A 115,343-nucleotide genomic window follows, 5' to 3' on the forward strand; every position below is an offset into this window, starting at 1 on the left:
TTTGATCTTATTACCACGTTCATCCTGCATGGCTTTTACTTTACCACTATGCTGACCTGCAAGTACGTAATCTCCAATTTCTAAAGTTCCGCCCTGAACCAGAACGGTAGAAACATATCCCCTTCCTTTATCCAGGAAGGCTTCCACTACGGTACCGTAGGCATTTCTGTTCGGGTTGGCGGTAAGCTCGAGTAATTCAGCCTCAAGTAATACCTTTTCCAACAAATCATTCACTCCCTCACCCGTCTTGGCTGAAATATCATGAGACTGGATCTTTCCTCCCCAGTCTTCTACTAACAAGTTCATATTGGCAAGGCCTTCTTTTATCTTCTCCGGATTCGCAGTTGGCTTGTCAACTTTATTGATCGCGAATACTATAGGCACCCCTGCTGCCTGAGCGTGGCTGATGGCCTCCTTGGTTTGAGGCATAATGTCGTCATCCGCAGCGATCACAATGATCACCAGGTCGGTCACCTGGGCTCCACGCGCACGCATGGCGGTAAACGCTTCGTGACCAGGTGTATCCAGGAACGCAATTTTTTGCCCATTTTCCAGGGTCACCCCGTAGGCACCGATGTGCTGGGTAATACCCCCTGATTCACCGGCAATTACATTTTCCTCACGAATATAATCAAGTAAGGAGGTCTTTCCGTGGTCAACGTGTCCCATAACGGTTACGATCGGAGCACGTGGCTTGAGATCTTCCGGAGCATCTTCTTCCTCCTGAATAGCTTCTTCAATATCGGCTGTAACAAATTCTACCTGGTAACCGAATTCATCGGCAACAATAGTTAAGGTTTCTGCATCCAGACGCTGGTTCATGGTCACCATCATTCCCAGTGACATACAAGCCGATATCACCTGGGTTACAGGCACGTTCATCATGGTTGCTACTTCACTAACAGTAACAAATTCCGTTACTTTTAGCACCTTGCTTTCTGCTTCCTGCTGAGCCAGTTCCTCTTCCGATTTCTGGCGGTGGATATCACGCTTTTCTCTTCTGTACTTGGCGCCTTTCCCTTTGGAAGATTTCCCTTGAAGTTTTTCAAGGGTCTCCCGCACCTGCTTTTGCACTTCTTCTTCGCTGGGCTCTTCTTTAGGCACATTACTGCGTCCTCTTCGCCCTCGTTTATCACGTCCGCCTCCTACACCTTTAGAAGGTTCTTTACTGATTCTTCTTCTTCGGCTCTTTCTTTCTTCTTTTTTGGGTTCTTCCTTTTTCTCGGCTTTCTTTTTCTCTGGCTTTTTAAATTGAGAAAGGTCGATCTTCTTACCTGTGAAATTAGGCCCGTCGAGCTTCTGATATTTTGTCTCTTCTACAGTAGATTTTTTAGGAGCTTCCTCTTCGGTAGTTTCGGCTGGCACTTCCGGCTCCTTTTTTGTTGGCTTTTCTTTTGCCTTCTTCTCTTTGGCCGGCTTTTTCTCAACTTTCTCAACAACCTCTTCGGTTACGGCTTCAGCAACTTCCTCTACTTTCTTGACTTTCTTATCCTCAAGATCGATCTTCCCAACTTGTTTTGGGCCGTCCAATTTGGCTTCGGCTTTAATAATTTTCGAGGCTTCCTTCTTTTCCTTCTGCTCCAATTCCTTTTCACGGGCAAGACGCAGCTCTTCCTTCTCCTTCCGCTTTTCCTCTCCTACTTCTTTGGAAGCTACTTTCTTACTTTTGTCTGTCTGGAATTCATCAAAAAGCACTTCATACTCCTCGTTGGTGATCTTGGTGGTAGGACGTGCCTCCACCTCGTAGCCTTTGGAACTCAGAAATTCCACGGCACGATCCAGCGAGATGTTGAATTCGCGAAGTACTTTACTCAGCCTCATTGTTTTTACTTCAGCCATAAACTATGCGTTCTCCTGATTTTAATTGCGTATAAAAGTAGTTAATCTTTTTACTACTCTTCAAATTCTTCTTTCAATATATTTATTACATCCTGAATGGTCTCTTCTTCCAGATCGGTGCGTTTTACCAGATCTTTAATATCGTGCTCCAGGACACTCTTGGCCGTATCCAGACCAATCTTATGGAATTCATCGATGATCCATTCTTCGATCTCATCGGAAAACTCCCTTAATTCTACATCTTCTTCGGCACCTTCCCTCAACACGTCGATCTCGTAACCGGTGAGCTGTCCAGCCAGTCGTATATTATGCCCTCCTCTACCAATCGCCTTAGACACTTCTTCGGGCTTAAGGATCACCTCAGCTCTTTTCGTCTCTTCATTGATATTGATCGCCGTAACCCTTGCCGGGCTCAAGGCTCTTGTGATGAACAGGTTGAGGTTGTTCGTGTAATTGATCACATCTATATTCTCGTTCCCAAGTTCTCTCACGATACCGTGGATCCTGGATCCTTTCATACCCACACATGCCCCAACTGGATCGATACGATCGTCATAAGAGTCCACTGCCACTTTCGCCTTTTCACCCGGGATTCGAACTACTTTCTTCACGGTGATGAGTCCGTCGAAAACTTCGGGTATTTCCTGCTCGAATAGTTTCTCCAGGAACAATGGATTAGCGCGAGACATTATAATGGAAGGCTTGCTTCCTTTAAGTTCCACACTCTCTATTATTCCTCTCACATTATCTCCTTTTCTGAAGAAATCCGATGGGATCTGCTTATCCTTCGGTAAAATGATCTCGTTTCCATCATCATCCAGCAGAATTACCGCACGGTGGCGAATATGGTGCACTTCGGCAGTGTAGATCTCTCCTTCAAGCTCCTTGAACTGCTTATAAATATTAGTATTATCGTGCTCGTGGATCTTAGAGATCAGGTTCTGGCGCAGTGCCAGGATAGATCTTCTTCCAAGGTCTACCAATTTTACTTCTTCGGAAACGTCTTCACCAACTTCAAAGTCATCCTCGATCTTTCTCGCTTCGCTAAGAGAGATCTCTTCGTTAGGATCCTCTACTTCACCATCGGCTACTACAATTCGGTTTCTCCATATCTCGAGGTCACCCTTATCCGGGTTAATAATGATATCGAAGTTATCGTCACTTCCGTATTTCTTTTTCAAAGCGTTTCTGAAAACGTCTTCCAGTATCGCCATCAGCGTTACTCTGTCAATTAGTTTGTCGTCCTTAAATTCAGAAAAAGACTCAATCAACGCTAAATTTTCCATGTCATACTAATTAAATGTTACCATCACTTTTGCTTCAACAATATCGCTATAGGGTATCACCGCCTCTTTCTGAACGGTTACTTTACCTTTTCCAACGGGTTTGGGTTCGCGGGCTTTCCATTGCAGGGTGATCTCATCATCACTCACATTCACCAGGCTGCCTTCAAATTTTTCTTCTGAAGTTTTAACCTTAAGCTTTCGCCCAACGTTCTTTTGGTACTGTCTAACCATATTCAAGGGTTCCGAAACTCCTGCCGACAGCACCTCCAGTGAGAAATCATGTTCTTCGCGGTCGAGATTATGTTCGATGGCCCGGCTTATTTCGATGCAATCCTGCACTTTTACGCCTTCATCTCCATCGATGATCACTCGTATCTGGTTTGTTTCTGAAATACTCAAATCGATAAGAAACAGTTCCGGCCTTTCTGCCAGGGCATCCGCTAATAATTCTTCTACTTTTTTCCGCATCACTTTTGGCTATAAAAAGAGGGGACTTTTTGTCCCCTCGGTGTATTAGTACCAAATGTGGTGCAAATATAATGTAAATCTGTAAGTTGCGCAAGCCAGGTGGCTTGTATGTTAGGATTTTGTTGTGTTGATTCATAATTCCATTTATTTGCCAGGGCATTTGATTTGCTCTTCCCAGGATTGAAGCAAATAGGAAAAATGTGATAAAACCCGTTTGGGGAAAGTATAAGCTAATTACCGAATCTTAAAGATATTGAATATAAGTATTATAATTCCACTTGCTGTAAGACTTGTTTCAATTGCTGACTTCGGTCAATAAAAATCATGCAATATTTTGTACCTTTAACGTTCTAACACATTCCTGACATGAAAAAAATTCTAGTCCCTACCGATTTCTCAGATCAAGCTGAAAACGCCCTGAAAGTGGCGGCCAATATGGTAGCAAACAACGGCGGGGAGATTTATCTCCATCACAGTGCTGAAATTCCATTACACCTCGCCAATTCAGGAGAGACAAGGAGTTTGCCGGAAGCGATTTACTTTATCAGACTTGCTGAAAAAAAGTTCTCAGAACTATTGAAAAAACCATATCTCCAGGATATCAGAATACACGAAACAATTGGTCATGGTGAGATCTACGACGACGTAAAAGTAGCCACATACCGAAATGATATAGACCTGGTAGTAATGGGCTCACACGGTTCGAGCGGTTTTAAGGAAATGTTTATTGGAAGTAATACTGAAAAAGTAGTACGAACATCCGATATTCCTGTGCTCGTAATAAAGAACGTACATGAGGATTTTATCATCAAAGACTTCGTGTTCGCAACCGATTTCTCCGAAGAATGTCGTAAACCCTTTATGGAAGCCCAAAAATTCGCTAAAGCTGTGGATGCACACATGCATCTGCTGCTTATCAATACACCGAGCGGATTTAAAACAACAGCCGAAGCCCGTGAGCTCATGGAGAATTTCGTTCGCGGAACCGCTGCGGAAAACTATTCCCTGAATATTTACAACGACACTACCGTTGAAAAGGGTATTTTAAATTTCGCTAAGGATATTCAGGCGCAACTTGTCGGTATGAGCACACATGGCCGGAAAGGTCTTTCTCATTTCTTCAATGGCAGTATCAGCGAGGATATGGTGAATCATGCCAACATGCCAGTGATCACATTTAAGATCTGATGAAACTCCCTATTGTTATCATGGGATTTCTTTTCTTGATTAATTGCGGAACTCCTGCACCCAAGTCTGAAAATGAAGACATTATTAAAAAGGATACGGTGACGCAAAAGCTTCCGCCCGTTGAAGAGATCACACTCCCCAAAATTCCTGAAAATGCTGTAGCCGCGAACTATAGATCCGGCTCACCTCCTTTTTACGGATATGTAGAAGACGTGAACTTTGTAAAGGCTACTACTACCATTAATTTTCAAGACAATCTCGCACCTGTGCTTGTTATTGAGGAAAGCTATGGGGCACAAATTGATTATTTGAGATTCCCTGAATTCAGAAGTGATCTGTTACTTGTTACTTCAGTAATCAAGGATCCAAATTTCAATAAGTATTATTTGTATGAATTCCGCGGAGATTCCTGGAAGGAAATAGTAAATGGCTGGGCCATCCACAAAGACAACCAGCCCGACACCCTGCAACCTATTTCTGTAAGCGTACGAAAACCAAATCACATGCATCGTTATTATTCGGTTTTCGACCTGGATAAAGAAAGTGAATTAGGCTATACTTGGCGCTTACTGGAAGAGACCATCCCGATTATTAAAGAGTGATGACCGTCTCAAATTCAGGTAAACGAACATTTTATTATTTAAACTTATCTTCGGCAAAAATTTAAACCCAAATGAAAAAAACAACAATTCTACTGTTATTCGTACTTGCCAGCACTTCACTGTTTGCACAATCCATAAAATACACCTTTAAGGTCGGAGAGAAGATCAACGTTGAACAAATCGCTAACATACAGGTGGACCAGGATCTCATGGGAATGAAAATGGGAATGACTACTATAATTTCCAATTCACTTATCATGGAGGTTGAATCGGTCGAGAATGAGGTTGCGAAAATAAAGTCATGGTATAAAGACGTATCTATGGATTTTAATATCGGTATGGGAGAAGGATCTTCTCAGGAACTCCATGTAACTTCTGAGGAAGCTCCTTCCGAAGAGGGATTAATGGAAGCTCATTATCTTGTGAAGAGTATGGTAGATGAACCATTTTTCATCCACCTAAAAAGTAACGGCACTATTGTTAAGATTGACGGAATAGATGTACTGGAAGCAAAGATGAGAGCGGCTGTAACCGATGAAGCAATACTGAAAGATCTCGGAAAAGATTTTAGCCAGGAGAAGCTTCGCGCAGATTTTGCCCGATTTTTCGTTCCCTACCCTTCAAAAGAGATCAAACAAGGAGATAGCTGGACATCGCTCATTACCATCCCAGATCTTCAACTTATTGATGGCGAACAAACCTGGAAAGTTGATAACATTGACAGCCAGAATAATACTGTCGAGGTGATCGCCAACGTAAAGGGTATAAAACTTGACAAAAAAGAGAACGAGGTAGAAATGAATCTCGGCGGTGATATGAATACCATGTACACGATAGACGCCAAAACGGCCTGGCCAAGTCTCATCACAATGAAATCGGATATGGATGGATCTGCCACGATGAATCAGGATGGTGAAGAATACACATGGCCCGTGGAAATGAAAATGAACTCCACGATCACCATGAAAAAGATGTAATTTATTCTTTCCTTCAATTAAGTTCTAGTAATGTGATCTCGGGCCTCATCCCAATTCTACCCGGAAATCCCATCCAACCCAAACCGCGGTTTACATATAGGTATTGGGATTCATTGCTATAGAGTCCCGCCCAGTGCTTGTATTTAAATTTGGCCGGACTCCAGTGCCTGTTCCTGTATCGGAACCCAGCTTGTAATCCATGTGTATGGCCGGAGAGGGTTAGGTCTATATCGGTATTGTAAACCACTTCTTCAGACCAGTGAGTGGGATCATGAGACATGAGTATTTTGAAATCAGCACCATTAGCTCCACTCAGTGCCTTGGACAGGTCTCCGTACTGCCGAAATGGTGGTTTCCCCCAATTCTCAACACCAACTATCGCCAGGCTATTCTGTTCCTCAGTTTGCAGGCAGGATTCATTCCGAAGTAATATAAACCCTGTGTCTTCGTAGAATTTCTGAATGAGAGAGAAATTTTCCGCTTTTTCTTCAGGGGTCACCCACTCACTGTAATCACCGTAATCGTGGTTTCCAAGTACCGCGTATTTTCCTTTCTTCGCATCCAGTTTACTGAAAGCTTCCTGCCATCCGTCCAGCTCCCAGGCATAATTATTCACGAGGTCACCCGTAAACAATATGTAGTCCGGTTTCAGCTGGTTTATCTTTTCGATCGCCCTGTCTAAAATATGATACCTCCGATTAAAACTTCCGAGGTGAAGATCTGAAATGTGCACAATGCGCAGTCCTTTAAAGGCCTGTGGTAAGTTTTCAAATTTAATCTGCTGCTTTACTGTTCGGAAGCGATATACGGAAACAAAAATTGCATAAAGAATGACCATAAAAGGAATCACCCCTGAAATGAGGCCAAGAATCGGCACAACAAAGACCGAAACACCTTCAGAAAAAACAAAATGCAGGGTATACAAAATGGAAATAACCAATACAAAGATCACCTTGGGTGCAAAAGAAGAAACGGTAAGCCCGTAAAGAGAAGTTACCAGGCGATTACGTCTTTCTGCGCTAATACTATCGAGCCTTAGTTTTAATACAAGTATCGCACTGATAAGTCCAAAGGTAAAGAACCAAAACAGCACATCAACAAGCGTCTGAAGTGTTGGGGATAGATGTAATTCCGTGATTCTGCTGAGCCAGTAATAACTAAGTAAATCAACCAGCAGAATCGCCAGGCAGAGCAGCACGATCGTAAATAACGAATACCTTCTCATAGTTCATTCAATTAGTTCCTTCTACTACTTCTTCGTTCCTTTTTTCTTTTCTGAATGGCCCAGTAAATACCTTTTACGTCTTTCGTCCATTCATCGTGCATAAAAATTAGTGCGATCTCCTCTAAAGTTTCCAGAACACCGATTACGAGTACTGTATAGAACAACCATAACATAGGGGTAAAGAAGAGCGCAGTTAAGATGAAAAACGCCTGTACGATGGCCGATAATTTCGCAAAATAGGTGTGAAAAGCCGTGGTTTTGCCATACTTGATAAAGGCGATGAGCATTTGCAGAAAATAGGGTATGAAGACGATGAGCAGCAGCTGTATTTTATGACTCATGAACTCAGTCTCAAATACAAAGAGCCCCACGATCCCAAGGATAAAAGTGATCTGGTCGCCCATGGAATCCAGCTGTGAACCCCTGGCGCTGGAGATTTTCAGGGATCGTGCCAGATAGCCGTCGATGGCATCTGTACTAAAGCTCAATAACAACATCCATGAGAAAGCCACCCTCATTTCAAGGATGAGCAGAACAATTAACACCGGAGCTGCCGCGATCCTGTAAAAGGAAAACCAATCCGCTATGTTGTAATTTTTAAAAGTTAGCATCTGTGATTCAATTTGCAGCAGCTATTTGGCGATCTTATCAATAAGGGATAATCCGGTACACCACGTTCAGGAGATAGAAACCAACGAATAAAAGGGCCAGGTACAATACCTGAACAAGCTTCATATTGATATATTCGAGCCATCCGGCTACTACCTTCGGAATAATAAAGAGTGAAAGTCCGAGGAACAATGCCATCCAGCCCAGCAGGGTAACTACCACCCGGTAATCTGATTCCCAAACATTGTGGGCAAGTATTGTCAGCAACCCCAATATTATAGCCAAAAACGCCGCCAATATCGTAAATTTCTGGTCTTTCAGGTCTTCGAAAATCTGCTTGACCCGTTTCGGATTAAAACTCAGGATCACAAAGAATATGATGAGGTACCACCCCCAAAATGCCGCGAGATAATTAGACACATCCATTTCAATGGTTTTTGGTTAATTAATAAATGTAACTCAGCAACCTCCCGGAAACTATGACATTGATCATGGCAGATCCACATACTGACCAAAGGATATGTTAACGGACTTTCAAAAGGATCGGTAATACTCTATATTTAATCTCAATATGACCCGAGACATCATCGATATAAACGACTTTACTATCCTGGTTGAAACAGCCGATTCTGAGACGGTGACAATAGATTCCTGTTGTTTCGACGAACCGGTGATCGCAGTCGCCTTTTACGGCTCAGGGAACGTGGACCTCAAAATGAAGTACATGGATAAGGTGCGTGACTTCAATTATACCAAAGGCCTTGCGCTTTCCTTTTATGCAGATGAAAAGGTGATCTGTGAACATACGGTAGCCGCCAACAAACCCCTGGAGTGTATAGTTGTCGCAACAGCAACGAGAAACCTCGAAAAACTTCCCAACCAGGAAGGTGAGATCTTTACTTCTATGCTGAAGGAGCTGGTGAATCCAAGCGATCATTACGTTGAAGGGCCCAGTTTCTTTATGACTCCCGAAATGCAACAAATTGTGGATTCCGTTTTTAAAAATACTTATCACGGAAAGACCAAGATGATGTTCTTTCGCAGTCAGATGACCGCACTCTTATCTCATTTCTTCGGACAGCTAGCCGAAATGCAAACTGAGACCATCAACACCACCGAACGTGAAAAACTGGAACTGGCGAGATCGATACTTGCAGAACGTCTGGACAACCCGCCATCCCTTTCGGAACTTTCCCGACAAATTGGTCTGAACACTTACAATCTCAAAAAGAATTTCAAGGAAATGTTCGGCCTTCCCGTATTCAAGTATCTTCAGAACCAAAGGCTCACAACTGCTCACGACCTTATTCGCTCTGAGAAGACAACAGTGCAAGAGGCGGCCTGGCAGGTAGGTTACGACAGCCTTAGTTCCTTTTCGAATGCTTTCACCAAGAAATTCGGCTACAGGCCCAGTCAGATCAAGTAGTACTCCTTTTCGAACAAATCATACTCCTTTCAGAATAAATCATCACGCATAGGTCGCGATAGTTTTGTCATATCAAACATTAAAAACCACTTGATATGAATTACACAAGAGCTATTCGAACGGGAGTTGCCATTTGGATGATAGGAGTTACACTTTTCACCATTGCAACATTACTCCCCATTTCAAACGATCCTGAATTGCAGGGAAATTTAACCCTGGCAATAAGTTTTCTACCCCTGGCATGGTTTGGTTCACGCTACTATTTCAAATCCGAACCTCAAACCCAAGGGTATCAATTAGCACTCGTCCTGGCCGTCATCGCCATCGTTTTGGATGCGCTTATCACTGTCCCATTATTCTTTTTACCCCATGGTATAGGGTATGTGGATTTCTTCGGGGCGCCGGGTTTCTGGATCCTCATGGTGGAGTACACCGGAGTCGTTCTTTTGTATGACTATCTGAGACGAAGACGATCAATTAAACACGCATAAATCTATTAATAACACACAAAATTTTAAATCATGAAAAAGCCAAAATTTTTAATCATCGGAGGAACAGGAAAAACAGGTAGAAAAGTTGTAAACAGCCTGCGATTGTTGAACCAGGAAGTGCGCGTAGGATCGCGGAATGCGGATATTCCCTTCAACTGGGAAAAGCCAGAAACCTTTGGCCCTGCTTTAGAAGGAATTGACAAAGTGTACATTACTTTCCAACCAGACCTGGCCGTACCCGGAGCCTTTGAAGCAGTGAGTTTACTTGTTGAAATCGCGAAAGAAAAAGGAGTGAGTAAACTGGTACTGATGTCCGGTAAAGGTGAAATTGAAGCTGAACGTTGTGAAGGTGCCGTAATCAATTCAGGACTCGATTACAGTATAGTTAGGGCCAACTGGTTTAGTCAGAATTACAGCGAGAATTTCCTGCTGGAGCCCGTACTTCAGGGGGTAGTCGCCTTACCTATGGGAGACATGAAGGTGCCTTATGTCGACACCGGAGACATCGCCGATGTAGTAGTGGAATGTCTGCTGCACGAAGAGCACAATGGTAGGATCTACCAACTAACTGGATCCGAAACTTTTACTTTTCCGCAGGTGTGTGAGCTCATTTCCGAAGCTACAGGCCGTGAAATTAAGTTTGTAGCAGTATCACTTCAGGAATATGTGGAAGTGATGAAGACCATGGACCTGCCAGAGATCTATGTTTGGTTGATAGAGTACTTGTTCAGTCATGTTCTGACGAACCCGGAGAATGAAGAGATCACAAATGATATCCAAACCATTCTGAAACGGCCTGCCAGATCGTTCCGTGAGTATGTGAAGGAAACAGCGGAATCGGGTGTTTGGAACCAACCAGTGCTTGTCGATACGGAGTAGTTTATTCAGCTAGTTCCACCTTTAAATAAAGACTCTGATTCATCTATGAATTAGGGTCTTTTTATGTTCTTCTACTGATCAAAATCATTGTTGGGAGTTGTATTCAATATTACATTTATATAACGTAGTAGGCATACAACAAATTCACTATGAAACATTAAATGAGTGTTGATTAAATTCAGGAAAAATGGGAGAAATAGCCACATCAAACCGACAAATAACCTTGTTCTATAATTCGGATTCAGTGAGGGCGAAACAAACCCTTGTTTACGCTGAAACCGAAGGGTTCCCGATTCAAAAGAGAGATATGCTATCGGCTCCGCTTACAGGGACGCAGATCGCAGAGATCGCCACTCGCCTTGACATGAAGATTGAGGACCTGGTAAACCAGGATCATCCGAAGTACACATCTCAATTCGAGCATCACGATCTATCGGATGACGACTGGATCAAAATGATTAGACATCACCCGGAAATTATGAAGCAACCTATTGCAATTCGAGGTGATAAAACCATACTGGTGGAAACCCCAACGGACATCATTAAAATCTAGCTGCGAGATATAGCAACAAATGATTGAAATCCGAGATTTTTTTCCTCTATTGTTTTATAAATAAAATAATTAGGGTGAACTCGTATTTCGCTTTATTAGTTAGTATTTTTGTACTTATAGAAATCGACATAAATATTTATAGATATGCATGCATCAATTGAAAATTTACTGAACGATCAGATAAAAGTGGAAGCAACTGCGTCCATGCATTACCTGGCGATGGCTTCCTGGGCGGATGCCGAAGGTTTCAGCGGAGTTGCTAATTTCTTCTACGCACAGTCGGAAGAAGAAAGAGAGCATATGCTGAAATTAGTGAAATTCGTGAACGAGCGTGGTGGCAAAGTCGTAGTACCGGCATTGGATCAACCTACCGATAAATTTACATCCCTCAAAGCTCTTTTTGAGAAGTTCCTCGACAGCGAAGTGTTTGTGACCAAGCAAATCAACACTATTATCGACACTTGCCTGGAACAAAAGGATTATAACACTAATAACTTCATGCAGTGGTATGTTACCGAGCAACTGGAAGAAGAAGCTACTGCCAGAACATTGCTGGACAAACTTAACATCATAGGAGATAACAATTCGGGCTACTATCTATTCGACCGCGATATTGAGTCCTTCATTCAACCTCAAGAATAATACTTATGTTTCCTGCATAAGAAAAGTAAAAACCGGAAAATTAACGTTTCCGGTTTTTTTAGGCCCTATTTACACTTTTATCTGCTCCTGATTTTTGCCTCCTTTTTGTCTCAACCGAAACGTCAATTTTCAATTTCCGACTAACACAAAATTTTCAATTTCGTAACATCAATTTCACTTATCTGCGTTTTTCCGAAGTAAACATTTTGAAAATTTTCCGGGCAATTAACAAAAATGAGCAGATCACTACACACAATTTTCACCCACCATTTCAATATATATAAGTGTTGATGGAAATATTATTGACGTTAAAAAATGTTAATAAGAATGTTGAGAATCCATTTTGAAGTTTTAGGAATTGTGCTTCAAAAAACACAATATTTATATATCTAATTACTCACTTTTATTTACCGGATATGACGAAAATTGAACATGTGATCAAGAGGGATTTTACGACCCGTGAATTCGAGCTCGAAAAGATAACCAATGCCATATTTAAGGCAATGAGCGCCGTGCAAAAAGGAACACAGGAAGATGCGCAAAACGTTGCAATTAGTGTATATAAAGGGCTTCTGGAGAGAAAAGAGGCAGACCCGGACTACATTCCAACCATAGAAGAGATCCAGGATTTTGTGGAAACCAAACTCATGATAGATGGATTCCATGAAGCCGCCAAGGCCTATATTCTATACCGTAATCAACAGGCCCTGAGCCGCAAATCGAATATCTTCGAAAAGCGGATCAACCTCAAACCTTATGAGTACCCGCAACTATACGAATATGTGCCGGCTATCCGACATTCGTACTGGATCCATACCGAATTTAGTTTCACCAGCGATATCCAGGATTTCAAATCACGTCTTACAGATGTGGAACGCAGCGCCATCAAGAATACCATGCTGGCTATCTCACAGATCGAAGTAGCCGTGAAGAGCTTCTGGGGTGACCTGTACCACAAAATGCCAAAACCGGAAATCGGATCGGTGGGAGCCACTTTTGCAGAAAGCGAAGTAAGGCACCATGACGCCTATTCACACCTTCTGGAAATTCTCGGGTTGAACGATGAGTTCAAGGCACTGAAAAAGAAGCCGGTAATCATGAAACGTGTTCAGTACCTGGAAACGGCCCTTCGGAATGCCAAAAGTGAAGACCAAAAAGAATATGCCGAATCGATATTGCTGTTCTCTCTTTTTATTGAGCACGTATCTCTATTCTCTCAGTTTCTCATCATCATGGCCTTCAACAAACATAAGAATGTTCTCAAGGGCATTTCCAATGTGGTTGAAGCGACCTCCAAGGAGGAGCAGATCCATGGTGACTTCGGAATAGATATCATCAAGATCCTACAGGACGAACACCCAGAGTGGTTTAATGCCGAATACAAGGGGATGATACAAAAGATGTGCAGCAAGGCTTACGAAGCCGAAAGTGACATCGTAGACTGGATCTTCGAAGCAGGTGAGCTGGACTTCTTACCGAAGGCAGTGGTCAACGAATTTATCAAGAACCGATTCAACGCTTCATTGGAAAGCATCGGAATTGAAAAAGTGTTTCACATTGATGAGGAACTCGTGGCACAAACCGAATGGTTCGACGACGAGATCATCGGTACCAAGCACGGCGATTTCTTTGTAAAGCGATCCATAAACTACAGTAAAAGAACCCAAAGTATAACCGGAGACGACCTATTTTAAAAAACTATGCAAAAAGAAAACCTCACAACTAGCACAAACCAGAAAACAACATCCCCAAATCAGGATTTAACCACTGCCAGAAAAGAAGCACTAAAACAATATGCCCCGTTAGCCCCAGGTAAATTCGAATGGCTTAACGATAATAGTCGGAAATTTTTAGCCGGCGGATATCTCGTAGACGGAGTAAGCGCAGAAGAACGTATCATGGAAGTGGCCCAACGCGCCGAGAGAATTCTAGAGATGCCTGGATTTGCCGACAAGTTTTATAATTATATGTCCCATGGTTTCTACTCACTTGCTTCACCGGTTTGGTCGAACTTCGGAAAAGAAAGAGGGCTTCCAATAAGCTGTTTTGGGTCGCATATCGATGATGATATGGGGAATATACTGTATACCCAGTCTGAAGTAGGAATGATGTCGAAATTAGGAGGTGGCACTTCGGGTTTCTTCGGAAAAATAAGACACAGAGGTGCTCCGGTTAAGAATAACGGAGAAGCTTCAGGTGCCGTACACATCATGCAGCTGTTCGAATCAATGGTAGATGTAGTGAGCCAGGGTTCGGTTCGAAGAGGAAGGTTCTCTCCTTACTTACCGATAGATCACGAGGATATCATGGAATTCCTCGAAATAGGAACCGAGGGGAATCCCATTCAGCAACTAACACACGGAGTAACTGTACCTAACGACTGGATGCAGGAAATGGTGGACGGTGACGCTGATAAGAGAGCCGTATGGGCCAAAGTACTCCAAAGACGTGGAGAAATGGGATATCCTTATGTATTCTTCAGTGACAACGCCAACAATGGTGCTGCTGACGTCTACAAGGACAAGAATCACAGGATCTACGCCAGTAACCTCTGTACGGAGATCATGTTGCCGTCTAATGACGACTGGTCTTTCGTATGTGTGCTGTCCAGCATCAACCTACTTCACTACGACAAGTGGAAGGACACCGACGCGGTTGAAACAATGATCTTCTTCCTGGATGCCGTAATCACGGAATTCCTCGAAAAACTTGAAGCCTACAGGGATTCTTCCGATAGAGAGGATCGCCAAACCTTCCTGTTCATGGAGCGAGCGTATAATTTCGCTAAAGAGAACAGGGCACTAGGTATGGGAGTATTGGGATGGCATTCGCTGCTTCAGGCAAAAAGATTGTCTTTCAATAGTCAGGAAGCTTATAACCTCAACAGTGAGATATTTAAGGAAATCCAAGAGCGATCGCACGTGGCCTCCAAACAACTGGCTGATAAGTTCGGCGAGCCGGAAGTATTGAAAGGTTACGGTAGAAGAAATACTACAATGAATGCCGTTGCCCCAACAACCTCATCGGCTTTCATCCTTGGGCAGGTTTCGCAGGGAATAGAACCGATCTGGTCCAACATCTATGTGAAAGACATCGCTAAGTTAAAGACCACGATCAAGAATCCATTCCTAGAAGAATTGCTAGAGGAAAAAGGTATGAATAACCCGGAGGTATGGAAAGACATTCGGAATCGTGACGGGTCTGTTCAGCACCTGGACTTCCTGACGCAAGAGGAAAAGGATGTATTTAAAACCTACTCGGAGATCGACCAGATGGATATTATCTACCAGGCGGCTAACCGACAGAACCACATAGATCAAGGTCAATCGTTGAATATCATTGTACACCCGGATATGCCTACCAAGGAGATCAATAAGATACACGTTACGGCATGGAAATTAGGTCTGAAATCACTGTACTATCAGCACAGTATGAATGCTGCACAGAAGTTCAAACAGAAAAAGGAATGTACAAGTTGCGAAGGCTAACGAAAGACACTTCGCTCAATTAATCAAGTCCCAACTGTTTATTGAAGTGAAATTGAATCCTCAGGTCCCCCGACCTGAGGATTTTTTTAATTCATATTTCTGAAGTCGTTTGGACTTAGCCCGGTCTTGTTCTTGAATAATCTACTGAAGTGTTGTGGATATCTAAATCCCAACTCATATGCAATTTCGCTGATACTTTTTTCGTGATCAAAGACCTTCTCTTTCGCCACTTCGATGAGTTTATTCTGGATGTACTCTTGCGCAGATCTTCCGGTTTCTTTCTTAATTAAATCACCGAAATAATTGGGTGACAAATGAAGCTGTTCAGCAAAGTAAGTGACGGATGGCAATCCTTGTTTATTGGGTTCTTCGGATAAGAAATATTCATTCAACAGTACATCAAACCTTTCTAAGGAGGTTGAATGAGCCACTTCTCTTGTCAGGAATTGTCGATCATAGAATCGCACACAATAATCCAAAAGTAATTCCAAATTGGAAACAATCAAGTTTTTGGAATGTCCATCCATATTTTGCTCAAGTTCAAATTGAATCTTTTCGAGCAAGTCCAAGATAATTCTCCGCTCTTTCATGGATATGTGGAGAGCCTCATTTACTGCATAAGAAAAGAAAGAGTACGATTGGATTTTCTTTCCTAATTTGGTGCCATGTAATAAATCGGGGTGAAACAGCAATGCATATCCCTTGGGTACATGATTCTTTTCATACACAAACCCGACTGATTGTTGGGGTGATAAAAATACCATTGTGCCTTCATCAAAATCATAGTGCTTACCGCCATATTTCATTTTACACGAATTGTGATCCTTCAAGAAGATCGCATAGCATTCAAAAGTAAATCCGCTATAGGTCGGTGGAGATACTGAACTTGGTTCAAACTTGTCAAAATCTAAAATACCTATAAGAGGATGAAGCAATTCATAGTTACGCAACTTAAAGTACGTTGACACGGAATCTATCGTCATGAAATTCTCCATAGTTCAATAATTATTCATTAAATATAAGATATTGATAGTCATATAATGCCATCGAACGGTCATATCAGTAATAATGGTAGAACTATCTGTAATAATGGTATCGTAATCTCGTATTCATACCCTTAATTTTGGAATGTCAGACAACATTACTTCTATGAAAGGAGCATTCCTTTTCTTTTTAACCATCCTAACAGGGGCTGTTTTTACGTATGAGATGAAGGCCCAAGATACTCCTAAAAGTATTAGAGCAAAATTCATAAATGAAGAAATTACATTGGATGGAGAACTCAAGGAAGACTTTTGGAAAACCACTGACAAGACAACCGATTTTTGGCAATATTTTCCTTCAGACAGTATTGTTGCAAAATATCAAACTACCGTTCAAATAGCGTATAACGAAACGACACTTTACGTTGGTATTCGTGCAGAAATTCCAAGCAATGATTTTGTGGTAACTTCTCTTAAGCGAGACTTTAGTGGAGTCCGTAATGATAACGTGAGTATCTTGTTCGATACTTTTAACGACGGTGCCAATGCGTTTGGATTTGGCATCACACCGTATGGTGTTCGGCGGGAATTCTTAGTGTCATCGGGAGGTTCGTCCAGAGAGAACTACAATTTTAGCTGGGATGTAAAATGGCAAGGTGAAAGCAAAATTTACGATACCTACTTTACTGCAGAGATGGCCATACCATTTACCTCATTAAAATTTGAGGAAGGAGCTACCAATTGGGGTGTAAGACCCTACAGATTCAATATCCAGTCAAATGAAACCAGTACTCTGGCCAGAGTCCCACAATCACAGTTATTGGGCACCCTGGCCTTTATGGATGAATTGGTTTTTGAAAAACCTTTGGGAAAATCCAGAACTCCTTTTGCACTAATTCCCTATATAAATGGTCTTGCTCAAAAGGACTTTGAAAACAACCATGAAGATTCTAAGATTTCCGTCGGTGGTGATGCGAAAATCGCAATCGGTGATGGATTGAATTTAGATTTAACCATAAACCCGGATTTTTCAAATGTTGAAGTCGATGACATTTTTACCAATTTGACAAGATTCGAGTTGCGCCTACCGGAACGCCGTCAGTTTTTTATTGATAATGGCGACCTTTTTGGTTCATTCGGAAACTTCTTTGGCGAGGCACGTCCTTTCTTTTCAAGACGCATTGGGCTGGCTCGTGATGTTGATGATGATCTAATTCAAAATGACATCATTGCAGGAGCCCGACTGAGTGGGAAATTGAATGAGAATTGGCGGCTGGGTGTATTGAATATTCAAACCGCTGCGGACCGGGCTAACGAAATTGCTTCAAATAACAATTCAATGATAGCTTTACAAAAAAAAGTAGGGAGCCGTTCCATCATTGGCGCATTTATTGTTAATAGAGAACGCTTTAAAGAATACAGCTTTTCAGAAGGTAATGATAGATACAATCGTGTATTTGGAATAGATTACAACCTTGCAACAGCGGACAATTCCTGGTCCGGCAGGTATTATCTTCATAAATCTATAAATCCGGATGACAAAGGAGGAAATTTCTCGGCCCAAGCCGTTACTACTTATAATAAAAATAACTGGGTCTTTATCAATGATTGGGTGTTCGTGGACAATGACTTCAAAGCTGATTTAGGTTTCGTGCCACGAACTGATATTTTTAAAATGGGTAATTTTGCTCAGCACTTTCTATATCCGAGGAACCGGGAAGTAATCAACAGGAATAATATTCAGATTCTATTTATAAATTACTTTAGACCTAATTTGGATTTCAAACTAACCGATTATTTATTAAGAACCACTTGGGAAACCGAATTTAAAAGCAATTCAAAAATTACAGCCAATCTTGTCAATCAATACATATTCTTGACTGAAGAATTTGATCCAACACGTAAGGATGATGGAACACCTTTGCCGGGTAATGAAGGTTATACCTTTACCCAGGCAAGCATTGAGTTTGAATCTAATAACACAAATTTATTTACCTATTCTTTTAACACCACCTTAGGGGAATTCTTTATCGGCAATCGCTATTCGGCAGGTGGAACTCTAAGTTACAGGTGGCAGCCGTGGGCACAATTTTCCGTAAATGTAAACTACGATGGCATCAAATTACCGGCACCCTACGAAAGTGCAGACTATTGGCTTATCACACCGAGAATGGATGTGACTTTTAGCAAAACATTGTTTTTTACAGCCCTGGCGCAATACAGTAATCAGCGTGATAATTTTGGGGTTAATGCCCGATTACAATGGCGTTTTGCCCCCTTATCAGATTTGTTCCTCGTCTACAATGACAATTACTTCACTCAAGAATTTGCTCCACGTTTTAGATCCATTAATCTAAAGGTTACGTATTGGTTAAATTTGTAGTTATGATAAAGTACTTTAATTTTTACACGGGAATTTTGTGTACACTTGTATTTATTTTGAGTTGTGCCGAAAGGCAGCCGAATAGTGCGGATCCGTCTATCAGTGATAAAGAATCCGTTCAAATTCAGGAACAAGGCACATTTGCGGTGGGAGGTTCAGTAATTGAAAGCCCCGGTACTTTTGATCCTGTGGCTCACGGTTATTTTAATCCGACCGATCAAAGTACAGAAGGACAAACCCTGCATGGGGATCATGCTACTGTTGTTTATCAAATTCCTGTTAATCCAAGAGAACTACCTCTCGTTTTCTGGCACGGCTACGGCCAATCCATGCGAACCTGGCAAACCACACCAGATGGGAGAGAAGGGTTTCAAAGTATCTTTCTGAAGAAAAAGTTCCCGGTGTATCTGCTGGACCAGCCCAGACGGGGGCTCTCGGGAAGAAGCACTGTTTCAACAACTACAAATGCCAGAACCGAAGATCAACTTTGGTTTGGAATATTCAGGTTGGGTGAAGGAAACCAGTTCTACCCGGAAGTTCAATTTTCACAGGATCCCGACGCATTGGAACAATTTTTTCGACAAATAACACCCGACACCGGTCCCTTGAATATCCAGGTAAATATTGATGCCGTTTCAGCTCTTTTCGATAAAATCGGGGAAGGTGTACTGGTCACTCATTCACACAGCGGCGGCCAGGGTTGGATGACGGCATTAAAGAACGACAACATCAAGGCTATTGTTTCTTATGAACCAGGGAGCAATTTCGTTTTTCCGGTGGGAAAAGTGCCACAACCCATTCCATTTGTGGGTGGGGCTTTGAAAGCTCGAGGGGTACCGATGGAAGAATTTCAGAAATTAACGAAAATCCCTATCGTCATATACTACGGGGATTATATTCCTGAAGAACCAGTGACAAGTCCTGGCAAAGAGCAATGGCGGGCAGCACTTACCATGGCCGGGCAATGGACCAAAGCCGTTAATGATGCAGGAGGAGATGTAACTTTGATCGTCCTACCAGAATTAGGGATCAAGGGCAATACGCATTTTCCTATGTCGGACCTAAACAACAAACAGATCGCGGAGTTAATGTTTGAATGGCTAAGCGAAAAAGGACTGAACTAAAAACTTAAAACACATGAAAATTCTACTTACCACTTTATTGATAGTTGTATCTGTTTTTGCGAATGCACAAAGTTCTGAATACACTGTCTCCTCATATTTGGAGGAAGGAATTAAAGCGCCAAACACCCACTACATTGGGGAAGCGTGGTTAAATCGGTTATTATCCGCCGATGGTGACCTGGATTACAATATCACAAAAGCGACCTTCAAGGCGAATTCAACCTTAGACTGGCATAAGCACACATCGCCACAGGTATTGATCTATGTTGAAGGAGAGGGCTATTATCAGGAAAGAGGAAAAGACCCTGTAATTTTAAAAGCAGGAGATGTGATCATGTGTGAAAAAGACACTGAGCATTGGCACTCATCCACTAAAGAAAGTGATGTGACATATCTGGCCATTTATGGTGGAGAACAACCAACGGTTTGGACAGAAGTACTTTCTCAAGAATATTATGATAGTGTGGCTGAGAGGTTGAAAGAATAGAGATGTATCGAAAAAGTGGTGAAGGCAAATTATGATGGAGTGGGTACTATTCCGCGACTCACTTTTGAACAAAACAAAAAGCCCGGAACAATGGTTCCGACAAACACATTGGGAAACGGAAAGTTCCGTCATTTTTGTAAACTGGAAACTACAAAAATGACGGAACAACCACCCACAATAGTGTGCCAAATGAGTCATAAGTGAAAGGTAAATCTTGATTTGGGAGAATTCTATCTAATAACTATTCACGTCTCACTATTCACCCAAAAGAAAAAGCCTGAAGCGAAAGGATCATTCTTAAATGGGGAGCGCAAAGTTTTCTTTGTTTTGTACATTGATTTAAGTTACAAAACAAAGAAAACAACCACCCACATTCACGTGGGCCAATAAAGAATAAGAATAATTAATAGAAAATAAAAAGCCGCTTCATTCGAAGCGGCTTTTTGTTGGCCCACTAGGGCTCGAACCTAGACTCTTCTGGACCAAAACCAGACGTGTTGCCAGTTACACCATGGGCCAATACCATAATGAGTGCGCAAATTTAATACAAACTTTGGTTCACACAAACAATTTTCAGCAAAAATCAGACAGACATTACGGTCTAAGACCGTTCTAAACCCCCGATTTACATTAAAGCTAAAGTTCTAGTACCATTTTCCACCCCACTTTTTGCGAAATAATAACCCCAAAACCCACGTTAGCATATTTTTAGGAGTCCCTTTAGGCATATTATTAGTAAATTCGCCTCGACCAATAACCCAGTTTTTTTATGTCCGATTTCAACTTTGTAAAATGGAACAGAATCCTAGGATGGAGCGTATTCGGAATCGCCCTCCTCACCTACTGGCTCACCGTAGAACCCACCGCCAGTTTCTGGGATGCCGGTGAATATATCACCACGGCAAGTAATCTCGAAGTTGGACACCCTCCCGGAGCACCGCTCTACCAGATCATGGGTGCCTTTTTTTCCATCTTTGCCATGGAGGCTACAAGCATCGCACTCACCATCAACCTGATGTCGGTCTTTGCGAGCGCGTTTACCATACTTTTTATGTTTTGGTCTCTCAGCTTACTACTCCAGAAAGTAGTATCCAAACACGAAGAAATTAGCAAAACCAGTGCAATGGCGATCCTGGGAAGCGCAGCCGTAGGTTCACTTGCCTTTGCGTTTACAGATAGTTTTTGGTTCAATGCCGTGGAGGCAGAAGTATACGCCTCTGCAGCCTGTTTCGTGGCACTAATGTTCTACGCCGGACTGCGCTGGGAGCGGGAAATGAATACCCCCAGGGGTGACCGTTGGGTGATCCTCATATCCTTTATTATCGGACTCTCTTTTGGAGTTCACTTCATGGGACTGCTAACGATCCCCGCTATTGGATTCCTCTACTATTTCAAAAACACAAAAGAAGTCACCTATAAGAATTTCATCATCGCTAATGTGGTTGTGGTAGCCATACTGCTATTTATCTTCAAGCTGCTACTTCCAATGACCATGAAGTTCTTTAGTGCTTCGGAATTATTCTTCGTGAACGATATAGGTTTACCGTTCAATTCAGGAACCATCATTGCCGGATTATTGTTTATCGCTTTGTTCTATTACGGACTCCGATACACTCGCAAAAAAGGTTATGCCAGGGTGAATACGCTCATCCTCTGCGTGCTGTTCATATTCGTTGGTTTCTCCAGCTGGTTAATGCTTCCAATTCGCGCGAATGCCGGGGTAGTGATCAACGAAAACAACCCGAACAACGCCCGCGAACTCCTGGCCTATTACAACCGGGAGCAATATCCTGAAACCCATTTATTCTACGGACCCCAATTCACGGAAACATACGCAGGACTGGATCCGGACAATCCCTATAAAGACGATAAGCCCAAGTACGAGAAAGATGAAAAAGCGGGGAAATACATCATCGTAAATAACTACAAGAATGCTAGTCAGAATACGGATGATGCCCACAAAGCCATCCTTCCTCGTATGTGGAGCATAGAACATAAGGAAGCTTACTTGAGTTACCTCGACGGTGTAGATTTCACTATAAAACGACCCTACAGAAGCGAATCCCGACTCGTGGAGGAAGTGAATAAATTTAAACAGGCTTATGCGGAAGGCCTGGTAGATGTGGAAGATTATAATACCTTCCTAACAAACTTCAGTCCTTACCTGGATATTGAAAAACCCTCATTCATAGACAACATGAAGTTCATGTTCTCCTACCAGTTCGGCTATATGTACTGGAGGTATTTTGCATGGAATTTCGTGGGACGGCAGAACGATGTACAGGGCAATGACGATTACCTGAACGGAAACTGGATAAGCGGTATCAAATTCATAGATGAGATGTTCCTCGGAAGCCAGGACAATCTCACTTCAGATATGAAAAATAACAAGGCGCGAAACACTTATTATATGTTGCCCTTGTTACTGGGAATTATTGGCCTCCTGTTCCATTTCTTCAACGACCGTCGAACATTCTGGGTGCTCCTGGTGCTATTCCTCTTTACTGGTCTCGCTCTGAAAGTGTACCTCAACGAACGGCCATTCGAACCACGGGAGAGAGACTATGCCCTTGTGGGATCTTTTTACGTATTTGCCATGTGGATAGGCTTTGGCGTGTACGCCTTGTTCGAAATTGCCAAACAATATCTGAAACCCAAAATGGCACTACCGATCGTTCTGGGAATCACTCTGATCGCTGGGCCGGTACTTCTGGCCACGGAGAACTGGGACGATCACGACAGGTCGAATCGATACACAGCTCAATCCATGGGTAAAATGTACCTGGATTCCTGTGATGAAAACGCCATCCTATTTACCATTGGAGACAACGACACCTTTGCTCTTTGGTACCAGCAAAATATCGAAGGACATCGACAGGATGTTAGGATTGTTAACACTAGCCTTTTCCAAACAGATTGGTATATAGACGACATGAAGAAGAAAGCATGGACAAGCGATCCCATACCTTCTCAATTAACCCACAACGACTATAAATACGGATCGAGGGATTTCCTTTTCTACCAGGAAACTCCTCAGGACACCCTGGATATAAAGAAATGGATGAACTGGGTGGCTAACGACAGCCAGGCAACGACCATAGCCCTGGAAAGCGGCCAGATCGCCAACTCCTTCCCATCGAAAGTAATTCGGGTTCCTGTGGACAAAGAGACCGTGTTGAGAAATGGAATCGTTCCTGAAAAGGATGCCGATCTTATTGTGCCCTACATCGACATCGTTCTGAAAGGAGATATACTATACAAGAACCGAATGATGATGCTCGATATCATTGCCAATAATAACTGGGAACGCCCAATTTACTTCAGTGGCGGAAGCTTTGGTGATGACGATTATCTGTGGATGAAAGATTATCTGCAACTGGACGGATTAGTCTACAAACTGGTACCTGTGAGAACTCCTGTTGATAAACGCAACCCCTTCGATATGGGTAGGATCGACAGTGATAAGATGTACGATATCGTGATGCAGTGGGACTGGGGGAATAGTGGCAGCCCTGATATCTACCACGATACGGAGACACGCAGAAATGGTATTTCTTACCGAAGTAATCTCGCCCGCCTTGCCGAGACTCTCATCAACGAAGGAAAGAAGGAAAAAGCTGAGAACATCCTGGACCTTGCTATGGAGAAAATGCCGGTACAGTACTTCGAATATTACTCCCTGCTGGAACCTTTCATCTTAGGGTATTATGAATTAGACAAACCTGAAAAGGCCAGGGCGATCTTCGAAGATGTCTCGAAGAAATACCGGGAGAATTTGCTGTTCTTCAGTGGTATGAAGGTAAAACGTCAATACGCACTTGCGGATGAGATCATCAGTAATATGGAACGCTATAGAAGCATTGTGGACATTACCATTGTTTTTGATTCTGAAGAATATGGTAAAGACAATGCAACGGAGTTTAATAACCACTTAAAGCTTTTCCGTCATTTCTACGGGGAAGAAGAAGGAATCGATCTGGAATCTGAACCTGAGGGTGAAGACAGCATTGAGACCGAAGTGGATAGTGCACAAAGTGCCGACACCGCAGTTGCTGGCCTAGCCGAATAAGTCATGAACCCTTTCCTGGTAAAAACACCTTCCCTGGTTAAACGATTAAACCCGTCATGGGTGTGGTCGTTTCCGCAGGAAACAAATGCTGTCTATCTCACCTTCGACGATGGCCCCATTCCTGAGGTTACCCCATGGGTACTCGATATACTGAACGAGTACAACATAAAAGCAACGTTTTTCTGTATCGGTGAGAATGTGAAAAAACATCCCGAACTATTCCGTAGAATTATTGCTGAAGGACATTCGGTGGGGAACCATACCAATCAGCACCTCAATGGCTGGGTTACCAATACGGAAACCTATATATCCGACGTCGAAGCTGCTTCAGAAATACTAAAACAAAACAATTCAAATAGAGAATCAACCCCTTCGTTGTTGTTCCGACCACCCTACGGAAAACTCAAACCGGTGCAATCTAAAAAGATCAAACAGAAAGGTTATTCAATCGTAATGTGGGATGTACTGAGTTTCGATTGGGATCAATCTATTTCTCCTGAAAAGTGCCTGGAAAATGTCCAGCTAAACCTAGAACCGGGTAGTATAGTAGTATTTCACGACAGCCTGAAGGCAGAAAAGAATCTGCGCTATACCCTACCTGAAACACTGGAATTTATAATAGAAAATAATTGGAATGGATTGGCGATCTCCTGATCTTAAACGAACTCCTTAACCAAACCGATCAATGTATTGGCATCCTGCTCACCGCTCTGGCGCCATTTCATTTCACCGTTCTTGTAGATCATCAAAGTGGGAAGGCCTTTTACGCGAAGTGCTTCGGCCAGTTCTGAGTTTTTCTCCACATCGATTTTAATAACCTTTGCCTTATCGCCTAAAGCCGCAGCAACGTCCCGAAGAACAGCGTGCATCTCCTTGCAGGCATCGTCCCATTCAGTATAAAAATCGAGAAGGACGGGAACATTGGTCTCTATTAATTCTCCAAATTTAGACATGGCTATTGAAGTATTAGTTGATACAAATATAACATTTCCATCGAATTAAGCGGTTTGCGCGCGTTTTTTCAGTTCGATGACACTAACCTCGGGCCAGATGCCAACACGGCCGGGATAGCCAATGAAACCAAAACCACGATTCACATTAATATATCGTCCCAACTCTTCGTAGATACCCGCCCAGTTCTCATACCTGTATTTCACAGGACTCCATTTTATCAAGCCCGGGATCTCGATACCAAACTGCATGCCGTGGGTATGACCACTTAATGTGAGTTGGAAGTTTCGATCATCTTTCTTCACCTGCTGTTGCCAATGAGAAGGATCATGGCTTAACAACACCTTGAAATCTTCGGTTGCAATGCCATGACATGCTTTGTCAAGGTCTCCGGCTTTCTTAAACCCTCCGGCTCCCCAGTTCTCTACTCCAACCAATTTGATGCTTTGGCCTTTCTTTTCAATCGTTCGGTTCTCGTTCAGCAACAGATCCCACCCCATTTCTTTCTGAAGGGACTTCAGATGTTCAAGATTAGCTCTTTTTTCTTCTTCGGAATTCCATCGTGCATAGTCGCCGTAATCGTGATTTCCGAGGATGGAATACACACCGTCATTTGCCTTAAGCTTCGCGAATAGCGCCTTCCAGGGTGTCATCTCATCGGCCACATTATTTACAAGGTCGCCGGTGAAAACGATCAGGTCACTCTTCTGCTCATTTACGAGATCTATCCCATAGGCCACCTTATCTTCATTGTCGAAACTTCCGCTGTGGACGTCGCTGATCTGTGTGATCCTGTAGCCATCAAAGGCATCAGGCAGATCGTCAAACTCAAGGGTGTAGTTAAGTACCTGGTAGTTGTATTTTCCCCGGTACATTCCATAAAGCAACGAACTAAATGGAATGGCTGCCAATCCTAGACCTATAGCACTTATAAATTTTCTACGTGACGGAATATGGAAATTGTCGGTAATTCCACTCACCTTGGAAACACCACCTACTGCGAGACGAACGATATCCTCAGTAAACATGATACCAACCAGCAGGAGTTTAGGTCCGAACACCGCCAGGAAAAGTCCGAAGGTATACATACGTAAAGGCGTCATGGTTCTGGAAGAATCCCCGGATGTTAGTTGAAATATAAATGTTACCAAAAGCAGAACGGATATCGAAATGTACGCCACAGACAACCAGTTATTCCTGGTGATCGTTCGAAATGCCTGGTAAGCATAAATATCGATCGCTACATAAATCGCTATAAAAATGATCCATCTGATCATCATTCAATTACTTTTGGGTTAAAGATAATTCCGATTGCAAAACACATCCTGCGCCTTCACTTAATTTTAACGTGAATTCGTATCTTTTCAGTCTAATTACCACTAATGAGAGTAACTTTCTGCTTTCTTCTTAGCCTTCTGTTGTGCATTAGTTGCAATAAGCATGAAAATATTACAGTAGCACAGAAGGAAAATTCCTTAACAAGCTATGTGAACCCATTTATCGGTACCGGCGGTCATGGTCATACCTATCCCGGAGCCAGTGTACCCTTTGGAATGATGCAATTGAGTCCGGACACCCGACTGGATGGCTGGGATGGATGCAGTGGCTATCACTACAGCGACTCTTACATCTACGGATTTTCCCACACTCACCTGAGTGGAACAGGGGTAAGTGATTATGGGGATGTGCTGCTGATGCCAACTGATGAAGAAAATTTTTATAACGGTGCGGATGGTGGCAAAGGATATCGTGCACATTTCTCTCATAATAACGAAGAGGCTTCACCCGGCTACTACAAGGTACATCTGGATTCAACCGAAATCGATGTTGAATTAACCGTCGCTAAACGTTCTGGAATCCATCGCTACAAATATCCCTCTTCAGATAACCAGATATTGATGCTGGATCTGCATCATAGAGATAAGCTGCTTAGTTCCGAAATAAAAAGAATCAATGACTATGAAATATCCGGCCACAGGCATTCAGAGGCCTGGGCCAAGGATCAAAGGTTATTCTTTTACATTAAATTCTCGCATCCGTTGGCCGAAGATCCGGGTGCTTCCGAACCATTGCCGTATCAGAAAAAGGCAGCCTTTCAATTTGTTAATCCCGATAATGATCCCGTGATCGTTAAGGTTGGAATCTCTGCTGTCGATGCAGAAGGAGCTAAAAGAAACCTGGAGGAAGAAATTGGGAACAAAACCTTTGACGAAGTAAAATCCGAAGCTGAACAGGCCTGGGAACAACAGCTTGAGAAGATCGTTATCGAATCACCAAAAGAGGATTATAAAACGAACTTCTATACGGCTCTGTATCACAGCATGCTGGCACCTAACCTCTACCAGGATGTGGACGGACGATATCGCGGGATGGACCTGGAGATCCACAAGACCGATGAATTTGATTATTACACGGTATTCTCACTTTGGGATACCTATAGGGCCGCTCATCCCTTGTACACCATCATAGAGCAGGAACGTACCAACGACTTTATCAATACCATGCTCGCCAAGTACGACGAGGGAGGGATCATCCCTATTTGGGACCTTTCGGCCAATTATACCGGTTGCATGATAGGGTATCACGGCATCCCGGTAATTGCCGATGCCTACCTTAAAGGCATTCGGGGTTACGATGCCGAAAAAGCCCTGGAAGCTATGATGCACAGTGCGACCCGTTACCATCTCGGGCTCCAAGCCTATCAAAAATTTGGTTTTATCCCGGTGGAAGAAGAAAGCGAGTCGGTTTCCAAGACCCTGGAATATGCCTACGACGACTGGACCATTGCCCAAATGGCACAGGCGATGAAGAAGAATGATGTGTATAAGACGTATTCTGAACGGGCTCAGTACTACAAAAATGTCTACGATCCTCAATCCAACTTCATGCGAGGGCGTTTTCGAAATACCTGGTTCGGACCCTTCGATCCTTTTGAAGTTAACTTTAATTATACGGAAGCCAATGCATGGCAATACAGTCTGTATGCTCCGCAAGACATTAGTGGCCTGATAGAACTAATGGGTGGCAAAGATGAATTCCGAAGACACCTCAACGAGCTGTTTTCGGCCAAATCAGAAACTTCAGGTAGGGACCAGGCAGACATCACCGGGCTCATTGGTCAATACGCTCACGGGAATGAACCCAGTCATCACATGGCCTACCTGTACAACTACGTGAATAAACCATTTATGACGCAGGAGAAGGTGCATAAGATCCTTACTGAATTGTATACGAATACACCCGACGGAATCAGTGGCAACGAGGATTGCGGACAAATGAGCGCCTGGTATGTGTTCAGTTCCCTGGGCTTTTACCCTGTAACACCAGGTAGCAACGAATACGTTATTGGAACTCCATTGTTTCCGAAGGCTACTATCAATCTTGAATCAGGCAAAAAATTTACCGTCGTGGCGGAATTGATCTCAGAACAAAACAAATATATCAAGGCAGCTACGTTGAATGACCAGCCTCTAAATCGAACCTATATCACTCACGATGAGATCATGGAAGGTGGTGTCCTTAGATTTGAGATGACAAGTACGCCATCGGATTGGGGAACTAATGATGCTGCAATTCCTACTTCGGAAATCACCGAACATCTAATTACTCCGGCTCCTTTTATTTCTGAAGGTAATGTTGCCTTTAAAAATATGACTACAGTTTCACTCGATAATGCGTACGGCGACGCGAAGATCTACTACAGTTTGAACAATGAAGAATTTGAGCCCTACACCGAGCCATTTGAGATTTCCGAAGGAACTTTGTTAAAAACCTATGCTACCAGAGATGAAGTTAGAAGCTCGGTTCTGGAAACACGATTCTATAAGATAGACCCAACTATAAGCATTTCCCTTGAAACCGAATACGCCAACCAATACAACGCCGGCGGCAATGATGCATTGATAGACGGTATTCGAGGTTCTAAAGATTTCAGGACGGGTGCCTGGCAGGGATACCAAGATACCGACGTGATCGCTGTGATCGATCTCGGCAGTGTAAAACCATTCGATACGATTACCGTTAATTTCCTTCAGGATCAACGCAGCTGGATCTTTTTTCCAACGGAAGTGGAATGCTATGTTTCCGATAATCCAAACAGATACTATAAAAATCTCCCTCCTCAAAAGATGGATGCTGAAACACCTTCGGATGTGTCTGAAATTAAGAGTATTCAGTTTAATATGAACGGCTATAGCGCGAGATATATTAAGATAGTAGCAAAGAACCTGGGGGACCTTCCGGAATGGCATCTGGCACATCCTTTCAATGGGAAGGCCTGGATCTTTGTAGATGAGATCGAAGTAAACTAACCAAATAAAAATATGAAACGACGAACCTTTATTCAGAATGCCTCACTTTCAGGAGTGGGACTGGTTGCCGGTGCTGCAGCGATTGGTTGTAATAACAAAACCGAATCGAATGTACCCGTTGATGCAGCAGGCAAAGAAGCTGTACTGCCAGTTGTAATTGCTACGTGGAATGTTCATGACGCTACGGCCAAAGCCTGGGAGGTGCTGGAAGAAGGAAGATCGGCTCTGGATGCTATTGAAGCGGGATGTAGAGTAGAAGAAGCAAATGCCGAAGGACAGTCGGTAGGCATAGGAGGTTTACCGGACCGCGACGGAAATGTAACGCTGGACGCCTGTATCATGGACAAGGATGGCAATTATGGATCGGTGGTGTATCTTCAGGATATAAAGCATCCTATCTCTGTGGCTCGGAAAGTCATGGAGGACACCCCTCACGTGATGCTGGCAGGGGCCGGTGCCAGGCAATTTGCGCTGGAATCAGGTTTTGAGGCTGAGGACCTGCTCACGGAAAAGTCGCGAAAAGCCTGGGAAAAGTGGAAGGAGACTTCAGAATACAAACCTATCATCAACATAGAAAATCACGACACTATCGGTATGCTGGCCATTGATGCTAATGGAGATATCGCCGGCGGATGTACTACCAGCGGACTCGCTTACAAAATGGCGGGCAGGGTTGGCGATTCCCCTATCATTGGTGCAGGACTGTTCGTTGATAATGAAATAGGTGGGGCCACTGCGACCGGGCTTGGAGAGGAAGTGCTTAAAACTGTTGGAAGTTTTCTCATTGTAGAGCTTATGAGACAAGGCAAGTCGCCACAGCAGGCTTGTAAAGAGGCCATTCAAAGGATTGTAGCCAAAAACGACAACATCGACAACTTCCAGATAGGTTATATCGCTGTGAATAAGAAAGGAGAGGTTGGATATTACGGTTTACAGGAAGGGTTTTGGGTCACGAAATACCAGGAAGGAAAAAACGAAAATTCAGCTTCCGATTATTACAACAAGAAATCGTAAAAAATTGTAAATTTCTTCAATTCAATAGGTTAGCTTCAAGCAAGCGCTAATTCGCCCTTTATAAGATAATTCCTACAAGGAAAGGCGGGCATCATTTTTTTTCGTAAATTTGCATTACATAAGTAGGTTGATACGCTTAAGCGAATCGATCAAATTTGGGGCGAAAAGCCATCACTTTGTGGTGGCTTTTCAATTTTCTACAACACCCGATAAACCTGCTTCCAAGAATTCCCATAATTTAAAAAATCCATGTTTTCATAGAGGTTTTTCGATGGCTTCAATTCTAACTTTGGAGTCCTTCAAATCATCAAATAAGAGCTTGCCTGCTTATCTCTGGTGCTAAAACAGCATATTATGAAAACACTTTTTACTGTACTCCTGACCGTTGCTATGATAAGTACCACCTTTGGACAGGTAGGAATAGGAACCACGAGTCCGCAAGGGGCCCTGGACGTGGCCAGTACGAATATGGGGTTAGTTATGCCGAGAGTAAGCAGCTTTGAGGCGCTAACAGACGGATCGGGCGGTTCTCCGGTGGACGGTACCATGGTCTATGACCAACAACGAAGCAAAACATGTATTAAAATGGCCGGCCGATGGGTATGTACCGGTTTCGACAGTTCAGGGAGTATTGTGACTGAAGAAGAAATTCCTTTTGACACCCAGGATTGTACTTATATTAAGGCGTCTAACACTAACGCACAAACTTATTTTGGCAATTCTATTGCCATGAGTAACGACGGTAATTATCTTGTCATTGGTAGCAACTACGAACGAAGCAACGCCACAGGAATTAACGGAGACCAGACCAATATCAGTTCCTCTCAGTCCGGGGCGGTTTATGTTTTTATACGGAGTGGAAGTACCTGGAGCCAACAAGCCTATATAAAGGCCTCGAATACCGATCCACAGGATCAATTTGGAATTTCAGTGGCAATTAATTCCGATGGCTCCCGTATAGTTGTTGGGGCCTGGGGTGAGGATAGTAATGCCACTGGTGTGAACGGCGATGAAACGAATAATTCGTCCTCGTTCTCAGGTGCTGCCTATGTATTCGTAAGGTCGGGAACAACCTGGAGCCAGGAAGCTTATCTCAAAGCTTCCAATACTGATAATTTTGATGGCTTCGGAGAGAGCGTTAGTATTAATGCCGATGGATCTCGGGTAGTAGTGACCGCAAGTGGCGAAGAAAGTAATGCTACCGGTGTTAACGGTAATGAAGCCGATAATTCCGCTTCCAGTTCCGGTGCAGCCTATGTATTCGTGAGAAGTGGAAGCACCTGGTCCCAGGAAGCGTATATAAAGGCCTCCAATACAGAATTGCAGGATTCATTTGGACGCTCGGTATCATTAAGTGGCGATGCCTCTCGACTTGTCATTGGCGCTAGCCAGGAAGACAGCAACGCCACAGGGATCAACGGAAATCAGGCAGACAATAGTGCAAATCGAGCCGGTGCAGCATACGTCTATGTTAGAAGTGGAAGCACATGGACCCAGGAGGCCTACGTAAAGGCGTCAAACACAGATGGTCAGGACAACTTCGGGCAGGTAGTTAAACTCGATGCAGATGGAAACACTATGGTGGTGAGCAGCACCGGAGAAGATAGCAGCGCAACAGGAATCAACGGTAACGAGTCCGACAACAGTACAAGCGCTTCGGGAGCTGTATATGTCTTCACTCGTTCTGGTAGCACCTGGACACAGCAAGCCTATATAAAAGCATCCAACACGGACTTCAATGATCTTTTTGGAGTTAGCATGTCACTAACTGCCAGTGGAGATGGGTTGTTAATTGGAGCCCCTGTGGAATCGGGATATGATAGTGGTATTGGAGGGGATCAGTCGTCTAATGATGTATTCAGTTCTGGTGCTGCTTATTTATTGGAGCGCTCCGGTAGTACCTGGTCGCAATCCTTGTACATAAAAGCTTGTAATGTTGGTCAAGGTGACAGATTTGGTTCCGGCGTTGCACTAAATGATGCGGTTACATATTTAAGTGGCTCAGCACCATATGAAGATAGCAATGCAACTGGCATCAACGGTGATCTGTTGAGCAATAGCAGCTTTGATTCCGGCGCTGTGTACGTTTTCGAAAACTAATTAGTCTTCCTTTCCTGCTGACGTAAATTATAACAATCGCGTAGATCGTCTACAACATTGTTTGGGGGCACCCTCCTACGCCATGGCTTCGGAGGGTTTTTTATTGCCTGAAATTATTTAGTAAATTCACCTATCCATAATTTCCCAGCGATCGCACTTATGTTTAAACGAATTGTCTTCCTTCTTCTGCTCACATTCCCACTTACTCTTGCGGCACAAACATTAGACATAAAGTATGCGGATAGCGTTCTGATATCAATTGCCAAACTAGACAAAAATTCCACGCGCAGCGAGCTTGATTCCTTCCGAAGGAAACTCAATAGGATGCCCCGGGAATCGGTCGATCCTATTTTTCTCCATATGATTGAGAAAGCACCTTCCGATTACACAAAGATGCTGCTATTAGGAGATTTTGGTGAATTTTTGGTGTCTCGAGATGTACCCGAAAAAGCCATTGAATATCTTGAAAAAGGACTCGAATTAAGCCAAGTTCATGGCGACATAGAAGATCGAATATGGTTTCATGTAAGTCTGGCCAATGCCTATATCTTTCAAAATAGACCTGAAGAAGCCCTGGAGTATCTCAATATTGCGGAATCAATGGCCGAAGACCTCGATTTGGTTACCGCGGAAGCCAGCATCAACTATTCAAAAGGCATGGTTTATGAGTCTATCGAAGATTTTGAACAAGCTACACAACGTTACCTCGCGGCCTGGAATAGGCTAAATACCGAGGAAGATCACCCGGAACGCGGTTTCTACATGTTCGTGCTGGTAGATTATTTCAAGCGAATCGGGGATATTCCAAGACAAACTCAATTCACCGAGATCCTTACCCAGTATTATCGTAAGCGCCAGCCGGAAACACCCTTCGATCACCTTCCAATGACGCATATCTTTGATACCTCAGCGACTCGGGAAAACATAAATCGCTACAAAGAAGCGATCAAAGTGAGCGATAGTATGGGTGCACTAAATTCACTTTTTTACAGCGCTGTTTTCCTTTCAAATATTTACCTGAAGGAAGACAATCCCGAGCTGGCAGTTAATACGCTTGAACCGCTTCTATTAAGCCTTGATACTACAGACAGGAAGCAACAGAAAATGGTGTTGTACGATAAACTTTCAAATACCTATGAGGTTGCCGGTGACTTTCAGAACGCACTGAAATACAAAGAGATGAGTTCGGAGCTTCGGGATACTTTGGTTTCAGAAAAAACAAAGAAAAACATAGCCGAACTAGAGGTAAAATACGACCTACAAACCACCGAACGCGAGTTGGAACAACAAGCCGCATCAAAGCGACTGTTGTACTGGATACTTGGGTCGGTATTCGTAGTGCTGGTAATAGTGATCTTCTTCCTTGTGAAAAATCGCAATAAGAACCGCAAGCTGGCCAAGCAAAAGCAACTGCTCGAGGCAACAGTAGACGAGAAAAATGTTTTACTGAAAGAAACGCATCACAGGGTAAAAAACAGTTTCCAAATCGTCTCTTCATTGCTTTACCTTCAGTCTGAAAACGTAAAGGACGAAGCTGCTCAAAGGGCTATTCAGGAGGCCCAGAATCGGGTTCGTTCTATGGTGTTGATCCATCAGAAGTTGTACAATAAAGATCAGTTAGTGGGCATAGATACCAGGGAATATTTTAACGATCTCACCGAAGAGATCTTTAGCAGTCACACGGATAATGAAAAGCCCATTGCCTTTGATCTGGATGTAGAATCCATGACCCTGGACATAGAATCCATCACTCCTATCGGACTCATCCTGAACGAATTGATCACCAACGTTCTAAAGCACGCCTTCAATGATATCGATACAGATCGAAAGATGGACATTTCCTTCAATAAACAAGGGGAAGAACTGGTATTGCAGGTAACTGATAACGGAAAAGGAATGCCGGATGAGGTTCGGGAGAGTTCCTTTGGAATAAAGCTCATGAAGGCCCTGGCCAAGAAGCTAAAAGCGAGCATTACTTTCGAAAATAGAGAACTGGGAGGTACTGTTGCAACTTTGAATGTGAGCCGATTTAATTTACTGTCCTAACTCAATGTTACTAAATTTATTTATCACTTCGCTAAAAATTCTAAACCTTTAACTAGATTTAAACTAGCTTAGGTTCAATAGAAAAATATGCCTGCCTTAAAAATTTTTATCGTTGAAGATGAACCGCTAATTGCAGTCACCATAGAAACGGCTTTGCTAAAGCAAGGTTTTAGTGTTTTGGGTGATGCTGAAAACTATGAAGAGGCGATAGCGGCGGTTCAGAAAGAAAAACCGGACCTAGTGTTACTCGATATCCAACTGGAGGGCGAGAAAGATGGGGTTGAACTCGCTATGGAATTCGATAAACGGAAGATTCCTTACCTCTACCTCACTTCTCAAACCGATCCTGAAACCGTAAACCGGGTAAAGGAAACACACCCTCTTGGTTTTATTGTAAAACCTTTTACTGAAGCTGGCCTGAGGAGCCATATCGAACTCGCCTGGCATAAGTTGTCGTCAACTAAGAATGAGTTCCTGGTTATTAAATCGGAAGGTGAGACTTACAAGTTAAACCAGCAGGACATCCTATACCTGAAGGCCTTCGACAACTATTGCTACGTGGTGACCAAAGATCACTCTTACCTGGTTCCAAAAACCCTGAAATTTACTTCGGAAGGGTTGAACCCGGCACATTTTGCTAAACCGCATCGCTCCTTCGTTGTAAATCTCCGCAAAGTTTCCAAGATGACCCTGGATTCACTGGAGATTGAAGGAGATCTTATTCCCTTGAGTGCTTCAAACAAGGAAAGCATCAAAGAGAAACTTCGCACTGCCTGATATCATTCACTAAAAATATTCAGGCACTCACTAAATATTTCCGAAGTAAGCATACTTCTCCAACTATTTTTACGCGCAGGAGCTAACCTTTTTTTGCCCTGAAATCATAGCACCTACGGCTATGTCCTCAAAACAATTGAATTATGAAAAGATATATACTGCTCGTAGCCGTATGCTTTGTCGGCTACGTAGGTCATTCACAGGTAGGGATCGGGAATACCGACCCTAAGTCCAGTTTAGATATTTCGGCCAGTAGTGCCGCAACGCCTTCCAATACAGATGGAATTTTAATTCCTCGAATCGACAACTTCCCGTCTTCCGATCCGGGGGCAGATCAGGACGGGATGCTTGTTTTTGTAACAGGAAACGGTACGCCTGCTAAAGGATTTTACTTCTGGGACAATGGAACCATGAGCTGGGTTTTAGTAAGTGGAGCAGGAAGTAACGATTCCGACTGGTTTATCACGGGTACATCCAATCCTTCTACTGCCATAACCGACAACCTGGTCACCCAAGGAAGTGTAACGGTTGGGACGGATCTAAGTGGATTTCCAAACGCTAAATTCTTTGTGAAAAGTGATGTGACCAGTGATATTTACCCTATTCGAATTAGTCCGGAGGGGACTCCGGCCTCTTCGGCAAACGTTTATGGCTCCTATATAACAGATGCCTCATTAACTCCCTCTGCAGCCTTCAATTATCAAGCACTTTACAATAATTTTTCAAGTGCACACGCGGGCAGTACTACGGGGCTCTATAATAATTTCAGTTCCAATGGTGGGTCAGAAACTGGTGTTTACAATCGATTCAATAGTATTTCCGGCATGTTTGGAATACGAAACGAATTTATCGGCAGTACATCCAGCAGTGCTGGTTTTACCGGTATGGAGAACAGGTTTCTTAGTTCTACTACTTATAACGGAATTATTTACGGATTAAACAATGTTATTCAGGCTGCAGGAAATAGCGCTCGATATGGGGTCTATAATTCGATCTCAGGGAGCGGGACAGGAGATAAGTACGGATCTTATACAACTATTCCTGCATCCGCTGGCGGACAGCATTACGGGGTTTATTCGGATGTGCAGAATGCATCTGGTTATGCGGGGTATTTCATCGGGCGTTCTTCCTTCGGAACAGATCCTTCAACAGGCCGATACTTGTTACCCGCCGCAGATGGAACTTCGGGGCAAGTATTAACAACAAACGGCTCCGGCCAGTTAAGCTTTGCAGATCAGGTTACCGGTGCGAACTCCATTGACGAACTGAGTGACGGGAAATCTGATAGTGATGGCACTAATAATGGTTCATCCGTTTTCCTCGGAATTAATGCCGGCGCGAATGATGATAGCAGTGATAATCAAAATCTTGGTATAGGGTTTCAATCCATGTTTGCAAATACTACCGGAGCCTTCAATACGGGTCTGGGATATGGCACCTTACAATCGAATGCAACTTCTTCATATCATACGGCTATTGGCCACGAGGCCCTAAATTCTCTAAACGGAGGATCGGGTAACGTGGCTCTCGGATATCGTTCATTATTCAATACAACCAGTGCTTCAGACAACGTTGGCCTTGGTTTGCAATCTATCTTCTCTAATACCACTGGATTGAGCAATGTTGCATTAGGCAGTAATGCGTTGTACTCCAATACCACCGGGAATCAGAATGTTGCCCTGGGACGCGACGCTGCGTTCAACTATTCCGGTAGCGGAAGTGTATTTATAGGATACCAGGCCGGGTTCAATGAATCCAACGGGAATCGATTGTATATTGAAAATTCGAATGCCGACTCCGGTAATGCCTTGGTATATGGAGAGTTTGACAACGATTTACTTAGAATAAACGGAACCTTCCAATTAGGGGTTCCTTCGGGAACCGGATACGCTTTCCCAACCACCGACGGAACTGCAGGACAAGTTCTGGCCACAGATGGTGCCGGATTACTAAGTTTTACAGATCCCTCAGCAGATGTAGATTGGTATGAGGTAGGTACAACCTCAGCTCCAAATGCAATTGGCGATGACATGTTCACCCAGGGGAACGTAGTGATCGGGGCTACAACGAATCCGGCAAATGTCAAATTCTATGTGGAATCTGATCCGGCTAGCACTACCACAGGTATCCGCCAAAGCATGGGTGCCGCATCATCGGGTTTATTAAGAGGTATAGATAATAACATTACGGCCAATGGAACAACCAACGTCTACGCACTTTCCAATTCCATAGGAGGAAATAGCACGGGACTATCCATACAGGCTATTCGAAATTCATTTAGCGGTAGTGGAGGCCGTAAAACAGCAATGTATAATTCATTTTCTTTTGGATTTGGAGGGGAAGCCCGTGGAATGCAAAACGATTTCAATAACTCCGCTATTACAAATGCTTTCGGAAGTTACAACAGCTTTACTGATCTCAGTGCCAGTGCTAGTGGCTCCGGAGTATTCAACACAGCTTCAGGAAGCACGAACGTGGCCAATCTTTATGGAAGCAGAACCATTTTCTCTGGCGCCACGGTATCTGGGAGCGCCTACGGAGAGTATGCCGTCATCCAAACATCCGGTACAGACTACGGTGTATACGCCCAGGTCGATAATAACGCAACCGATTATGCCGGGTACTTTATAGGGAGAGCTTCTTTTGGGAACGACTCTGCCGTTGGTCGCTATCTTATGCCTGCAGCTGATGGCGCGGCAAATCAAGTGATGGCTACAAATGGATCCGGTCAACTTGGCTTTGTTGACATCCCGTCTAATGATGGATGGTATGAAGAGGGGACCACTAATCCACCGAATGCCATTACGGATAATATATACACCCAGGGAAGAGTAGGGATTGGCGATTCAACGCCGGATGCAGTCCTGGATATGGAGTACAATGGTACATTGGATGAAGGGTTGTCAATAAATTATCTTCATGCAAATTCCGGGGCTACAGGTGCCGCGTTAGATATACTAGCCAGATCTGGTGATTCCGGAATAATTCGTGGCTCAAGTATTACTATTGACAATTCCGCATCGGCTAGTGCAGCAACGGGAATATACATCTCAAACTCAGCTCAAGCTTCTGCCAATTATGGTTATGTGACACAAATGACGGGTTCCGGAAATTCGAATACAGGATTATTAAGTCAGGTGAGTGGTAGCGGGAATTTCAACTATGGAATACAAGCTTTTGCCACGAACGCTACAACAAATTGGGCCGGCTTTTTTGGAGCGCCGGGAACCGCCGGAAGCGGTAATGTGTACGTACAGGACAGGTTGCGTGCCGATGGTATATTTCAATATGTGGATGGTAACCAGGCAGCGGGTAGAGTACTTGCATCTAATGCCTCAGGAGAGGCATCCTGGGCGAATCCTGCCGCTATCTTTACGGATACTGATGACCAAACGGTGGACACCTTCACTTTAGTTGGAAATAACCTTGGGATATCCCTGGAAGACGACGGACAACCGATACAAACCGTGGATCTTTCGAATGTGAACTTCAACGTATCAAACTTTGCTTTGGCAAAAATGAATATGACTACAGGACAGACGATTTCTCCACCAAACTGGACGAAATTAAATTTTAGTACTGCCGTTTTTGACCTTGGGTCTGACTTCGACACTGGAACAGATCGCTTTGACGTTTCAGAAACGGGATATTACCGTATCACAGCCACCATAAGAAGCAGTAATACAAGCACTGCAACCAATCAATTTGGAGTTGCTGTATATGTGGATGGAACTTTGATAAAAAGTGACACTTACCATCACCAGGGTAATGGTGTTGTAACTAGGAAGGTAGAAACCATTGAATCCTTAACAGCGGGGCAATACATAGAGATTTACGCTTATGCGCAAACTGGAATTACCATCGCAAGTGACCCAACAGCAACCACTTTCGAAGTGGAGCGTATACGATAATTGTTTTTAGTAAATTCAATTACTTTGAGGAACCCTCCGAAGCCTTGGCCCAGGAGGGTTATTTTTTCAGAAGTAATTATTCCGAAAAGATCTTTTCACCAATAGCTTCCTGGTGCTTGAACTTTTTCACCAGATCAAGCGCATCGGGGACCACATCGCTGCAACAGATGATCAGGGAATCTTTCTCGGCATTATTCACCGCAAAGGTGATCGCTTCCTTTTCCGAAGGAATAATAGTGGTTTTCTTGTTGGGATCTTTCTTCTTGATCCCTTCGTGAAGCAGGTTGATCAATTCTTCTTCGGTACGCCCTCGCAGACGCTTATCCTGCCTAATAATGATCTCATCGAACATTTCCGCGGCTATACTTCCTATTTGATTGGTGTCTTCATCGCGACGGTCTCCTACTCCTGCAATAATTCCAACTTTCTTAGGTGCATCCATGCTATCTGTTACCTGTTTTAGAGCTAACATTCCAGCGGGGTTATGCGCATAATCGAGAAGAATTTTAAAGTTCTGAAACTCGAAGAGGTTTAATCGGCCCGGAGTTTGGGAAGGCGATGGAACGAAAGATTCCAGTGCTGCTTTCATGTCCTCAATGGTAATTCCTCTCACATTGGCAGCGATAACCGCAGCCAATACGTTCTGTATCATAAAGAAAGCCTTTCCTCCGAAAGTAAGCGGTACATTTTCGGCTTTCATAATTCGCATTTTCCACTTTCCACGGCAAAGCGTGATAAATCCATTTTCGTAAATGGCAGTGATCCCACCTTTCCGCTGTAGTGCCTGTATCCTGGGGTTATTCTCATCGAGTGAAAACAGCGCCAGGTTACAATCAATGCTTCTCCGCATTTCATAAACCAGGTCATCGTCTGCATTCAGTATGGCGTAGCCATCGGGAAATACCGTCTCTGGAAGAACACCCTTTACTTTCGCAAGCTGTTCGATGGTATTAATCCCCTTCAAACCGAGATGATCCGAAGCCACGTTGGTCACCACCGCCACATCACAATGATCAAAGCCGAGTCCGGCTCTCAATAGTCCTCCACGAGCACATTCAAGAACGGCGAAGTTCACGGTTGGATCTTTCAGAACAAATTCGGTGCTGGCAGGTCCGGTACAATCCCCGGACATCAGAAGTCGGTTTTGAATATACACCCCGTCACTGGTGGTGTAACCTACACGATATCCACTCATCTTTGCCATGTGGGCAATAAGGCGGCTGGTTGTTGTCTTCCCGTTGGTTCCTGTGATGGCAACTATCGGAATTCGTCCTGTATCACCTGTAGTTGGGAATAATTTATCTACTACGGGAGCGGCCACATTTCTGGGGAGACCTGTAGTTGGTGCCAGGTGCATTCTGAAACCGGGACCGGCATTTACTTCAAGAACGGCTCCTCCCGTTTCAGAAAGCGGTTTACTGATATCGCTGGTCATCACATCTATGCCGCAGATATCAAGATCGATGATCTTGGAAATACGTTCGGCCATTGCCACATTAGCAGGGTGCACGATATCGGTTATATCTTCGGCAGTACCTCCGGTACTAAGGTTAGCGGTATCCTTTAATATTATTCGTTCTCCTTCAGGAATGACAGAATCTTCAGTTAATCCTTCATCTTTTAAGATGGTCTTAGTAAGGTCATTGATCGTGATCATGGTAAGGACATTTTCGTGTCCGTAGCCCCTGCGTGGATCCTCGTTTACCTTGTCCACCAGTTCTCTTACCGTCGACTTTCCATCACCGATAACGTGCGCCGGGGTCCGTTTTGCGGCGGCCACCAAAACATGATTTATCACCAACAAGCGATAATCTTCACCTGTGATGAATTTCTCAACAATAACACGTCTTGATACTTCTTTTGCAGCATGGAAAGCTACAACCGCATCCTCATAATTTTGAATATCCACGGTAATGCCACGTCCATGATTTCCGTCTATCGGCTTTATCACTAATGGGAATCCTACGTATTCACAAGCTTCCTTTAGACTGCGTACGCGAGAAATAATATCACCCTTGGGTACTTCGACTTCCGCCCTTTCCAGAAGAAATTTGGTGTCTTCTTTATCACAGGCCAGTTCAACGCCTATGCTGCTCGTTTCCGAAGTAACCGTTGCCTGGATACGCTTTTGATTGGCTCCGTATCCTAATTGACACAATGAATACTTGTTCAATCGAATCCACGGAATATTCCTACTGGCTGCTTCTTCAACAATAGATCCAGTACTTGGCCCAAGTCGTGAAGCCTCTCTTAACTCGCGCATCTCCTGGATGTCCGGCTCAAGGTCGTAGTCTTCTCCGGCGATCAAGGCCTCACATATACTAACCGATGCCTTCGCAGCATACCTTCCTACATTTTCTTCGATATATGAAAATACAACGTTGTAAACGCCTTTTTCCCCGTAGCCTCGAGTCCTTCCAAAACCGGTATCCATTCCCGCAAGGGTCTGAATTTCAAGGGCGATATGTTCGATAACGTGACCCATCCAGGTCCCTTCTTCCACCCGTTGAAAAAATCCGCCCGGAGTTCCTACGGAACAACGATGTTCATACATAGTAGGAAACATTGCTTCCAGCCGTTCGCGAAAGCCATCGATCTCGTTGGATGGACGGTCCTCCATCTCCTCCAGATCCAAGACCATTACTATTAATTCGTGACGTCTTATGGACCAATAATTAGGTCCGCGCATCGCATTGATTTCTCGTATTTTCATCTTTAGGTAGGCTGTTAATTACTTGTGTCGAAAGACATTAAATATATAATTTTTATTGGTACAAAACCCGTATTTTTGTGCTATCAAATTTACTACAATGAAAGCCAAAGGAACGCTTATTCCCATAGGTGGAAATGAGGACAAAGGTATTGAAACTGCCGATCATAATAAACTGGATTATATAGAAGATGGAATATTATCCCGTGTGGTCAAGGAAAGTGGAGGGAATGACTCCTCAATAGTTGTAATTCCTACCGCTTCGAGCTATCCTGTGGAGATAGGCGAAAACTATCTGAAGGCCTTCAATAAATTAGACTGCAGTAATGTGCAGGTCCTGGATATACGCGAACGCTCCCAATCTGAACTTTCTAAAAACCTCGGTATAATCCGAAATGCCAAATGCGTCATGTTTTCAGGAGGTAACCAGTCTAAGATCACCGGAAAGATCGCAGGAACCGAATTACATCGACTGCTTTTAAAGAAGTACAGGAAGGAAAAATTTGTGATCGCAGGTACCAGCGCAGGAGCCATGTGCATGGCGGAAGAAATGATCGCCGGGGGAAGCAGTACCGAAGCATTTTTCAAAGGCACTGTCCTCATGAGCGACGGAATGGGCTTTGTGCCTAATCTTATAATAGATTCTCACTTTATCCGTCGGGGTCGATTTGGCCGACTGGCAGAGGCAGTGGCGAGATATCCTAAATTAATTGGTGTAGGACTGGCCGAAGATACCGGCCTGGTTATCAAGGAGTGTAAAACCTTCGAGGTAATTGGTTCGGGTATGGTTATCATTTTCGACCCTCGAAAGTTAAAACACAATAACGAGGAGATCCTGGAAGAAGGAACACCCATGTCACTGGTAAATCTTAAAACTCACGTATTGGCAAACGGTGACCGTTTCAACCTGAAGGAGAAAAAGGTAAAAGTCCTTCCATTAGAAGCCCAGTTCGTTTAGGTATAGATCGCGATCTCTTTTTTTCCTGCTGAAGTTTTCATCCCACGGTACATACCCTCGGTGTTAAATGGCATTGCTATATTTCCTTCGGAATCTACCGCTATCAGTCCACCATCACCTTCAATTTGCTTTAGGCGATGATAAATTACTTCAGAAGCGGCCTTTTCGAGTGACCAACCTTTAAATTCCATCAGACATGACAGATCATAGGCTACCACAGCCCGAATGAAATATTCACCACTTCCGGTACAACTCACCGCGCAGGTTTTGTTATTGGCATAATTCCCCGCACCTATCATTGGGCTGTCCCCCACCCGACCCCATTTCTTGTTGGTCATACCTCCGGTAGAGGTTGCAGCGGCGAGATTACCAGATGCATCACAGGCTACAGCTCCCACCGTTCCGAATTTACTGTCTTTCCTCACACTGTGATCCAGTTGGAATTTATCACTGTCTTTGATCTCTTGCCATTGCTTGTATCGAAAATCGTCGTAGAAGAATTCGGGTGGTTCTATCTTGTAGTCGAGCATATTTGCAAACTTCATAGCCCCTTCACCGGCGAGAAACACATGTTGACTTTTATCCATCACGTCTCTTGCGAGAGAAACAGGATTTCGAATCCCCGTGACCATGGTCACCGCACCTGCTTTGAGATTGCTACCGTCCATAATGGCGGCATCCATCTCGTGGGTTCCTTCCGCAGTAAAAACACTTCCTCTTCCCGCATTGAATAGCGGGGAATCTTCCAGAACACAAACCGCTATTTCCACTGCATCCATAGCAGAACCACCCTTTTCGAGAACGGTGTAGCCCGCTTCAAGAGCGTCATTAAGGGCAGTAGTATACCGGGTTTCCAACTCTGGGGTCATCATACCTTTGATCAAGGTTCCGGCACCTCCGTGAATGGCAATGGAAAATGGTTTCATCGATAAAATTTTACTTCGGAAAAGTACGAATTAACCAAAACTTCTCCATGAAATTTCAAGACGAAAATATATGATTTCATAGAGTTTAAAATTTGAGAATTAACGTAACTTATGATCGCCTTAGATTTCATGACCAACTACAAATGCCAAAATATCTAACCAAATGAAATCAATTTATTACACAATGAGCATGATCGCCGCGTTACTTTTATTTCAAAGTTGTGGGGAAAAAGTAGAAAACTATTCCGAATCCGAGGAAACTGCCGTTTCCGAAGAAGATCTGATCAAAAAAGGAGAATACCTGGTTGAAAATATGGGCTGCGCCCATTGTCATTCCCCAAAAAAATTAACCGAAAAAGGTCCTGTCCCAGATATGGATAAGTGGTTGATGGGCTTCCCTGCCAACGATTCATTACCGCCAATACCTTCTGAAATGATGGGTTCTTCGCCATGGGTACTAATGCACCCGGATCTTACAGCTGCTATTGGACCCTGGGGTACCAGCTATGCCGGCAATTTAACGCCTGATGATTCTGGAATTGGTTCATGGACTCTGGAACAATTCAAAAAAGCAATTAAACAAGGAAAGTACAAAGGCATGGACAACAACCGGCCCATGATGCCTCCAATGCCCGTTTATTCAACTTTGAGTGATGACGATATTACCGCAATATTCACTTATTTGAAGAGCATAAAACCAATCGACAACGTACCTCCATCCTATCGCCCGCCTTCACCAATGAACTGATTGCCTTAAGTCAGGTGGCCGACAGGAGATACAGCAAGAAAGAGTATTTGAGTCTCTATCTTTTGTGAGGTAAAATTCTTTTTTCTTACGGCTTATTTATACTTTTGATGGTACATCAATTCACTAATATGTCCGATCAAAAACGCCTTTTCTTAGTTGACGCCTACGCATTGATCTTTCGCGGGTATTACGCCTTTATAAAAAATCCTCGAATCAACTCCAAAGGCCTGGACACCTCTGCCATCCTCGGGTTCACAAACTCTTTACTCGACGTGATAAAACGGGAGCGACCCGACCACCTGGCGGTCTGTTTTGATAAAGGAGGTAGTGACGCAAGAAATGAGATGTTTACAGACTATAAAGCGAACCGGGACGAAACTCCGGATGCCATTCGTGTTGCTGTTCCAATTATCGAGGATATTCTCAAAGCGATGAAAATACCGGTCATGGTAAAAGAAGGGTATGAAGCAGACGACATCATCGGAACCCTGGCAAAAAAAGCTGAAAAAGAAGGTTATAAAACCTTTATGGTGACTCCTGATAAAGACTTCGCCCAACTGGTTTCTGAAAACATCTTTATGTATAAGCCGGTTTTTGGTGGTGGTTACGAGACCTGGGGTATACCCGAGGTCCAGAAAAAATTTGAAGTAACAGAGCCAACCCAGGTGATCGACTTCCTGGGAATGATGGGTGATAGCTCAGACAACATTCCCGGCTTACCGGGAGTAGGAGAGAAAACGGCCAAGAAATTCATCACGCAATTTGGTTCCATGGAAGGACTGTTGGAAAATACAGACCAGCTAAAAGGTAAGATGAAGGAAAAAGTGGAGGGTGCCAAGGAACTTGGTCTCCTGTCTAAAAAACTTGCCACTATTATGCTCGATGTCCCCGTTGAATTTGATGAGAAGGATTTCGAGATGTGTGAACCGGACATACAGGAAGTTACTAAGATCTTCGAGGAATTGGAATTCCGCAGGCTGACCGATAATTTCATTAAAACGTTCTCTTCGGAAGCTGCCACAGAGAATACACCCAAAGCAACTTCAGAAACAAAACCAGTAGAAAAAAAGGCCAGTCCCTCTAAAGCGGGAAGCGGACAATTTTCGCTATTCGGCGGCGATGGTGAACCCTCTGATGCCACAAAAGCGTACTCCAGCAGGAATACCATTGACGAAGTGCCACATTTCTATCAAACGGTACAACCGGGTATTGGCACCGAATTATTCCTTCGGAATTTGAACAGTCAAGCCAGTGTTTGCTTCGATACCGAAACTACAGGACTGAACCCGATTACCGCCGAACTTGTAGGAATCGCATTCAGCTGGGAACCTGGAAAAGGTTACTACCTGCCCTTTCCCGAAGATTTTGATGAAGCTAAAGGATTGATTGGTACCCTTACTCCTTTTTTCGAGAATGAAAACATTCAGAAGATCGGGCAGAATCTGAAATACGATATAAAGGTATTGGCAAAATACGGGGTAACCGTTAAGGGCAAGCTATTCGACACCATGCTGGCACACTACCTGATCAATCCCGATATGCGCCATAATATGGATGTACTTTCGGAAACTTACCTGAACTATACGCCTGTTTCAATCACGGAATTGATAGGAAAGAAAGGAAAGAACCAATTATCGATGCGGGATGTTCCGCTGGAAGAGCAAACGGAATACGCTGTTGAAGATGCGGATATCACCCTACAGCTAAAAGAACATTTCGAACAGGAACTGGGCGAGGCGAATACGCAGAAATTATTTGATGAGATCGAGATACCCCTACTTCGTGTATTGGCTGACATGGAACTGGAAGGAATTAACCTGAACAAAGAATTCCTTGCATCTCTTTCCGAAGAACTGGACAGAGACATTAAGAGGCTGGAAAGCGAGATCTACAATGAAGCCGGTGAAGAATTCAATATAGGTTCTCCAAGGCAACTCGGTGATATATTGTTCGACAAAATGAAGCTGGTAGACAAGCCGAAGAAAACCAAGACGGGGCAATATTCTACCGCAGAAGATGTCCTTTCCTCATTAGCCAAAGATCATAAGATAATTCGGGATGTGTTGGAGTATCGGGGACTTGCAAAGCTGAAAAGCACATACGTAGATGCATTACCCAACCAGGTGGAGCCATCTACCGGAAGGGTTCATACGGATTATATGCAAACCGTGGCAGCAACCGGAAGATTGAGTAGTAATAACCCAAACCTTCAGAACATACCTATCCGAACCGAACGCGGAAGACAAGTGAGAAAAGCCTTTATTCCCCGAGATAACGATCATGTTCTACTCGCTGCTGATTACTCCCAGATCGAACTGCGAATTATTGCGGCATTGAGCCAGGAAGAGAATATGATACAAGCGTTCCGCAACGGGGAAGATATTCACGCTTCCACCGCCGCCAAGGTATTCAATGTTCCTCTTGAGGAAGTTACACGAGAGCAGCGGGGCAATGCAAAAACGGTGAACTTCGGTATCATTTATGGTGTTTCAGCCTTCGGACTCAGCAATCAAACCGACCTTTCCAGAACTGAGGCGAAGGAACTAATAGAAACCTATTACAAGACTTATCCCAAACTCCGTGATTATATTGACGATCAGATTCACTTTGCCAGGGAAAATGGTTATGTACAAACCGTTTTAGGACGAAGGCGATATCTCAATGGTATCAACGGAAGTAATGCAGTAGTTCGTGGTGCTGCGGAAAGAAACGCCGTAAATGCTCCTATCCAGGGAAGTGCTGCCGATATCATCAAGATTGCGATGATCAACATTCATCGAAAACTCGCGGAAGGTGATTTCCGAAGTAAAATGCTGCTACAGGTACATGATGAATTGGTCTTTGACGCATACAAACCAGAGCTCGATAAATTGAAGGAAATGATCAAGACCGAAATGGAAGGCGCCTATGAGTTGGCGGTTCCTTTGGTAGTTGATATGGGATTAGGGCAAGATTGGCTGGAAGCGCATTAATTCTTAACTACTGACGAACGAATATCTGCTCTACAGCACCAAAATTGAATGATGTATTATCACCAATACTATTTCGTGATAAAGTTTCCGGGCCAATGATCACTCTGCTCGTTATTGTCGTGTCCAAGGCGGAGAAGTATTGTTCAAGTCGGTCATTATTCAATTGCCAGGTTCCTTGGAGCTCAACAAGGTTACCACATTGAGCGGATATAACATTTCCGTTTTGATCCTGCTGAACAATAAGAGACCGTGCAATTTCCGTAAAGGTGCCATTTTCCCTCATTCTCAGAGTAATTTCGAAACACATCAGCTCAGACATGATATCATTTGTCTTCTCCCCGTCACCATTGAAATCAGCAGGATTAGAAATGAAGTAATTTTGCAATATCCATGATGCCACAATCGAGGATGAGCCCTGTTCTTCTTCACTCGTATCATCATCACTGGAACAACTAGTAAATAGAAGTAGCACTGAAAGTAGAAGAACACTATAGAATAAACTAAGTTTCATAAATTTCATTTTGATATTGGTAAAATACAAAATTACCCCCATTAAAATGGGGGTAATTCGCCTAAGCATCAATTTCAATTATAAAAAAAATCAACAAAATTATTTATACGCCTCGTATATTATTACTACGCCGTCTGCGTAAGAATCGACATTTAGGGTAAATCCATCTGAATTAAAAGAAGTTAAAGCTGCGCTTGTAACACCTAGTGAGGTTCCGTTTTTATCAACATAGCGCAATCCCACACAGTGGCTGGGAGAGGCATAGCGAGAGATATCATTGATTGAATTACCACTTCCTCCACCAAATATCACCTGTTGATCGATACTTCCGGAGTTGTCGCTTGCATATCCTTTCATGAATCCAAATACATTAGGGATACCAGCATTATTATTTGCCACACCATTATCAGCATCTAGCGTATACGCATCCACATTTGCATATGCGGTGATTGACACACTTGAAGGTTTAAATGGAAGGCCATTGACCACCAGTGTTCCTGAACCGGTAATTATAGCCTTCCCAACATGCACTTTAGGGGAGTTATCTGCAAGCTGTATCCATTCACTTCCGTCCCAATAAAAAAAGCCAGTCGAGGTAAGTCCGCCGGTTCCTGTATTGTAAACCAAGGTACTTTCGGCTATAGCTCCGCCTTTTGGGTTGACAATTGTAGTATTGTCTGTGGTAGACGCTAATGCGACTCTGGGAAGTAGTACACCTTGAGTTCCAGATTGAATATCCAGGGCAGCCTGTGGGTCAGTATTGCCTATTCCAACCTGGGAAAGTAGGTTAAACGAGGTGAACAAAAAAAGGGCAAAAAAAGTATTTTTCATCGTTAAGTGATCTACACTTGAGGACAAATGTAGGATGTGGGAATTAGACTCCAAAATAAAGTAGCTATCGGAAAATTGGTTTTCGATAGCTACACTTTATTATCGATGAAATGCACTTTTTTTAGATAAAGTGCAGTATCAGAATTGATGAAAATTAGAGCACAAAGCGATATGTCGCCTTTATAAGGAAGGTATTTTGTGGTCGCTGACTAAGAAGTTGGTTGTCGATAATAGACCCAAAATCGTTGTTCACATCTCCCAGGCCGGTTATGCCTTGTGACCATACTAAAAAGATCTCCGAGCCCGGAATGTATTCCCAACGGACTACGAGGTTTGAACGGAATTGTACAAAAGCAAAATCCGGGTTACTGAAAGTGTAATCCGTATTTCCATCCATATCCTCATCAACGGAGTAGACATCGTCCTCGAATGAGATCTGCTCGTTTTCGTACCAGGTAACGCGTTCATTAAGGTCTTCGGCTTCGGACTGGTTCGCATAATTGAAGTTCGAGAACTTTGCTTTAAATATGAAAGGTTGCCCGTAATATTGAATGGTGAGGTTCGGGTTAATGTTATAATTGACCCTGAGTGTGGTGCTCAATGACTCATTCTCAATTTCACCCAGAATATAGCGCGGAGTTCCATTGAAGGCCTGTTCGCTTACGTATTGCGTTTTGTTTGGGTTTACTTCGAATTCATTGATAAGGGAAAGACTTAATGAATTCAACGGTTGATAAAAGAATCGGAGCACATATCGTTCAAAAGAGAAGTTATCCTGCTGTGCCATGGAACGGACAATTCCTGCATGCATATTGAATTTCTTCCTACCGTCCATACCAGAGAACAGGAATACAAAATTTTCATCACTGAATCGCCATCTCGGCCCTCCTCTCAAGAAGGTATTGGTAAATATCCGGGGTTTGTGTCCGAAGCCTACCTCGCTCCACCAGTTGTTTTTCCAGTTCACATAGCCGTTGACTTCATACTGAATTCGATTGTAATTCCCTTCGAAATCGTATTGGGTAAATTGATTCACTCCTATATTGGCCTGACGATACCAACTTGTTGAGTTGTTCCATAGCCTTCGCACATTGATATACTGAGTTAACTGGTCCGCCTGTCTTAGAAATCCAATATCATTTAGTTCCAACTCCGGTGATCTGAAGTTCCCTCCTGTGTTATATCTCCATTTTCCATCATCGCTTCGTCCTCCTATTTCAAAACTACCTCCAGTTCCCGACAGTGAAGTACGCAAAGGGTCTACATCCACGTGCCCGGCGTCTACCCGCTGGAATAAGTGTGTTAACGAGGTTTGGGTTCTCTCGATAGCCTCAGGACTCCCATTTACATTACTGAAAGTGAATTTACCGGTTGCATAGTACTTTCGTTCCTTCCAGTTGTGCCTGAAATCAATTCCTCCAGTGTAAGCACTCTCCCTCAGAAAATCGAGACGTTCTTCCATCCTTCGATTGGTTGCCGTAATTATTCCTCCGATAAACGAATTATTATCGTTGAAATCCTTTTGGGCTCTGGCTACAAGATAATTTGTAAGCGGTTCTACTACTTCTTCTCTTGGTTCACCCAGTTCATCCAGGTTATTGAGAACTTCCCGGTCTGTATTTAGTTCGATCTCGGCAAACTCTTTATTGGTTATACTTTCTAAAAGACCAATTGCCCATCCGTTCTTTGTTTTTCCACTGAATTTTGCTGCTCCAAGGATGGTGGTAAAATTCGGGATATCGGCAAATTCTCCCTTCGATTCATCCGCTGTGGTGAAACCCTGCGGTGTCCTTCCAATTCTCCTGGAAAAGAAGACATTATCTGCACCACCCCCTACCCGGAAGTCAAATACATTCTTATTCTCTACAAAGAAAGGTCGGCGTTCCTGGAAGAAGATCTCGAAACCATCCAGGGCCACGGCTCCCGGATCGGCATCTACTTGTCCGAAGTCGGGATTAATCGTAAGATCTAAGGTAAGGTCGTTTGTAATTCCAATCTTGGCATCCAGCCCTCCCGTTAGTCTTGAATCATTGCCATCCCGGAATGGATTCCCCGGTTGGGCCTCGTAAGTATCGAGCTGCGCTACCGTATAGGGTTGAATTTCTAATTGCTTCTGAGGTTTGATTCCCTTTATACCTCTAAGTTCTCCGAATTCACTTACCCAACCAGGAGGGTTTGGTGGAAAAGGTTGCCATAATGATCGTTCTTCATTTCCGAAATATCGTCGTGTAGACTGAATTCCCCATACTTGTTCTTCATCGTTGCCGAAACGAAGCTGACTCAATGGAATTCGCATTTCAGCCGTCCATCCCTCTTCGTCAATATTGGTATCTAAATACCATATAGGGTTCCAGCTGTCATCGAAATTTCCATTATTGGAGATAAACTCATCTCCTTTTACCCCAGATACCGACGCTGTAAAGGAAAAACCGGATCTGTCGTCTCCATAACTATCGATATTGATCTCTACCCAATCACCTGGGAAATCATCTCTTCTTCCCATTCGCCTTTCTATAGTTGAGGGATCTTCCTGGTAACAGCGGAAAGCCACATACAGGTTTTTATCGTCGTAGACGATTTTCATTTTAGTCTGCTCGGTGGGTTCGGTACCATTGTCCGGTTGGAATTCCACGTAGTCTGAAGTCCACTCCACCGCATCCCATGCAGTATCATCGAGCACCCCATCTATACTGATGGGTTCCAAACCAGCCACCGAAGCAGTGGTATAGACTCTTTTTTCGTAGCTAACCGGTTTGGAATCATTACTACTTTCCGATTGTGCATAAACAAATTGAATTAATAGAATAGCCAGGAACAGGCAGATCGATTGATGAATTGACATGCTGGTTTGGTTGTTGATTGATGAATTAAAGACTTAAGTTAAGCAGGTAAGTGACAGCTTATGTTGTTAATTAATACTTTTTTAACGTTTGACGGCCCTTCAGAAGGGATCCAAAAAAACTTTCTCCTATATTGTTTTTCAAATAATTAATGGTACATTTGCAGCCCTTTTTTAGGGGAAAAAACAATGTTTTATTAACTATTGACAAAAAACGAAATGGATACATTGAGTTACAAAACAGTATCGGCTAACAAGAACACCGTAAATAAAGAGTGGTTGTTGGTGGATGCGGACGGGCAAGCATTGGGTCGTCTTGCGAGCGAAGTCGCTAAGTTACTTCGCGGAAAGCACAAGCCGAATTTCACTCCACATGTGGATTGCGGTGATAATGTAATTATTACTAATGCGGCAAAGATCCGTCTTACAGGAAACAAATGGCAGGACAAAACCTATATCCGTCACACCGGATATCCAGGTGGACAACGCAGCTTGAACGCTAGTGAGTTGTTTGAAAAAGATCCTACCCGAATCGTAGAAAAAGCGGTAAAGGGCATGCTTCCGAAGAATAAACTGGGTGCCCAGTTATTCAGAAATCTGAAAGTGTATGCAGGAACTGAGCACGATCAGGAAGCACAAAAGCCAAAAACCATTAATCTAAACGACAAAAAGTAAGAATGGACACAATACACAAAATAGGAAGAAGAAAGACTGCGGTTGCACGAGTATACCTTTCCGAAGGAAAAGGAAAGATCACTGTGAACAAGCGCGACATGGATAAATATTTCACAACAGACACCCTTCGTTACAAGGTAAAGCAACCATTAGCACTTACCGACAACGAGAAGACTTTCGACATCAGTGTGAATGTCTATGGAGGTGGTATCACAGGACAGGCCGAAGCCATCCGTTTGGCATTGTCCAGAGCAATGTGTGAAGTAAACGAAGAAAACAGGAGTGTCTTGAAGCCTGAAGGATTACTTACAAGAGACCCGAGAATGGTTGAGCGTAAGAAATTCGGACAGAAGAAAGCACGTAAGAAATTCCAGTTCTCTAAGCGTTAAAATTTTTCAACCCTGCCTGGCTGTTCATGCCGAATGGCCAGGTGCGGTTACAAGTTCATATTTTTATTAATAAAGCTGTTATCAACATCCTCCGAAGCTTTAGCGAAGGAGGCCCTTAATTAAAAGGGAATTGTTGAGTTAGTTTAGCATCTAAACCAATGTCGGTTTCCGAACTGGTTGCTATCTAAACAGGAACGTAAACTAAAACAAAATGGCAAACAACAAAGAAGTTAAGGACCTCCTTGACGCCGGTGTTCACTTTGGGCACCTAACCCGAAAATGGAATCCCAACATGGCTCCCTATATCTATATGGAGCGTAACGGGATCCACATCCTGAACCTTTACAAAACTGCTGCTAAGCTTGATGAAGCTTGCGAAGCAATGCAGAAGATCGCCTCTAGCGGGCGTAAGATCCTTTTCGTAGCTACTAAGAAGCAGGCAAAAGACATTGTTGCTGAAAAAGCAGGCAATGCTAACATGCCATACATCACGGAAAGATGGCCGGGGGGAATGCTTACCAACTTCGTAACGATCAGAAAGGCCGTTAAAAAAATGGCCATGATCGATCGTATGAAACAAGATGGTACATTCAACACGCTTTCTAAGAAAGAGCGACTTGCCGTTGATCGTACCCGTGCGAAACTTGAGAAGAACCTTGGTTCTATCAGTGATATGAGCAGATTGCCTGGTGCGCTTTTCATCGTGGATACAACGAGAGAGCACATCGCCGTGAAAGAAGCACAGAAATTGAACATCCCGATCTTCGCTATGGTTGATACTAACAGTGATCCTCGAGATATCGATTACGTGATCCCATCGAATGACGATGCTTCTAAATCTATCGAGAAGATAGTTTCACGAGTATCCGAAGCTGTTATTGAAGGTCTTGCCGAGCGCAAGAACAACAAGGATGCAGAGACGGCAAAAGCTGAATCTCCGAAAGCAGAGGCTCCTAAGGCTGAAGCACCAAAAGCAGAAGCTCCTAAGGCCAAAGCAGCAACTGCTGCACCGGTAGTGGAAGCCGAAGCAACAAAAGAAGAAGAATAACAATTACAAAAGCAAAAGAGTTTCACGGTAATTTCTTTAAAGAATCGATGACTCTTAAATAAAACGGAAAACACTATGGAAATGGTTAAGATTACCGCTAAAATGGTAAGCGAATTGAGACAAAAAACCGGAGCCGGAATGATGGACTGTAAAAAGGCATTAGTAGAGGCTGAAGGTGATTTCGATAAAGCAATTGAGATCCTTAGAAAAAAGGGACAGAAGGTTGCTGAAAAAAGAGCCGATCGCGACTCCAGCGAAGGAGCTGTTATTGCTAAGGTGAACGATAGCAAGACTAAAGGTGCCATCGTTTCTCTGAATTGTGAAACAGATTTTGTGTCTAAGAACGATGACTACGTTGCAATGGCGCATCAAATGGCTGAGATAGCTCTTGGAACTTCTACTAAGGAAGAATTCATGGCGGCCGATTTCGGAGGGATCACTGTTGAAGAGAAACTTACCGAGCAAACTGGTGTGATTGGTGAGAAGATTGAAATCGGTGCTTACAAAACGATAGAAGCTCCTTACTTAGGATCGTACATCCACGGAAACAAGATCGCTGCTATCGTAGGGCTTTCAGCTGCTGTTGATAATGCCGAGGTATTAGCAAAAGATCTTGCTATGCAAGTTGCCTCCATGGGCGCGACTACCCTATCTTACAAAGATTTCGATGCAGATTTTATTGCTTCTGAAACAGAGGCTCGAATCGCTGTAATTGAAAAGGACAACATTGAGCTTGGCCGACTAGGAAAAACATTGAAAAATGTTCCTAAGTACATTTCAAGAGCTCAATTGACTGATGAGGTGCTTGCACAGGCTGAGGCTGACATCAAAGCTGAATTGATCGCTGAAGGTAAGCCAGAGCAGATCCTTGATAGGATAGTACCTGGAAAACTAGAGCGGTTTATTTCAGACAACACTACCCTTGACCAGGAGCAGTGCTTGCTTGACCAGAAATTTATCAAGGACGAAAAACTTACTGTTGCCGAATATGTGCAATCATACGGTGATGTAGAAGTTGTTTCCTTCGAAAGAGTTTCTTTGTCATAAAGTTTTCAGATATAGAAAATAAGAACGCCTTTGATTTTTCAAAGGCGTTTTTGTTTATGGATGATTTAATTTTTAACTATTTTTGTTGGAACGAAATCCACTATGCAATACAAAAGAATCCTACTGAAATTATCCGGCGAAGCACTTATGGGTAGCCAGCAATATGGAATCGACCCGCAACGACTCCAGGACTACGCAAAAGAGATAAAGCAAATTGCAGATAAAGGGGTTGAAGTTGCCATTGTAATAGGAGGCGGGAATATATTCAGGGGATTGTCCGGGGCCAGCAAAGGTATGGACCGGGTACAGGGTGACCATATGGGCATGCTTGCAACGGTGATCAACGGTCTGGCATTGCAGGGAGCACTTGAAGACGAGGGTATGCCTACCAGGCTTCAGAGTGCTATAAAACTAAATGAAGTTGCCGAACCATTTATACGTCGGAAGGCCATCCGACACCTGGAAAAAGGTCGCGTAGTGATCTTTGGAGGTGGTACGGGAAATCCTTACTTCACCACAGATTCGGCAGCGGTACTAAGGGCAATCGAAATAGGCGCTGATGTGATCCTCAAAGGAACTCGAGTGGATGGAATCTACTCCAGCGACCCGGAAAAGGACAGTGGAGCCACGAAATTCGACAACATTAGTTTTAATGATGTCCTACGTAAAGGATTAAAAGTAATGGACACTACCGCCTTTACTTTGAGCCAGGAAAATGAACTGCCGATTATCGTTTTCGACATGAATACCCAGGGAAATCTTTACAAAGTAGTTTCCGGGGAAAATATAGGCACAAAAGTAAATTTGTAACTTTGGTTTGATTTTTGGAACAAATCTTAAAAATTTTAAGTGATGGACGAAGAAGTTAAATTTATAATCGATAGCACTAAAGAAGCTATGGATAATGCTATTAAGCATCTTGAGAAGAAGCTTATCAACATACGTGCTGGTAAAGCCTCTCCAGCAATGGTTTCTTCAGTAGAGGTTGAAGCTTACGGAACTCAATCTCCATTGAACCAGGTAGCTAATGTGAATACTCCTGATGCCATGACCATTTCGATTCAACCCTGGGACAAATCCCTTATCCCGGAGATCGAAAAGGCGATCATGGTGGCAAATCTTGGATTCAATCCCTCGAACAATGGAGAAAGTGTGATCATCAATGTTCCGGTCCTTACAGAAGAACGACGGAGGGAATTGGCGAAACAAGCGAAAGCAGAAGCAGAAGACACCAAGGTAGGTGTTCGTAATGATCGCAAGGTTGCTATGAACGATATTAAGGAACTGGATGTTTCAGAAGATATGAAAAGCAACCTGGAAATCGATGTCCAGGAGATGACTGACAATCACATCAAAAGAATTGACGAAATCTATCATGCGAAAGAAAAGGAGATCATGACCGTCTAAATGATAAAACACGTTAAACATAATCTAAAAAAGCGGCTCTTGTGCCGCTTTCTTTATACTTTAATAACTTGAAATTCGTTCCTGTTATTCATGCGTAAAACCTCACTTGTCCTGCTCTTATTCCTATTACCTTTTTTCCTCGAGGCCCAGGAACCTGCTGTTGAAACGCGCCCGGACACAACTTCAACGTCCAGGGAAAAAAAAGTGAGCCCATTTAAATCAGGTTTTTACCCCCTTGGCTTCTTCGATGTGGATCTTCGGTATTTCATCAAATACAATAATTACGAAGGTTTCAGACTCGGCTTCGGCGGAATTACCAATGAGCGCCTGTTCGAAAATTTAAAGATAGGCGGCTATATAGCCAGAGGATTTAAGGACAAAGATTTCAAATTCAGCATTGGTGGTAGTGTTCGTGTAAATAAAGAACACAGTACATGGATCAATGCATACTATTACGACGACATCCGGGAAATTGGCACCATGTCCTATCTCACAGATAACAGGGTGTATTCGGTTTTCGAGCCGAGGCGTTTGAACGTGACGCAATTTTTCAAGTACCGTACCGTCATGGGAAATGTTCAGCATGAATTTTCTCCAAAATTTCTCGGTGAATTGAGAGCGGAACATTCAAAAATAGATCAGATTGAGGACTATCAGTTTCTGGACAACAGAACCTTATACAGTGCTTATGAAACAGCCGAAGTTACCGCTTCGGTGAGAATAAGCCCGAAGACCAATTTCATCACGGTGGACGATGGTCGCATAGAATACTTCGATGGTTTTCCTAAGATAAGTGCCCAGGTAACCCAGAGTATTCCTGGCATAGCCGGTAGTGATTTCAGCTACACAAAATTCGGACTAAAACTCGACTATTACATCAAGAGAGAAGATCTCTCATCCACGAATATTTTACTCGAAGGTAACTATGCCACAGGTGACGTACCCTTAACACATCTGTTCCATGCTTATCCGAACAGTCCCACCAAAGATGAGATCCTGCAGCGGTTTTCAGTAGCAGGACGGCGCAGCTTCGAGACGATGTATTTCGGTGAGTTCTTCTCGGACCAATTACTCACTTTACAGGTAAAGCACAGTTTGCGTCGATTTTATTTTTCCGAAAGATTCCAGCCCGAGCTAGTGTTTATAACACGCCACGCCTTTGGGGATATGTCTCGCCCGGAACGGCATGTGGGGATTCCTTTCAATACGCTCGATGAGTTGTATTCTGAATCCGGTCTGGAGCTAAACCGATTGCTTTTTGGATTTGGACTTAGCTTTGCCTATCGATACGGATTTTATCACCTTCCGGATTTCGAAGACAACATTTCCTTTAAATTCACCTTTTATCTGAAATTATAAACTCCTTAACAGCTTATGTACTGGGGTTTTTAATACCTTTGCCCGACCGTAATCAGGGCCTGCTTTGGATAAACTTTTTAGTATCGGATTTTGGAGTGCCGTTGCGAGATTCATTCTTCGGAATCGCACTCTGATACTAGTGGCTATCGCCATTATTACGGTCCTACTCGCATCTCAGTGGAAACACATGCGATTTACCTACACCGAAGCTAACCTCCTTCCGGACGATCACGAAATTAATATTGAGTACAATAAATTCCTCTCCCAATTCGGAGAAGAAGGAAACCTTATTGTTATAGGCGTAAAGGATAACAGCCTGTTCACCCCTGAGAATTTCGTCGCCTGGAACAGTCTATCATCAGACCTGAGGACCGCCAATGAAGTGGATCTTACGCTTTCAATAGGCGATCTGAGACAACTTCAGAAAAAGAAAGATTCGGTAGGATTCGAACTCGTTCCATTCGTAAAGGATAGCACTTTCACTCCGGAAAGCCTGGAAAGATACCAGTACGAACTCTTCGAGAAATTACCGTTTTACGAAGGCTTGATCTACAATAGTGGAAAGAACTCGGTGCGGACTGCGATATATCTAAAGAAAGACATCGTTAATACATCTGTACGAAAGGATTTTATAGAACGGGTACTAGTGCCCCGTATTGAAGCCTTTGAACAGAAAACCGGGATAAACGTATACACCTCGGGTATGCCTTATATCCGAACATTAAATTCTCAGAACATTATCGATGAGATAGGTATGTTCATCGGTGCGGCCTTGTTCGTTACCTCTCTGATCTTCTTCTTTTTCTTCCGTTCCTTCAGGGCCACCTTTATTTCCATGATCACCGTGATCATCGGAGTAATGTGGGCTTTCGGCATACTCGGCCTACTCCATTACGAAATCACGGTATTGACGGCTTTGATCCCTCCACTTATCATCGTGATAGGAATTCCGAATTGCATCTTCCTGATCAACAAATATCAGCAGGAGATCAAAAATCATGGAAACCAGGCTAAGTCGTTACAGCGAGTTATAAGCAAGGTTGGAAACGCAACCCTGATGACCAATGTTACAACCGCTTCGGGTTTTGCCACCTTCATGCTTACAAACAGTCAACTTCTCAAAGAATTTGGTGCCGTGGCATCGATCAACATCATTGCAATCTTCCTTTTGAGTTTGTTCATCATCCCCATTATGTACAGCTACATGGCGGTACCAAAATACAAACACCTGAAGCACCTCAACAAGGAGTGGATTGGGAAGTTCGTGGACTGGATGGAACGTATGGTAAAAGAACATCGAATAGCGATCTATGTTTCTGCAGTTGCGTTGCTGTGTGCCAGTATCATTGGTATCTACAACATTCATATTTCAGGTAGTATTATAGAGGATATGCCTAAAACCAAGGAGTTTTACAGCGATATAAAATTCTATGAAAGTGAATACGATGGAATCATGCCGCTGGAAATACTGGTTGATACCAAACGGAAGAAAGGTGTTATGAAACTCGCAACTTTGAGAAGGATCGACGAGTTGCAGGATTACATTTCAGACATTCCTGAATTCTCTAAACCCATCTCCGTGGTTGAGCTTGTAAAGTACTCCAAGCAGGCCTATTACAACAACAACCCGGAGTACTATCAATTACCAAACAGCCAGGAGCGGACCTTCATTCTATCCCATGCAAAAAGCAGCGCCGATGATGCTAACCTGCTGGCGTCCTATGTAGATTCCACGGGTCAGTTTGCGCGTATTACAACCTTTATGAAGGACGCATCTACGGAGCGTTTCGAAAGGATAGAGGAAGACCTCGAAGGAGAGATAAGTAAGATTTTTCCTGAAGATCGGTACGACGTTTCCCTAACCGGTAAAGCCCTGGTATTTCAGAAGGGAACAAAATACCTGGTGCGGAACCTTGTGGTTTCGCTTTCGCTGGCAGTTTTCCTGATCGCTTTATTCATGGCATGGATGTTCCGCAGTTTCAGGATGATACTGGTATCACTTATTCCTAACCTACTCCCCTTGTTAATTACTGCAGGTCTAATGGGATTCCTTGGGGTTCCAATAAAACCTTCAACCATTCTTGTATTTAGTGTGGCCTTCGGGATTTCGGTGGACGATACCATTCACTTCCTGGCGAAATACCGGCAGGAGCTCATTGCCAGTAACTGGAAGATCAAGAAATCGGTTTACGCCGCCCTTCGCGAAACCGGAGTAAGTATGTTCTACACATCCATCGTGCTTTTCTTCGGATTTTCGGTCTTTACTATCTCGAGTTTCGGGGGTACGGTGGCCTTAGGAGCATTGGTGTCGGCAACACTTTTGTTCGCTATGCTTTCCAACCTACTTTTACTGCCTTCCCTGCTGTTGTCGCTGGAACGAAACATCGCCAACAAGGAAACCCTCAGAAAACCTGCCCTGAGTATCATTCCCGAACAGGAGGATGAGCTGGAAGAGTAGGCCAGATATGTTGTTCATTTTCCAACTAAGAAGTATCTTTACGCCTTCAAATTACATCGCATGCGAAAATCGGAGATAAGCATCATTTTACAGAGTGAACCTTCACCATTGGAAATGACCGTGAAAGGTTGGGTACGTTCTTTCAGAAGTAACCGCTTTATAGCGTTAAATGACGGTTCAACCATTAAGAATCTTCAATGTGTTGTGGATTTTGAAAACTTTGAAGAAGAATTACTTCGGAAGGTGACTGTAGGCGCAGCCATAGCAGTTACAGGTCTGCTGATAGAAAGCCAGGGATCCGGACAGGCAGTTGAGATCCAGGCAAGCAAGATCGAGATCCTGGGAGAAGCCAACCCTGAAGAGGTAAAACTAACGATATTGAGTCCGAAACGCCACTCACTTGAAACACTGCGAGAGCAGGCTCACCTTCGTATTCGCACTAACACTTTCGGTGCGATCATGCGAACGCGCTCCAAATTGGCTTTTGCCGTTCATGAGTACTTCAGGAAGAACAACTTCCACTATTTACATTCACCAATCATTACTGGAAGTGATGCCGAAGGCGCCGGCGAAATGTTCCGTGTTACTACTTTTGATCCCGGGAATCCTCCGAGGAATGAAGACGGTGATGTAGATTACAAGCAGGATTTCTTCGGAAAGGAAACCAACCTAACGGTTAGTGGACAGCTGGAAGCAGAGACCTATGCAATGGGTCTGGGCAAGGTGTATACCTTTGGCCCAACATTCAGAGCTGAAAATTCAAACACTTCACGCCATCTTGCCGAGTTCTGGATGATCGAACCTGAGATGGCTTTCTTCGACCTTGCAGACAACATGGACCTGGCCGAAGATTTTATAAAATACGTGGTGCAATATGCACTTGACCATTGTGCAGAGGACCTTGAATTTCTTGAAAACAGGCTGATCCAGGAAGATAAAACCAAACCCCAGGCGGAGCGCAGTGAAATGACCCTAAGGGAAAAATTGCATTTCATTATCGACAATAACTTCAAGCGAGTTACTTACACAGAAGCTATCGAAATACTGAAACAAAGCAAGCCCAATAAGAAGAAGAAATTCAAATTCCTAATCGACGAGTGGGGAGCCGACCTTCAAAGTGAACATGAGCGTTACCTCGTTGAAAAACATTTCAAGTGCCCTGTGATCCTCTTCGACTATCCCGCTACAATCAAAGCGTTCTACATGCGTTTGAATGAAGATGGTAAGACGGTACGCGCTATGGATGTATTATTTCCCGGTATTGGTGAGATCGTAGGCGGTTCTCAAAGAGAGGAACGCTATGATGTGCTACAGGAAAAGATGAAAGCCATGGACATCCCGGAGGAGGAATTGTACTGGTACCTGGACCTCAGAAAATTTGGAACCTGTGTTCACAGTGGGTTCGGTCTAGGGTTCGAGCGCCTTGTTCAATTCGTGACCGGCATGGGCAACATCAGGGACGTAATTCCTTATCCAAGGACTCCTGGAAATGCGGAGTTCTAATACCCTTATCGGTGAATTTAAGTGGGTTAAACCCGTAACATTTCCAGGAATAGCGAGTCTTAAAATTATACTTGAGGGAATACTAAAACTTCTTTGAGCAGACCTTTTATTTGATTTTATATATCGTTATATTGAATATATGTTAAAACAACAACTGAATTTAAAACTTTCACAGAAGCTGTCACCTCAGCAGATACAGCTTATGAAATTAATTCAGTTGCCTACCCAGGCCTTTGAACAGCGAATCTCCCAGGAAATGGAAGAAAATCCGGCACTTGAGGGTGGGAAGGATGAAGGCGATGAATTCGATGATGAATTTGGAGATGATACCTTCGATGATAATTATGACGACGGCACAGAGGTAATAGAAACGGATATCAACGTGGACGATTACCTAAGCGACGACGAGACTCCAAGCTATAAACTTTCGGCGAGCAATTATTCGGCCGACGATGAGGACAAGCAAACACCTTATGCTTCCGGGACGTCTTTTAATCAGCACTTGCTGCAACAACTGAACACTTACCGACTGGACGAAGAAGCGGAGGAGATCGCGAAATTTCTAGTGGGAAGTGTAGACGAGAGCGGCTATATCCGAAGGAATGTGAGCGATATCGTAGACGATCTTGCATTTACGCAGAATGTTTTCACCACTGAAGAGCGCGTTGAGGAAGTCTTAAGGGTTGTTCAGGAGCTTGATCCTGCCGGCGTTGCTGCCCGGGATCTTCAGGAGTGTTTGTTGATTCAACTTCGCCGAAGGGAAAGTAATCCCGATGTGGAACTCGCTACCCGTATCATAGACGAAGCCTTCGATCATTTCACCAAGAAGCATTATAAGAAATTACTTCAGAAATTCGACATTTCAGAAGAACAACTCAGGGACGCCATACATGAGGTAGAAGGGCTAAACCCGAAACCGGGAGGTACATATTCCGGAAATACGCGCATGGTGGAACATGTGGTGCCTGACTTCGCCATCAGGATAGTAGAAGGTGAACTGGAACTAACTCTCAATGGCAGAAACGCTCCCGAACTCCATGTTTCCAGGGAATATTCTAATATGTTGAAAGGATACAAGGAGGCTAAAGAGAAAACCAAATCGCAAAAAGATGCGGTGCTCTTTATCAAACAAAAACTGGATGCCGCCAAGTGGTTTATCGATGCAATTAAACAACGCCAACAGACGTTATTTGTTACCATGAATGCCATTATGCATCATCAGCAGGAGTACTTCTTAAGTGGAGATGAGCGTAAACTCAAGCCCATGATTCTAAAAGACATAGCCGATAAGATCAATATGGACGTATCTACGGTATCTCGTGTTGCGAACAGTAAGTACGTTGACACGCCTTATGGCACCAAGCTAGTGAAGGAATTCTTCAGTGAATCCATGAAAAACGTACAGGGAGAGGATGTTTCTACCAGGGAGATCAAAAAGATACTTGAGATCACCATATCGGAAGAGGATAAGCGAAAACCTCTTACCGACGACAAACTGGCCAAGATCCTGAAAGAAAAAGGATATCCTATTGCACGCCGCACTGTTGCCAAATACAGGGAACAGTTGGACCTGCCCGTTGCCCGACTTAGAAAAGAGATCTAATGAATATTTTCCTCCGAATTGGTGCTTATGTGTTTCATCCGTTGTTGATGCCACTATTCGGAACCTTCATCTATTTCGTCGTCACACCCCGCTTTGTAGAACAAGATCTGTTCCTTGCAAAGTTAACAGCTGTATGTATCATTTCGTTTCTTATTCCCCTGGTGACTTATTTCCTTCTTAAGAATTTGCATATAGTGAGTAGCATACAGCTTGAAGATGTCAAGGAACGCAAAGTTCCTTTGATGCTCCAATGTTTACTGCTGCTCCTGATAATCAAGATGGTGTTCAACCCATACGACAGTCCGGAATTATATTATTTCTTCGTGGCTGTATTATTCTCAGCTATTGCCGCACTTTTCCTTGTTTTCCTGAAACAAAAAATTAGTTTGCACCAAATGGCCATCGCCGGTGTAACCATGTTTGTTATTGGATTGAGTGTTCATTTCAAAGTGAACCTGCTCGTATGGATCATACTACTTTTTGTTGCAAATGGCTGGGTGGCTTCGTCTCGTCTACACACGAATTCTCATACCGTGCCGGAATTGGTAATGGGATTTTTTTTAGGAGTGATTCCCCAGTTGGTAATGCTGAATTTCTGGTTATAGGATGTAAAACATCAGTCCTACTTTTACTGTTCTGAAATCGATGGCCTGACCTTCAGTTGTAGTAGCATTTTCGAAGAAGGGGTTAATACTGTAATAAACATAAAAGTTGAAGGTATTATATCCGAAACTAAAACTGGTCCCCAGGCGGAGTCTGTCGAACTCTGCAATATCGGTTTGATTTACAGTATTTCCCGCTTGTTTAAAGGTAGTTCGGTAGTAAAATGCATACCCCAACCTGAATCCTGCATACACTCGCCAAAATTTATAAGTTTCCGCATTAGAACTTCGCCAGCGAAATTCCAGGGGCGCTTCGGCTGTGTATGATGTTAAATAATTGGTGCTATAATCTACATCACTATCCAGAACACTGAATATTGACTGGTTATTGGTATCCTCCCCAACAAAAAGGGTTTGGCCGTATCTGTCGATGGACATCCCGGCCCCTAGAGCCACTGCAATGTTACGTCGCTCATTGATCGGCATGTCTCGTAAAAATCCAAAGTGTATTCCTCCCGACAACCCGGTGGTTGCCACATCGTCGGGAATGTCCGTAATCACATTATAGGTTATCCCTATATAGAATTGATCTTCCCGGTACTTACTGTCATATGGCTCCTGAATACTATCTTGTGCAAGAAGAACACCACCCAGAAGGAGAAATATCATGCATATTTGTCTATTCATATGGCGCATCGGTTAAAGATAATAGTATTTCAGATTATATAAACAAGAACGCCCCGGCTTTATTGCCGGGGCGTTCATTAATTCGATAGAGATGAATTAATTATTCAATTGATTTCCGGGGGTTGTAATATAAATGATCTTGAGAAGATTACGCTCTCTCAAAACCTGTTTGATATCACTCACCAAACCGGTATTGGTCTCACCGTCTACTTTCAAAGCAACATATACTTTGTCCTGTAGTTCGGGTAATAGTTTACGTCTCGCCTCTTCCAGGGCCAGCCCGATATTGTCTATACTGGTATACTTGTCACCAATTTGGATCCTACCTTCGGTACCAAAAACTTCCTGGTAACGTGAGCTGGGTTTTCCTGCGTAGATATAGACTGCACGGTCCTTCTTTAGCTTCTCAACCTGATCGGCTTTAGGCAGTTGGTTCTGAACGAGGAGATTTGTATCCCTCAATACAGTTACTACCATAAAAAAGAACAGAAGCATGAAGACAATATCCGGTAAGGATGCTGTTGAAATCGCGGGTAACTCGCCGCCTTTTTTCTTTTTAAATTTTGACATACCTATATGCTTTTATTGTCCTTTTGTCTTGGGTTCAGCTTCGGATAATTTCAGTGGGAATAATTTCTGAACAGCCTCCAATTTCTCTTTGGCTGCTTCTTCGCTCCCTTTGAAACTACCTTCGTTAATAGCCTTGTTCACTTCGGTGAATTTCCATCCGTATAACCTTTGAGATTCACGATCTCTAAGGAAGTTATACGCGGCCACAAGTTCGTTTTGAACCGCTATGTACATTTCATACGAAGTTAACCTGTCGTTCTGAACCGAAATAACCGCTTTATCAGGGTTATCCGAGGAAGACGAGCTCCTGGCTCCTTTACAATAACTGCAATACTCCGGACTTCCCGACGGTGCACCACCATTGTCGAGAAACTCGATAGCAGCCTGTCTAAGATCTTTTAGCTCCATTAAGTTATCTTCCACTAATAATTGATCGTCCTTGTTAACGTTAACGATAAACAAGTTCTTTTCCTTGATCAGTGGAGGAGCTTCGGTAGGAGGTTCAATAGGAGGCAACTGTCGCGCTATCCCCTTGTCTTTTTCGATGGTTGTAGTAACCAGGAAAAAGATCAGGAGAAGGAAGGCGATATCTGCCATGGACCCTGCATTAACCTCAGGTGTTGCTCTTCTTCCCATTATTTCATCATTGCTTTTTTAATTCCGCTGTATATCATCGATCCTATTGCCACTATGGCTAAAATATAGAACGTGTGTAACCCTGTTCCTACCCATTTGGAACCGCTCTCCGATAACATCTCACCGTCTCTCATTTCAGTTTCTACACCTTCAGAAAGAACGTATCCGATGATCACCACGAGTATAAACGCTCCGAGGGACATTAGAGTTTTCTTCAAATTTCCGGAGAAAGTCTCCTTCAGTACATACACCAACACAATAAATATGGTAAGTGCTAATGTTATGTATGCTACGTATAGTTGTAAATTCAATCCGTTATCGCTGAACAGCTCCATGAGAAGCGAAACGATACCTACTACGGCCAGAATTAATACAACTATTCTTAATACTTTATGTAAACCCATTCTTTTTCGGTTTTGGATTAATTACTTCTTGTTCTTGTAGTCTACAAGCATGTCGATCAAAGTAATTGACGCGTCTTCCATGCTGTTAACGATACTATCGATCTTAGCGATAATATAGTTGTAGAAGATCTGAAGGATAATCGCAACAATTAGTCCGAATACCGTAGTAAGAAGTGCTACCTTAATACCTCCTGCCACAAGAGAAGGGTTCATATCTCCCGCTGCTTCGATCTTATCGAATGCAAGAATCATACCGATTACCGTACCCATGAAACCAAGCATAGGTGCAAGTGCGATGAACAGGGATATCCAGGATACGTTTTTCTCAAGCTGTCCCATTTGAACACCTCCGTAACCGATAACCGCTTTTTCAGCAGCTTCGATACTCTCATCGGCTCTGTCGAGACCTTGATAGTATATAGAAGCAACAGGACCTTTAGTATTTCGGCAAATCTCTTTGGCTGCTTCAACACCACCACTGTTCAGGGCATCTTCAACGCTCTGGGCTAATTTATTTGTGTTGGTAGTAGAAAGGTTTAAGAAGATAATTCTCTCTATGGCAATTGCTAGACCAAGGATTAAACACAATAGAACGATTCCCATAAAGCCAGGGCCTCCTTCGATAAAACGTTGTTTCAGGGCTTGATGCCACCCTTGAGGCTCCTCGGCTGATCCGCCATCCTCGTCTTGTATGATTGTTACAGTAGCTGAAGTCACCAACGTTTGAACGTTTGTCGGCATTGTTTGAACAGCTGTTGCGTTTGCGTTGAATGTTCCCGCTAAACAGAGTGCGGCAATCGCCATAATAGAAAATAATTTTTTCATTGCTATCGACTTAAAGTTTGTTTTTAGTTAATGGTTAAAGATATAAAAATAATTAGTTAATGTGCAATTATTCTGAGAATGTGAGAAGCATACTCACAATTCTTTGATGAAATAACATTTTAATCGGATAAAATGCTTCGGAATAGCCTAAAATCAACCATTCACGAAATTTGAAACAGCTTCAGTCCACGATCGAAATGACTGAAGTGAGCCCTGGTATATAACCAATTCTACACCCAGTGTTTTCTGCGATTCCACCACATCCGATAATTGTCAAAACCCTTCTCTGGTTTTTAGTTCTATCGCCTTTCGAGACATATCTTAGTAAGGGCGGTTGGCATAACAAGAAGCACAAAGCTGAATTTCTACACCACTCAATTCCCTTCAGTTATACTGACAATGAACGTAGATGCTCCTCAATCCCACACTTTATTCAACGTCATGGGATTAACTCGCCCGCCTCGCGGCCTACCTTCGTCGCAAAATTCTTTTGCTCCTCGGTAATGCTCCTCAATCCAACACTTTATTCAACGTCATGGGATTAACTCACCCGCCTCGCGGCCTACCTTCGTCGCAAAATTCTTTTGCTCCTCGGTAATGCTCCTCAATCCAACACTTTATTCAACGTCATGGGATTAACTCGCTTCGCTCGTTGATCCCAAAAGGCAATACTGGCAATGAACGTAGATGCTGCGCATCTTAAAGTTACTCGTTCAAAAATTTGCTCAAGCAAGCTTGGACAAATTTTTTCGCTCGTAACTTCATTCGCAGAGAGGAAGGGATTCGAACCCTCGATACGCTTTTGGCGTATACACACTTTCCAGGCGTGCGCCTTCGACCACTCGGCCACCTCTCTAAATTCCTTTCAGCAACCTACGTCTGTAAAGGGTTGCCAAATAACAAAAAAAATAGCGTCTATTAAAATATTTTTGAGGAAAATTCTAGGTCATTTCACCTCTCAAGGAAGTCTCGAATATGGTTCGGAAGCTTTTCTGAGAAATCCCATGACCAAGCAAATACATCAACTTAGCTAAAGCAGCCTCTGTAGTAATATCTTTCCCGGAAATCACTCCGAGTCTTTTTAAAGCCACACTGGTTTCATACAACCCCATATTAACACTACCTCCCGAACACTGAGTTACATTAATAACAGGAATTCCCCGTTCAATAACCTCAGCAATCCCTTTTAAAAACCACTCTTTAGTGGTGACATTCCCACTACCATAGGTTTCTATAATCAACCCTTTCAGCTCACTGTAGGAAATCATATGATTGAAAGTATGTTCATCCAGGCCAGGGAACATTTTCATAAGGATCACACCGGAGCTCATTTTTTTGAACACAGTGAATTTTTTTCGCCTGTTCGGAACTAAAAGAGCTTCCCTGTTAATTGTAAGCTCTACCCCACTCTCCGCCAGAGGTGGATAATTCAGGGAAGTAAAAGCTTCGAAGTGCTGTGCATTGATCTTGGTTGTGCGGTTGGCTCTGTATAATTTGTATTCAAAATACAGGCAAACTTCCGAGATTAGCGGATTCCCTTTATGTTGCATAGTGGCCAGCTGCATAGAGGTGATCAGATTCTCTTTAGCATCAGTTCTGAGGTCTCCAATGGGTAGTTGGGATCCTGTGAAAATGACTGGCTTCCCCAAATTCTCCATCATAAAACTAAGCGCCGAAGCCGTGTAGGACATAGTATCACTACCGTGCAAGACCACAAACCCATCATATTCCTCATAGTTTTCCTCGATAATGGAAACAAGTTTCACCCAGTATTCAGGGTTCATATTCGAACTATCCAAAGGTTCTTCAAAACTATGAGTCGCAATAGAACAATCCAGTAAGTTCAATTCGGGTATATGAGTTAGGAGCTCATCGAAATTGAAATTCTTCAAAGCACCCGTGTTGAAATCCAAAAGCATCCCTATGGTTCCTCCTGTATAGATCAACAATATTTTCGGCACCTGTTTCATCTAAATTCCAAATATTTCTTTTGAATTTTCTGTGGTGATCTTCGCGACCTCTTCAGAAGTAACACCATAAACGGAAGCAACCTTTTCAGCAATTAAACTCAAATAAGAACTTTCATTCCGCTTGCCCCGATACGGCACAGGAGAAAGATAGGGTGAATCCGTCTCAAGCACAATATGTTTTAGATCTATCTCATCTAAAAATTGATCGATCTTCCCGTTTTTGAAGGTAACCACCCCACCAATACCCAGTTTCATATTGAAGCCGATCGCTCTTTCCGCCTGTTCCCGGGTTCCGGTAAAACAGTGAAATATCCCAAATAAGGAGTCGTCTTTTTCTGTTTCCAATACCTCAAAGATCTCATCGAAGGATTCCCTGCAATGAATCACAATGGGCAATCCTTTATTCTTGGCCAATTGGATTTGTCTTCTGAATGCTTCCTTCTGAATTTCAAGTGTAGAGGTATCCCAATACAGGTCTATACCTATCTCCCCTACCGCTACAAAGTCGCGTTGCTGAAACGCCTCCTCAACCAACTCCAGTTCACGTAAATACGTATCTGGCTTTACCGAAGTAGGATGCAGGCCCATCATCAATTGAACCTTGTCTGGATAGTTCTGCTCCAATTTATACATGGCTTCTGTGTAAGAAGAATCGATGGCCGGGACGAAAAATCGTTGCACGCCTGCCTCAAAGGCTCTATTCATCATAGCATCTCGATCCGAATCGAATCCTTCGCTGTACAAGTGCGTATGGGTGTCTGTCAACATGGCTACAAATCTAACCATTTTGTTAGCTATCTTTACCAAAAAAAGAGTGACCGCATTACGAGAGCTGATGGAATCCGACGGATTTTACCGTATTCCATTGAAAAAACTTAAAACAGGGCATTACAAAGTTGAAGCCAGGGTAAATGAAATAAAAGGTGATTTCATAGTAGATACAGGAGCTTCCAGCAGTTGTATCGGCTTCTCCAGTGTAGATCGTTTTATCATGCTTACCGAACAAAGCGAATTAAAAGCGGCGGGGGCGGGTGCAACGAATATGGAAACTCATGTTGCCAGGAACAACAGATTCCAGGTGGGAGAGAAGCAATACAATAAAATGGACTTTGTTATCTTCGATCTAAGCCATGTAAATGAAGCACTTATTCAGGTAGAAGAAAAACCCGTAGAGGGAATTCTCGGGGCCGATTTTCTAAAAGAGAACCGTGCCGTAATAGACTACGGGAGAAACGTTCTTTACCTGAAATAGAACAGAATAGCCTATATTTGTCGGAAGCTAGTCCCCCAATAAGCTTATATATGAAGGCGTTGCCTAAATTCTTTCTTTTATTTTTAATTCTCCTGTCCCTTTCTTCCCGGGCACAGGACATTCAATACTATTTAGATCTATCCGAAAATTCCAGTAACTCGCAAGAACGGTTGATAGCTATGGATTCGGTGGTGAGTATTGCTAAGAGAACCGATATAAACAGCTTCATCAACTACAGCCTGCAGTATATTGAAATTGCAAAAGAGATGGATAGCATCGAGGCAGCAGCCAGAAAGATGATCAATGTTCATTATAGCCTGAGTTCGGTGAAAAATGAACCTCGAGAAGCACTAACGATCATCGATGGGATCTTAGCTCGAAAGTATAAGATAAAGGACAGCTACTTGCTTGGTGGACTATACTTAAAACGAGGTGGGTCGAATTACAAGCTTAATCTGACTGACGCCATTGAGGACTATAAAATGGCGATTGCCAGTTTTACTGAAAAAGATTCCCTTTTCATAGCCGATGCCTATTTGTTTAGTGGACAGGCTTATTCCAACCTGGGTAAATTCGTTCCAGCCGGTGAAAGCTATCGCAAGGCGTACAATTATTTCGAGGCGCTGAAGGATTATGAATATATGTTTTACGCCCAACAAGGTATCACCACTATGTTCAGCATGAATGGCTTTCATGAGAAGGCGATGATAGAACGGGAAAAGAACATTAAAAAAATTGAATCTCTGGGACTGCTTCACCATCTCCCTACTGAATATTATAACCAGGCGCTCGATTACGAAAAGATCGGGAATAAGATCAAATATCTCGAGTACTTGTTTAAAGCGAAAGAGGCCATTGATAATTCAAGAGATAATGATCTGGAGATCTCCAATGAGATGTACGTTTATGCCGAACTGGTGGACTATTATTGTGAAAGCGGGCAAATTGCAGCCGCTGAAGATTACCTGATCCTCATAAATCAGTTTCACGAGAACTCCCAAGACGATCTCATTACCTCATCTCAGTATCTTGGAGCGAATGCCAGGTATCATTATGCGAAAGCCGAGTACGGTATTGCCCTTAATTATGCAAAACAAAAACTCGACAAAGCCGAAACACTCAAATATGAGGAAAACATTCTTTCCTCTCATAAGTTATTGTCGGATATATATACGGCCCAAGGTAATTTCAGAAAGGCTTTGGAACACGAAGAAGCTTACTCCGAATTAAAAGATTACATCTATAACAAAGGAGTCGCAAACTCGCTGGCGTATTACCAAACCCTGTACGAAACCGAAAAGAATGAAAAGGAACTGGTAGAGCAAAAAGCCAGCATTCAGCTTCTAGAAAAGGACAACCAAACCTTTAAGAAGTTAATGATCTTTGGTGGAGTGGCCTTATTGTTACTATTTGGGGTTATTCTGTTGTATAGAAACCAGTTGTATTTTAAGAACCGAAAGGTGATGCAGGAGAAATTCAGTCAGGAACTCATCGTCTCCCAGGAGGAAGAGCGAATGAGGATTTCCAAAGACCTGCACGACGGACTGGGACAGCGATTACTAGTTGTAAAAAATAAGCTCATGGCCTCCGGTGATGCCGAAACCAAAAATATGATCGATGAAACCATTGAAGAGGTTAGAGCTATTTCCAGGGACCTGCACCCATTCCAGTTGCAGGAATTGGGTATTACTAAAGCACTTGAGCACACGATTACTCAGATAGACGAAAACACCACATTGTTCATCTCTTCAGAAATAGAGAATATAGATAATATATTTGACCAGGAGGCAGAAGTAAACATCTACCGGATTGTCCAGGAGAGCCTGAGTAATGTATTAAAACACGCAAAAGCAGAGGCAAGTAAGATTTCCGTGAAAAAAATGGCTAACTTTGTAGTAATCTCCATTAAGGATAATGGAGTTGGATTCGACTTCTCGGACAAACTGCAAAACGTAAAATCCTTAGGACTAAAAACACTGGTGGAACGCACACGGTTCCTGGACGGGCAGATGAAAGTCGAATCGAAAGCAAATAACGGAACTACCTTACAATTTCAATTTCCTATTTCGTGAAACACAAATCAATTATAACTGCAGACGACCATCCCCTGCTTCTCAAAGGATTGAATGATTTCCTTATTGAGAAGCGCTATAACATTGTGGGCAGTGGATCCAACGGACGGGAAGCATATAACCTAATCACAAAGTTAAAACCAGATATTGCAATTCTGGATATCCAAATGCCCTTTATGTCTGGCCTTGAAATTGCCAAAAAATGCAAGACCAACGGTATAAATACTAAGATCGTTCTTATCACTATTCACAAAGAAAAAGAGCTATATAACAAAGCCCAGGAATTGAACATCTTCGGATACATTCTGAAAGAATTCGCCATCGAAGAAATCGAGAACTGTATCGAAACCGTTTCAGAAGGGAAACCTTATTTCAGTCAGAAAATTAAGGATATGCTCAACACAAATAGTGCAGACGATGAAGCACTGAATGTATTAACCCCTTCAGAAAAAAAGATCCTAAAATTGATAGCCCGGGATAAAACGAACAAAGAGATCGCTTCCTTACTCTTTATTTCTTACCGAACTGTGGAAAAACACAGATCGAATATTATCAACAAACTGAAGCTGGAACCCAAGACAAACAGCCTTCTCAGTTGGGCCAAGGAGCACCACGATAAACTACAATAAAACCGTGGACTTTAATTAATTACGTGTTAACACGTATTTCACTTTTTGCAAATCTTTGCCACCTTAGCGCTGTGAAAGATCTTATGGTAACTAAGGATAACAATGGCGGTAAACCGACTACAAAAAAGGTGCTTTTCATTGTGATAGCTGTCTTCGTTGTTTCAATCGTTTTACTGAACTTATTAAACTATTTTGTTTCATATAAATAAGTCCGTTAAGATTTCAACTAACTAACCAATAAAAGCCCGGCACGACCGGGCTTTTATTTGCAATTTTTCTAACTGAATTTCTACAGTTCCAGTGCTTTTTTCACGTCGTTGTCCATCAACAACTCCACCGGATTTTCAAGGGCTTCTTTTACTGCCACCAGGAATCCAACAGATTCTCTTCCATCGATAATACGGTGGTCGTAGCTTAAGGCCACGAACATTACAGGCGCAATAACGATCTCTCCGTTTTTCACAACCGGCCTTTCTACAATATTGTGCATTCCCAGGATACCCGATTGAGGAGGATTGATAATAGGTGTGGATAACATACTGCCAAATACACCTCCGTTGGATATGGTAAATGTACCGCCAGTCATCTCGTCTACCGTGATCTCTCCATCCCTTGCGCGAAGCGCAAGTCTTTTAACTTCAGATTCAACTCCTCTGAATGTAAGGTTCTCAGCATTTCGGATTACCGGCACCATCAATCCTTTTGGTCCGGATACAGCAATAGAGATATCCTTGTAGTCGTAAGTAATTTTGTAATCTCCGTCGATCATTGAATTTACGTCCGGATACAGTTCCAGAGCTCGAACCACTGCCAGAGTGAAGAACGACATAAATCCCAGGCTAACTTCATGCTTCTCCTTAAATGTCTCTTTGTATTGCTTTCTCAGTTCGAAGATAGGTCCCATATCCACTTCATTGAAAGTGGTGAGCATGGCTGTTTCATTCTTGGCAGCCACCAGTCTTTCGGCTACTTTTCGTCTTAGCATCGACAACTTCTTGCGCTCTGAACCTCTTCCTCCAAGACCCGGAGTACCCATTGAAGGAATGGCTTTAGATGCGTCATCCTTAGTAATTCTGCCATCTCTTCCTGTCCCTGAAACGGTTGCGGGATCGATTCCTTTCTCATCCAGGATTTTCTTAGCCGCTGGCGAAGGAGTGCCTGTGGCGTACGTCTTGGATTTGTTTTCAGTTTTTGCCGGCTCCTTTTTTTCTTCTGAAGCGGGCTGATTGGTTTCTTCTTTGGATTCTTCTTTTGATGGTTCAACCCCTTCCGGCTTTGGTGCATCCGTATCGATAAGGCATACAACTTCACCCACAGCTACGGCATCACCTTCTTCTGCCTTGAGGGTAATGACGCCACTTGCCTCAGCAGGTAGTTCAAGGGTTGCTTTATCGCTATCTACCTCGGCGATCGCCTGGTCTTTTTCCACATAATCGCCATCCTCAACTAGCCATTGAGCGATTTCGACTTCGGTAATTGACTCTCCCGGTGATGGGACTTTCATTTCTAAAGGCATATGTTCTAATTATCTTTTTCAGAATTAATCATTACTAATACTTGGGTCGAACACCATATCTATTACCCGCTGGTGTCTCTGCATACTGCGGACAGAACTTCCTGAAGCCGGTGCAGCGTACATTTTCCTGCTACATGCTCTCCAGTTCCTGGATGCTTCATAATGCATCATTATATGAGAATAGGCTCCCATATTTCGTGGTTCTTCCTGCGCCCACACGATATCTTTGGCGTTCTTATATTTTTTCAGCGTGGCTTCAATTTCATTTTTTGGCAAGGGGAACAATTGTTCGATCCTCACCAGTGCCACATCATCTCGCTTGGTTTCTTCTTTTCTTTCCAGGAGATCGTAATAGAACTTTCCTGTTACAAAAACAACCGTTTTCGTCTTTGCCGCCGTAGCATCCGTATCGTCTATCAACATTTGGAAACTGCCATTGGCAAGCTCTTCTTTTGTCGACACCACCTTTGGATGGCGCAACAAGCTTTTCGGAGTGAAAACAATGAGAGGTTTTCTAAAATCGGTAACCATTTGCCTTCTTAGCAAATGATAGAAATTCGCCGGCGTGGTGCAATCTGCCACGTACATATTGTCGGTTGCACAAAGCTGAAGATAACGTTCCATCCTTGCCGAAGAGTGCTCGGCTCCCTGTCCTTCATAACCATGCGGCAGCAGCATAACCAACCCGTTTTGGGCTTTCCACTTATCTTCGGAAGCAGAAATGTACTGATCTATCATGATCTGTGCTCCGTTACTGAAATCCCCAAACTGGGCTTCCCAGATCGTAAGGGTCTTCGGACTCGCCATGGCATATCCATAGTCGAAACCAACTACGCCGTATTCAGAAAGCAACGAATTATAGATGTAGAAATCGCCCTGCTCCGATCCGAGGTCGTTAAGTAAGACGATCTCCTCTTCACTATCCTCAACTTTGATCACGGCATGACGGTGCGAGAAGGTTCCCCGCTCGACATCCTGTCCTGTGATCCGAACATCATATCCATCCTTAAGCAGAGTTCCGTAAGCCAACAGTTCACCCATGGCCCAATCCAGTTTGTTCTCTTCGAAGTACATCTTGCGACGACTCTCGATCAAACGTGATATTTTCCGTAAGAATTTCTTGTCTTCTGGTAATGAAGTGATTGCTCCAGCCACTTCTGTGAGACCGTCCTGAGACACAGTGGTGTCGAAGGTATTCAGCATTTTGTCCTGCTTCGAATAATGGAATCCTTCCCATTCATCCTTCATGATAGCAGTGATCTCTGTTTTTTCTTCCTTCCTTGAATCTACCAGTTTCTCCTCAAGTTTCTCTTTGTATTCCTGTTCTAGTTTTTTGGTATGACCTTCCTCGATAACACCCTGGGCCAAAAGCTTCTCTGCGTAGATATCCCTTGGGTTCTTCTGCTTAGCGATAGCCTTGTATAATTTTGGCTGGGTGAAGCGGGGCTCATCTCCTTCATTATGACCGTACTTCCTGTAGCCTAACAGGTCGATAAACACATCCCTTCCGAATTCCATCCTGTAATCCAAGGCGAAAAGCATTGCATGAACCACAGCTTCTGCGTCATCGGCATTAACGTGCATGACCGGAGAGAGTGTTACTTTACCCACATCCGTGCAATAGGTAGAAGATCTACCATCCAGGTAATTGGTTGTAAAACCAACCTGGTTATTCACCACTATGTGAATCGTTCCACCAGTCTTGTAGGCATCCAGTTGGGCCATTTGCACTACCTCGTAAACAAGTCCCTGTCCCGCGATAGCAGCATCTCCATGGACAACAATTGGTAAAACCTTTTCGATATTATCCTTGTGATATCTGTCCTGCTTCGCCCTGGCGATACCCTGAACAACAGCACCAACGGTCTCCAGGTGTGATGGATTAGGAGCGATATTAAGATTGATCTTTTTTCCTGAATCCGAAAGCCTGTGGGAAGTCCATCCAAGGTGATATTTCACATCCCCGTCGAACACTTCCTGTTCGTAATCTTTACCGTCGAATTCGCTAAATATATCTTTAGCGCTCTTTCCAAAGATATTCGTGAGCGTGTTTAATCGACCACGGTGCGCCATTCCCATTACAAATTCTTCAACCCCTTTCTCAGCAGCATTTTCAACCAGAGCATCAATAGCCGGGATCAGGCTTTCACCTCCTTCAAGGGAAAATCGTTTCTGACCCACATATTTTGTGTGAAGGAAATTTTCGAATGCTACGGCTTCATTCAATTTCTTAAGAATGTGCAGCTTTTCTTCCTTATTGAAATTGGGTTGATTGTCGTTTATATTCAGTTTATTCTGAATCCATTCTACCTCTTCGGGCTTCCGAATGTACATGTACTCCACCCCAATACTGTCACAATAGATGCTTTCAAGATGCTCAATGATCACTTCCAGAGTAGCTTCCCCGATCCCAATGATCTCACCGGCCTGAAAAGTGGATTGCATATCTTCCTGAGATAAACCGAAGTTCTCAATAGCTAGTGTTGGACTGTATTTTCTTCGAGCACGAACCGGGTTAGTAGCCGTAAAAAGGTGGCCCCTGCTCCGGTATCCATCTATGAGCCGAATCACCTGGAATTCTTTATGCACATGCTCGGGAATTTCACCAATGGGACTCTCGATACCCAGCGCTTCTATGGATCCATTTTCGATTCCAAAGTCAAAGCCCTGGAAAAACGCTCGCCAACTCGGTTCTACAGAATCCGGGAATTGCAAATATTTATCGTAAAGTTCTGCGATGTACGAAGGGTGTACCGCGTTGAGAAAAGAATATCGATCCATTGTTCAGATAACCGAGGCTATAAGTTTGATAAACGAGTACAAAAATACAACAAATCAAATAACTAAGACTTTAAATTATATATATTTATGAAGCGAACCCATTAACTGTACTTGCATGAGAAGCTTTTATAAACGCCTTGTTTTATCCTGTATTTTTTGTGTTGTTCTTTCAAATTTTACTACTTACGCCCAGGAGGTAGAAGCTCCATCCAACTTTTGGCGCAATGTGCGGTTTGGTGGTGGTATTGGGTTGAGTTTTGGCAACGGGTTTTTTAGTGGGACCCTGGCACCAAGTGCTATTTACCAGTTTGATCAACGTTTTGCTCTTGGTGTTGGACTCAACGGAACATATAATAGCCAAAAAGACACCTATACCTCAACGATACTGGGCGGGAGTGTGATCTCACTGTACAATGTAATTCCAGAAATCCAGCTGTCTGCCGAGTTTGAAGAGCTTAATGTGAACCGGTCATACGATGCCAGCCTGGGATTTGAAGATGAAAATTACTGGTATCCCGCCTTGTTTGTGGGTGCGGGTTTCAGGACCAATAATGTAACGATTGGGGTGCGTTATGACCTGCTTTACGATGAAGAACAGAGCATCTACGCCAACGCCTGGATGCCTTTCTTCAGGGTGTTTTTCTAAACTTTTCTTTGCATGAGCCACTCACCAAATTCCCGAAGACTTTCCTTTCTCTCTTCTGAAATTTGAATGGTATCGAGGACTTTATTTGCTTTGTTCGTGTATAAACTGATCTCCTTTTCCGCCGCTTCCACAGCCCCGGAGCTTTCAAACAACCTCTTTACGATATTTATTTTTTCTGAAGGGTCCTTGGGACTAATACTGTATAAATGACGAAGCTCGGCCGCTTCCGAAGGGTTACACAATTTCAGGGCCGTGAGATATAGGAAGGTTTTTTTGTTGGCGATGATATCTCCACCAATCTGTTTTCCGAAGGATTCAGGATTTCCGAATGCATCCAGGTAATCATCCTGTAACTGGAAAGCTATCCCCAGGTTTCTTCCGAATTCGTAAATATTCTCCTGGCATGAAACCGAAGCGCCGGCAACGATGGCACCCATTTTCATCGATGCCCCGATTAGCACCGCTGTTTTATAATCGATCATCCTGATGTATTCGTCGATGGTCACATCATCCCTACGTTCAAAATCCACATCGTATTGCTGACCTTCACATACTTCTATAGCCGTTTTGCTGAACAGCCGGGCCAGATCCCTGAAAAGTTGGGGCTCGTAGGCTTCGAAAAGTTTATACGCCAGGATTAGCATGGCATCGCCGGATAAGATCCCTGTATTTAAATCCCACTTCTCATGAACGGTTTCTTCTCCCCTTCGCAGGGGTGCATTGTCCATAATATCATCGTGGATAAGTGAGAAGTTATGAAAGAGTTCTACGGCTAAGGCAGCATTCATCGCCGCCTTGTAGTCCTTTCCGAAGAAATCACAACTCAACAGCGTAAGCACAGGACGCAAGCGTTTACCCCCAAGAGTAATAATGTATCTTATGGGTTCGTAGAGCTGTTCGGGCTCACGGATCAAAACCGCTTTTTCAAGCTCTTCCTCCAGCGACTGGCTATACACTTTTAGTAATTCCATTCAGGCAAAATTTCCTGCTAAAATACGGCTTGTAATTGTTCTACATGTCAAAGAAATGATAAAAACGTCTCACAAATCCCTAGTTGATCAGTATGTTAAATAATTGTAAAACTTTGGAAACTTTTGTAGTTCTAAAAGTTTCCTTAGCTATTTTTGCGCTTCATATGAAAGATAAGATTATACATAAAGCTTCTGAAATGTTCATCACCCTTGGCTTCAAGAGTGTAACCATGGATGATATTGCGAACGAGTTGGCTATTTCAAAAAAAACCATTTATACTCATTTTAAGAATAAGACTGAGCTTGTTCACGAGGTCACCATGAATATGTTTGAATTGATCTCTCATGGTATTGATTGTATATGTGACCTTCAGAAGAACCCGATTGAAGAACTGTACGAGATCAAAAAACTCGTGATGGTTCACTTGAAGAATGAAAAAACCTCTCCCCAATATCAATTGCAGAAATATTATCCGGAGATCCATGAGGCGCTCAAAGCCCAGCACTACAAGAAGATGAGTGAATGTACCTTGAGGAACCTCAAGCGTGGTGTAGCAATGGGACTTTACCGTGAGAACCTGGACATCGACTTTGTTTCAAGGATCTACTTTATCGGTGTGAATGGCATAAAAGACGAAGCCCTATTCCCCGTACATCAATTCCCAAAGATTCAATTATTTGAAGATTATCTCGAATATCACCTTCGTGGAATTGTGACCAATGAAGGACTAAAAACACTCAATAAATTCATAAAAACAACTGTACACAATGCGTAAATACACCGTACTACTGCTTTTGCTCGCAGGGACTCTATTGTCCTTCGGACAAAATTCCAAGACGTATCAGTTTACGTTGGAAGAGGCAATATCCTTTGCGCTCGACAGCAATTACACTGCTCTCAACTCCCGAAGAGACATCGCCAAAGCCATAAAACAAAAATGGGAAACTACGGCAACAGGGTTACCACAGCTAAATGCGAACCTGAATTATCAGAACAACTTAAAACAGCCAGTTACGCTTATCCCCGGTGAGTTTACAGGGGGTGAACCGGGAACTTTCGTGCCCGTAGTATTCGGTGTTCCACAGATAGTTTCGGCAACGGCCACGCTGGAACAACTGATCTTTGATGGTAGTTACCTGGTTGGACTTCAGGCAGCGAAAACATTCCTGGATTATACCGAAAATGCCGATCAAAAGGTACAACTCGAAATTCGAAAAGGAGTGATCAATGCTTATGGAAGCGTTTTACTTGCTGAAGAGCTGGTTGCTATATTTCAGAAAAACAAAGAGAATCTCGAGAATAACTTGTTTGAAACACGGCAGATCTTCGAAAATGGACTTGCCGAGGAAGAAGACGTGGAACAGCTGGAGATCACCTTACTTGATGTACAAACCCAGCTCAATAACGCTAAGCGAACTGAAGACATCGCCAGGCAAATGTTTAAAGTAGCACTCGGTATCGATACTTCCGAAGAAGTATTGCTTTCTCAAGGTCTGGACGACCTGGCCCAGGAAAATATCAACCTGAATTTCATGGAAAGTAATCTCAACGTTGAAGATAATATAGACTACAAGATCGCTTTTAATCTAACCGAGCAACGCAATCTCGAATTAAAGCTTGAAAAAAGCCGGGCCTTACCCAGGCTTAATGCTTTTATAAACTACGCCACCCAGGCAAACAGCAATGATTTCACTTTCCTGGATTCGGATCAGCGTTGGTTTCAATCTTCCATACTTGGGGTTTCAATGAACATTCCCATTCTTAGCAGTGGTATGCGTGGCGCCAGGACTCAGCAGGCTAAAATCTCCCTGGAACAATCTAAGACACAGCTGGAAGAAACTGTTCAGAATATCCAGTTACAATTCGACACTGCCAAAAGTAACTATCAGTTCACAGTAGAGAACTACCAAAACTCGAAGAAAAATTTATCGCTGGCCGAGCGAATCGAACAAAAGAACCAGGTGAAATTCACCGAAGGGATCGCCAGTAGTTTCGAACTTCGCCAGGCACAGACACAGTTATACACTGCCCAACAACAGTACTTTCAGTCGATGCTGGATGTGATAAACGCCAAAACAGAATTGGAAACTGTCCTCAATACACCTCAACTTAAAAACTAATAACACCACTTTAGAAAATGAAAAAATTCGCATTCATTCTTACACTAGCTTTCCTTCTAAGCGCATGCGGAGGAGATGGAAATAAACAAAGCGTGGAAGCATTAATTGAAGAGGGCAACCTTGAAAATATGCTTGCCCGTAAAGTTGAACTTCGCGCCACTCAAACTGAAATCCAGAATGAGCTGTCGGAACTAGAAGCAGCAATTAAGAAACTGGATACAACAGATAACGCTGCCCTGGTGACAACAATGAAATTAAAAGATACCCTTTTCCAACATTTCATTGAAATTCAGGGGAACGTAGAAACAAACCAGAATGTCATTATTTATCCAGAATACCAGGGAGTCCTAACAAGAGTACTGGTTAAAAAAGGCGACAGGGTTCGTAAAGGCCAGGTACTTGCACGTATAGACGACGGCGGACTAGGGAGTCAGTTGAGCCAGTTGAAAGTACAGGAAGAACTCGCGAGGACTACTTTCGACAGACAGGAAAGGCTATGGCAGCAGAAGATAGGTTCAGAAATTCAATACCTGCAGGCGAAAGCCAACTACGAGGCCACGAGTAATTCAGTAAAACAACTGGAGAGTCAACTGGGTAAAACTACGGTAAGAGCACCTTTTTCAGGAGTGATAGACGATGTGATCACGGACCAGGGGACCGTTGTATCGCCGGGGCAAGCTTTGTTTAGGATTGTAAACCTGAACGATATGTACATTCAGGCAGAAGTTCCTGAACGCTATATTAAAAGTGTTATTCCGGGTAAAGAAGTTGCTATATCATTACCCATGCTGGGCGAAGAAATCAAGTCGGAAATTCGTCAAACCGGGAACTATATCAACCCAAATAACCGCGCATTCACCGTTGAAGTGGACGTGCCCAACAGTAATGGAAACATAAAACCAAATCTTACCGCTCGCCTAAGGATAAACGACTATACAAATGAAGAGGCCATACTGATCCCGTTAAGTGTTATTTCTGAAAATGCCGAAGGAGAGCAGTATGTGTACCTGGCGGTTGAGAGTAATTCTGGCAATGGTAATTCCAGGGCTAGACAACAAACTATTTCAACCGGGAAGGCCCAGGGAGACTATATAGAGGTGCTTTCCGGACTTACATCTGGCCAATCCATCATTATTGAAGGCGCCCGATCGATAAAGAATGAGCAGGAAGTTAAAATAATAAACCAATAGACCATGAGTGCGAAGAAGAAAAAGGTTAATAAGGAGTTCTTCCTGTCCAGTTGGGCCATAGATAACCCAACCATCATCTATGTGATGATCGGCCTGTTCCTGTTGCTGGGTCTGAAGGCATATCAAAGTATGCCCAGGGAAAGCTTCCCCGAAGTGAATGAGACGAAGATCTATATCTCTATTCCCTATCCAGGTAACACTTCCGAAGATATCGAAAGACTCATAGTCGATCCTCTTGAAGAGAAGTTGAGAAATGTCTCCAATGTGGTTGAGATACTATCTACCTCCCAGGAGGATTACGGAATAATCACTGTAGAATTTGATGAAAATATAGAAGTTGAACAAGCCAAACAGAAGGTGAAAGATGAGGTGGACAGCGAAAAAGCGAATGAAGACTGGCCGTTGTTCAATGGTGCCAAAGTAGAACCCAATGTGTTCGATCTGAGTTTGAGCGAGGAAATGCCAATTCTCAATATTAATATCACAGGGGATTACCCGGTGGTAAAGCTAAAGGAATACGCAGAAATCCTTCAGGACGAGATAGAAAAGCTCAAAGAGATCAAGGAGGTAGATATCCGCGGAGCTCAGGAACTTGAGGTTGAAGTAGCGGTAGACATCTATAAAATGATGGCAGCTCAAGTGAGTTTTGACGATATTCTGAATACCATCCGAAACGAAAACATGACCATGTCTGCCGGAAATCTCATTACGAGTGGACAGCGAAGAACTATTCGTGTTCTTGGGGAAGTTGACAAACCTTCGGAACTTGAGAATTTCGTGGTTAAGAACGAAAACGGACCCATTTACCTTCGGGATATTGCCGAGATTCGCTTCGAAGAGGAAGACAAAACTACCTACGCAAGGGATTTTGGTGACAATGTGGTCATGCTGGACGTTAAGAAACGTTCCGGAGAAAATATGATCGCGGCGGTTGAGCAGATTGACGATATCCTGGAGAATGTTACAACAAATGTGTTTCCGCCGGATCTTTCGGTTACAAAAGCGAACGACCAAAGTGCCAAAACAGATAACCAGGTAAGTGACCTTGTGAATAACATCATTTTCGGTATTATCCTGGTGGTAACCGTCCTTATGTTCTTCCTCGGTTTCCGAAATGCCCTGTTCGTAGGATTTGCAATACCAATGTCGATGTTCATGAGTTTCATGATACTGTCACTCTTGGGTTATACGATGAATACCATGATACTTTTCGGACTCATCATGGGTCTCGGTATGCTGGTGGACAACGGGATTGTGGTGGTTGAGAATGTCTACCGCCTCATGGATGAAGAAGGTATGTCCCGAATCCAGGCCGCTAAAAAAGGAATCGGGGAGATCGCGTTTCCTATTATCATTTCTACGCTTACTACCGTAGCTGCTTTTATCCCATTAGGATTATGGCCCGGAATAATGGGTGAATTCATGATCTTCTTCCCTATTACACTTTCTGTGGTATTAGGATCCTCGTTGTTTGTGGCAATATTCATCAACTCCATGCTGGTATCACAATTCATGGAAACAGGGGAAAAGGTGTTAACCACAAAACAATTGGTGCGATTAACCGTGATCATGGCCCCACTAGGAGCTTTCATCTATGTAGTTGGAGGACAAATGCGCGGTTTGGGTTCACTAATGATCGTTGTAGTTTTACTGTTCTGGATTTACCGCTTTGTACTGAAACGTGCTTCGATGACTTTTCAGAAAAGAATCTTATCAAGGATTGAGAATTCATATCAAAGTTTTCTAGCCTGGGCACTTAGTGGACGTAAGCCCGTTGTATTTGTTGTTGGAATTTTTGCTCTACTAATTGTGGTATTTATGGGCTTTGGTGCTTCTATCGGATCACAGCGAACCAGTGTGGAATTTTTCCCGGACAATACACCCAACCAGATCATTGTCTATATCGAATATCCGGAAGGCACTGATATTGACAAGACAAACAAGATCACACGACAGATCGAACAACGCGTGTATACTGTTCTGAATGACAGGGAATATATTGAAGGAGATCAGTATAACTTCCTTGTGGAATCGGCGGTTTCACAGGTGGGTGAAGGCGCAGGGAATCCAATGACAGATGGTGGAAGTGCTGCGGAAATGCCGAACCGTGGTAAGATAACCGCTACCATGCGGGAGTTCAAGTACCGAAAGGGTAAGGATTCGGAAATTTTACGAAAGCGCGTTCAGGAGGCCCTCCAGGGTATTTATCCAGGGGTTGCTATTTCTGTTGAAAAAGACGCTGTGGGGCCGCCGGCCGGGTATCCCATCAATATCGAACTGGAAGGTGATGATTACGACGAACTTATCGCAACGGCCGAAGCCATGCGAAATTACATCAATTCTAAAAGCGTTGCAGGTATTGACGAATTGAAAATCGATGTGAACAAAGGGAAACCGGCCATGCAAGTAGTTGTCGACCGAGAGAAATCCGGAGAACTGGGGGTTCCCGCCGGTATGGTAGCAAACCAGTTAAGGCGATCGCTTTTTGGAGAAAAGGCTGGTGTTTTCAAAAAGGACGGGGAAGACTATGATATTAACGTTCGATTCGACAAAAATGACCGTTACAGCACCTCGGCCCTATTCAACCAGAATATCACCTTCCGGGATCCAGCCAACGGGCAGATAAAGGAAGTTCCGATTTCAGCAGTGGCAGAACAGAAAAACACCTCTTCATTCAGTGCTATTAAACACCGGGATACGCGCAGAGTTGTTACGGTTTATTCCGCATTAGCACCCGGATATACAGATGCCGGTGCGATAGTAAGTAAAATCCAGACGGAAATGGAGAATTACGAAGGCTTGCCGGAATCGATTCAAATCGATTATACAGGTCAGATCGAAGAACAGAACAAGCAAATGGCATTCCTGATGGGAGCGTTCTTTTCGGGTCTGGGACTAATCATGCTGATCCTTATTTTTCAATTCAGTTCCTTATCCAAGCCTACTATCATCATGTTAGCTATCTTCCTTAGTTTCATAGGAGTATTCGGAGGAATTCTGGCTACAGGAGCATCGTTCGTGATCATGATGACGATGATGGGTATTATTTCGCTTGCGGGAATTGTAGTAAATAACGGGGTTGTATTGCTGGATTACACCCAGTTACTGATAGACCGGCGTATCGTTGAACAAGGTCTTCCCGATGACACCCTGCTTCCGAAGGAAGATATTAAGGAGATCATTATTCGCGGAGGACGTGCAAGACTTCGTCCTGTGATTTTAACAGCCATCACAACCGTACTTGGATTGATCCCGTTGGCCATTGGAGTGAATATCGACTTCTTTTCAATGTTTACTGAATTCGATGCCAACTTCTACCTGGGAGGTGACAATGTGATCTTCTGGGGTCCATTGGCCTGGGCAGTGATTTACGGATTGATCATTGCGACATTCCTTACCCTGATCATTGTACCAGTACTATTCTATCTTGTCCACAGGCTCAAGTTGAGAATTCGAAGATGGCGATCGCGAAAAAAGCCTGTTGAAAATATTGAATTAGACCAGGCGGCATAAATAAAAAACCCTCTCCGGTTGGAGAGGGTTTTTCGATTCAAGAGAATCTTATCTCAAACATTATAGTCCTTCGTTAAATGGTGTTGGGAAGGAATCAATGATGTTGTCTCCGGCACGGTCAAGCGGAATGTAATTCTCGTTCAGGCGTCCAAGACGTCTGAGGTCAACCAAACGATGTCCTTCCGCCAATAATGAATAGCGTCTTTGGAACAGGATCTCCTCAATCAGAGCCATTTCATCTGTTGGTCCGGTGTAATCACCAATACCCGCAGCATTTCGAACGCGATTTATTGCAGCGAGAGCTTCAGACGTACTATTATTCACCTGGGCTTCAGCATACATCAGGATCAATTCCTCATTTCGGATGAGATAAACAGGATCAACATTGCTGTCGTAAACCGCGATCTGATAATCGGCAGAAAGACCGTCGAAACTAACAGTCGTAGGAACCGGAGGATCACCGGGTGAGTATAAATTAGCTTTTTCAGCTACTCTTGAATCTCCAGCTTCGGCATCTGCAACCCATGAATCATGGATCATGAATTCCTGTCCGGACTGGTTAGGCACATGGAATTGCGCATTTGAAATATCATTACCTGTTAGTCCAAAAACATGTGCTACGCCCGTGTTCAGATCTCCGTTGATATCGAAGAATGAAGCGTTCAGAAGTGTACGCACCTCTCCCATATTACCTTGATAAAGTGCAACACGTGCAGCGACAGCCCTGTTGAACTGCGCAAAGGCAGAAGGAGTATCGAAACCATCAAATCCCGAACTCAGGTCATAATCAAAGCTGCCGCCCGCATTAGCGAGATTAGCAAAACCTTCATCCAATAATGCTCGGATACCGTTTAATGCTTCGTCATAGCCTACAATAGGCCCAAGGTTGTCAGGATCTGCAACATCCAAACGAATTCCATTTTCATACTGACGGTTTAAAACCATCAGCAAGGCATAGGCCTTCAGAGTATTCGCATAGCCATAATAGCCATTCTTATCTGCATCACTAAAACCAGCCTGAGAATTCTCAACCGCATTCAGTAGAACATTTGCTCCTTTCACAACCTTGTACCATGCCGCAAAAGCACGAGTTGTAAGGAAGCCGTTGTTGTCTAGTGGCCCCTTCAGTAGCTCTCCGGTAAATCGTGGGTCTACCCCTGAAAGATCGTAATATTCCCTGGCTATGATACTCATGGTATCATAGTGGAATTCAAGGTCATTTCTCATCACAGCTTCAACACCAGCAGCAAGTAGCTGGATATCGGCTTGTGAAGCACCTTCGTCGAAACTTTCCACAGCAGGTGCGTTAGGATTCTCAATTTCCTCTAGCTCACAGCCACCAACGACCATGATCAAGGCGAAGAAAAAGATTTTTACATATATATTTTTCATACTGTTTTTTTTAGAAATTAACATTCAGGTGAAAGTTCACAAACTTCGATGCTGGATAAGGAGTTACCTCCACATTGTTCGCCAATACATTATTTCCGAAGTTAGAAGATTCCGGATCATAACTATTGTAGTCGAAGATATTGATCAGGTTTCTACCTGATACTCCAAATCTAACACTGTCGAGGAAATCGAACCACTCATCCGGGAAGGTGTAGTAAAGAGCTATCTCACGTAATCTGATGTAACCAGCGTCTTCGATCACAGGATCGGGGTTCACGAACGCCTGACTTGCACGGTAAGGTCCGTTGGCCAATTGGCCCGATGGATCTAATCCGAAATCGTCATAATCCCAGGTTGTACCTGCTAGGTCATAAAGTAAGGTTGTAAGGTTGATCGCATCACCACCTTCTTTCCAATGCCATAGCCAGGTTAAGTCGAATCCTTTATAGCTCAACGAGTTGAACCATGACATTTGATAGTCTGGTTCTGCATCACCATAAACAAAGAATCCATCACCTTCAGGATCTCTTTCAGCTATTTCAGCAGCGGTGAAGTCGGCCGGATTATACGTACCAACGATCTGCGTTACTGGCTTTCCTTCCTGGATCAGGAAAGTACCCAGGGACGCTGCGAATCCACCCTCAGTAAATGCAGGAACATCTAGTCTGGTTACTTCAGACTCGTTCTTCCACCATTTGAAGTTGGCGGTCCACTGAAGATCTTCAGTGTCGATAATCGCTGCATTCAGATTTAACTCAATACCTTTATTCTCTAACTCACCTGCATTTTTCACAGCGCCTGTGAATCCTGAAGAAGTTGGTACATCTGTTCGAAGTAATAGATCGTCGATCTTTTTGTTATAAACACTTCCTTCGAATATGATCCTGCCTCCTAGTAATCCAAGATCAACACCATATTCTAATTCAGACTGACGTTCCGGACCTACATTCGGATTTCCCCTTAAATTAGCAACACTTAGACCAGAGACTCCATCTATAAACTGCGCATTCATAAGTGAGAACCTGTCTCCAAAAGCAGAAAATCTTCCCGATTCACCGTAAGCCACTCTCGGTTTCAGGCTGGTAAGGAAGCTATCGTCTCCAAATACGTCGAAATTGTGAATATTGATCGCAAGGTTTCCTTTTGGATAATAGTAGGTTTTGCTTACATCTCCATTGTTCGTCGACTTATCACCTCGAATACCCCCTGTTGCGATGATCTTGTCATCCCAGTTGATCTCCGTCTGAGCAAAGAAACCAGTATCCTTCTGAGGGATAATCGTTTGCTGAGTAGAAACGTTTGTAGACTGTCCCAGGTTTGTTTGGGAACCGTTCAGACCTGTGGCAACCGTAAGCACAGTATTTCGGTCGAAATCCTGAAGGAAATTACCGAACTGGGTTGTGAAACTCAGGCCATTGTTCAGATCCAGGTTGTGTACCAGGAAAGCGGATAAGTTGAAATTCGTGTTCACTGTAGAACCTGAAATAGACACCCCTCCTAAGGAAGTTGGATCTCTGAAATACGATAGCTCTCTTGGGAAGATACTCGTAGATCGAAGCGTATACTGATCAAATCCTCCCTGAAGAACCAATTTCAATCGGTTCATGTCTCCATCGATAATTTTAATATTTGAAGTAGCACTACCGATGAAGCGATTAATCTCTTCGCGGTTCCTTGTGATCGCAACAGTTTCAAGTACATTGGAACCTGCACCACCCTGCGGATAGATTCCATCCACTGGTGATAGGTCTTCCCATGGATATGTAAATGCCAGCGCATAACCAACGGTACGATTCGCGTTACCGTTATTAAAGAATCCTCTGTCCGACTTGGAATTAATATAGTTTGAAGTAACATAAATATCGAACCAATCGTTAAATCGCTGTCCGATATTCAATCGCACCGAACTCTTTACATATCCGGTATTGTCTACAAGACCCGGCTCGTTCTTATGTGTTGCGCCGAAGAAATAGTCGGTTTTATTCGCGCCTCCTGAAGTAGTAAAACGAGTAGTGTAAGATACCCGTGTATGGTCGAATAGTTCTGCTTCATAGTCTCTCAGGTTGGCCGTGTTGAAGTTAGCAGGCCCTCCGAAAGCTTCTATTTCACTGGGGTCCCAGTCGCGAAGTCCAAGTAATTGTGTAGGACTTCTCAATCCCACTACTTGAGAGAATGAAACTTTTGGATCGCCTTTTCTACCTCTTTTGGTTGTAATGATAACCACCCCACCTGCTGCACGGGATCCATAGATCGCTGCTGCTGAAGCTCCCTTGAGGATCTCAACGTTTTCGATATCTTCAGGGTCCAGATCCGCAATACGGTTGGATGCATCATCCTGGTTTGTGGAAGGGTTTCCACCACCGGCTGCCGCACTAACAATATTGTTACCTAGGCCAATAGTTGAATTATCAACATAGACTCCATCAACAATAAAAAGCGGTTGCTGATCACCGAAAATCGATGTCACCCCTCTTAGTCGCATGGAGATACCTCCACCCGGTGCTCCGGAGTTTGCTTTGATTTCAGCTCCGTTAAATTTTCCGTAAAGCGCCCCGTCGAGCCCGGATTGGTTGGAAATTCCGGTTAACTCGGCTGCAGATATCGTAGAAACTGCGTTGGCTGCGTTCGCTCTCTTAGTAGACGTTGCCAAACCGGTAACAATTACTTCTCCAAGTGCCTGGGCTGATTCCGCCATGGTAATGTTCACCGGAGAACCGGAGGTTTCCTGTTCGATAGTTTCCAGACCTAATGACGAGAACACCAGTGTGGCCGGTGTACTGGAAACACTAATGCTGAAATTACCCTCGATATCCGTGGTAGTTCCATTGCTGGTCCCTTTCTCAATTACATTTACAAAGGGCAGGGAATTCCCGTTCTCATCATTTACGCTACCCGTGATGGTGGTTTGTGCCAACACCATACTAGGTAAAACAAAAAGAAAAAACAGGAATAACCTGTGGAATAGGTTGTTTTGTTTCATAATGTTTAAGTTTTTGTTAAGTATCTAAAATTAGTAAAGTTTTTATGATAAAAAATTATTAAATCAGGATATTCTCTAAATTTTATTAAACACTTTAAGAATTTTACCGATAATAGTTCAATAATTATTTCCATACTCAATAACTTCTTACCTTTGCCCACTATAAATTAAGGCGCTAAAATGTACAGAACGCATACCAACGGAGAGCTTAGATCTACCGATATAAATAAAGAGGTAACCCTGGCCGGCTGGGTTCAGAAAACAAGGGATAAAGGATTCATGACCTGGGTCGATCTAAGAGACCGATACGGCGTTACACAACTTATATTCGACGAAGACAGGAGTCCTGAAGCAGTTATGAAGACCGCCTCCTCTTTAGGGCGGGAATTTGTTATCCAGGTTACAGGTACTGTGATTGAGCGAGAATCTAAAAATCCCAATATGCCAACTGGCGATATCGAGATCCTCGTTTCTGAAATAATTGTTCTGAATACATCATTAACACCTCCATTTACTATTGAAACCGAAACCGATGGTGGGGAAGATATCAGGATGAAATATCGCTACATCGATATCCGAAGAAAACCGGTAAGAGACAACCTGGTGTTCCGGCACAAGGTTACAATGGCAGTTCGTAATTATCTTTCATCAAAAGATTTCGTTGAAATTGAAACACCTTACCTCATCAAATCCACACCTGAAGGTGCGCGAGACTTCGTTGTACCTTCCAGGATGAATGAAGGCCAGTTCTACGCCCTACCTCAATCCCCTCAAACCTTTAAGCAATTGCTTATGATAGGAGGTATGGATAAGTACTTCCAGATCGTAAAGTGCTTCCGCGATGAGGACCTGCGTGCAGACCGCCAACCGGAATTCACACAGATCGACTGCGAAATGGCCTTTGTTGAACAAGAAGATATTCTGAATACTTTCGAAGGACTCACCAGACATTTACTAAAAGAGATCAACGGAGTTGAAGTGGGAGCCTTCCCACGGATGACCTTCGACGAAGCCATGAAGCGATACGGAAACGACAAGCCGGATATTCGTTTCGGGATGGAATTTGGAGAGTTGAACGAAGTGGCGCAACACAAGGATTTCAATGTCTTTAATTCTGCGGAATTGGTAGTTGGAATCGCCGTTCCCGGCGGAAATAGCTATTCAAGAAAAGAGATCGACAAACTCATCGATTGGGTAAAACGCCCCCAGGTGGGTGCCAAAGGGATGGTCTATGTTCGTTGTAATGAAGACGGTAGCTATAAATCATCCGTCGATAAGTTCTACGACCAGGAAGATCTTGCAAAGTGGGCCGAGTCTACGGATGCTAAAAGCGGTGACCTTATCTGTGTACTTTCAGGAGAAACCAACAAGACCAGGGCCCAATTGAGTGCTTTGCGAATGGAACTGGCCGAACGCATGGGACTCCGCAAAGCCAATGTATTCGCTCCCCTTTGGGTGATCGACTTCCCGTTACTGGAATGGGATGAAGAAACAGAGCGATTCCACGCCATGCACCACCCATTCACTTCGCCAAAACCGGGACAGATGGAATTACTTAAAACCGAACCGGGAAATGTGAAGGCCAATGCCTACGACCTGGTGATGAATGGTAACGAAATTGGAGGCGGATCTATCAGGATTCACGATAGGGCGATCCAATCGAAAATGTTCGATTACCTCGGGTTCACCCCTGAAGAAGCAAAAGCACAGTTCGGCTTCCTCATGGAAGCATTCGAATACGGTGCACCTCCCCACGGGGGTATTGCCTTCGGACTCGACAGACTTGTGGCTATCCTTGGCGGACAGGAGACGATTCGTGATTTTATTGCCTTTCCGAAGAATAATTCCGGACGAGATGTGATGATCGATGCACCTGCACCAATCGACCAAGAGCAACTAAAGGAACTAAATCTTAAACTCGATCTGTAGATCATCTGCATGAGGATTTTTCTTTTAATATCGTTCCTCATTATTCTGGCTACAGCCTGTTATGGTTTCTATATAAAACCCGAGGATGCCGCCACAGGTGATTTTTGTATTGGGATCTCGGTAGCCGTATTATTCTTTCTTTGGATGCCCATTTTTATTTACCATCGTTGGAAAAAACGCAGCGTTAAAGATTATATGCTCACCAAAGAAAATATAGACAGAATGCGGGAGGAAGGCCGTAAGAAAAAGCTGTAAATCAGTATTTTTTCGAAAAAAATTACAATTTCATAACCTTCAACACCATTAATCCTGTAACTTTATCCATTATTAATTTATTTATTTTTACAATGGAAGGAACAGTAAAGTTTTTTAACGAATCAAAAGGCTACGGCTTTATCACCAACGATGAAACGGGCAAAGACATCTTTGTACACGTGACTGGTCTAAACGGTGAAGCACTTAACGAAGGAGACAAAGTTGAGTACGAAGAACAAGAAGGACGCAAAGGAATGGTTGCGGCGCAAGTTCGCAAGATCCACGACTAAGATATATCACAACTAACTTTATTTTCACTCCTCTGCTTGCCAGGGGAGTTTTCTTTTTTATCCTTTCTGAACTATTTATCGCTCAATGGTTTAAGAAATTGTGATGTAACATAATACAACATACTTTAAATTTTTTCACTGAAACAATACCAGCATCTCCTGAAATTGCCTATGAGATTCCGAATCGAGTTCGGAATGACAAATCTGGACGCTACGTTATAAAATTGTCCTTATCAACGAATAAACAAATCCACAAATAAACGTATGCTACTGTCATCCGAAACGCCCGTACTGAGGGTAGTCGAAGTATGATTCAGCATCCCATCAGTTCAGGTTCCGCTTCTCAATGAAAAACCGCTTCAGCAATTCGGATGCTTCCATTTCCATCACACCACCTGTCATTTTTGTTTTCGGATGCAGCTTTGTCCCCATGGCAATGCAACCGCGTTGCTCGTCCCTGGCGCCATAGACTATTTTCGATATCTGACTCCAGTATAAAGCCCCAGCGCACATTTGGCAGGGCTCGATCGTGACATAAAGCGTACAATCCTTCAAATACTTGCCACCCAGAAAATTAGCCGCAGCAGTGATCGCCTGCATTTCGGCGTGAGCAGTGACGTCGTTTAAGGTCTCGGTGAGATTGTGGGCACGCGCTATGATCTTGTCTTTCACTACCACCACAGCACCGATAGGAATTTCTCCCTTTTCATAGGCATCCTGGGCTTCCTGTAGTGCCTTTTTCATGAAGTAGGTATCGTCGAAAGGTTTGATCATTGTTTCCTTTGATTGTTTAAAGGTTATGTGGTTATAAGGTTATGTGGTTATAAGGTTATGAGTTTAGCTTTTATTTGTTTGGGAGTTTCTCAAACCATTTAGCATTGATGTTATTTCTGAAATCTCAAGCCTAAGCTCGTTTAACTCCTAAACTCCTAAACTCCTAAACTCCTAAACTCAAATATACAATTTCAAAGCGTATCTTTGCGGGGTGTCGAAAAACCTCCTGGATACCATTAATACAGTCGAAGACCTTCGAAAACTTCCGAAGGAAAAACTCCCGCAACTCGCCTCCGAATTGCGCGACTTCATCATTAATATCGTAGCTACCAAAGAAGGCCATTTGGGTGCCAGCTTGGGCGTGATCGAACTTACCATCGCCCTTCACTATGTCTTTAACACCCCCGATGATCTACTTGTCTGGGATGTTGGTCACCAGGCTTACGGACATAAAATTCTTACCGGTAGACGTGATCTGTTTCACACCAATCGGAAACTAGGCGGCATCAGCGGCTTTCCGAAGCATGGTGAAAGTGAATTCGACACCTTCGGAACGGGCCACAGCTCCACGGCAATCTCAGCCGTGCTGGGAATGGCAATTGCTTCGCAATTGACATCTGCTGCCTCCAGGCAGCACATTGCCGTGGTGGGAGACGCCTCCATCGCAAGCGGAATGGCGTTTGAAGCCCTCAATCACGCCGGAGTGACCAAAACCAATATCCTCGTGATCCTGAACGACAATGCCATCGGGATTGATCCCAGTGTAGGTTCTCTCAAGGAATACCTTACCAAAGTGACACTGGAAGACGCACCCGATACCGACAATATCTTCGAAGCGCTCAATTTTAATTATTCCGGCCCAATAGACGGGCACGATCTGGATGCTCTTATCCCTGAATTGGAACGTCTTAGATCTGTTGAAGGCCCAAAATTGCTTCACATAATTACAAAAAAGGGGAAAGGACTGAAGCAAGCGGAAGAAAACCAGGTAGCGTATCACGCTCCGGGGAAATTCGATGCGGCCACGGGGGATATCATTCCGAAGGAAACAAAACATCTTCCTCCCAAATACCAGGATGTCTTTGGAAAAACCCTGGTTGAACTTGCCGAAAAAAACGATAAGATCGTCGGTATCACCCCCGCCATGCCCACAGGAAGTTCCCTGAAATTCATGATGGAGCGCTTCCCGGAACGTGCCTTCGATGTTGGCATCGCCGAACAGCACGCGGTAACCTTCGCCGCCGGACTGGCCACCCAGGGGATGATCGTTTACTGTAATATCTATTCTACCTTTCTTCAACGTGCCTACGACCAGGTGATCCACGACGTCTGCCTTCAAAACTTACCTGTTATCTTTTGCCTGGATCGCGCCGGGATCGTTGGGGAAGATGGAGCTACGCACCACGGGATCTTCGACCTGGCCTACCTTCGCTGCATCCCTAATCTAACAATCGCAGCGCCGGCAGATGCTATTGAACTTCGGAACTTGCTCCACACTGCACAGAAAGGACTGAAACAACCTATCGCCATACGTTATCCTCGCGGAAGAGGTCATATCACCGAATGGCAGGTACCATTTTCAGAAATTGAAATGGAAAAAGGGAGAAAATTAAAAGAAGGAAGCGAAATTGCCATCCTCTCCATCGGAACTATGGCAAATACTGTTTCCGAAGCGATTTCGGGAATGGAGGATTCCAGGAATATAGGTCATTTCGATATGCGTTTTGTAAAACCCCTGGATGAGGAATTACTTCACAAGATATTCAGGTCATACCCAACCATCGTTACTGTGGAAGACGGAGTGAAAATGGGTGGTTTTGGAAGTGCGGTATCTGAGTTTGCCACGGAATACAACTACAACAATTTACTGAAGATCATAGGTATCCCCGACCAATTCCCCGAACACGGTAGCGTGGAGGAACTTCATGATCTATGTGGGATATCTTCAGAAAAAATTAGAAAGCTTATACAATCCCTGCTCTAAAGATCTCCTTTTATTTTCCTGAATAACTGAAGTGCATTCCCATCGGTTAGCATGGCAATATAGCTGCAGCAAAACATCAGGTATTCGTAGGTAGTAGCTTCCTCGGGCAGCGGTGTGTCCAGCCCTCGTAATATAAGAGTATCGAAATGCGTCGCCCTGCCATTGAAGTGATTCTCGCAGGCCGTTGTGAACGCGTCGAGTAGGGTGGTAAGGATATTGTAACCCGCGATCTCCTTTTCAACCACTTCATGGCTTCGGTAGATCTTCTGAATACTTTCTGAAATGATATCGTCGATCTGCGCCTTGTACCTGCTATGATCCAAAAGTGCCTCACTGAAATCGCCTTTCAGAATAGCTTCCTCATTCGCGATAAACACCTCAACAGCTTCCGAGATAAGTGTGCCAATGGCAAGTGATCTTAGGTAAGCGAGTCGGTCTTTGGTTTGAGTAAGCGCGGTATAGTTCTCGGTATTGATACGATCCTTCACCAGGTTGATAAGGAATTCCAGTGCCGTTTCTTCGGCTATCCACCCTAAATTAATTCCGTCCTCAAAATCGATAATGGTGTAGCAGATATCATCCGCCGCTTCAACAAGATACGCCAGCGGATGACGGCAATAACTAAGATCTTGTCCTGTTCCTCTTTTTAGAAGTCCGAGTGTCTCAGCAACCTCTTCGAAGAACGATCGTTCCGATTGAAAAAACCCGAACTTTTTGTCGGCAATGTGGCTTGTAGGTTTCTTCGGAAGGGATTCCTTGGGGTATTTGGTGAAAGCACCAAGAGTGGCGTAAGTGAGTCGGAGGCCACCTCGTACCCCGTTTTTACTTTCCGTGAGTATTTTGAAACCATTCGCATTACCCTCAAAATCGATAAGATCCTGGTATTCTTTTTCCGAAAGCAATTCCCTGAACCGCTTCCCTTTTCCATCCTTGAAATAACTCCCAATGGCCTTCTCTCCGCTATGTCCGAAAGGCGGATTACCGATATCGTGCGCCAGTGAGGCCGCAGCAACGATAGCACCAAAATCATTCACTTCAAAGCCGTGCACTTTAGCCAGGTAGGGGTGTTTGTTGATAATGGCACTTCCCACCTGTCTCCCCAGCGAACGTCCCACAACGGAAACTTCAAGACTATGTGTTAAACGGGTATGGACAAAGGACGTTTGGGAGAGGGGTATTACCTGTGTTTTATCCTGAAGGCTTCGGAAGGCAGCCGAGAAGATAATGCGGTCGTAATCCACTTCGAAACCGCTGCGTGTCTGGTCTTCTTCAACCCGAATCCGCTTTTTCTTATCGCCTTGTTTCTGAAGTGATAAAAGTTGCTCCCATTGCATCATATTCTGTGGAATTTTATTAGGCTAAAGATACTATAATCCATTTGTTCAGCCGAAAAGGTTTTCGATAGGCTATTTAACTTTCAGGTAACATTCAAATGACGAATACTTAATCTGCACCTAACACCGACTTTACATTGTGGCGGTTTCTTTGCCAAGTATTATGACAACAACAATGAAGAACATCTTTACGCTTATTTTCTTATGTTTAGCGAGCATCACTTTCGCCCAATCTACAGGGTCGATTGTGGGAAAATTAACAGACAAGGACTACAACAACGAACCGTTATCGTTCGCAAATGTATTCATTAAAGGGACTTCTACAGGTACTACTTCAGATTTTGATGGGTTATATGAATTGGCGAATCTTCAGCCCGGGACTTACACGGTAGTCTTCAGTTTCGTGGGATATGAGACTATAGAGATGCCTAATGTAACGGTTGAAGCTGATAAAGTAACAACTATAAATGTCCCTATGGGGGCAAGTGCTGCGGCTCTGGATGAGATCATAGTTCGAACAACTACCAGAAAGGAAAGTGAAGTAGCACTTCTATTGGAGCAAAAGAATGCCACGTCTATTAAACAGAGTATCGGAGCAGAAGAGCTAGCGAGAAAAGGAGTTGGTGACGCTGCAGGTGCGGTTTCAAAGATCTCCGGGATCAGTCAGCAAGAAGGAGGAAACAATGTTTATGTAAGAGGTTTAGGAGACCGTTACCTGAATACAACCTACAATGGCCTGTCCATGCCTTCCAATGATATTGAAAAGAAAAATATAGACCTCAACCTCTTCTCCTCTGATGTTATTCAGAATGTTTCTGTGAGCAAGGCGTATGCTTCCCAGTTTTATGGTGACTTCGCCGCGGGTAACGTAAACATTCTTGCCAAGGAATACAGTGGAAAGACTTTTGTAAATCTCGATATAAGCACCGGATTCAATTCCCGAGCCCTTGGTGAGGACTTTGTGAAAAGCGAAGGAAGCAGCAAATTCGGATTTTACAATCGTTACGACAACAATCCGTTTGCAGTTTTACTTTCTCACGGCCTCGATCCTGTAGATGCCGGATCTCCTGTGAATTATACGGGGGCATTTTCAGGAGGGACGTCATTCAATTTCGAAAACGGATCTAAATTATCGTTATTCGGAACCGCATCCTTCGACAATGGTTTTGAGATTCGAAAGGGACCAGCTGTTGACTTCACAACCGTTGAAAAGAAGAGTTTCCCTAATTCGGAAGAATTCGAATACTCAACTACCACTACTGCGATGGCCAATATCATCTATCGCATAGACCAGGAAAACAAAGTATCCTACAATTCTTTGTTCATTAACAGTAGTAGTGATAAAGTTCAATATTTCGGAACGGAAGGACAAGGTAGGAATCGTGATGCCATATTGGACACGGACAAAGGGTTCTACCAGATGAACGTTCAGTTCGACCAGGATATGATCTTTGTAAATCAGCTTCTTGGGGAACACACACTGTCCGACAATATTGAATTCGACTGGGGTGCAGGATATAATGTTGTTGACGCGCGCCAACCGGACCGAAGAAGGATCAGTGTAGAACAATACGACCTCGCTTTGGATAATGATCCAACAACTCAACCAAGCTTTTTCAATAATATCGTTTTCGATAACCAAAGATATTTCCAGGAAATAGAAGACAAGGAATGGAACGGTAGAATGAATATGGGCATTACCCTTTCAGAAACAGTAAAACTGGACGTTGGTTACAACGGAAGAAGCAAGGAACGTACTTTTGAGAACATTCGTTATGGGTACGATTTCATCGAGCCTAATACCCCGGTGGAGGACGTCTTCAACGTAGACAGTATATTTTCAGTAGAAAACCTCGGGGTGGTATACAACACCTTTGTATTTAACCCGCTTGATCCTACAAACGGCCTTGGGAGTACTAACCTTCCCGGAAATCCTGAAAATACGTATACCGGAAATCTTGACATACATGCAGGATACGTAGGTTCTACTTTTACCTTTGGTGATAAATGGACAGTTGTGCCCGGTGTGCGGGTAGAATCCCTTCAGCAGGAGATTACTTATGACGTGATCAACCTGATCTCGACGGATCCTGGATTCAGAGAAGCGAGTGAAGTATATGTACTACCTAGTTTGAATGTTCGCTACGGATTGAACGAAGATCAGAATCTAAGGTTCTCATTCAGTAAAACTGTTTCCTTCCCTGAATTCAAAGAAGTAGCTCCTTTCGTTTATGAAGACGTTACGCAACGAATTGGTGGAAACCCGGACCTGCTAAGCGACCCTTCGTTCTCTGAGATTTACAATATCGATCTGAAATACGAATGGTTCTTAAGCAGCAATGAGTTATTATCTCTAGCCGCTTTCGCCAAGCAGATCAATGATCCGGTGAACAAGGTGATCGCAAATGATGCCACCGGTACTCAGAGATTCTTCAGAACAGGTGATAAGGCCGAGGTGATTGGAGTGGAACTTGAAGTTCGCAAGAACCTTTTGAAAGATTCAGATGACAACCAGGTTCTTTCGGCCGGATTCAATGCAACCTATATGCATACGGAGCAAGACCTGAAAGAATCAACTGGCATCTTCACAACCACTTTCGACAGGGATACTGAAGAATTACAAGGAGCGTCTCCGATAATTCTGAATGCCGATCTGAACTATAGCCCGGAGTTTGAAAACTACAAACCTGTGGCCAACCTGGTGTTCTCTTATTTCAGTGACAGAATTGACGCCATTGGTGCCGGACAACTTGGAAACATCGTTGAACGCGGAGTACCTACACTGGACTTCGTAATGAAAAATAAAATTGGTGAGCACTTCGAAGTAAATGCCGCTGCCATGAACATCCTGGACCCAACCATCGAACGTACTCGTGAGACCGGAACGGAACTGGGTGACATAGCATTGTCCAAATACAAGAGAGGTATAAACCTATCACTACAATTGAAATATAACTTTTAAACTATAAAATTTCTACACTCATGAAAAAATTGACTCTAATCCTCATTGCAGTACTGGGCGTCTTTGTTTGGTCCTGTGAAAGTGATGATACAGCAGATATCATTATTGAAAATAATACCGGCGGTGGTGGCGGTGGTACTACGCCTACTTCAAGCAACATCGGTGGAACGCAAACTGCCGACTTAACCTTGGAGATCGGCCAGGAATATATTCTTACCGAAGCATTGATCATGTCTGCAGGTACTACATTAACGATCCCTGCAGGTGTAGTGATCAAAGCAAATCCAGGAGCCGGGGTATACATTGCTATCGCTCAGGACGCTACCATCATTGCTGAAGGAACCAGTTCAAGCCCAATTGTTCTTACATCTAATGTGGCCACTCCTGCTGCAGGAGACTGGGGAGGACTCATCGTCTTAGGAAGAGCTCCAATCAACTCTGTGGCCGGCGGAAACGCAACTTCCACGAGTGAGATTGGCGGACTTCCATACGGAGGAAGCAACACAGGAGATAATTCAGGAATAATCAGATACCTGCGAGTAGAGTACTCGGGAGGTGCGGCAGATGCTTCTTCTGAAAACAATGGATTCTCATTCTACGGTGTTGGTAATGGTACTACCATTGAATTCATCCAGGCATTCGAAGGAAAAGATGATGGGATCGAGTTCTTCGGAGGTACAGTTAACGCAAGCAATTTATCTGTGATTGGAGCGCAGGACGATTCTGTGGACTGGACAGAAGGATTCTCAGGGACTTTAACCGATGTGTATATTGAGCACAGAGTTGAGCATGATAAAGGAATTGAAGCAGATGGATTCAATACAGATATCGGGAACAACTCAAGTCCAGTATTCTGGTCTAAGCCAATCGTTAATAACCTAACGATCATAGGACGTGGTTCAGCTACAGGCAACGAAGCAGTTCGTCTAAGAGCGGGAACTCAGGGTCTTTTCACGAATGTTTTAATTCAAGGGTTCGAAGAAGCATTCGATCTAGATGCTGAAGGAAGTGAGCCAACCGGACAAGGTGTTATAGACGGAGACCTGCGTGTGACCGATGTAACATTTGTAGATGTTCTTGTAAAGATGAAGAATGATACGGGTGTAGTTTTTGACGAGTCTGATTTTATCTTCGGAGATGGAAACGGCACCGGTACAGACTACAACTCCTGGAACGGCGGATGGACGCGTAACTAATTATTTGTTAGCCAAACAAAAAAAGGCTCCCGATGGGAGCCTTTTTTTGTTTTTTAAACCTCGATTTATTGACTAACTAATCTTGAATCTTCAAATTTCCAGGTTTTGACTTCCGCAATTCGAGAATCATTATATTTTACTTCCTTCATAAGCTCACCCTGGTAAAACAACCACGTACCAACTTTTTTACCGTCATCATATTGAGCAATGGCAGTTTTGTTTCCGTTGACATCATAACTTATCCATTCTCCTTGTAGTTTGTTTTCCTCAGTGTAATAACCTGTTTGGGCTATTTCACCATTTTCGTGATACAAGGTGGCCTTGATTAGGCCATCAGCTAATTCATAGCTATTCTTTTTACAGGTCTTCTTGCAGGTCGTTTGGCACTCCTGTGCGATTGCCGTATTTGCAGCAAAGACAATTACTAGTAATAGGATTACTTTTTTCATAATAAAATGGGTTTTTTAACTGTCGACCATTCCAAAGATAAAAAAGAAGTAACAATTATGAAAGGTTTACATAACAATTTGGTAACATTAACTATATAATCACCTGTTTATCATTGTTTTAAATAAAATCATTTAACATTCAGAATATAATTTTTAAAGTAATTCTTAATGTTTATTTAATAATTCCTTCACGCTATAACTACATCACAGGTCTTATTTTGTACTGTCTTTAATAGACATACATCTTCAGAAAATCGTAAAGTTTTTGTCGACTAGATTTCTAAGATGGAAGCCACTTACTTGTAGGTGGCTTTTTTTATAAATAAACTCAGGAGATAGCGATAAATCACACATTAAAGTTAATCTTTAGGAAACATTAACTTAACATTAAGGTTGGTTCTTTGTAGCGACAAAAACTTTAACGATTTCTAGATGAAACAACCTTACCTAACCCTATTAATGGTGCTGTTTATCCTTGGCACTAGTACAGCACAAGAAATTAGCGACACTTCTTTTGGCAAAGGCATGATAAACTTTGTTGCAAAAGACAGTTCGTTCAGTGTGAAATTTGCACCTAGAATGCAGGTGCGATACAATGCAATTTGGGACCATGATGGCGATAATTATGGTAGTGCCGAATATAACTTCCTAGTAAGAAGGGCGCGTTTGAAATTCGACGGTTATGCCTTTTCTCCAAAATTGGTTTATAAGATTGAGCTTGGATTATCCAACAGAGATATTAGTGGCGCTACCCAGTTCAATCGCAACACTCCACGATATATCCTCGATGCCGTTATCAAGTGGAATTTTTATGAGAATTTTGAATTATGGGCTGGTCAAACCAAATTACCCGGTAACGTAGAACGAGTTGTTTCTTCCGGTAATTTGCAATTTATCGACCGTTCTATCTTGAACAGTCGGTTCAATATTGACCGTGATATGGGGATTCAATTGCGTCACAATGCGAACTTGGGCGGAGATTTCTTCATTCGCGAAAAAATTGCGCTCTCACAAGGTGAAGGTCGAAACATAACTCAGGGAAATGAAGGTGGGTTACAATACACCGCCAGGCTAGAACTTCTCCCATTCGGTAAATTTCAATCTAAAGGTGATTACTCTCAAAGTGACCTCAAGCGTGAGCCAAAACCAAAACTAATGGTTGCAGCCACCTACGATTACAACCAGGACGCAGTAAAAACAAGGAGTAACCTGGGAAGCTATATGCTATTAAGTGACGGTTCACTCTATGAAACAGATCAGACCACCATTTTTGTGGATGCCATGTTCAAATACAAAGGTTTCTCCTTCGCTGGTGAATATGCCAACCGCGATGCCGATAATCCTGTAGCGGTGGAAGCGAATGGTACGCCCGCACTTGATGGTGACGGAAATCCAACAGGAGATGTTGTTTTGGTTGGTAGTTCAGTAAATTTACAGGCTGCTTATTTATTCAAGAATAATTACGAAATTGCTGGTCGATTTACCACGGCTGACTATGATGACATCACAGGGCGTGCAATGGAAGAACAATATACGCTGGGTGTTTCGAAATACGTTGTAGGTCACAAGCTAAAAGTTCAATCCGATTTTACCTACGGAACTGCTGCGGCTGACGCTGATTTCCTGCAGTTTAGAATTGGATTCGACGTGCACCTATAAAGTAGAAGACATAACAATTTGGTAACAGATGACCATTGAATAATTAAGACATTTGTGCCAGTTTATTACTGAAAATTATGGACAATATTTACTTATTAATGATAGTAGCGCTTGCTATACTCGCTATTGCCGATTTGGTTGTAGGTGTAAGTAATGATGCTATTAACTTCCTGAATTCGGCTATTGGATCTAAGGCCATTCCATTCAAGACAATCATGATCATAGCAAGTCTCGGAATCTTCGTGGGAGCTATATCATCCAGTGGATTAATGGAAGTAGCAAGAAAAGGAATTTTCGTTCCGGGGGAGTTCTATTTCGATGAGATCATGATCATTTTCATGGCTGTGATGATCACAGATATTCTATTATTGGACTTCTTCAATACGCTTGGATTACCTACCTCCACTACTGTTTCAATCGTATTCGAATTACTGGGAGCAGCCGTTGTGATGTCTTTGATAAAGATCAGTAATTCAGATACCGCCGTATTAGGCGATCTTGGAAATTATATCAATACGGCCAAGGCAATGGAGATAATTTCAGGAATACTACTGTCTGTAGTTATTGCATTCTCCGTGGGTGCTCTGGTTCAATATATTTCCCGATTGATATTTACATTTCATTACGAAAAGAAAATTAAGAACTTCGGGGCTCTCTTCGGTGGAGTGGCACTTACAGCCATTACGTATTTCATCTTTATGAAAGGGCTGAAAGGAACACCGTATTACGGAGACATGAAAGATGTCCTGGAGGGCAACGAAATAATTATCATTGTGGTAAGCTTTGTAGTTTGGACCTTGCTATCCATGCTTTACATGAATGTTTTGAAAAAGAACATTTTGATCATTGTAATTGCAGTTGGTACTTTCGGTCTGGCTCTGGCTTTCTCCGGAAACGACCTTGTTAACTTCATCGGGGTGCCAATGGCAGCCTTCCACTCTTACGAAGCATGGTCGGTATCGGGAGTTGAAGCTACAGCATTCTCCATGGATGTACTCGACAAAAAAGTACCTGCCGAACCATTGTTGTTATTCATTGCAGGTGGTGTAATGGTTGTTACTTTATGGTTCTCTAAAAAAGCGCGGACAGTTGCTGATACCGAGATCGGACTTGCAACCCAAGATGAGACCAAGGAGAAATTCAAACCTAATATGCTTTCGAGAGCCGTAGTTAAAGGAAGTACGAAATTAGCTTCTATGCTTGGTTTGATGATACCAAATTCTACACAGGCAAAGATCAATGCGAGTTTCGAGAAACCAGTTGTAACTCTACCTAAACACAAAACATACGAACTTCCAGCGTTCGACCAGATTCGTGCTTCAGTAAACTTAATGGTAGCAGGGATCTTAATATCGATCGCTACCTCTATGAAGTTACCATTATCAACTACCTATGTAACATTTATGGTAGCAATGGGTACATCACTGGCCGATAGAGCATGGGGACGTGAAAGTGCGGTTTACAGAGTAGCCGGGGTATTAAATGTAATTGGAGGCTGGTTCTTTACAGCATTCAGTGCATTTGTTGCAGCCGGAACACTGGCGTACCTGATCTATCTTGGAAAAGCTCCTATGATTGCCGTGTTACTGCTCGTCGCAGTTATATTGCTTATCAGAAACTACATTTCTCACAAGAAAAAATCCAAAGTGATTATTGAGCCTGATGAATTAAAGAAAGCGGAAAGCAGCACAGTTCAGGGGATTATTGAGGAAAGCGCCGATAATATAGCGAAAGCTGCATCCAGGACATATAAAATATACTCCTCTATCATTAATGGACTAGCAAAAGAGGATGAATCAAAACTTAAGAAAAGCAGGCTTAAGGTGGATCAGCTTTCTGAAGAGGTTGACGAACTCAGAAATAATATCTTCTACTTCATTAAGAACTTGGATGAGACCAGTGTTAGGGGAAGTAATTTCTATATCATGGTGTTGGCATACCTGACCGATGTTACCCAGTCTCTGGAATATATCGCGAAAGTGAGTTATAAACACGTTCATAATAACCATAAGAAACTTAGATTCAACCAGATCAAGGATCTTCAGTTTATCGACTCTTCGTTTGAACATTTGCTGAAAGATATTCAGTCGATATTTAAGGAGCGTGAATTCGATAAATTAGAGGATATCCTTATTCGCAAACAAAAGGCTTTTGGGGATATATCCGAAATGATCGAGAAGCAAATCACGAGAACCCGTGATGAAGAATCTAGTCCGAAGAACACCACACTTTACTTCAGTTTGTTACTGGAGACCAAAGACCTTGTAACTGCTCTCATGAACTTAATGGAAGAGTATTATAAGAGCCATAAAAGTTCATAAATAAGAATCCTACGAAAGCCCCACAAGTTGGGGCTTTCTTTTTAGTTCTTCTTATTATTTTCGAATAGAGGATCTCGTTCACCGTAGAGGAGATCGGCTATTGTAATCAGCTTCTTTATTGTATCATTCACATTGTCTCGGTCGTTTACCAAAGAGGATCCCATATCAACGGTGATTAATCCCTCTCTTATCAATCGTTCAATGGAATCACTTGCAGAGTGTATTTCCCCTTTGGCGGCATCTCGCAAGGTCATGAGCTTAGCATGGTAGATTTCCTTGTCCTTTTTTGTTCTGAAACGATAGATCACCCGAAGAACCTTAGCTATTTTCTTTCTGAACTTGTAATACTCTTTTTGCACATGCTCATTCCCAGATTCCGAATACTTAGAAATGTTAGGAGCAATTTCCTTCATATTCCGAAGGATTTCTACCATCTTTCTATTAGCAAGCCTGATTTCTGATACGTGATCATTCTGCTTTTGTGTCAATTTGAAATTTGTTTGTGCCAGGGAAGCATATCGCAATATTTCTCCATATATCTTCTTCACTTTCGTATGGTAAAGCTCTTCTACATCAATGCCCATATCCCGGGTTGATCGTTTTACGATTTCCTTAATCTTCTCATCCGATTTAATATCGGCTCTATGAATATTCATCGAGTGAGCAACAATCTCATAAACGGCCTTTTTAAATAGATATTTAGACTCTTTTTCAAGAGAAATGATGGCGGTTTCAGGATACTTAAGTGTGTCCTTCGACAAGAATTTTGGTTCGTCGATTTCTTTTTCCGGTAGTAGTTTAACCGGCACGATTCTTTCAACAAGCCTGGCTATTGGCTTAACAAACCAAACTAACAGGAATGTATTGCAAATGTTGAATATGGTGTGGAAAAGTGAAATAGCCACAGGAATAGCTGCAGCGCTAATATAGGGTGATTCAGACCCTGTTTCCTGAGCTATCCAACTCACCATTTTCAGAAATGGATAGAATAAAACCAGCACCCAGAAAACACCAATGAGGTTGAACATCAAATGTGCACGTGCCGTTCGTTTTGCGTGGTAATTCGCAACAATTGCTGCAATATTAGCTGTGATCGTTGTACCAATATTCTCACCCAGAACCATTGCGGCTGCCAGTTCAAAGGGAATCCATCCCTGTGCGGTCATTATTAACGTAAGTGCCATAGTAGCACTTGACGACTGAATAATAACCGTGAGCAATGTCCCTATGAAAAGAAAAATGAGCACAGACCAAAAACCAAGGTCGGTGTAGCGCTTTAAGAATTCAAGCATTTCGGGATTGTCATTGACGTTAGGGACCGCTTCTTTTAGAAACTGTAGCCCTATGAACAATACCGCAAACCCAATAATAAAGGTTCCCCAGTTCTTTAATTGCTCCTTTTTTGCGAAGGTAAAGGCAAATCCAAAGCCTACCAATGGGAGTGCAATGGCGCTCATACTTACTTTAAACCCTAAAATTGTAATAAGCCAGGCAGTAATCGTGGTACCAATGTTGGCACCCATGATCACACTTATAGACTCAGTGAGCGTTAATAGGGACGCATTGGAAAAGCTAACCACCATGAGAGTGGTGGCAGACGAAGATTGAATTACTGATGTTATAGTGAACCCGGTTAAAATACCGAAAAACCTGTTGGAGGTCATGGTTGCCAGGATCCTTCGCATTCTATTCCCAGCCAACTTCATTAACGCATCACTCATCACCATCATTCCGAAGAGGAACAAACCCAGCGAACCAAATAACTGCAACAACTCGGTAAAACCGTAATTCATAAAAAGCTTTTGTCGACCCGATAAAAGTAGCAAATATCTTATTTTAGAACATGATTATTCTCAACTTATGAAATATCTGCTACTATTTACACTCTCATTTTTATGTGCCCTCCCCCTGTTTTCCCAGGAAATTAAAGGAAAAGAGCTACTTCGGAAATCTATAGAATATCACGATCCTCATAGTGCCTGGATGAAGTTCAGAGCTGAACTTTTCGTCACCATGGAGACACCTTCCGCGTCTCCAAGGTACAGCAATATAAAAATAGACCTTCCCAATGAATACTTTTATCTCAATGCCAGACGGGATACTACAGAGATCTCTTATACTATTGATAAAGGTAAATGTAAAACATCGATAATAGATTCCACTTCGATGCGCAGAATGCCTTGCGAAACAGCTAATCTGTATAAGAATTACTATACCTATCTCTATGGACTCCCGATAAAACTCATGGATCCGGGAACAGAAGTTCATGATGAGGTTACCCTAGAAGAATTCAAAGGAAAACAGTACCTCAGGCTGAAGGTCACCTATAACGAAACAGTGGGTAGTGACGTTTGGCTCTTCTATTTCGACCCAAAAACCTATGCAATGGAGATTTACCAATTCTTTAAAGGCGATCCAAAAAATGCAGGAAAGGATACTGGTGAATACATACTGCTTTCCGAAGAAAAGATTGTAAATGGTATTAAGATGCCTAAGGTACGGGCGTGGTATTATAACAAGAATGATGAGTACCTAGGGACGGATATACTTAACTAAATAGCTTCGGAAGGGTTATGGATAGTAAAAATCGATTGCTTGAAGTTGCTGGATTATTCTTTAAACTGGGGTGTTTTGCCTTCGGAGGTCCTGCTGCACACATAGCCATGATGGAGGACGAAGTAGTGACCAAAAGAAAGTGGATGACACGAGAACACTTTTTGGATCTAATGGGTGCTACCAACCTCATTCCGGGACCGAATTCCACGGAAATGACCATGCACTGTGGCTATGAACGAGCTGGCATCAGAGGGTTATTTGTTGCCGGTAGCTGCTTCATTTTTCCAGCTGTTGTGATCACCGGGTTTCTCGCCTGGTTGTATGTGAAATATGGGACACTTCCCGAGGTGGAGCCTTTTATCAAAGGTATTCAGCCGGCAGTTTTGGTTATTATTCTGGCCGCAATTATTAAGCTTGGCAAAAAAGCCATCAAGAATATCGAATTAGTCATTATCGGAGTCCTGGTGTTAGTTGCCAGTCTGTTTGGTGTAAACGAGATCTTAGCGCTACTGGCTGGCGGTGTTGTTGGTGGGTTTTACTTTTTTCTGAAGCGCCAAAGTTCATCTGCCGGGATCTTTTCTCCCTTATTTCTTTTTTTTATTTCTGAAGATGTCATTCAGAAGCTAAGTACACTCCAGATCTTCTGGACCTTTCTGAAGGTTGGATCTATACTTTACGGGAGCGGGTATGTGTTGTTTGCCTACCTGGATGCCGAATTAGTTAGTAATGGATGGCTAACCAGACCAGAGTTGATGGAAGCAATAGGAATAGGACAGTTTACACCAGGACCCGTGCTCTCCACCGCGACATTCATAGGTTATCAACTAGGTGGATTCTTGGGAGCCTTAGCTGCTACCGCAGGAATATTTCTACCTTCATTTTTATTCGTACTGATCCTAAATCCCCTAATCCCAAGAATGCAGAAATCTAAGATTCTAAGAGGTTTTTTAGACAGTGTGAATGTAGCAGCCGTAGCCGTAATGCTCGCTGTCCTATTTGTTATGGGAAAAGAAACCTTAATGGATTGGAGAAGTATAGTCATTACCGTAGTCTGTGCTATACTTGTTTTTGGGGTAAAAAAATTCAGTTCTATCTGGGTTGTTCTGCTAGGACTCATCCTGGGGTATCTTCTTCACTTATTGTAATAAGGAAAACAAGGAATCGTTGTTGAAATAATAATAGTCCAGGAGCAATACCAGGAGATTGTGGATAAAATGCACCAGCATTCCTAACCACAACGTTCGGTATTTATAACGCAAGTAACCTAGCACCAATCCGAAGGGAAAGATCCAAAGCACGGATATAAACGAAAAATGAACCAGGGCAAAGATCAGGGCCGTGGCGATGATAGTAACTCGCGGACTTGTAACATTCAGTAGCTGGTTAAATAAATATCCTCGAAAGGCGAGTTCTTCGAAAACCGGGGCGACGATCGCAATAAAGATAAAGGCCCACATGAAAGCATTCTCATATCCAATATAATCGAAGAACATATTGTAATCCTCTTCCATCAGGCTAATATTCAACCAGGATATTCCGTAGTAAACAATAGCCGCAGTGAATACCGGAAAGACTATTGAGAAGCCCAGGTTCTTCCAATTGATATATTTTACACTGTAGAGCTTTAGTATCCTGCTGAAGTCCATCAAACTGAACATTATGGTAAGCAGGACAAAAACAGACTCCAGAACGATCTCTGTGATAAGGCTATCACTCTCAAGATAGATCACATAGGAAACAATGGAATAAACGAGGAAAATGATGTAAAAAATAATGATCTGTCGGATACTCTGCTTTTCGGTTTCTGAAGTATCCAAACGGCGTTTACTACCGCAGCTGCCACAAAACACATCGGTAGGCTCTAGTACAGCCCCGCATTTGGCGCACTGTTCCATTTACACCTATTGATTTTTACGAAGTTGTAAGGCAGAATTGATCCCTTTCCCCAGGAACCCGATGATAAGCGCCTTCATGATGATCCCCCTGTAGATGGTTTCCGGGTCTACGATGGCATTGATCACCAAGGTAGTTAAGTAGACCAATAGTCCGAGTACCATAGCGATGAGCGGCTTCTGTTGTGACCAGTATGCAAGGGCAAGGTAAACGATAGATAGAATGCCTGAAGCTATCAAAGTTGCTGAATCATCCATCACAAAGAAGTAAAACAATCCTGAAAGAAAGGAAATTCCGGCAATAACAAGTAAGATGATTCTACCCGTTTTTAGCTCTTTTTTAGCGAACTGCTGCTTACGCTGATTAAGCACACGGTCCGCATGAAACTTCGATTTCTCACTTTCGGTTCCCCGTTCCGGGAAGCCACAACTAACACAGAATATTTTATCCGTTGCGATAATAGTATCGCACTGTGAACAATTGATCGCTTCTTCGGCCCGGCTAATAAGTTCTTCCATGTGAATTGATAAAGAGCTAATATAATTGAAAGTATAAAAAAAGGAGGGTTCTTACCCTCCTTTTTCATAATTAATAACACTTAAATTAAGAACCACACATTAAGCAGTCATCGTCTTCTGCATCGCGCGATTTGGCTAGCATTTCACGTAATTCCTGTGGCGTGAGTGGTTTATCAGACGCCGCCGAAGTAGCGTCCACACTGGCTTCTGCAACAGCAGCAACCGGTTCTTTTTTCGCTTCGTTCTTCAAGGTGAACTTGATCGCATCCACGGCACTCTTGGTACGCAAATAATACATACCCGTCTTCAGGCCGCTCTTCCAGGCATAGAAATGCATGGAAGTGAGTTTTGCGAAATTAGCATTCTCCATAAAGAGGTTAAGCGATTGAGACTGATCTATGAAGTACCCTCTGTGACGAGACATATCGATAATGTCCTTCATACTCAATTCCCAAACAGTTTTGTATAATTCTTTTAATTCCTGCGGAATCACATCCACATCCTGGATGGATCCGTTGGCACGCATGATCTCTTCCTTGAGGTCGTCGTTCCACAAGCCGAGATTAACCAGGTCTTCAAGCAAGTGCTTGTTCACCACGATAAACTCTCCCGAAAGTACTCTTCGGGTGTAGATGTTTGAAGTGTACGGCTCGAAAGCTTCGTTGTTTCCAAGGATCTGCGAAGTAGAGGCCGTTGGCATTGGTGCTACCAACAAAGAATTGCGAACCCCATGTTTCTTGACATCTTTGCGCAGTTTGGCCCAATCCCATCGGCCACTTAATTCTTCATCCTTTATGCCCCAAAGATTATGTTGGAATTCACCATTGGAAATAGGAGACCCCTTATAAGATTCATAAGGACCGTCTTGCTTAGCCTCCTCCATAGAAGCAGTAACCGCCGCAAAATAAAGGGTCTCGAATATTTCCTGGTTTAACTTTTTAGCCTCATCACTGGTGAAAGGCAGTCTTAATAATATAAAAGCATCTGCCAATCCCTGAACACCTAAACCTACGGGCCGGTGACGGAAATTGGAATTTTTCGCCTCGGGTACCGGGTAGTAATTTCGGTCGATCACCCGGTTGAGGTTCTTGGTAACTCGCTTGGTAACGCGGAACAATTCCTTGTGATCGAATTCCCCGTTCTTAACGAACATGGGTAGTGCGATAGAAGCGAGGTTACAAACCGCCACTTCATCTTCAGAAGTGTACTCAAGGATCTCAGTACAAAGGTTAGAAGAACGAATAGTACCAAGATTCCTCTGATTGCTCTTACGATTCGCAGAGTCCTTGTACAACATATAAGGTGTACCGGTTTCGATCTGTGACTCGAGGATCTTCTCCCAAAGTTCTCTCGCTTTTATGGTTTTTCGACCTTTCTCTTCAGACTCGTACTTAGTGTACATTGCTTCAAACTCCTCGCCGTGAGTGTCGAACAAGCCGGGACATTCGTTCGGACACATCAAGGTCCAGTCACCATCTTCCTGGACACGTTTCATGAACAGATCCGGGATCCACATGGCATAGAAAAGGTCACGTGCCCGCATTTCTTCCTTTCCGTGGTTCTTTTTCAGATCGAGGAAATCGAAGATATCGGCGTGCCATGGCTCTACGTAAATAGCGAAAGAGCCTTTTCGCTTCCCACCACCTTGGTCAACATAGCGCGCGGTATCGTTAAACACACGAAGCATGGGAACGATTCCATTGGAGGTTCCGTTTGTCCCTGAAATGTACGATCCGGTTGCCCGGATGTTGTGTATGGACAATCCAATACCTCCGGCAGATTGTGAGATTTTCGCCGTCTGCTTCAGTGTGTCGTAGATACCGTCTATGCTGTCTTCTTTCATCGTAAGCAGGAAGCAAGAAGACATCTGTGGTTTGGGGGTACCACTATTAAACAAAGTAGGTGTAGCGTGCGTAAAGAACTTCTTCGACATTAATTCGTAGGTCTCTTTAGCAGCCGCCAGATCGTTCAAGTGAATCCCCACTGAAACGCGCATCAGCATATGCTGCGGGCGCTCCACGATCTTACCATTTAATTTAAGCAGGTAGGAACGCTCAAGGGTTTTGAATCCGAAGTAATCGTATCCAAAATCCCTGTTGTAGATAATGGTAGAATCTAGTTCTTCCGCATTATCCCTAATTATTTTGTATACCTCATCACTCAATAAAGGGGCCTTTTTCCCGGTACGTGGATTGACGTATTCATACAGATCCGTCATCACCTCGGAAAAACTCTTCTTGGTGTTCTTGTGAAGGTTAGATACAGAGATACGCGCGGCCAACCTTGCATAGTCGGGGTGTGAGGTCGTCATGGTTGCAGCAGTTTCGGCGGCGAGGTTATCCAGTTCACTGGTAGTTACTCCGTCGTACAAACCTTCAATCACACGCATAGCAACTTTTACGGGATCGACGAGGTCGTTCAATCCGTAGCACAATTTTCTCACCCGGGCAGTGATCTTATCGAACATTACCGGTTCTTTGCGGCCGTCTCTTTTTACTACATTCATATCAACTTACTGTTAATGAGGTTAAATGGTTATATACCGGTGCTGATGGGGAGTGCATATACACCACATTATCAGCGATATTAAAAACATCCTCGGAGACTAGTACCCCTTTTGGATATTTTAGAAATCTGCGTCGAAACTAATTTTATTCGAATCCTTGTCTTTGTTAGTAACACCTGCTTTCTGGTATTCAGAAACACGCTTCTCGAAAAAGTTGGTCTTACCCTGCAACGAGATCATATCCATAAAGTCGAATGGATTGGTTGCATTGTATTCTTTCTCGCACTCCAGCTCTACCAGTAGTCGGTCGGTTACAAATTCCAGGTATTGTGTCATGAGTTTTGCGTTCATCCCGATCAAACTAACCGGAAGTGATTCGGTAATAAACTCACGTTCTATATTAAGGGCATCCACGATGATCTCGCGAATGCGTTCCTTCGGTACTTTATTCACCAGGTGTTTGTTGTGAAGGTGTACGGCAAAATCACAATGTACTCCTTCATCCCTGGATATCAATTCGTTGGAAAAGGTCAATCCCGGCATCAGGCCGCGTTTCTTCAACCAGAATATGGAACAGAAAGCTCCCGAGAAGAAGATGCCTTCCACCGCGGCAAAGGCGATAAGGCGTTCGGCGAAACTCGGACTCTCTATCCACTTCAGTGCCCAGTCGGCTTTCTTCTTGATAGCAGGGAAATTCTCGATCGCATTGAACAGCAGATCTTTTTCCTTGTCATCCTTTACGTAGGTGTCGATGAGCAAAGAGTAGGTCTCACTATGGATGTTTTCCATCATGATCTGGAACCCGTAGAAGAATTTTGCCTCGCTGTATTGAACTTCATTCACGAAATTCTCGGCCAGGTTTTCATTCACGATCCCATCGGAAGCAGCGAAAAAAGCAAGAATATGCTTGATGAAATACTTCTCGTCATCATTTAATTTATTGTTCCAATCGGTAAGGTCCTGGTGAAGGTCGATCTCCTCGGCTGTCCAGAAACTAGCCTCGCTCTTTTTATACCAATCCCAGATATCGTGGTGTTGAATGGGGAAAATTACAAATCGATCCTTATTCTCTGCTAAAATCGGCTCTACTACGCTCATTGTCCTTCGTTTTTAAAATTTCTTGAAATTTGTGCTTACTCGGGACTAACAAATATGGAAAAAACTCACCTGAATTTCTTCAGAAATGGGAGTTGGTTTTCAACAAAGTTTTCAACACGCTGCTTTTAAAAGTGTTACTATCAAAATCTTAAAAAGAGAACTTAAATCTTTGTTTTACAACACATTAAAAAGGAGGGGTGAAGTTATAAACATTTCAGACTAATGTCCGTTGAAAAGCCCGAAAGTCGTCCGCTCCATCTGTGTTCGTTCGCGATTTACAGTGCTTTTTTGAACTAAAATTTTCAACATTGTCCGCAAAGTATCTTTAACACAGTACTGCCGGAGAAAACGCAGCTTTTGGATTTTTTTCGAAATATAGAGCACAAAAAAATCACCTTCTGGTATTGAAGGTGATTTTCAAAATTCTATAATTTATCCTATCCTAATTTATCGGCATCAAATTCATCTACCGCATCCCAGGTTTCTTCCAGGTCCATATTGGTTCCCGTCGCCTTAATGTAGAACCTGTCATCCTGCATGAACTGAATTTCACTCCTGCTTCCGTCCTTCCTGGACTCTTCCATCACTTTTTGACCGGAACGCTTGGCAGTGCGTCTTATTTTGTATTCATCCTCTTCCTCAAAATCCTGTGAGAACAGTATGCGCATACCCGCAGTGGCAGCAGCACCCATCTCCCCGGCTCCATCAATAACCTGTATTTTTAGTTTCTTTGATTTATCTTCATTCTGGTAGGTCGCTTCGATCTGAGCAATCTGCATGAAGGCAGTTTGTCCGGCCTTATATCCTGTTCGCTTCATCCCGTTGACCTCATCCGGCAACCAGGCCTTGAGCTCATCGTTCGTTAAGGGCTCCTCGTTCTTAAGATCCTCCATGTCCTCCTGTACCTTTTCCATTTCCTTTACAGCTTTTCGCGTATTGGAAACATTTTCCTTGGTCTCTTTGATCTTCTTCGATACAGGATTTTCGCAGGCGAACAATGCACCGATCACGGCTAGAGAAAGCAACAATTTCTTCATGATGTCTTTATTT

At 43.2% G+C, this 115,343-nt stretch carries 88 protein-coding genes and 2 tRNA genes (1 of these 90 only partly in view); 53 read left to right on the forward strand and 37 right to left on the reverse strand.

Features of this window, described 5'->3' with window-relative positions; genetic code table 11:
- The 3 genes in view from infB to rimP are tightly spaced (at most 53 nt apart) and all read right to left on the reverse strand, a layout consistent with a single transcriptional unit that may run on beyond the window.
- Nucleotides 1-1,839 carry the 5' portion of a translation initiation factor IF-2 gene (gene infB / locus J1N09_RS03490; protein ID WP_265198172.1) on the reverse strand. It extends 816 nt beyond the left edge of the window, so only the first 1,839 of its 2,655 coding nucleotides appear in the window; its start codon is at nucleotides 1,837-1,839; the stop codon falls past the left edge of the window.
- A 53-nt stretch (nucleotides 1,840-1,892) separates the two neighbouring features.
- Nucleotides 1,893-3,125, reverse strand: coding sequence for a transcription termination factor NusA (gene nusA, locus J1N09_RS03495; protein WP_265198173.1), 1,233 nt, complete (start codon nucleotides 3,123-3,125; stop codon nucleotides 1,893-1,895).
- Nucleotides 3,126-3,131: 6 nt separating this feature from the next.
- Entirely contained in the window at nucleotides 3,132-3,593 is a 462-nt protein-coding gene (rimP, locus tag J1N09_RS03500; RefSeq protein ID WP_265198175.1) for a ribosome assembly cofactor RimP, read from the reverse strand.
- A 366-nt stretch (nucleotides 3,594-3,959) separates the two neighbouring features.
- Here rimP and J1N09_RS03505 point away from each other — a divergent pair, with 366 nt between their 5' ends.
- The 3 genes from J1N09_RS03505 (at nucleotide 3,960) to J1N09_RS03515 (ending at nucleotide 6,360) form a co-directional block, all read left to right on the forward strand.
- Nucleotides 3,960-4,781, forward strand: coding sequence for a universal stress protein (locus J1N09_RS03505; RefSeq protein WP_265198177.1), 822 nt, complete (start codon nucleotides 3,960-3,962; stop codon nucleotides 4,779-4,781).
- Complete coding sequence (locus tag J1N09_RS03510; RefSeq protein WP_265198180.1) at nucleotides 4,781-5,383, forward strand: hypothetical protein; 603 nt, start codon at nucleotides 4,781-4,783, stop codon at nucleotides 5,381-5,383. The genes J1N09_RS03505 and J1N09_RS03510 overlap by 1 nt, the downstream gene beginning before the upstream one ends.
- Before the next feature lie 71 nt (nucleotides 5,384-5,454).
- Complete coding sequence (locus J1N09_RS03515; protein ID WP_265198182.1) at nucleotides 5,455-6,360, forward strand: DUF6263 family protein; 906 nt, start codon at nucleotides 5,455-5,457, stop codon at nucleotides 6,358-6,360.
- Nucleotides 6,361-6,373: 13 nt separating this feature from the next.
- Here J1N09_RS03515 and J1N09_RS03520 read toward each other — a convergent pair whose 3' ends face one another.
- The 3 genes from J1N09_RS03520 to J1N09_RS03530 are packed head-to-tail and all read right to left on the reverse strand — an operon-like array spanning nucleotide 6,374 to nucleotide 8,620.
- The gene (locus tag J1N09_RS03520; RefSeq protein WP_265198183.1) at nucleotides 6,374-7,585 is read right to left on the reverse strand and encodes a metallophosphoesterase; all 1,212 of its coding nucleotides are present in this window, start codon (nucleotides 7,583-7,585) and stop codon (nucleotides 6,374-6,376) included.
- 11 nt (nucleotides 7,586-7,596) lie between these two features.
- Nucleotides 7,597-8,196, reverse strand: coding sequence for a CDP-alcohol phosphatidyltransferase family protein (locus tag J1N09_RS03525; RefSeq protein ID WP_265198184.1), 600 nt, complete (start codon nucleotides 8,194-8,196; stop codon nucleotides 7,597-7,599).
- Between the two features lie 37 nt (nucleotides 8,197-8,233).
- Nucleotides 8,234-8,620, reverse strand: a complete 387-nt coding sequence (locus J1N09_RS03530) for a hypothetical protein (protein WP_265198186.1) — start codon at nucleotides 8,618-8,620, stop codon at nucleotides 8,234-8,236.
- Nucleotides 8,621-8,765: 145 nt separating this feature from the next.
- Here J1N09_RS03530 and J1N09_RS03535 point away from each other — a divergent pair, with 145 nt between their 5' ends.
- From J1N09_RS03535 to J1N09_RS03565, 7 genes are all read left to right on the forward strand, one after another.
- Entirely contained in the window at nucleotides 8,766-9,620 is an 855-nt protein-coding gene (locus J1N09_RS03535; protein WP_265198187.1) for a helix-turn-helix domain-containing protein, read from the forward strand.
- 95 nt (nucleotides 9,621-9,715) lie between these two features.
- Nucleotides 9,716-10,111: a DUF5367 domain-containing protein gene (locus J1N09_RS03540; RefSeq protein ID WP_265198189.1), complete on the forward strand. Its 396-nt coding sequence runs from the start codon at nucleotides 9,716-9,718 to the stop codon at nucleotides 10,109-10,111.
- 30 nt (nucleotides 10,112-10,141) lie between these two features.
- Nucleotides 10,142-10,990, forward strand: a complete 849-nt coding sequence (locus tag J1N09_RS03545) for an NmrA family NAD(P)-binding protein (protein WP_265198191.1) — start codon at nucleotides 10,142-10,144, stop codon at nucleotides 10,988-10,990.
- Between the two features lie 187 nt (nucleotides 10,991-11,177).
- A complete protein-coding gene (locus tag J1N09_RS03550) occupies nucleotides 11,178-11,543 on the forward strand; it encodes an arsenate reductase family protein (RefSeq protein ID WP_265198192.1) in 366 nt (121 codons plus the stop codon).
- Between the two features lie 144 nt (nucleotides 11,544-11,687).
- Nucleotides 11,688-12,185 carry a ferritin gene (locus tag J1N09_RS03555; protein ID WP_265198194.1) on the forward strand — a complete coding sequence of 166 codons (498 nt, stop codon included), beginning with the start codon at nucleotides 11,688-11,690 and terminating at the stop codon, nucleotides 12,183-12,185.
- Nucleotides 12,186-12,601: 416 nt separating this feature from the next.
- On the forward strand, nucleotides 12,602-13,879 hold the full coding sequence (locus tag J1N09_RS03560) for a ribonucleotide-diphosphate reductase subunit beta (RefSeq protein ID WP_265198195.1): 1,278 nt from the start codon (nucleotides 12,602-12,604) through the stop codon (nucleotides 13,877-13,879).
- A gap of 6 nt (nucleotides 13,880-13,885) precedes the next feature.
- Complete coding sequence (locus J1N09_RS03565; protein WP_265198196.1) at nucleotides 13,886-15,673, forward strand: ribonucleoside-diphosphate reductase subunit alpha; 1,788 nt, start codon at nucleotides 13,886-13,888, stop codon at nucleotides 15,671-15,673.
- A gap of 86 nt (nucleotides 15,674-15,759) precedes the next feature.
- Here J1N09_RS03565 and J1N09_RS03570 read toward each other — a convergent pair whose 3' ends face one another.
- Complete coding sequence (locus tag J1N09_RS03570; RefSeq protein WP_265198197.1) at nucleotides 15,760-16,668, reverse strand: helix-turn-helix domain-containing protein; 909 nt, start codon at nucleotides 16,666-16,668, stop codon at nucleotides 15,760-15,762.
- Between the two features lie 154 nt (nucleotides 16,669-16,822).
- Here J1N09_RS03570 and J1N09_RS03575 point away from each other — a divergent pair, with 154 nt between their 5' ends.
- From J1N09_RS03575 to J1N09_RS03585, 3 genes are read left to right on the forward strand one after another with little or no spacing between them, the layout of a single operon-like run.
- Nucleotides 16,823-19,039, forward strand: a complete 2,217-nt coding sequence (locus J1N09_RS03575; RefSeq protein ID WP_265198198.1) for a carbohydrate binding family 9 domain-containing protein — start codon at nucleotides 16,823-16,825, stop codon at nucleotides 19,037-19,039.
- A 2-nt stretch (nucleotides 19,040-19,041) separates the two neighbouring features.
- Nucleotides 19,042-20,163: an alpha/beta hydrolase gene (locus J1N09_RS03580; RefSeq protein WP_265198199.1), complete on the forward strand. Its 1,122-nt coding sequence runs from the start codon at nucleotides 19,042-19,044 to the stop codon at nucleotides 20,161-20,163.
- 13 nt (nucleotides 20,164-20,176) lie between these two features.
- The gene (locus J1N09_RS03585; protein WP_265198200.1) at nucleotides 20,177-20,650 is read left to right on the forward strand and encodes a cupin domain-containing protein; all 474 of its coding nucleotides are present in this window, start codon (nucleotides 20,177-20,179) and stop codon (nucleotides 20,648-20,650) included.
- A gap of 446 nt (nucleotides 20,651-21,096) precedes the next feature.
- On the opposite strand, the gene J1N09_RS03590 is transcribed toward J1N09_RS03585, so the two are convergent.
- Nucleotides 21,097-21,169 (reverse strand) — tRNA-Gln (locus tag J1N09_RS03590).
- A gap of 250 nt (nucleotides 21,170-21,419) precedes the next feature.
- Here J1N09_RS03590 and J1N09_RS03595 point away from each other — a divergent pair.
- Nucleotides 21,420-24,719 carry a DUF2723 domain-containing protein gene (locus J1N09_RS03595; protein ID WP_265198202.1) on the forward strand — a complete coding sequence of 1,100 codons (3,300 nt, stop codon included), beginning with the start codon at nucleotides 21,420-21,422 and terminating at the stop codon, nucleotides 24,717-24,719.
- A 3-nt stretch (nucleotides 24,720-24,722) separates the two neighbouring features.
- The gene (locus J1N09_RS03600; protein ID WP_265198203.1) at nucleotides 24,723-25,373 is read left to right on the forward strand and encodes a polysaccharide deacetylase family protein; all 651 of its coding nucleotides are present in this window, start codon (nucleotides 24,723-24,725) and stop codon (nucleotides 25,371-25,373) included.
- A 2-nt stretch (nucleotides 25,374-25,375) separates the two neighbouring features.
- Here the strand turns inward: J1N09_RS03600 and J1N09_RS03605 are convergent, their stop codons facing one another.
- The gene (locus tag J1N09_RS03605) at nucleotides 25,376-25,672 is read right to left on the reverse strand and encodes a thioredoxin family protein (protein WP_265198204.1); all 297 of its coding nucleotides are present in this window, start codon (nucleotides 25,670-25,672) and stop codon (nucleotides 25,376-25,378) included.
- A 45-nt stretch (nucleotides 25,673-25,717) separates the two neighbouring features.
- Entirely contained in the window at nucleotides 25,718-26,947 is a 1,230-nt protein-coding gene (locus J1N09_RS03610) for a metallophosphoesterase (RefSeq protein WP_265198458.1), read from the reverse strand.
- Between the two features lie 105 nt (nucleotides 26,948-27,052).
- Here J1N09_RS03610 and J1N09_RS03615 point away from each other — a divergent pair, with 105 nt between their 5' ends.
- The 6 genes from J1N09_RS03615 (at nucleotide 27,053) to J1N09_RS03640 (ending at nucleotide 39,828) form a co-directional block, all read left to right on the forward strand.
- Nucleotides 27,053-29,980 carry a GH92 family glycosyl hydrolase gene (locus J1N09_RS03615; protein ID WP_265198205.1) on the forward strand — a complete coding sequence of 976 codons (2,928 nt, stop codon included), beginning with the start codon at nucleotides 27,053-27,055 and terminating at the stop codon, nucleotides 29,978-29,980.
- Between the two features lie 12 nt (nucleotides 29,981-29,992).
- The gene (locus J1N09_RS03620; RefSeq protein WP_265198206.1) at nucleotides 29,993-30,994 is read left to right on the forward strand and encodes a N(4)-(beta-N-acetylglucosaminyl)-L-asparaginase; all 1,002 of its coding nucleotides are present in this window, start codon (nucleotides 29,993-29,995) and stop codon (nucleotides 30,992-30,994) included.
- Nucleotides 30,995-31,348: 354 nt separating this feature from the next.
- Nucleotides 31,349-33,094, forward strand: a complete 1,746-nt coding sequence (locus tag J1N09_RS03625; protein ID WP_265198207.1) for an FG-GAP repeat protein — start codon at nucleotides 31,349-31,351, stop codon at nucleotides 33,092-33,094.
- A 159-nt stretch (nucleotides 33,095-33,253) separates the two neighbouring features.
- The gene (locus tag J1N09_RS03630; protein WP_265198208.1) at nucleotides 33,254-35,140 is read left to right on the forward strand and encodes a histidine kinase dimerization/phosphoacceptor domain -containing protein; all 1,887 of its coding nucleotides are present in this window, start codon (nucleotides 33,254-33,256) and stop codon (nucleotides 35,138-35,140) included.
- A gap of 87 nt (nucleotides 35,141-35,227) precedes the next feature.
- The gene (locus tag J1N09_RS03635; protein ID WP_265198209.1) at nucleotides 35,228-35,917 is read left to right on the forward strand and encodes a LytR/AlgR family response regulator transcription factor; all 690 of its coding nucleotides are present in this window, start codon (nucleotides 35,228-35,230) and stop codon (nucleotides 35,915-35,917) included.
- Between the two features lie 143 nt (nucleotides 35,918-36,060).
- A complete protein-coding gene (locus tag J1N09_RS03640; RefSeq protein WP_265198210.1) occupies nucleotides 36,061-39,828 on the forward strand; it encodes a beta strand repeat-containing protein in 3,768 nt (1,255 codons plus the stop codon).
- A gap of 76 nt (nucleotides 39,829-39,904) precedes the next feature.
- Here J1N09_RS03640 and cphA read toward each other — a convergent pair whose 3' ends face one another.
- A complete protein-coding gene (gene cphA / locus J1N09_RS03645; RefSeq protein ID WP_265198212.1) occupies nucleotides 39,905-42,541 on the reverse strand; it encodes a cyanophycin synthetase in 2,637 nt (878 codons plus the stop codon).
- A gap of 97 nt (nucleotides 42,542-42,638) precedes the next feature.
- Between cphA and J1N09_RS03650 the strand changes: the two genes are divergently transcribed.
- A complete protein-coding gene (locus J1N09_RS03650) occupies nucleotides 42,639-43,496 on the forward strand; it encodes a cyanophycinase (protein WP_265198214.1) in 858 nt (285 codons plus the stop codon).
- Here the strand turns inward: J1N09_RS03650 and J1N09_RS03655 are convergent.
- Nucleotides 43,493-44,422 carry an isoaspartyl peptidase/L-asparaginase family protein gene (locus J1N09_RS03655; protein WP_265198216.1) on the reverse strand — a complete coding sequence of 310 codons (930 nt, stop codon included), beginning with the start codon at nucleotides 44,420-44,422 and terminating at the stop codon, nucleotides 43,493-43,495. The two genes, J1N09_RS03650 and J1N09_RS03655, sit on opposite strands and share 4 nt — an antisense overlap.
- Before the next feature lie 163 nt (nucleotides 44,423-44,585).
- Here J1N09_RS03655 and J1N09_RS03660 point away from each other — a divergent pair, with 163 nt between their 5' ends.
- On the forward strand, nucleotides 44,586-45,170 hold the full coding sequence (locus tag J1N09_RS03660; RefSeq protein WP_265198218.1) for a c-type cytochrome: 585 nt from the start codon (nucleotides 44,586-44,588) through the stop codon (nucleotides 45,168-45,170).
- 128 nt (nucleotides 45,171-45,298) lie between these two features.
- Entirely contained in the window at nucleotides 45,299-48,142 is a 2,844-nt protein-coding gene (gene polA, locus J1N09_RS03665; protein ID WP_265198220.1) for a DNA polymerase I, read from the forward strand.
- A gap of 7 nt (nucleotides 48,143-48,149) precedes the next feature.
- Here polA and J1N09_RS03670 read toward each other — a convergent pair whose 3' ends face one another.
- From J1N09_RS03670 to J1N09_RS03680, 3 genes are all read right to left on the reverse strand, one after another.
- Nucleotides 48,150-48,653, reverse strand: a complete 504-nt coding sequence (locus tag J1N09_RS03670; RefSeq protein ID WP_265198222.1) for a hypothetical protein — start codon at nucleotides 48,651-48,653, stop codon at nucleotides 48,150-48,152.
- A 99-nt stretch (nucleotides 48,654-48,752) separates the two neighbouring features.
- The gene (locus J1N09_RS03675) at nucleotides 48,753-49,484 is read right to left on the reverse strand and encodes a hypothetical protein (protein WP_265198223.1); all 732 of its coding nucleotides are present in this window, start codon (nucleotides 49,482-49,484) and stop codon (nucleotides 48,753-48,755) included.
- 154 nt (nucleotides 49,485-49,638) lie between these two features.
- The gene (locus J1N09_RS03680; RefSeq protein WP_265198225.1) at nucleotides 49,639-52,326 is read right to left on the reverse strand and encodes a carbohydrate binding family 9 domain-containing protein; all 2,688 of its coding nucleotides are present in this window, start codon (nucleotides 52,324-52,326) and stop codon (nucleotides 49,639-49,641) included.
- Nucleotides 52,327-52,542: 216 nt separating this feature from the next.
- Between J1N09_RS03680 and rplM the strand changes: the two genes are divergently transcribed.
- The 11 genes from rplM (at nucleotide 52,543) to J1N09_RS03735 (ending at nucleotide 64,417) form a co-directional block, all read left to right on the forward strand.
- The gene (gene rplM, locus J1N09_RS03685) at nucleotides 52,543-52,998 is read left to right on the forward strand and encodes a 50S ribosomal protein L13 (protein WP_265198227.1); all 456 of its coding nucleotides are present in this window, start codon (nucleotides 52,543-52,545) and stop codon (nucleotides 52,996-52,998) included.
- A 2-nt stretch (nucleotides 52,999-53,000) separates the two neighbouring features.
- Nucleotides 53,001-53,387: a 30S ribosomal protein S9 gene (gene rpsI, locus J1N09_RS03690; RefSeq protein ID WP_265198228.1), complete on the forward strand. Its 387-nt coding sequence runs from the start codon at nucleotides 53,001-53,003 to the stop codon at nucleotides 53,385-53,387.
- Between the two features lie 211 nt (nucleotides 53,388-53,598).
- Entirely contained in the window at nucleotides 53,599-54,435 is an 837-nt protein-coding gene (gene rpsB, locus J1N09_RS03695; protein ID WP_265198230.1) for a 30S ribosomal protein S2, read from the forward strand.
- Between the two features lie 81 nt (nucleotides 54,436-54,516).
- Entirely contained in the window at nucleotides 54,517-55,482 is a 966-nt protein-coding gene (tsf, locus tag J1N09_RS03700; RefSeq protein ID WP_265198231.1) for a translation elongation factor Ts, read from the forward strand.
- Nucleotides 55,483-55,584: 102 nt separating this feature from the next.
- The gene (gene pyrH, locus J1N09_RS03705) at nucleotides 55,585-56,292 is read left to right on the forward strand and encodes a UMP kinase (protein WP_265198233.1); all 708 of its coding nucleotides are present in this window, start codon (nucleotides 55,585-55,587) and stop codon (nucleotides 56,290-56,292) included.
- Nucleotides 56,293-56,334: 42 nt separating this feature from the next.
- Nucleotides 56,335-56,889: a ribosome recycling factor gene (gene frr / locus J1N09_RS03710; protein ID WP_265198234.1), complete on the forward strand. Its 555-nt coding sequence runs from the start codon at nucleotides 56,335-56,337 to the stop codon at nucleotides 56,887-56,889.
- A gap of 90 nt (nucleotides 56,890-56,979) precedes the next feature.
- Complete coding sequence (locus J1N09_RS03715; RefSeq protein WP_265198235.1) at nucleotides 56,980-58,248, forward strand: DUF5686 family protein; 1,269 nt, start codon at nucleotides 56,980-56,982, stop codon at nucleotides 58,246-58,248.
- Between the two features lie 64 nt (nucleotides 58,249-58,312).
- Complete coding sequence (locus J1N09_RS03720; protein WP_265198237.1) at nucleotides 58,313-60,706, forward strand: efflux RND transporter permease subunit; 2,394 nt, start codon at nucleotides 58,313-58,315, stop codon at nucleotides 60,704-60,706.
- Between the two features lie 60 nt (nucleotides 60,707-60,766).
- Nucleotides 60,767-62,209: an asparagine--tRNA ligase gene (asnS, locus tag J1N09_RS03725; protein ID WP_265198238.1), complete on the forward strand. Its 1,443-nt coding sequence runs from the start codon at nucleotides 60,767-60,769 to the stop codon at nucleotides 62,207-62,209.
- Between the two features lie 139 nt (nucleotides 62,210-62,348).
- A complete protein-coding gene (rpoN, locus tag J1N09_RS03730; protein WP_265198240.1) occupies nucleotides 62,349-63,812 on the forward strand; it encodes an RNA polymerase factor sigma-54 in 1,464 nt (487 codons plus the stop codon).
- Nucleotides 63,812-64,417: a hypothetical protein gene (locus J1N09_RS03735; RefSeq protein ID WP_265198241.1), complete on the forward strand. Its 606-nt coding sequence runs from the start codon at nucleotides 63,812-63,814 to the stop codon at nucleotides 64,415-64,417. The genes rpoN and J1N09_RS03735 overlap by 1 nt, the downstream gene beginning before the upstream one ends.
- Here the strand turns inward: J1N09_RS03735 and J1N09_RS03740 are convergent.
- From J1N09_RS03740 to J1N09_RS03775, 8 genes are all read right to left on the reverse strand, one after another.
- A complete protein-coding gene (locus tag J1N09_RS03740; protein ID WP_265198243.1) occupies nucleotides 64,412-65,101 on the reverse strand; it encodes a PorT family protein in 690 nt (229 codons plus the stop codon). The two genes, J1N09_RS03735 and J1N09_RS03740, sit on opposite strands and share 6 nt — an antisense overlap.
- Nucleotides 65,102-65,197: 96 nt before the next feature.
- The gene (locus J1N09_RS03745; protein ID WP_265198244.1) at nucleotides 65,198-65,671 is read right to left on the reverse strand and encodes an ExbD/TolR family protein; all 474 of its coding nucleotides are present in this window, start codon (nucleotides 65,669-65,671) and stop codon (nucleotides 65,198-65,200) included.
- Between the two features lie 12 nt (nucleotides 65,672-65,683).
- Nucleotides 65,684-66,307 (reverse strand): ExbD/TolR family protein, encoded by a 624-nt coding sequence (locus J1N09_RS03750; protein ID WP_265198246.1) that lies wholly within the window; start codon nucleotides 66,305-66,307, stop codon nucleotides 65,684-65,686.
- Nucleotides 66,307-66,711, reverse strand: coding sequence for a hypothetical protein (locus J1N09_RS03755; protein WP_265198248.1), 405 nt, complete (start codon nucleotides 66,709-66,711; stop codon nucleotides 66,307-66,309). Before J1N09_RS03755 ends, J1N09_RS03750 begins: the two co-directional genes overlap by 1 nt.
- Before the next feature lie 21 nt (nucleotides 66,712-66,732).
- Nucleotides 66,733-67,536 (reverse strand): MotA/TolQ/ExbB proton channel family protein, encoded by an 804-nt coding sequence (locus J1N09_RS03760; RefSeq protein ID WP_265198249.1) that lies wholly within the window; start codon nucleotides 67,534-67,536, stop codon nucleotides 66,733-66,735.
- Nucleotides 67,537-68,304: 768 nt separating this feature from the next.
- Nucleotides 68,305-68,392: transfer RNA gene (locus tag J1N09_RS03765), tRNA-Ser, on the reverse strand.
- A gap of 85 nt (nucleotides 68,393-68,477) precedes the next feature.
- Nucleotides 68,478-69,506 carry an asparaginase gene (locus tag J1N09_RS03770; RefSeq protein WP_265198250.1) on the reverse strand — a complete coding sequence of 343 codons (1,029 nt, stop codon included), beginning with the start codon at nucleotides 69,504-69,506 and terminating at the stop codon, nucleotides 68,478-68,480.
- On the reverse strand, nucleotides 69,507-70,292 hold the full coding sequence (locus tag J1N09_RS03775; protein WP_265198251.1) for a TatD family hydrolase: 786 nt from the start codon (nucleotides 70,290-70,292) through the stop codon (nucleotides 69,507-69,509).
- A 1-nt stretch (nucleotide 70,293) separates the two neighbouring features.
- On the opposite strand from J1N09_RS03775, the gene J1N09_RS03780 reads away from it, so the two are divergent.
- Genes J1N09_RS03780 through J1N09_RS03790 form a run of 3 tightly spaced genes read left to right on the forward strand, consistent with a single transcriptional unit; the run spans nucleotide 70,294 to nucleotide 73,459 of the window.
- Nucleotides 70,294-70,758 (forward strand): TIGR02281 family clan AA aspartic protease, encoded by a 465-nt coding sequence (locus J1N09_RS03780; protein ID WP_265198252.1) that lies wholly within the window; start codon nucleotides 70,294-70,296, stop codon nucleotides 70,756-70,758.
- A 50-nt stretch (nucleotides 70,759-70,808) separates the two neighbouring features.
- A complete protein-coding gene (locus J1N09_RS03785) occupies nucleotides 70,809-72,830 on the forward strand; it encodes a sensor histidine kinase (RefSeq protein ID WP_265198253.1) in 2,022 nt (673 codons plus the stop codon).
- Complete coding sequence (locus J1N09_RS03790) at nucleotides 72,827-73,459, forward strand: response regulator (protein WP_265198255.1); 633 nt, start codon at nucleotides 72,827-72,829, stop codon at nucleotides 73,457-73,459. Before J1N09_RS03785 ends, J1N09_RS03790 begins: the two co-directional genes overlap by 4 nt.
- 289 nt (nucleotides 73,460-73,748) lie before the next feature.
- On the opposite strand, the gene odhB is transcribed toward J1N09_RS03790, so the two are convergent.
- Complete coding sequence (gene odhB / locus J1N09_RS03795) at nucleotides 73,749-74,975, reverse strand: 2-oxoglutarate dehydrogenase complex dihydrolipoyllysine-residue succinyltransferase (RefSeq protein ID WP_265198256.1); 1,227 nt, start codon at nucleotides 74,973-74,975, stop codon at nucleotides 73,749-73,751.
- A 24-nt stretch (nucleotides 74,976-74,999) separates the two neighbouring features.
- Nucleotides 75,000-77,756: a 2-oxoglutarate dehydrogenase E1 component gene (locus J1N09_RS03800; RefSeq protein WP_265198257.1), complete on the reverse strand. Its 2,757-nt coding sequence runs from the start codon at nucleotides 77,754-77,756 to the stop codon at nucleotides 75,000-75,002.
- 115 nt (nucleotides 77,757-77,871) lie between these two features.
- Here J1N09_RS03800 and J1N09_RS03805 point away from each other — a divergent pair, with 115 nt between their 5' ends.
- Nucleotides 77,872-78,402 carry an alpha-ketoglutarate decarboxylase gene (locus tag J1N09_RS03805; protein WP_265198258.1) on the forward strand — a complete coding sequence of 177 codons (531 nt, stop codon included), beginning with the start codon at nucleotides 77,872-77,874 and terminating at the stop codon, nucleotides 78,400-78,402.
- On the opposite strand, the gene J1N09_RS03810 is transcribed toward J1N09_RS03805, so the two are convergent.
- The gene (locus tag J1N09_RS03810) at nucleotides 78,399-79,373 is read right to left on the reverse strand and encodes a polyprenyl synthetase family protein (RefSeq protein ID WP_265198259.1); all 975 of its coding nucleotides are present in this window, start codon (nucleotides 79,371-79,373) and stop codon (nucleotides 78,399-78,401) included. The genes J1N09_RS03805 and J1N09_RS03810 overlap by 4 nt on opposite strands.
- A gap of 164 nt (nucleotides 79,374-79,537) precedes the next feature.
- Here J1N09_RS03810 and J1N09_RS03815 point away from each other — a divergent pair, with 164 nt between their 5' ends.
- Genes J1N09_RS03815 through J1N09_RS03830 form a run of 4 tightly spaced genes read left to right on the forward strand, consistent with a single transcriptional unit; the run spans nucleotide 79,538 to nucleotide 86,197 of the window.
- The gene (locus J1N09_RS03815) at nucleotides 79,538-80,149 is read left to right on the forward strand and encodes a TetR/AcrR family transcriptional regulator (protein ID WP_265198260.1); all 612 of its coding nucleotides are present in this window, start codon (nucleotides 79,538-79,540) and stop codon (nucleotides 80,147-80,149) included.
- Complete coding sequence (locus tag J1N09_RS03820; protein WP_265198261.1) at nucleotides 80,142-81,494, forward strand: TolC family protein; 1,353 nt, start codon at nucleotides 80,142-80,144, stop codon at nucleotides 81,492-81,494. The genes J1N09_RS03815 and J1N09_RS03820 overlap by 8 nt, the downstream gene beginning before the upstream one ends.
- A gap of 17 nt (nucleotides 81,495-81,511) precedes the next feature.
- Entirely contained in the window at nucleotides 81,512-82,684 is a 1,173-nt protein-coding gene (locus J1N09_RS03825) for an efflux RND transporter periplasmic adaptor subunit (RefSeq protein ID WP_265198262.1), read from the forward strand.
- A gap of 3 nt (nucleotides 82,685-82,687) precedes the next feature.
- Nucleotides 82,688-86,197, forward strand: coding sequence for an efflux RND transporter permease subunit (locus J1N09_RS03830; RefSeq protein WP_265198263.1), 3,510 nt, complete (start codon nucleotides 82,688-82,690; stop codon nucleotides 86,195-86,197).
- Between the two features lie 60 nt (nucleotides 86,198-86,257).
- On the opposite strand, the gene J1N09_RS03835 is transcribed toward J1N09_RS03830, so the two are convergent.
- The gene (locus J1N09_RS03835) at nucleotides 86,258-87,589 is read right to left on the reverse strand and encodes a RagB/SusD family nutrient uptake outer membrane protein (RefSeq protein ID WP_265198264.1); all 1,332 of its coding nucleotides are present in this window, start codon (nucleotides 87,587-87,589) and stop codon (nucleotides 86,258-86,260) included.
- 10 nt (nucleotides 87,590-87,599) lie between these two features.
- Nucleotides 87,600-90,569 carry a SusC/RagA family TonB-linked outer membrane protein gene (locus J1N09_RS03840; RefSeq protein WP_265198266.1) on the reverse strand — a complete coding sequence of 990 codons (2,970 nt, stop codon included), beginning with the start codon at nucleotides 90,567-90,569 and terminating at the stop codon, nucleotides 87,600-87,602.
- Between the two features lie 180 nt (nucleotides 90,570-90,749).
- Between J1N09_RS03840 and aspS the strand changes: the two genes are divergently transcribed.
- From aspS to J1N09_RS03855, 3 genes are all read left to right on the forward strand, one after another.
- Nucleotides 90,750-92,498 carry an aspartate--tRNA ligase gene (gene aspS / locus J1N09_RS03845; RefSeq protein WP_265198267.1) on the forward strand — a complete coding sequence of 583 codons (1,749 nt, stop codon included), beginning with the start codon at nucleotides 90,750-90,752 and terminating at the stop codon, nucleotides 92,496-92,498.
- A gap of 9 nt (nucleotides 92,499-92,507) precedes the next feature.
- Nucleotides 92,508-92,753: a hypothetical protein gene (locus J1N09_RS03850; RefSeq protein WP_265198269.1), complete on the forward strand. Its 246-nt coding sequence runs from the start codon at nucleotides 92,508-92,510 to the stop codon at nucleotides 92,751-92,753.
- Between the two features lie 92 nt (nucleotides 92,754-92,845).
- A complete protein-coding gene (locus J1N09_RS03855) occupies nucleotides 92,846-93,043 on the forward strand; it encodes a cold-shock protein (RefSeq protein ID WP_265198271.1) in 198 nt (65 codons plus the stop codon).
- Nucleotides 93,044-93,367: 324 nt separating this feature from the next.
- On the opposite strand, the gene J1N09_RS03860 is transcribed toward J1N09_RS03855, so the two are convergent.
- Nucleotides 93,368-93,817: a nucleoside deaminase gene (locus J1N09_RS03860; RefSeq protein WP_265198272.1), complete on the reverse strand. Its 450-nt coding sequence runs from the start codon at nucleotides 93,815-93,817 to the stop codon at nucleotides 93,368-93,370.
- A 211-nt stretch (nucleotides 93,818-94,028) separates the two neighbouring features.
- On the opposite strand from J1N09_RS03860, the gene J1N09_RS03865 reads away from it, so the two are divergent.
- The gene (locus tag J1N09_RS03865; protein ID WP_265198274.1) at nucleotides 94,029-95,801 is read left to right on the forward strand and encodes a 1-deoxy-D-xylulose-5-phosphate synthase; all 1,773 of its coding nucleotides are present in this window, start codon (nucleotides 94,029-94,031) and stop codon (nucleotides 95,799-95,801) included.
- Here the strand turns inward: J1N09_RS03865 and J1N09_RS03870 are convergent.
- Nucleotides 95,798-97,135, reverse strand: a complete 1,338-nt coding sequence (locus J1N09_RS03870; protein ID WP_265198459.1) for a deoxyguanosinetriphosphate triphosphohydrolase — start codon at nucleotides 97,133-97,135, stop codon at nucleotides 95,798-95,800. The genes J1N09_RS03865 and J1N09_RS03870 overlap by 4 nt on opposite strands.
- Before the next feature lie 175 nt (nucleotides 97,136-97,310).
- Between J1N09_RS03870 and J1N09_RS03875 the strand changes: the two genes are divergently transcribed.
- Both J1N09_RS03875 and J1N09_RS03880 read left to right on the forward strand, forming a co-directional pair.
- Nucleotides 97,311-100,097 (forward strand): TonB-dependent receptor, encoded by a 2,787-nt coding sequence (locus J1N09_RS03875; protein WP_265198275.1) that lies wholly within the window; start codon nucleotides 97,311-97,313, stop codon nucleotides 100,095-100,097.
- 20 nt (nucleotides 100,098-100,117) lie between these two features.
- Nucleotides 100,118-101,293, forward strand: coding sequence for a multidrug transporter (locus tag J1N09_RS03880; RefSeq protein ID WP_265198277.1), 1,176 nt, complete (start codon nucleotides 100,118-100,120; stop codon nucleotides 101,291-101,293).
- Between the two features lie 65 nt (nucleotides 101,294-101,358).
- Here the strand turns inward: J1N09_RS03880 and J1N09_RS03885 are convergent, their stop codons facing one another.
- A complete protein-coding gene (locus J1N09_RS03885; RefSeq protein ID WP_265198278.1) occupies nucleotides 101,359-101,742 on the reverse strand; it encodes a toxin-antitoxin system YwqK family antitoxin in 384 nt (127 codons plus the stop codon).
- Nucleotides 101,743-102,174: 432 nt separating this feature from the next.
- Here J1N09_RS03885 and J1N09_RS03890 point away from each other — a divergent pair, with 432 nt between their 5' ends.
- Both J1N09_RS03890 and J1N09_RS03895 read left to right on the forward strand, forming a co-directional pair.
- A complete protein-coding gene (locus tag J1N09_RS03890) occupies nucleotides 102,175-103,401 on the forward strand; it encodes an OprO/OprP family phosphate-selective porin (protein ID WP_265198280.1) in 1,227 nt (408 codons plus the stop codon).
- 77 nt (nucleotides 103,402-103,478) lie between these two features.
- Nucleotides 103,479-105,722 (forward strand): inorganic phosphate transporter, encoded by a 2,244-nt coding sequence (locus J1N09_RS03895; RefSeq protein ID WP_265198282.1) that lies wholly within the window; start codon nucleotides 103,479-103,481, stop codon nucleotides 105,720-105,722.
- A gap of 41 nt (nucleotides 105,723-105,763) precedes the next feature.
- On the opposite strand, the gene J1N09_RS03900 is transcribed toward J1N09_RS03895, so the two are convergent.
- Entirely contained in the window at nucleotides 105,764-107,515 is a 1,752-nt protein-coding gene (locus J1N09_RS03900; RefSeq protein ID WP_265198283.1) for a Na/Pi cotransporter family protein, read from the reverse strand.
- Between the two features lie 67 nt (nucleotides 107,516-107,582).
- Here J1N09_RS03900 and J1N09_RS03905 point away from each other — a divergent pair, with 67 nt between their 5' ends.
- Both J1N09_RS03905 and chrA read left to right on the forward strand, forming a co-directional pair.
- On the forward strand, nucleotides 107,583-108,278 hold the full coding sequence (locus tag J1N09_RS03905; RefSeq protein WP_265198284.1) for a DUF6503 family protein: 696 nt from the start codon (nucleotides 107,583-107,585) through the stop codon (nucleotides 108,276-108,278).
- Between the two features lie 17 nt (nucleotides 108,279-108,295).
- Nucleotides 108,296-109,423 (forward strand): chromate efflux transporter, encoded by a 1,128-nt coding sequence (chrA, locus tag J1N09_RS03910; protein ID WP_265198285.1) that lies wholly within the window; start codon nucleotides 108,296-108,298, stop codon nucleotides 109,421-109,423.
- On the opposite strand, the gene J1N09_RS03915 is transcribed toward chrA, so the two are convergent.
- The 5 genes from J1N09_RS03915 to J1N09_RS03935 all read right to left on the reverse strand — a co-directional run bounded on the left by J1N09_RS03915 (nucleotide 109,415) and on the right by J1N09_RS03935 (nucleotide 115,330).
- Nucleotides 109,415-110,173, reverse strand: a complete 759-nt coding sequence (locus tag J1N09_RS03915) for a type II CAAX prenyl endopeptidase Rce1 family protein (RefSeq protein WP_265198286.1) — start codon at nucleotides 110,171-110,173, stop codon at nucleotides 109,415-109,417. The two genes, chrA and J1N09_RS03915, sit on opposite strands and share 9 nt — an antisense overlap.
- A 6-nt stretch (nucleotides 110,174-110,179) precedes the next feature.
- Nucleotides 110,180-110,689: a hypothetical protein gene (locus J1N09_RS03920; protein ID WP_265198287.1), complete on the reverse strand. Its 510-nt coding sequence runs from the start codon at nucleotides 110,687-110,689 to the stop codon at nucleotides 110,180-110,182.
- Nucleotides 110,690-110,774: 85 nt separating this feature from the next.
- The gene (locus J1N09_RS03925) at nucleotides 110,775-113,195 is read right to left on the reverse strand and encodes a ribonucleoside-diphosphate reductase subunit alpha (protein ID WP_265198288.1); all 2,421 of its coding nucleotides are present in this window, start codon (nucleotides 113,193-113,195) and stop codon (nucleotides 110,775-110,777) included.
- Nucleotides 113,196-113,315: 120 nt separating this feature from the next.
- Complete coding sequence (locus J1N09_RS03930; protein WP_265198289.1) at nucleotides 113,316-114,293, reverse strand: ribonucleotide-diphosphate reductase subunit beta; 978 nt, start codon at nucleotides 114,291-114,293, stop codon at nucleotides 113,316-113,318.
- Between the two features lie 437 nt (nucleotides 114,294-114,730).
- Nucleotides 114,731-115,330 carry a hypothetical protein gene (locus J1N09_RS03935; RefSeq protein WP_265198290.1) on the reverse strand — a complete coding sequence of 200 codons (600 nt, stop codon included), beginning with the start codon at nucleotides 115,328-115,330 and terminating at the stop codon, nucleotides 114,731-114,733.
- Nucleotides 115,331-115,343 lie beyond the last annotated feature (13 nt).

Source organism: Aureitalea sp. L0-47 (genome assembly GCF_026126405.1).
GTDB lineage: Bacteria > Bacteroidota > Bacteroidia > Flavobacteriales > Flavobacteriaceae > Pukyongia.

Excerpts from the sequence above, each read along its gene's own strand:
- J1N09_RS03740 (WP_265198243.1), bottom strand. The coding sequence starts at position 65,101 with ATGAATAGACAAATATGCATGATATTTCTCCTTCTGGGTGGTGTTCTT.
- J1N09_RS03660 (WP_265198218.1), top strand. The coding sequence starts at position 44,586 with ATGAAATCAATTTATTACACAATGAGCATGATCGCCGCGTTACTTTTA.
- rpsI (WP_265198228.1), top strand. The coding sequence starts at position 53,001 with ATGGACACAATACACAAAATAGGAAGAAGAAAGACTGCGGTTGCACGA.
- J1N09_RS03735 (WP_265198241.1), top strand. The coding sequence starts at position 63,812 with ATGAATATTTTCCTCCGAATTGGTGCTTATGTGTTTCATCCGTTGTTG.
- J1N09_RS03530 (WP_265198186.1), bottom strand. The coding sequence starts at position 8,620 with ATGGATGTGTCTAATTATCTCGCGGCATTTTGGGGGTGGTACCTCATC.
- J1N09_RS03900 (WP_265198283.1), bottom strand. The coding sequence starts at position 107,515 with ATGAATTACGGTTTTACCGAGTTGTTGCAGTTATTTGGTTCGCTGGGT.
- J1N09_RS03810 (WP_265198259.1), bottom strand. The coding sequence starts at position 79,373 with ATGGAATTACTAAAAGTGTATAGCCAGTCGCTGGAGGAAGAGCTTGAA.
- J1N09_RS03885 (WP_265198278.1), bottom strand. The coding sequence starts at position 101,742 with ATGAAAAAAGTAATCCTATTACTAGTAATTGTCTTTGCTGCAAATACG.
- J1N09_RS03840 (WP_265198266.1), bottom strand. The coding sequence starts at position 90,569 with ATGAAACAAAACAACCTATTCCACAGGTTATTCCTGTTTTTTCTTTTT.
- J1N09_RS03775 (WP_265198251.1), bottom strand. The coding sequence starts at position 70,292 with ATGGTTAGATTTGTAGCCATGTTGACAGACACCCATACGCACTTGTAC.
- J1N09_RS03830 (WP_265198263.1), top strand. The coding sequence starts at position 82,688 with ATGAGTGCGAAGAAGAAAAAGGTTAATAAGGAGTTCTTCCTGTCCAGT.
- J1N09_RS03635 (WP_265198209.1), top strand. The coding sequence starts at position 35,228 with ATGCCTGCCTTAAAAATTTTTATCGTTGAAGATGAACCGCTAATTGCA.
- J1N09_RS03560 (WP_265198195.1), top strand. The coding sequence starts at position 12,602 with ATGACGAAAATTGAACATGTGATCAAGAGGGATTTTACGACCCGTGAA.
- J1N09_RS03535 (WP_265198187.1), top strand. The coding sequence starts at position 8,766 with ATGACCCGAGACATCATCGATATAAACGACTTTACTATCCTGGTTGAA.
- chrA (WP_265198285.1), top strand. The coding sequence starts at position 108,296 with ATGGATAGTAAAAATCGATTGCTTGAAGTTGCTGGATTATTCTTTAAA.
- J1N09_RS03595 (WP_265198202.1), top strand. The coding sequence starts at position 21,420 with ATGTCCGATTTCAACTTTGTAAAATGGAACAGAATCCTAGGATGGAGC.
- J1N09_RS03640 (WP_265198210.1), top strand. The coding sequence starts at position 36,061 with ATGAAAAGATATATACTGCTCGTAGCCGTATGCTTTGTCGGCTACGTA.
- rplM (WP_265198227.1), top strand. The coding sequence starts at position 52,543 with ATGGATACATTGAGTTACAAAACAGTATCGGCTAACAAGAACACCGTA.
- J1N09_RS03905 (WP_265198284.1), top strand. The coding sequence starts at position 107,583 with ATGAAATATCTGCTACTATTTACACTCTCATTTTTATGTGCCCTCCCC.
- J1N09_RS03680 (WP_265198225.1), bottom strand. The coding sequence starts at position 52,326 with ATGTCAATTCATCAATCGATCTGCCTGTTCCTGGCTATTCTATTAATT.
- J1N09_RS03670 (WP_265198222.1), bottom strand. The coding sequence starts at position 48,653 with ATGAAACTTAGTTTATTCTATAGTGTTCTTCTACTTTCAGTGCTACTT.
- cphA (WP_265198212.1), bottom strand. The coding sequence starts at position 42,541 with ATGAAAATACGAGAAATCAATGCGATGCGCGGACCTAATTATTGGTCC.
- J1N09_RS03750 (WP_265198246.1), bottom strand. The coding sequence starts at position 66,307 with ATGGGAAGAAGAGCAACACCTGAGGTTAATGCAGGGTCCATGGCAGAT.
- J1N09_RS03575 (WP_265198198.1), top strand. The coding sequence starts at position 16,823 with ATGAAAGGAGCATTCCTTTTCTTTTTAACCATCCTAACAGGGGCTGTT.
- J1N09_RS03860 (WP_265198272.1), bottom strand. The coding sequence starts at position 93,817 with ATGATCAAACCTTTCGACGATACCTACTTCATGAAAAAGGCACTACAG.
- J1N09_RS03585 (WP_265198200.1), top strand. The coding sequence starts at position 20,177 with ATGAAAATTCTACTTACCACTTTATTGATAGTTGTATCTGTTTTTGCG.
- J1N09_RS03565 (WP_265198196.1), top strand. The coding sequence starts at position 13,886 with ATGCAAAAAGAAAACCTCACAACTAGCACAAACCAGAAAACAACATCC.
- J1N09_RS03755 (WP_265198248.1), bottom strand. The coding sequence starts at position 66,711 with ATGGGTTTACATAAAGTATTAAGAATAGTTGTATTAATTCTGGCCGTA.
- J1N09_RS03785 (WP_265198253.1), top strand. The coding sequence starts at position 70,809 with ATGAAGGCGTTGCCTAAATTCTTTCTTTTATTTTTAATTCTCCTGTCC.
- rpsB (WP_265198230.1), top strand. The coding sequence starts at position 53,599 with ATGGCAAACAACAAAGAAGTTAAGGACCTCCTTGACGCCGGTGTTCAC.
- J1N09_RS03835 (WP_265198264.1), bottom strand. The coding sequence starts at position 87,589 with ATGAAAAATATATATGTAAAAATCTTTTTCTTCGCCTTGATCATGGTC.
- J1N09_RS03895 (WP_265198282.1), top strand. The coding sequence starts at position 103,479 with ATGGACAATATTTACTTATTAATGATAGTAGCGCTTGCTATACTCGCT.
- tsf (WP_265198231.1), top strand. The coding sequence starts at position 54,517 with ATGGTTAAGATTACCGCTAAAATGGTAAGCGAATTGAGACAAAAAACC.
- J1N09_RS03520 (WP_265198183.1), bottom strand. The coding sequence starts at position 7,585 with ATGAGAAGGTATTCGTTATTTACGATCGTGCTGCTCTGCCTGGCGATT.
- J1N09_RS03605 (WP_265198204.1), bottom strand. The coding sequence starts at position 25,672 with ATGTCTAAATTTGGAGAATTAATAGAGACCAATGTTCCCGTCCTTCTC.
- aspS (WP_265198267.1), top strand. The coding sequence starts at position 90,750 with ATGTACAGAACGCATACCAACGGAGAGCTTAGATCTACCGATATAAAT.
- J1N09_RS03800 (WP_265198257.1), bottom strand. The coding sequence starts at position 77,756 with ATGGATCGATATTCTTTTCTCAACGCGGTACACCCTTCGTACATCGCA.
- J1N09_RS03505 (WP_265198177.1), top strand. The coding sequence starts at position 3,960 with ATGAAAAAAATTCTAGTCCCTACCGATTTCTCAGATCAAGCTGAAAAC.
- pyrH (WP_265198233.1), top strand. The coding sequence starts at position 55,585 with ATGCAATACAAAAGAATCCTACTGAAATTATCCGGCGAAGCACTTATG.
- J1N09_RS03770 (WP_265198250.1), bottom strand. The coding sequence starts at position 69,506 with ATGAAACAGGTGCCGAAAATATTGTTGATCTATACAGGAGGAACCATA.
- nusA (WP_265198173.1), bottom strand. The coding sequence starts at position 3,125 with ATGGAAAATTTAGCGTTGATTGAGTCTTTTTCTGAATTTAAGGACGAC.
- J1N09_RS03675 (WP_265198223.1), bottom strand. The coding sequence starts at position 49,484 with ATGAAAAATACTTTTTTTGCCCTTTTTTTGTTCACCTCGTTTAACCTA.
- J1N09_RS03820 (WP_265198261.1), top strand. The coding sequence starts at position 80,142 with ATGCGTAAATACACCGTACTACTGCTTTTGCTCGCAGGGACTCTATTG.
- J1N09_RS03545 (WP_265198191.1), top strand. The coding sequence starts at position 10,142 with ATGAAAAAGCCAAAATTTTTAATCATCGGAGGAACAGGAAAAACAGGT.
- J1N09_RS03515 (WP_265198182.1), top strand. The coding sequence starts at position 5,455 with ATGAAAAAAACAACAATTCTACTGTTATTCGTACTTGCCAGCACTTCA.
- odhB (WP_265198256.1), bottom strand. The coding sequence starts at position 74,975 with ATGCCTTTAGAAATGAAAGTCCCATCACCGGGAGAGTCAATTACCGAA.
- J1N09_RS03880 (WP_265198277.1), top strand. The coding sequence starts at position 100,118 with ATGAAAAAATTGACTCTAATCCTCATTGCAGTACTGGGCGTCTTTGTT.
- rimP (WP_265198175.1), bottom strand. The coding sequence starts at position 3,593 with ATGCGGAAAAAAGTAGAAGAATTATTAGCGGATGCCCTGGCAGAAAGG.
- J1N09_RS03875 (WP_265198275.1), top strand. The coding sequence starts at position 97,311 with ATGAAGAACATCTTTACGCTTATTTTCTTATGTTTAGCGAGCATCACT.
- rpoN (WP_265198240.1), top strand. The coding sequence starts at position 62,349 with ATGTTAAAACAACAACTGAATTTAAAACTTTCACAGAAGCTGTCACCT.
- J1N09_RS03805 (WP_265198258.1), top strand. The coding sequence starts at position 77,872 with ATGAGAAGCTTTTATAAACGCCTTGTTTTATCCTGTATTTTTTGTGTT.
- J1N09_RS03555 (WP_265198194.1), top strand. The coding sequence starts at position 11,688 with ATGCATGCATCAATTGAAAATTTACTGAACGATCAGATAAAAGTGGAA.
- J1N09_RS03540 (WP_265198189.1), top strand. The coding sequence starts at position 9,716 with ATGAATTACACAAGAGCTATTCGAACGGGAGTTGCCATTTGGATGATA.
- J1N09_RS03760 (WP_265198249.1), bottom strand. The coding sequence starts at position 67,536 with ATGAAAAAATTATTTTCTATTATGGCGATTGCCGCACTCTGTTTAGCG.
- J1N09_RS03890 (WP_265198280.1), top strand. The coding sequence starts at position 102,175 with ATGAAACAACCTTACCTAACCCTATTAATGGTGCTGTTTATCCTTGGC.
- J1N09_RS03850 (WP_265198269.1), top strand. The coding sequence starts at position 92,508 with ATGAGGATTTTTCTTTTAATATCGTTCCTCATTATTCTGGCTACAGCC.
- J1N09_RS03870 (WP_265198459.1), bottom strand. The coding sequence starts at position 97,135 with ATGCAATGGGAGCAACTTTTATCACTTCAGAAACAAGGCGATAAGAAA.
- J1N09_RS03745 (WP_265198244.1), bottom strand. The coding sequence starts at position 65,671 with ATGTCAAAATTTAAAAAGAAAAAAGGCGGCGAGTTACCCGCGATTTCA.
- J1N09_RS03935 (WP_265198290.1), bottom strand. The coding sequence starts at position 115,330 with ATGAAGAAATTGTTGCTTTCTCTAGCCGTGATCGGTGCATTGTTCGCC.
- J1N09_RS03655 (WP_265198216.1), bottom strand. The coding sequence starts at position 44,422 with ATGAAACCATTTTCCATTGCCATTCACGGAGGTGCCGGAACCTTGATC.
- J1N09_RS03620 (WP_265198206.1), top strand. The coding sequence starts at position 29,993 with ATGAAACGACGAACCTTTATTCAGAATGCCTCACTTTCAGGAGTGGGA.
- asnS (WP_265198238.1), top strand. The coding sequence starts at position 60,767 with ATGCGAAAATCGGAGATAAGCATCATTTTACAGAGTGAACCTTCACCA.
- frr (WP_265198234.1), top strand. The coding sequence starts at position 56,335 with ATGGACGAAGAAGTTAAATTTATAATCGATAGCACTAAAGAAGCTATG.
- J1N09_RS03525 (WP_265198184.1), bottom strand. The coding sequence starts at position 8,196 with ATGCTAACTTTTAAAAATTACAACATAGCGGATTGGTTTTCCTTTTAC.
- J1N09_RS03930 (WP_265198289.1), bottom strand. The coding sequence starts at position 114,293 with ATGAGCGTAGTAGAGCCGATTTTAGCAGAGAATAAGGATCGATTTGTA.
- J1N09_RS03650 (WP_265198214.1), top strand. The coding sequence starts at position 42,639 with ATGAAAGCCAAAGGAACGCTTATTCCCATAGGTGGAAATGAGGACAAA.
- J1N09_RS03855 (WP_265198271.1), top strand. The coding sequence starts at position 92,846 with ATGGAAGGAACAGTAAAGTTTTTTAACGAATCAAAAGGCTACGGCTTT.
- J1N09_RS03510 (WP_265198180.1), top strand. The coding sequence starts at position 4,781 with ATGAAACTCCCTATTGTTATCATGGGATTTCTTTTCTTGATTAATTGC.
- polA (WP_265198220.1), top strand. The coding sequence starts at position 45,299 with ATGTCCGATCAAAAACGCCTTTTCTTAGTTGACGCCTACGCATTGATC.
- J1N09_RS03600 (WP_265198203.1), top strand. The coding sequence starts at position 24,723 with ATGAACCCTTTCCTGGTAAAAACACCTTCCCTGGTTAAACGATTAAAC.
- J1N09_RS03715 (WP_265198235.1), top strand. The coding sequence starts at position 56,980 with ATGCGTAAAACCTCACTTGTCCTGCTCTTATTCCTATTACCTTTTTTC.
- J1N09_RS03625 (WP_265198207.1), top strand. The coding sequence starts at position 31,349 with ATGAAAACACTTTTTACTGTACTCCTGACCGTTGCTATGATAAGTACC.
- J1N09_RS03925 (WP_265198288.1), bottom strand. The coding sequence starts at position 113,195 with ATGAATGTAGTAAAAAGAGACGGCCGCAAAGAACCGGTAATGTTCGAT.
- J1N09_RS03915 (WP_265198286.1), bottom strand. The coding sequence starts at position 110,173 with ATGGAACAGTGCGCCAAATGCGGGGCTGTACTAGAGCCTACCGATGTG.
- J1N09_RS03550 (WP_265198192.1), top strand. The coding sequence starts at position 11,178 with ATGGGAGAAATAGCCACATCAAACCGACAAATAACCTTGTTCTATAAT.
- J1N09_RS03615 (WP_265198205.1), top strand. The coding sequence starts at position 27,053 with ATGAGAGTAACTTTCTGCTTTCTTCTTAGCCTTCTGTTGTGCATTAGT.
- J1N09_RS03825 (WP_265198262.1), top strand. The coding sequence starts at position 81,512 with ATGAAAAAATTCGCATTCATTCTTACACTAGCTTTCCTTCTAAGCGCA.
- J1N09_RS03570 (WP_265198197.1), bottom strand. The coding sequence starts at position 16,668 with ATGGAGAATTTCATGACGATAGATTCCGTGTCAACGTACTTTAAGTTG.
- J1N09_RS03815 (WP_265198260.1), top strand. The coding sequence starts at position 79,538 with ATGAAAGATAAGATTATACATAAAGCTTCTGAAATGTTCATCACCCTT.
- J1N09_RS03630 (WP_265198208.1), top strand. The coding sequence starts at position 33,254 with ATGTTTAAACGAATTGTCTTCCTTCTTCTGCTCACATTCCCACTTACT.
- J1N09_RS03920 (WP_265198287.1), bottom strand. The coding sequence starts at position 110,689 with ATGGAAGAACTTATTAGCCGGGCCGAAGAAGCGATCAATTGTTCACAG.
- J1N09_RS03580 (WP_265198199.1), top strand. The coding sequence starts at position 19,042 with ATGATAAAGTACTTTAATTTTTACACGGGAATTTTGTGTACACTTGTA.
- J1N09_RS03610 (WP_265198458.1), bottom strand. The coding sequence starts at position 26,947 with ATGATCAGATGGATCATTTTTATAGCGATTTATGTAGCGATCGATATT.